General features: G+C 42.6%; 107 protein-coding genes and 6 pseudogenes (1 of these 113 only partly in view). 75 read left to right on the forward strand and 38 right to left on the reverse strand.

Annotated elements, in window-relative coordinates; genetic code table 11:
- Positions 1–383, reverse strand: partial view of a ceramide glucosyltransferase gene (locus KSMBR1_RS08695; RefSeq protein WP_157820492.1) — the 5' end (the start) only. It extends 643 nt beyond the left edge of the window; 383 of the gene's 1,026 nt are visible here — the first part of the coding sequence; the start codon lies at positions 381–383; its stop codon lies beyond the left edge, outside the window.
- Between the two features lie 363 nt (positions 384–746).
- Between KSMBR1_RS08695 and hpnJ the strand changes: the two genes are divergently transcribed.
- Entirely contained in the window at positions 747–2,180 is a 1,434-nt protein-coding gene (gene hpnJ, locus KSMBR1_RS08700) for a hopanoid biosynthesis associated radical SAM protein HpnJ (protein ID WP_099324969.1), read from the forward strand.
- 523 nt (positions 2,181–2,703) lie between these two features.
- Here the strand turns inward: hpnJ and KSMBR1_RS08710 are convergent.
- The 3 genes from KSMBR1_RS08710 to KSMBR1_RS08720 all read right to left on the reverse strand — a co-directional run bounded on the left by KSMBR1_RS08710 (position 2,704) and on the right by KSMBR1_RS08720 (position 4,877).
- Positions 2,704–3,153, reverse strand: a complete 450-nt coding sequence (locus tag KSMBR1_RS08710) for a hypothetical protein (RefSeq protein ID WP_099324970.1) — start codon at positions 3,151–3,153, stop codon at positions 2,704–2,706.
- A gap of 5 nt (positions 3,154–3,158) precedes the next feature.
- Complete coding sequence (locus KSMBR1_RS08715; protein WP_099324971.1) at positions 3,159–3,605, reverse strand: adenine nucleotide alpha hydrolase family protein; 447 nt, start codon at positions 3,603–3,605, stop codon at positions 3,159–3,161.
- Positions 3,606–3,752: 147 nt separating this feature from the next.
- Positions 3,753–4,877: an RNA ligase gene (locus tag KSMBR1_RS08720; RefSeq protein ID WP_099324972.1), complete on the reverse strand. Its 1,125-nt coding sequence runs from the start codon at positions 4,875–4,877 to the stop codon at positions 3,753–3,755.
- A gap of 469 nt (positions 4,878–5,346) precedes the next feature.
- On the opposite strand from KSMBR1_RS08720, the gene KSMBR1_RS08725 reads away from it, so the two are divergent.
- Positions 5,347–6,822 (forward strand): DHH family phosphoesterase, encoded by a 1,476-nt coding sequence (locus KSMBR1_RS08725; RefSeq protein ID WP_099324973.1) that lies wholly within the window; start codon positions 5,347–5,349, stop codon positions 6,820–6,822.
- 35 nt (positions 6,823–6,857) lie between these two features.
- Positions 6,858–7,706, forward strand: a complete 849-nt coding sequence (locus tag KSMBR1_RS08730) for a hypothetical protein (protein ID WP_099324974.1) — start codon at positions 6,858–6,860, stop codon at positions 7,704–7,706.
- A 343-nt stretch (positions 7,707–8,049) separates the two neighbouring features.
- On the opposite strand, the gene KSMBR1_RS08735 is transcribed toward KSMBR1_RS08730, so the two are convergent.
- The 4 genes from KSMBR1_RS08735 to KSMBR1_RS08750 all read right to left on the reverse strand — a co-directional run bounded on the left by KSMBR1_RS08735 (position 8,050) and on the right by KSMBR1_RS08750 (position 13,586).
- Entirely contained in the window at positions 8,050–8,532 is a 483-nt protein-coding gene (locus tag KSMBR1_RS08735) for a hypothetical protein (RefSeq protein ID WP_099324975.1), read from the reverse strand.
- A gap of 128 nt (positions 8,533–8,660) precedes the next feature.
- Entirely contained in the window at positions 8,661–10,673 is a 2,013-nt protein-coding gene (tkt, locus tag KSMBR1_RS08740) for a transketolase (RefSeq protein ID WP_099324976.1), read from the reverse strand.
- A gap of 1 nt (position 10,674) precedes the next feature.
- On the reverse strand, positions 10,675–11,490 hold the full coding sequence (proC, locus tag KSMBR1_RS08745; protein ID WP_099324977.1) for a pyrroline-5-carboxylate reductase: 816 nt from the start codon (positions 11,488–11,490) through the stop codon (positions 10,675–10,677).
- A 539-nt stretch (positions 11,491–12,029) separates the two neighbouring features.
- Positions 12,030–13,586, reverse strand: a complete 1,557-nt coding sequence (locus tag KSMBR1_RS08750; protein WP_099323647.1) for a hypothetical protein — start codon at positions 13,584–13,586, stop codon at positions 12,030–12,032.
- Between the two features lie 207 nt (positions 13,587–13,793).
- On the opposite strand from KSMBR1_RS08750, the gene grpE reads away from it, so the two are divergent.
- From grpE to KSMBR1_RS08765, 3 genes are all read left to right on the forward strand, one after another.
- Positions 13,794–14,408, forward strand: coding sequence for a nucleotide exchange factor GrpE (grpE, locus tag KSMBR1_RS08755; RefSeq protein WP_099324978.1), 615 nt, complete (start codon positions 13,794–13,796; stop codon positions 14,406–14,408).
- A gap of 98 nt (positions 14,409–14,506) precedes the next feature.
- On the forward strand, positions 14,507–16,108 hold the full coding sequence (locus tag KSMBR1_RS08760; RefSeq protein ID WP_157820493.1) for an Hsp70 family protein: 1,602 nt from the start codon (positions 14,507–14,509) through the stop codon (positions 16,106–16,108).
- Between the two features lie 686 nt (positions 16,109–16,794).
- Positions 16,795–18,399 (forward strand): PDZ domain-containing protein, encoded by a 1,605-nt coding sequence (locus KSMBR1_RS08765; protein WP_099324980.1) that lies wholly within the window; start codon positions 16,795–16,797, stop codon positions 18,397–18,399.
- Between the two features lie 162 nt (positions 18,400–18,561).
- Here the strand turns inward: KSMBR1_RS08765 and KSMBR1_RS08770 are convergent, their stop codons facing one another.
- Positions 18,562–18,771 (reverse strand): hypothetical protein, encoded by a 210-nt coding sequence (locus KSMBR1_RS08770; RefSeq protein ID WP_099324981.1) that lies wholly within the window; start codon positions 18,769–18,771, stop codon positions 18,562–18,564.
- A gap of 862 nt (positions 18,772–19,633) precedes the next feature.
- Here KSMBR1_RS08770 and KSMBR1_RS08775 point away from each other — a divergent pair.
- The 6 genes from KSMBR1_RS08775 to KSMBR1_RS08800 all read left to right on the forward strand — a co-directional run bounded on the left by KSMBR1_RS08775 (position 19,634) and on the right by KSMBR1_RS08800 (position 22,837).
- A complete protein-coding gene (locus KSMBR1_RS08775; RefSeq protein WP_099324982.1) occupies positions 19,634–19,822 on the forward strand; it encodes a ferredoxin in 189 nt (62 codons plus the stop codon).
- A gap of 120 nt (positions 19,823–19,942) precedes the next feature.
- Positions 19,943–20,287: a DUF488 domain-containing protein gene (locus KSMBR1_RS08780; protein WP_099324983.1), complete on the forward strand. Its 345-nt coding sequence runs from the start codon at positions 19,943–19,945 to the stop codon at positions 20,285–20,287.
- Positions 20,284–20,469 carry a hypothetical protein gene (locus KSMBR1_RS08785; RefSeq protein WP_099324984.1) on the forward strand — a complete coding sequence of 62 codons (186 nt, stop codon included), beginning with the start codon at positions 20,284–20,286 and terminating at the stop codon, positions 20,467–20,469. Before KSMBR1_RS08780 ends, KSMBR1_RS08785 begins: the two co-directional genes overlap by 4 nt.
- Positions 20,470–20,473: 4 nt before the next feature.
- Positions 20,474–22,138 (forward strand): multiheme c-type cytochrome, encoded by a 1,665-nt coding sequence (locus tag KSMBR1_RS08790; protein WP_099324985.1) that lies wholly within the window; start codon positions 20,474–20,476, stop codon positions 22,136–22,138.
- A 121-nt stretch (positions 22,139–22,259) separates the two neighbouring features.
- Entirely contained in the window at positions 22,260–22,520 is a 261-nt protein-coding gene (locus KSMBR1_RS08795; protein WP_099324986.1) for a DUF2024 family protein, read from the forward strand.
- Between the two features lie 35 nt (positions 22,521–22,555).
- Positions 22,556–22,837 (forward strand): aldo/keto reductase, encoded by a 282-nt coding sequence (locus tag KSMBR1_RS08800; RefSeq protein ID WP_099324987.1) that lies wholly within the window; start codon positions 22,556–22,558, stop codon positions 22,835–22,837.
- 112 nt (positions 22,838–22,949) lie between these two features.
- On the opposite strand, the gene KSMBR1_RS23350 is transcribed toward KSMBR1_RS08800, so the two are convergent.
- Together KSMBR1_RS23350 and KSMBR1_RS08810 are read right to left on the reverse strand one after the other, a co-directional pair.
- Entirely contained in the window at positions 22,950–23,417 is a 468-nt protein-coding gene (locus KSMBR1_RS23350; RefSeq protein WP_099323889.1) for an ISAs1 family transposase, read from the reverse strand.
- Entirely contained in the window at positions 23,380–24,708 is a 1,329-nt protein-coding gene (locus tag KSMBR1_RS08810; RefSeq protein ID WP_099324988.1) for an ISAs1 family transposase, read from the reverse strand. Before KSMBR1_RS08810 ends, KSMBR1_RS23350 begins: the two co-directional genes overlap by 38 nt.
- Positions 24,709–24,815: 107 nt before the next feature.
- Here KSMBR1_RS08810 and KSMBR1_RS08815 point away from each other — a divergent pair.
- The 27 genes and pseudogenes from KSMBR1_RS08815 to KSMBR1_RS22715 form a co-directional block, all read left to right on the forward strand.
- Positions 24,816–25,481, forward strand: a pseudogene (locus KSMBR1_RS08815) (aldo/keto reductase); the annotation flags it as partial.
- Positions 25,482–25,530: 49 nt separating this feature from the next.
- Positions 25,531–25,640, forward strand: a pseudogene (locus tag KSMBR1_RS23355) (DUF488 family protein, N3 subclade); the annotation flags it as partial.
- 124 nt (positions 25,641–25,764) lie between these two features.
- Complete coding sequence (locus KSMBR1_RS08820; protein ID WP_230405714.1) at positions 25,765–26,247, forward strand: hemerythrin domain-containing protein; 483 nt, start codon at positions 25,765–25,767, stop codon at positions 26,245–26,247.
- An 8-nt stretch (positions 26,248–26,255) separates the two neighbouring features.
- On the forward strand, positions 26,256–26,669 hold the full coding sequence (locus KSMBR1_RS08825; RefSeq protein ID WP_099324991.1) for a DsrE/DsrF/DrsH-like family protein: 414 nt from the start codon (positions 26,256–26,258) through the stop codon (positions 26,667–26,669).
- A gap of 125 nt (positions 26,670–26,794) precedes the next feature.
- Positions 26,795–27,433 (forward strand): GTP cyclohydrolase I, encoded by a 639-nt coding sequence (gene folE, locus KSMBR1_RS08830; protein ID WP_099324992.1) that lies wholly within the window; start codon positions 26,795–26,797, stop codon positions 27,431–27,433.
- A 24-nt stretch (positions 27,434–27,457) separates the two neighbouring features.
- Positions 27,458–28,222, forward strand: coding sequence for an SDR family oxidoreductase (locus tag KSMBR1_RS08835; protein WP_099324993.1), 765 nt, complete (start codon positions 27,458–27,460; stop codon positions 28,220–28,222).
- Between the two features lie 128 nt (positions 28,223–28,350).
- Positions 28,351–28,725, forward strand: coding sequence for a dihydroneopterin aldolase (folB, locus tag KSMBR1_RS08840; protein ID WP_099324994.1), 375 nt, complete (start codon positions 28,351–28,353; stop codon positions 28,723–28,725).
- Positions 28,718–29,260, forward strand: coding sequence for a 2-amino-4-hydroxy-6-hydroxymethyldihydropteridine diphosphokinase (gene folK / locus KSMBR1_RS08845; RefSeq protein ID WP_099324995.1), 543 nt, complete (start codon positions 28,718–28,720; stop codon positions 29,258–29,260). Before folB ends, folK begins: the two co-directional genes overlap by 8 nt.
- A gap of 171 nt (positions 29,261–29,431) precedes the next feature.
- Positions 29,432–29,962 carry a DUF488 domain-containing protein gene (locus KSMBR1_RS08850; RefSeq protein ID WP_099324996.1) on the forward strand — a complete coding sequence of 177 codons (531 nt, stop codon included), beginning with the start codon at positions 29,432–29,434 and terminating at the stop codon, positions 29,960–29,962.
- The gene (locus KSMBR1_RS08855; protein ID WP_099324997.1) at positions 29,959–30,471 is read left to right on the forward strand and encodes a uracil-DNA glycosylase family protein; all 513 of its coding nucleotides are present in this window, start codon (positions 29,959–29,961) and stop codon (positions 30,469–30,471) included. Before KSMBR1_RS08850 ends, KSMBR1_RS08855 begins: the two co-directional genes overlap by 4 nt.
- A 549-nt stretch (positions 30,472–31,020) precedes the next feature.
- A complete protein-coding gene (locus tag KSMBR1_RS08860; RefSeq protein WP_157820495.1) occupies positions 31,021–31,542 on the forward strand; it encodes an FAD-dependent oxidoreductase in 522 nt (173 codons plus the stop codon).
- A gap of 44 nt (positions 31,543–31,586) precedes the next feature.
- Positions 31,587–32,383: pseudogene (locus KSMBR1_RS23360) on the forward strand (chloride channel protein).
- A 44-nt stretch (positions 32,384–32,427) separates the two neighbouring features.
- Positions 32,428–32,721 carry a CBS domain-containing protein gene (locus tag KSMBR1_RS08880; protein ID WP_157820497.1) on the forward strand — a complete coding sequence of 98 codons (294 nt, stop codon included), beginning with the start codon at positions 32,428–32,430 and terminating at the stop codon, positions 32,719–32,721.
- Between the two features lie 107 nt (positions 32,722–32,828).
- Entirely contained in the window at positions 32,829–32,987 is a 159-nt protein-coding gene (gene rd, locus KSMBR1_RS08885; protein ID WP_099325003.1) for a rubredoxin, read from the forward strand.
- A 108-nt stretch (positions 32,988–33,095) separates the two neighbouring features.
- On the forward strand, positions 33,096–33,443 hold the full coding sequence (locus tag KSMBR1_RS08890) for a cupin domain-containing protein (protein WP_099325004.1): 348 nt from the start codon (positions 33,096–33,098) through the stop codon (positions 33,441–33,443).
- A gap of 99 nt (positions 33,444–33,542) precedes the next feature.
- A complete protein-coding gene (locus tag KSMBR1_RS08895; RefSeq protein WP_099325005.1) occupies positions 33,543–34,751 on the forward strand; it encodes an NAD(P)/FAD-dependent oxidoreductase in 1,209 nt (402 codons plus the stop codon).
- 33 nt (positions 34,752–34,784) lie between these two features.
- Positions 34,785–34,907 carry a hypothetical protein gene (locus KSMBR1_RS22710; RefSeq protein WP_261341090.1) on the forward strand — a complete coding sequence of 41 codons (123 nt, stop codon included), beginning with the start codon at positions 34,785–34,787 and terminating at the stop codon, positions 34,905–34,907.
- Between the two features lie 318 nt (positions 34,908–35,225).
- On the forward strand, positions 35,226–36,107 hold the full coding sequence (locus tag KSMBR1_RS08900; RefSeq protein ID WP_099325006.1) for a Druantia anti-phage system protein DruA: 882 nt from the start codon (positions 35,226–35,228) through the stop codon (positions 36,105–36,107).
- Positions 36,094–37,464 carry an IS66-like element ISCku7 family transposase gene (locus KSMBR1_RS08905; RefSeq protein ID WP_099324132.1) on the forward strand — a complete coding sequence of 457 codons (1,371 nt, stop codon included), beginning with the start codon at positions 36,094–36,096 and terminating at the stop codon, positions 37,462–37,464. Before KSMBR1_RS08900 ends, KSMBR1_RS08905 begins: the two co-directional genes overlap by 14 nt.
- Positions 37,465–37,595: 131 nt before the next feature.
- The gene (locus KSMBR1_RS08910) at positions 37,596–37,982 is read left to right on the forward strand and encodes a VOC family protein (protein WP_197705384.1); all 387 of its coding nucleotides are present in this window, start codon (positions 37,596–37,598) and stop codon (positions 37,980–37,982) included.
- A gap of 382 nt (positions 37,983–38,364) precedes the next feature.
- Positions 38,365–38,517: a hypothetical protein gene (locus tag KSMBR1_RS21550; protein WP_164994409.1), complete on the forward strand. Its 153-nt coding sequence runs from the start codon at positions 38,365–38,367 to the stop codon at positions 38,515–38,517.
- 207 nt (positions 38,518–38,724) lie between these two features.
- Entirely contained in the window at positions 38,725–39,114 is a 390-nt protein-coding gene (locus KSMBR1_RS08915) for a DoxX family protein (RefSeq protein WP_197705385.1), read from the forward strand.
- A gap of 218 nt (positions 39,115–39,332) precedes the next feature.
- Positions 39,333–40,556 carry an MFS transporter gene (locus tag KSMBR1_RS08920; protein ID WP_099325008.1) on the forward strand — a complete coding sequence of 408 codons (1,224 nt, stop codon included), beginning with the start codon at positions 39,333–39,335 and terminating at the stop codon, positions 40,554–40,556.
- Positions 40,556–41,152 carry an arylamine N-acetyltransferase gene (locus KSMBR1_RS21955; protein ID WP_099325009.1) on the forward strand — a complete coding sequence of 199 codons (597 nt, stop codon included), beginning with the start codon at positions 40,556–40,558 and terminating at the stop codon, positions 41,150–41,152. Before KSMBR1_RS08920 ends, KSMBR1_RS21955 begins: the two co-directional genes overlap by 1 nt.
- A 32-nt stretch (positions 41,153–41,184) precedes the next feature.
- On the forward strand, positions 41,185–41,541 hold the full coding sequence (locus KSMBR1_RS08930; protein WP_197705386.1) for a VOC family protein: 357 nt from the start codon (positions 41,185–41,187) through the stop codon (positions 41,539–41,541).
- A gap of 122 nt (positions 41,542–41,663) precedes the next feature.
- Positions 41,664–42,035: a pyridoxamine 5'-phosphate oxidase family protein gene (locus tag KSMBR1_RS08935; protein WP_099325010.1), complete on the forward strand. Its 372-nt coding sequence runs from the start codon at positions 41,664–41,666 to the stop codon at positions 42,033–42,035.
- Positions 42,036–42,202: 167 nt separating this feature from the next.
- Positions 42,203–42,352 (forward strand): annotated as a pseudogene (locus tag KSMBR1_RS22715) (rubredoxin); the annotation flags it as partial.
- Between the two features lie 134 nt (positions 42,353–42,486).
- On the opposite strand, the gene KSMBR1_RS08945 reads toward KSMBR1_RS22715, so the two are convergent.
- The 6 genes from KSMBR1_RS08945 to KSMBR1_RS08970 form a co-directional block, all read right to left on the reverse strand.
- Positions 42,487–43,269, reverse strand: a complete 783-nt coding sequence (locus tag KSMBR1_RS08945; protein ID WP_099325011.1) for a molybdate ABC transporter permease subunit — start codon at positions 43,267–43,269, stop codon at positions 42,487–42,489.
- Positions 43,266–44,129, reverse strand: a complete 864-nt coding sequence (modA, locus tag KSMBR1_RS08950; RefSeq protein ID WP_099325012.1) for a molybdate ABC transporter substrate-binding protein — start codon at positions 44,127–44,129, stop codon at positions 43,266–43,268. Before modA ends, KSMBR1_RS08945 begins: the two co-directional genes overlap by 4 nt.
- 77 nt (positions 44,130–44,206) lie before the next feature.
- Positions 44,207–45,667, reverse strand: a complete 1,461-nt coding sequence (locus KSMBR1_RS08955; RefSeq protein WP_230405721.1) for a porin — start codon at positions 45,665–45,667, stop codon at positions 44,207–44,209.
- 104 nt (positions 45,668–45,771) lie between these two features.
- The gene (locus KSMBR1_RS08960; RefSeq protein WP_099325013.1) at positions 45,772–46,641 is read right to left on the reverse strand and encodes an ATP-binding cassette domain-containing protein; all 870 of its coding nucleotides are present in this window, start codon (positions 46,639–46,641) and stop codon (positions 45,772–45,774) included.
- Positions 46,642–46,661: 20 nt separating this feature from the next.
- The gene (locus KSMBR1_RS08965) at positions 46,662–47,078 is read right to left on the reverse strand and encodes a TOBE domain-containing protein (protein ID WP_099325014.1); all 417 of its coding nucleotides are present in this window, start codon (positions 47,076–47,078) and stop codon (positions 46,662–46,664) included.
- Between the two features lie 2 nt (positions 47,079–47,080).
- A complete protein-coding gene (locus KSMBR1_RS08970; protein ID WP_099325015.1) occupies positions 47,081–47,413 on the reverse strand; it encodes a winged helix-turn-helix domain-containing protein in 333 nt (110 codons plus the stop codon).
- A 491-nt stretch (positions 47,414–47,904) separates the two neighbouring features.
- Between KSMBR1_RS08970 and KSMBR1_RS08975 the strand changes: the two genes are divergently transcribed.
- Positions 47,905–48,648 (forward strand): biotin--[acetyl-CoA-carboxylase] ligase, encoded by a 744-nt coding sequence (locus tag KSMBR1_RS08975; protein WP_099325016.1) that lies wholly within the window; start codon positions 47,905–47,907, stop codon positions 48,646–48,648.
- An 8-nt stretch (positions 48,649–48,656) separates the two neighbouring features.
- Here KSMBR1_RS08975 and KSMBR1_RS08980 read toward each other — a convergent pair whose 3' ends face one another.
- Genes KSMBR1_RS08980 through KSMBR1_RS08990 form a run of 3 tightly spaced genes read right to left on the reverse strand, consistent with a single transcriptional unit; the run spans position 48,657 to position 51,942 of the window.
- Entirely contained in the window at positions 48,657–50,474 is a 1,818-nt protein-coding gene (locus tag KSMBR1_RS08980) for a biotin/lipoyl-containing protein (protein ID WP_099325017.1), read from the reverse strand.
- A 25-nt stretch (positions 50,475–50,499) separates the two neighbouring features.
- A complete protein-coding gene (locus tag KSMBR1_RS08985; RefSeq protein ID WP_099325018.1) occupies positions 50,500–51,627 on the reverse strand; it encodes a sodium ion-translocating decarboxylase subunit beta in 1,128 nt (375 codons plus the stop codon).
- Positions 51,628–51,666: 39 nt separating this feature from the next.
- The gene (locus KSMBR1_RS08990) at positions 51,667–51,942 is read right to left on the reverse strand and encodes an OadG family protein (RefSeq protein ID WP_099325019.1); all 276 of its coding nucleotides are present in this window, start codon (positions 51,940–51,942) and stop codon (positions 51,667–51,669) included.
- Between the two features lie 734 nt (positions 51,943–52,676).
- Here KSMBR1_RS08990 and KSMBR1_RS08995 point away from each other — a divergent pair.
- The 6 genes from KSMBR1_RS08995 to KSMBR1_RS09020 all read left to right on the forward strand — a co-directional run bounded on the left by KSMBR1_RS08995 (position 52,677) and on the right by KSMBR1_RS09020 (position 59,482).
- Positions 52,677–55,124, forward strand: coding sequence for an ATP-binding protein (locus KSMBR1_RS08995; protein ID WP_099325020.1), 2,448 nt, complete (start codon positions 52,677–52,679; stop codon positions 55,122–55,124).
- 76 nt (positions 55,125–55,200) lie between these two features.
- Positions 55,201–55,635: a response regulator gene (locus tag KSMBR1_RS09000; protein ID WP_099325021.1), complete on the forward strand. Its 435-nt coding sequence runs from the start codon at positions 55,201–55,203 to the stop codon at positions 55,633–55,635.
- A gap of 356 nt (positions 55,636–55,991) precedes the next feature.
- Complete coding sequence (locus KSMBR1_RS09005) at positions 55,992–57,053, forward strand: HD domain-containing phosphohydrolase (protein ID WP_169703187.1); 1,062 nt, start codon at positions 55,992–55,994, stop codon at positions 57,051–57,053.
- Positions 57,054–57,118: 65 nt separating this feature from the next.
- The gene (locus KSMBR1_RS09010; RefSeq protein ID WP_099325023.1) at positions 57,119–57,895 is read left to right on the forward strand and encodes an MlaE family ABC transporter permease; all 777 of its coding nucleotides are present in this window, start codon (positions 57,119–57,121) and stop codon (positions 57,893–57,895) included.
- Positions 57,895–58,638 (forward strand): ABC transporter ATP-binding protein, encoded by a 744-nt coding sequence (locus tag KSMBR1_RS09015; protein ID WP_099325024.1) that lies wholly within the window; start codon positions 57,895–57,897, stop codon positions 58,636–58,638. The genes KSMBR1_RS09010 and KSMBR1_RS09015 overlap by 1 nt, the downstream gene beginning before the upstream one ends.
- Positions 58,639–58,660: 22 nt before the next feature.
- On the forward strand, positions 58,661–59,482 hold the full coding sequence (locus tag KSMBR1_RS09020; RefSeq protein ID WP_099325025.1) for an MlaD family protein: 822 nt from the start codon (positions 58,661–58,663) through the stop codon (positions 59,480–59,482).
- 171 nt (positions 59,483–59,653) lie between these two features.
- On the opposite strand, the gene KSMBR1_RS20945 is transcribed toward KSMBR1_RS09020, so the two are convergent.
- The 6 genes and pseudogenes from KSMBR1_RS20945 to KSMBR1_RS09045 all read right to left on the reverse strand — a co-directional run bounded on the left by KSMBR1_RS20945 (position 59,654) and on the right by KSMBR1_RS09045 (position 62,517).
- The gene (locus tag KSMBR1_RS20945) at positions 59,654–59,788 is read right to left on the reverse strand and encodes a phosphoketolase family protein (protein ID WP_157820498.1); all 135 of its coding nucleotides are present in this window, start codon (positions 59,786–59,788) and stop codon (positions 59,654–59,656) included.
- A 67-nt stretch (positions 59,789–59,855) separates the two neighbouring features.
- Positions 59,856–60,290: pseudogene (locus KSMBR1_RS09030) on the reverse strand (phosphoketolase family protein); the annotation flags it as partial.
- A gap of 79 nt (positions 60,291–60,369) precedes the next feature.
- Positions 60,370–61,074, reverse strand: a complete 705-nt coding sequence (locus KSMBR1_RS09035) for a PRC-barrel domain-containing protein (RefSeq protein ID WP_099325028.1) — start codon at positions 61,072–61,074, stop codon at positions 60,370–60,372.
- A gap of 209 nt (positions 61,075–61,283) precedes the next feature.
- Positions 61,284–61,502: a hypothetical protein gene (locus KSMBR1_RS23365; RefSeq protein WP_419469847.1), complete on the reverse strand. Its 219-nt coding sequence runs from the start codon at positions 61,500–61,502 to the stop codon at positions 61,284–61,286.
- A gap of 36 nt (positions 61,503–61,538) precedes the next feature.
- Positions 61,539–62,165: an HAD family hydrolase gene (locus KSMBR1_RS09040; protein WP_099325029.1), complete on the reverse strand. Its 627-nt coding sequence runs from the start codon at positions 62,163–62,165 to the stop codon at positions 61,539–61,541.
- 22 nt (positions 62,166–62,187) lie between these two features.
- Positions 62,188–62,517: an alpha amylase C-terminal domain-containing protein gene (locus tag KSMBR1_RS09045; RefSeq protein ID WP_099325030.1), complete on the reverse strand. Its 330-nt coding sequence runs from the start codon at positions 62,515–62,517 to the stop codon at positions 62,188–62,190.
- 117 nt (positions 62,518–62,634) lie between these two features.
- On the opposite strand from KSMBR1_RS09045, the gene KSMBR1_RS20950 reads away from it, so the two are divergent.
- Complete coding sequence (locus KSMBR1_RS20950) at positions 62,635–62,844, forward strand: hypothetical protein (RefSeq protein ID WP_157820499.1); 210 nt, start codon at positions 62,635–62,637, stop codon at positions 62,842–62,844.
- Here KSMBR1_RS20950 and KSMBR1_RS09050 read toward each other — a convergent pair.
- Positions 62,813–64,420: an AMP-binding protein gene (locus KSMBR1_RS09050; protein WP_099325031.1), complete on the reverse strand. Its 1,608-nt coding sequence runs from the start codon at positions 64,418–64,420 to the stop codon at positions 62,813–62,815. The two genes, KSMBR1_RS20950 and KSMBR1_RS09050, sit on opposite strands and share 32 nt — an antisense overlap.
- 432 nt (positions 64,421–64,852) lie before the next feature.
- On the opposite strand from KSMBR1_RS09050, the gene KSMBR1_RS09055 reads away from it, so the two are divergent.
- From KSMBR1_RS09055 to KSMBR1_RS09070, 4 genes are all read left to right on the forward strand, one after another.
- Complete coding sequence (locus KSMBR1_RS09055; protein WP_099325032.1) at positions 64,853–67,396, forward strand: helicase C-terminal domain-containing protein; 2,544 nt, start codon at positions 64,853–64,855, stop codon at positions 67,394–67,396.
- A 5-nt stretch (positions 67,397–67,401) separates the two neighbouring features.
- Positions 67,402–68,295, forward strand: coding sequence for a complex I NDUFA9 subunit family protein (locus KSMBR1_RS09060; RefSeq protein ID WP_099325033.1), 894 nt, complete (start codon positions 67,402–67,404; stop codon positions 68,293–68,295).
- Between the two features lie 822 nt (positions 68,296–69,117).
- Positions 69,118–70,077 carry a tetratricopeptide repeat protein gene (locus KSMBR1_RS09065; RefSeq protein ID WP_099325034.1) on the forward strand — a complete coding sequence of 320 codons (960 nt, stop codon included), beginning with the start codon at positions 69,118–69,120 and terminating at the stop codon, positions 70,075–70,077.
- Between the two features lie 289 nt (positions 70,078–70,366).
- Entirely contained in the window at positions 70,367–71,512 is a 1,146-nt protein-coding gene (locus tag KSMBR1_RS09070; RefSeq protein WP_099325035.1) for a pyridoxal-phosphate-dependent aminotransferase family protein, read from the forward strand.
- A 332-nt stretch (positions 71,513–71,844) separates the two neighbouring features.
- Here KSMBR1_RS09070 and KSMBR1_RS21565 read toward each other — a convergent pair whose 3' ends face one another.
- Entirely contained in the window at positions 71,845–72,276 is a 432-nt protein-coding gene (locus KSMBR1_RS21565; RefSeq protein ID WP_164994255.1) for a hypothetical protein, read from the reverse strand.
- Entirely contained in the window at positions 72,167–72,421 is a 255-nt protein-coding gene (locus tag KSMBR1_RS23370; protein WP_099325037.1) for a CRISPR-associated endonuclease Cas3'', read from the reverse strand. The genes KSMBR1_RS21565 and KSMBR1_RS23370 overlap by 110 nt, the downstream gene beginning before the upstream one ends.
- Before the next feature lie 667 nt (positions 72,422–73,088).
- On the opposite strand from KSMBR1_RS23370, the gene ppcA reads away from it, so the two are divergent.
- From ppcA to KSMBR1_RS23375, 9 genes are all read left to right on the forward strand, one after another.
- Positions 73,089–74,561, forward strand: coding sequence for a phosphoenolpyruvate carboxylase (gene ppcA, locus KSMBR1_RS09090; RefSeq protein ID WP_099325039.1), 1,473 nt, complete (start codon positions 73,089–73,091; stop codon positions 74,559–74,561).
- A 205-nt stretch (positions 74,562–74,766) separates the two neighbouring features.
- Positions 74,767–75,429, forward strand: a complete 663-nt coding sequence (locus KSMBR1_RS09095; protein ID WP_157820501.1) for a DUF2959 family protein — start codon at positions 74,767–74,769, stop codon at positions 75,427–75,429.
- A gap of 287 nt (positions 75,430–75,716) precedes the next feature.
- On the forward strand, positions 75,717–77,135 hold the full coding sequence (gene mtaB, locus KSMBR1_RS09100; protein ID WP_099325041.1) for a tRNA (N(6)-L-threonylcarbamoyladenosine(37)-C(2))-methylthiotransferase MtaB: 1,419 nt from the start codon (positions 75,717–75,719) through the stop codon (positions 77,133–77,135).
- Between the two features lie 143 nt (positions 77,136–77,278).
- Positions 77,279–77,839 carry a phospholipase D-like domain-containing protein gene (locus tag KSMBR1_RS09105; protein WP_099325042.1) on the forward strand — a complete coding sequence of 187 codons (561 nt, stop codon included), beginning with the start codon at positions 77,279–77,281 and terminating at the stop codon, positions 77,837–77,839.
- A 254-nt stretch (positions 77,840–78,093) separates the two neighbouring features.
- Positions 78,094–80,385, forward strand: coding sequence for a glutamine amidotransferase (locus tag KSMBR1_RS09110; protein ID WP_172953481.1), 2,292 nt, complete (start codon positions 78,094–78,096; stop codon positions 80,383–80,385).
- A 199-nt stretch (positions 80,386–80,584) separates the two neighbouring features.
- Positions 80,585–83,125, forward strand: a complete 2,541-nt coding sequence (locus tag KSMBR1_RS09115) for a sialidase family protein (protein WP_099325044.1) — start codon at positions 80,585–80,587, stop codon at positions 83,123–83,125.
- Positions 83,126–83,379: 254 nt separating this feature from the next.
- Positions 83,380–84,588: an ABC transporter permease gene (locus KSMBR1_RS09120; protein WP_099325045.1), complete on the forward strand. Its 1,209-nt coding sequence runs from the start codon at positions 83,380–83,382 to the stop codon at positions 84,586–84,588.
- Positions 84,589–84,795: 207 nt separating this feature from the next.
- Positions 84,796–86,814, forward strand: coding sequence for an ABC transporter ATP-binding protein (locus KSMBR1_RS09125; protein ID WP_099325046.1), 2,019 nt, complete (start codon positions 84,796–84,798; stop codon positions 86,812–86,814).
- Positions 86,815–87,225: 411 nt separating this feature from the next.
- Positions 87,226–87,423, forward strand: coding sequence for a nucleotidyltransferase domain-containing protein (locus KSMBR1_RS23375; protein WP_419469888.1), 198 nt, complete (start codon positions 87,226–87,228; stop codon positions 87,421–87,423).
- Here KSMBR1_RS23375 and KSMBR1_RS09135 read toward each other — a convergent pair.
- From KSMBR1_RS09135 to KSMBR1_RS09160, 5 genes are all read right to left on the reverse strand, one after another.
- Positions 87,370–87,612 carry a DUF2283 domain-containing protein gene (locus KSMBR1_RS09135; protein ID WP_099325048.1) on the reverse strand — a complete coding sequence of 81 codons (243 nt, stop codon included), beginning with the start codon at positions 87,610–87,612 and terminating at the stop codon, positions 87,370–87,372. The two genes, KSMBR1_RS23375 and KSMBR1_RS09135, sit on opposite strands and share 54 nt — an antisense overlap.
- A 329-nt stretch (positions 87,613–87,941) precedes the next feature.
- Positions 87,942–88,679 (reverse strand): malonyl-ACP O-methyltransferase BioC, encoded by a 738-nt coding sequence (locus tag KSMBR1_RS09145; protein WP_099325049.1) that lies wholly within the window; start codon positions 88,677–88,679, stop codon positions 87,942–87,944.
- Between the two features lie 105 nt (positions 88,680–88,784).
- Entirely contained in the window at positions 88,785–89,378 is a 594-nt protein-coding gene (locus KSMBR1_RS09150) for a hypothetical protein (RefSeq protein ID WP_099325050.1), read from the reverse strand.
- Positions 89,379–89,466: 88 nt separating this feature from the next.
- Positions 89,467–89,763: a type II toxin-antitoxin system RelE/ParE family toxin gene (locus tag KSMBR1_RS09155; protein WP_099325051.1), complete on the reverse strand. Its 297-nt coding sequence runs from the start codon at positions 89,761–89,763 to the stop codon at positions 89,467–89,469.
- Positions 89,760–89,969 carry an addiction module protein gene (locus tag KSMBR1_RS09160; protein ID WP_099325052.1) on the reverse strand — a complete coding sequence of 70 codons (210 nt, stop codon included), beginning with the start codon at positions 89,967–89,969 and terminating at the stop codon, positions 89,760–89,762. Before KSMBR1_RS09160 ends, KSMBR1_RS09155 begins: the two co-directional genes overlap by 4 nt.
- 908 nt (positions 89,970–90,877) lie before the next feature.
- Between KSMBR1_RS09160 and hisS the strand changes: the two genes are divergently transcribed.
- From hisS to KSMBR1_RS21960, 5 genes are all read left to right on the forward strand, one after another.
- The gene (gene hisS / locus KSMBR1_RS09165) at positions 90,878–92,188 is read left to right on the forward strand and encodes a histidine--tRNA ligase (RefSeq protein ID WP_099325053.1); all 1,311 of its coding nucleotides are present in this window, start codon (positions 90,878–90,880) and stop codon (positions 92,186–92,188) included.
- A 214-nt stretch (positions 92,189–92,402) separates the two neighbouring features.
- Entirely contained in the window at positions 92,403–94,166 is a 1,764-nt protein-coding gene (gene aspS / locus KSMBR1_RS09170; RefSeq protein ID WP_099325054.1) for an aspartate--tRNA ligase, read from the forward strand.
- A 121-nt stretch (positions 94,167–94,287) separates the two neighbouring features.
- The gene (locus KSMBR1_RS09175; RefSeq protein WP_099325055.1) at positions 94,288–94,692 is read left to right on the forward strand and encodes a tetratricopeptide repeat protein; all 405 of its coding nucleotides are present in this window, start codon (positions 94,288–94,290) and stop codon (positions 94,690–94,692) included.
- Positions 94,693–94,789: 97 nt separating this feature from the next.
- Complete coding sequence (locus KSMBR1_RS09180) at positions 94,790–95,818, forward strand: tetratricopeptide repeat protein (RefSeq protein ID WP_157820502.1); 1,029 nt, start codon at positions 94,790–94,792, stop codon at positions 95,816–95,818.
- A gap of 20 nt (positions 95,819–95,838) precedes the next feature.
- Positions 95,839–96,291: a hypothetical protein gene (locus tag KSMBR1_RS21960; protein WP_197705387.1), complete on the forward strand. Its 453-nt coding sequence runs from the start codon at positions 95,839–95,841 to the stop codon at positions 96,289–96,291.
- A 169-nt stretch (positions 96,292–96,460) separates the two neighbouring features.
- On the opposite strand, the gene KSMBR1_RS09190 is transcribed toward KSMBR1_RS21960, so the two are convergent.
- A complete protein-coding gene (locus tag KSMBR1_RS09190) occupies positions 96,461–97,405 on the reverse strand; it encodes a TlpA disulfide reductase family protein (RefSeq protein WP_099325057.1) in 945 nt (314 codons plus the stop codon).
- Positions 97,406–98,220: 815 nt separating this feature from the next.
- On the opposite strand from KSMBR1_RS09190, the gene KSMBR1_RS09200 reads away from it, so the two are divergent.
- The 10 genes and pseudogenes from KSMBR1_RS09200 to hsdR form a co-directional block, all read left to right on the forward strand.
- Entirely contained in the window at positions 98,221–99,726 is a 1,506-nt protein-coding gene (locus KSMBR1_RS09200; protein ID WP_099325059.1) for a M16 family metallopeptidase, read from the forward strand.
- Positions 99,723–101,210: a M16 family metallopeptidase gene (locus KSMBR1_RS09205; RefSeq protein ID WP_099325060.1), complete on the forward strand. Its 1,488-nt coding sequence runs from the start codon at positions 99,723–99,725 to the stop codon at positions 101,208–101,210. Before KSMBR1_RS09200 ends, KSMBR1_RS09205 begins: the two co-directional genes overlap by 4 nt.
- Before the next feature lie 39 nt (positions 101,211–101,249).
- Positions 101,250–101,738: an adenosine-specific kinase gene (locus KSMBR1_RS09210; RefSeq protein WP_099325061.1), complete on the forward strand. Its 489-nt coding sequence runs from the start codon at positions 101,250–101,252 to the stop codon at positions 101,736–101,738.
- Complete coding sequence (locus KSMBR1_RS09215) at positions 101,735–102,601, forward strand: DMT family transporter (protein ID WP_099325062.1); 867 nt, start codon at positions 101,735–101,737, stop codon at positions 102,599–102,601. The genes KSMBR1_RS09210 and KSMBR1_RS09215 overlap by 4 nt, the downstream gene beginning before the upstream one ends.
- A 206-nt stretch (positions 102,602–102,807) precedes the next feature.
- Positions 102,808–104,262 carry a class I SAM-dependent DNA methyltransferase gene (locus KSMBR1_RS09220; RefSeq protein WP_099325063.1) on the forward strand — a complete coding sequence of 485 codons (1,455 nt, stop codon included), beginning with the start codon at positions 102,808–102,810 and terminating at the stop codon, positions 104,260–104,262.
- The gene (locus tag KSMBR1_RS09225; RefSeq protein WP_099325064.1) at positions 104,259–105,299 is read left to right on the forward strand and encodes a RelA/SpoT domain-containing protein; all 1,041 of its coding nucleotides are present in this window, start codon (positions 104,259–104,261) and stop codon (positions 105,297–105,299) included. The genes KSMBR1_RS09220 and KSMBR1_RS09225 overlap by 4 nt, the downstream gene beginning before the upstream one ends.
- Positions 105,289–106,449 (forward strand): restriction endonuclease subunit S, encoded by a 1,161-nt coding sequence (locus tag KSMBR1_RS09230; RefSeq protein ID WP_099325065.1) that lies wholly within the window; start codon positions 105,289–105,291, stop codon positions 106,447–106,449. Before KSMBR1_RS09225 ends, KSMBR1_RS09230 begins: the two co-directional genes overlap by 11 nt.
- A gap of 302 nt (positions 106,450–106,751) precedes the next feature.
- Positions 106,752–107,633, forward strand: coding sequence for a Fic family protein (locus KSMBR1_RS09240; protein ID WP_099325067.1), 882 nt, complete (start codon positions 106,752–106,754; stop codon positions 107,631–107,633).
- Positions 107,630–109,066 (forward strand): RNA-binding domain-containing protein, encoded by a 1,437-nt coding sequence (locus KSMBR1_RS09245; protein WP_099325068.1) that lies wholly within the window; start codon positions 107,630–107,632, stop codon positions 109,064–109,066. Before KSMBR1_RS09240 ends, KSMBR1_RS09245 begins: the two co-directional genes overlap by 4 nt.
- Positions 109,063–111,035: pseudogene (gene hsdR, locus KSMBR1_RS23380) on the forward strand (EcoAI/FtnUII family type I restriction enzme subunit R); the annotation flags it as partial. The gene KSMBR1_RS09245 and the pseudogene hsdR, both read left to right, overlap by 4 nt.
- 44 nt (positions 111,036–111,079) lie before the next feature.
- On the opposite strand, the gene argC reads toward hsdR, so the two are convergent.
- The 3 genes from argC to KSMBR1_RS09265 form a co-directional block, all read right to left on the reverse strand.
- Positions 111,080–112,111 carry an N-acetyl-gamma-glutamyl-phosphate reductase gene (gene argC / locus KSMBR1_RS22445; protein WP_099325069.1) on the reverse strand — a complete coding sequence of 344 codons (1,032 nt, stop codon included), beginning with the start codon at positions 112,109–112,111 and terminating at the stop codon, positions 111,080–111,082.
- A gap of 174 nt (positions 112,112–112,285) precedes the next feature.
- Positions 112,286–114,703: an endopeptidase La gene (lon, locus tag KSMBR1_RS09260; protein WP_099325070.1), complete on the reverse strand. Its 2,418-nt coding sequence runs from the start codon at positions 114,701–114,703 to the stop codon at positions 112,286–112,288.
- Between the two features lie 38 nt (positions 114,704–114,741).
- Positions 114,742–115,194, reverse strand: a complete 453-nt coding sequence (locus tag KSMBR1_RS09265; RefSeq protein ID WP_099325071.1) for an Hsp20/alpha crystallin family protein — start codon at positions 115,192–115,194, stop codon at positions 114,742–114,744.
- Positions 115,195–115,343: the final 149 nt, after the last annotated feature.

Raw genomic sequence — 115,343 nt, forward strand, 5'->3', positions numbered from 1 at the left:
TGTATTCCCCGATACAAATTGGTGACCATGCCGGCGTTCTTTATGTGGGTCAACGATTGCAGGAAGTCCTGTGGTACTAATACATCGGCGTCGGAAATATTAATGATATCATACCGTGCATGTTCCGTAAGGGTAATGAGTTTCCCCACCTTTTCGTTTGAATATTTCTTATGGTTGCTGCACAGGATTATTTTGCAGATGCCGGGAAATTCATTTTCCAGCTTTGTTAAAATGCCATAGGCGGGATCGTCTTTTGAACTGACACCAAACAGAATTTCTATGGGAATGGCTCTTAAATCAAGGAAGGATTTGATATTGTTGTATAAATTGTATACCTCGCCGGTAATGGGTTTTAAAAAACTGATCCCCTCGAAATGAGGCATCTCTGTTTCCTCTCCCTTCTCTCTGAATACCGTCAAAGTACATAAAAACGCAGCAATATAATAGGTAAACGATAAGAATGTGAGTATGGAGAAGCAATATACGGCCATGGTTGATTAACGATGCATCATTATAAGCAACAAAAGGATAAAATTACACACGACGGAGATCGTTTGCAATACGGAAGGTAAAATAATTACATTTTACAAGCACTTCCTGAACAACAATGTTTGGCAAAAACCTCTCCGGTTTCTAACTATTTGTTATTATAGACCTTGCACGTGGTTGTATGTTTATTTTTGCAAAGTGTTGATAATACAAAAAAAAGATTGCAAATCAAATAAAAAAATGCGTTAATTTTAAACATGATGAAAAAGACACTTTTATTAAATCCACCCTGTTTCGACCAATTTGACGGCGGCGCCGGCTCCCGCTATCAGGCTCGCAGGGAAGTGCGTTCCTTCTGGTATCCCACGTGGTTGTGTTATACCGCGGGACTCATCCCTGGAAGCAAAGTAGTTGACGCACCGGCGCAAGGGCTGCAGATTGATGAGGTCGTTTCCCTTGCAGGGGACTATGAGCTGGTTGTGATGTACACAAATACCCCCACATTATCCATTGACAGAGAAACTGCCAAAAAGATAAAGGCTGCCAATCCGGAATCGGTCATTTGTTTTGTTGGTCCGCACGTTACTATACAGCCGGAAGATGCGTTGCGTGAGGACAGGATTGTGGACATTGTTGCAAGGGGGGAGTTCGACATTACCGTTAAGGAACTTGCGGAAGGCAAAGCGTTGCAAGAGGTGAAAGGGATAAGTTACCTGAATGGTTCGGGCGTTGTTCATAATGCTGACCGTGGATTTACTACCGATCTGGACTCCCTTCCCTTTGTTACGAAAATCTATGAGCGTGATTTGAACTATAAAGATTACGAAATCCCTTATTTGCGCTATCCGTACCTGTCGATTTATTCCGGACGGGGTTGTCCCTCACAATGTATTTACTGTCTTTGGCCACAAACGATGATGGGACATCAGTATCGCGTAAGGAGCGTTGATAATGTTATCAGGGAGCTGATGTATTGCAAGGAACGGTTTCCCGAAGTGAAAGAGATTTTTTTTGACGACGACACATTTACCGCAAACAGAAAAAGGGTGCAGGAGTTTAGCCGGAAGGTAAAGGACCTTGGAATTACATGGTCTGCCACATCAAGGGCAAACCTCGACCGCGAAACGTTACAACAGATGAAGGAAGGCGGCCTCAGATTGCTCGTAGTAGGCTATGAATCCGGCAATGATGAAATTCTGAAAAACGTTAAAAAAGGGATTACGATTGATCAGGCCAAACGGTTTACCGGCGAATGTAAAAGTCTCGGCATACAAATTCATGGCACTTTTATGCTGGGATTGCCGGGGGAGAACAGGTCTTCAATGGAAGACACCATCCGATTTGCCATAGAGATGGACCCTGACACGATGCAGGTATCTATAGCATCGCCTTATCCGGGCACTGAATTTTATGATTATTGCGAAAAGAACGGATACTTAAAGACCGGCACTATGTTAAGTTCTTCCGGACATCAGCTATGCAACATAGAGTATCCGGACCTCCCTGCAGAAGAAATCATCCTCTGGACGGAAAAATTCTATAAAAAATTCTACTTCAGACCACGCATTATTCTGAGAATAGTAAAAAAAATGCTTCAGGACCCCGTGGAACGGAAAAGAAGATTAAGGGAAGGGCGGCAGTTCTTCAAAACAATGCGCTCGCGCAGAAAATATACGAAAAAAAGCTGCTGAGCCAGCGGTTTTGTATATCTCTCCATCCGTTTTTGAAATCACAGGCTATTTGCAATAATATTACGGTAAATTAACCTATTGGCGCAATGTAGGAGCGTACCATGAAAACAAAGATGACCATGGTTTATTGGAAGGGTGAAAAATATTGGCCTGGAAAACTTCTTGAGCGCCCGGAAATTATGACACAGGGCGAAAGGCGTTTGTCCGTCAGCTTATGAATAGCATGACATCTAGTTACTGTATCATCATAACTCGCACTAAATGGAACGATGTGGCAAGCATCCACCATTGATACAGAAATGGTAGCATCTATTCTCATTCCAGAAATACAACAAGTGTTGTTGTAGATTTTTGGTATTTCTCTTTTAAACAAACAACATCTTAAAAAAATCCCTTCCTCATTCTTTTGCTCCATTAAGTTCTTTATTTCTTGCCTGTATTCTTCCGATGGTTCGTTTAAAATTTTATTCTCAATATCATTAAATAGTTTTTGATGCCCACCTGACGAATTACCAAAATTGCATTAAGTTTCAGGGAAGTATTTATCCAATAAAAACTGCTGTAATATTCCATTACTTTTTTTATCATTCATTAAAGCAAGTAAATCTTCATCTGTAACAGCAAAATCAACTGCTGCATTTAGGTTTGCAAAACTTCGCAGGGATGCAGAGAGTTGAAGAATATTTTCAAAGCCCGGTTTTGGAATTAGTTTCCAAAACTTATCGCTTGTTAAATGATAAAATGGTAATGCAAATCGGCAATCGTGATTTGAAATAACCAATAAACTCCAATTGGATTTGAATAAAGCAACTAATTCGGGACTGATGTAAATTCTTTGGGAGTTGTTTATTCCGATCTGAAATGTTTGTAATATAGAAAGTAGAAGAATGGGTTTATGCGGAGCAATGCCGTGTGCTCTATCTATTCTTAGTTTTTCAAATGCTCTGAGATATTTCTGTAATGTTTCTTGCACACTTGTTATGTTGTTATTTGCGTTAGGGATTGTAGCGGAAATCCTTTTTGCAGCGCTAACAGGTCTTGGATTAACTCCACATCCTTTGGCTCCTGCTTGCAGGACTTTTTAAGCAGGCCTGCCTCTTGTTTGAATTTTTCTTCTTGTTTGCTCACTTCAATTTGAGTTTTGAATATGTGATTATAAATTTGGGATACTTTGGTTTTGAAAAAACTATCTCTGAACCAATAGTATTGAATCAGCACCATTTCCTGATGTGTGATTAATTCAATGCATTCGGTAGCCTGTATTGTTCGCTGTGCTTTTAAAATTCGTTTTAAAATTTCAACTCGTGTTTCAAATTTGTAAGGACCCCAAAAGTTTTCTTTTATTTCACAGTTCCGCCTGCGTTTATCTCTCCAGATTTCGGGGTTGTCTCTTGTTTCAATTAAAAAGTTTCTGATGTCTGCCATGGATTGTAACCCTGAACCCGCAGGGAGTCGTGTAATGTTTATGCTGAATAGCTCCAAGGGTTTTCCATTGGGATTTTGCTTTCTTGAATTTGTTTCGTATTTCGTGCTTCGTATTTTTTATCTCATGCTATGCTGGCTTGCAAAAAATCAGTCTACATGTGCCATTCCACCTAAATGGCTTTGCAGGGTGTCATACGACGCGTAACATTTCCTGGCGAAACGTACCTGCCAATAAAAGCCTGCCTTTTCCTTCGATAGTATTTCAAAATGTACCTTGCGTTTCTGCAAATGATCCATCATCCGTTGAATGTTTTCCTCTTCACGAAAACGGAGAAGAAACTCTTCCCTGATAAGTTCTCCGTCCGCAGCCTTTTTCACACTTTCGTAAATGGGTTTTAATAATGCTTCACCCAGGGCAGTAAAATCTTTAGGGTTTAATTCATGGGATTGCTCATAACGATACATAGCTGCCCGGATTATACGATGAGTAAAGTATTCTGACGCTATTTCCGCCATGAGTGGAGCGTTGCAGCGTATATCGCGCAGGCATGACCCGAAAGTAACATATTTCAGGGTCTTTTCTTCTTTACACGTTGGTTTGAAAACAATACCCTCGCTGCCTGCATCATCTAATTCTTTAACAATCTCTTTTAGGGCAAGGATATCTGCAGAAGAAAAACGCCCGAATCGCCTTACGGTAGGCATGCCATATTTATCGAAGATTCGTAACCGCTCTTCAACAGGAAGGTTTCGAGAAGTATTTTTCAGCATTAAATCAAAGGCAAAAAAGCGTATATCTTCCTTAACGTAAGGGGGACATTCAATATTGTAAGGATTATCGGGACCCGCAAATTCCCCGCAAACAATTAGGTCGGGGTGATCGGCAAATATTTTTTGTATATCCAGAAAATCAGCTATCCTGTCTGTAGAAAAGGGGCAAACATATCCACCTCGTGAAAAGACGAGTACTTTTCCCCGGATACAAACAATTCTCACATTATAACCATCAACCTTTTCTTCAACATAAAAAGGTTGCGCATACGCATTCTTTAATCCGTTCTCCAGATGCAATATTCTTGCAATCCTTGGAAAGTCAAAAATAATGCCCGCACAGGTAACGATTGAGCATTTTCCCAAAGGGCCGACCTTTCTCATTATCCGGTAATAGGAGATGCCCTCATACTCTTCTCTGGCAACATCATGTTTGTCAATAGATTCCTGCCACCGGTCTTCAGAAATGCCTGCTTTTTTGATGACTTCGGTTAATGACATAGTGAAATATCCGAAAAAAAAGGGGTTAAAAATAGCGGCGGAATGAAGCCTCTGTCTGATAAAAAGACCTTGAAAATATTCGATACATGATGTTACTTAACACCAAGCCTTTTATTCAAGGCAAAACTAGTGTATAATTTCAGCAAAACAAGTATTTTGCCCCCTTGTTTTTATTGTAACCTCAATATTTGTAAAAGGTTAAATTTATTGTCCGTTGTTTTTAATGTTGACTTGAAAAAAACATATTCGTATAATTGGCTAACGTTTTGTTGAATTATCAGGATAGTGTCCGGTAAAAAAATTTTTTACCGGACTCGCTTTTTTTACAATCCCCTTGTTCCTCCCCCTTGTTCACTCACGTCTGCCATGCCCGGCATGGATAGAGGCAGGTTTTCTTACGAGGGATTTTGCTGCTTGCTTACTGCGTTGCGTTATGAAATAGGATTCAATCTTTTAAGGAAATAAAATTATGTATATAATCCTTGGTTGCGATTGTGTTGCTAGGGCGTTGGTTAAAAATTTAAGCAAATCCGGTGAAGAGGAAATACTTGTAATAGACAAGGATGAACAGGCCTTAAATGCCTTAAAAGAATTTAATATCACCACGATAACCGCAGATATTTATGACTACAACTTCAGTTCTTTGCCGGGGAAAGACCCCGTAGCCTTTATTATTTTACAAAAAAATCCTAAAGAAAACCTTGCCTTAATAAAACGCATCAAGGAATTATTCCCTGATAAATTTGTTTTAACGCAAGTGACAGACGATAAAGAATCCTCTGAATCAATGGCTGCCGGAGCCGACCGTGCTGTTGAATCCGTCAGGATACTTTCGGATGCGATTCTCAATGAACTGGAATCTGCAAAACTAAGAAGGTCTGCCTCGAAACTGGTTAAAGTTCTCCGGGAGGCAACGAATAACGGATTGGCTATTTTTTTACAGAACAATCCCGACCCCGATGCTATTGCCTCCGGGCTTGCGCTCAAACGTATTGCCGGGGAATACGGCATTAAATCAAAGATTTATTATGGGGGGAACATTGGCCATCAGGAAAATAAGGCGCTGGTCAATTTGTTGCAAACAGACCTTATCAGACTCAATACTCCCGACGAATCGCTAAGTATTATTAACTCTGTTGATAAAATAGCGTTAATAGAAGCCTCTATACCTTCGAAAAATAATATATTGCCGCCCGATACGAACGTTCATGTCATTATAGATCATCACCAAACGGATATTAGCCTTGTAAAAGGGGAATTTGTTGAAATAATGCCTGGTATTGGCGCCAATTCTTCCATTATGACAAGGTATTTAAGGTATCTGGGAATAGCGCCGGACGTTCCGCTTGCGACCGCACTTCGCTATGGTATAAGAGTAGATACCAGTGGATTTACAAGGAACACAACCACTGAAGACCTTGACGCGGCAGCCTATCTTTCTCCATTGGTAGATGTGGGGCTCTTAAACCAAATTGAAAATCCCCCCATGAGCGCAGAAACGATGGATATCATTGGAAGAGCAATAAGAAACCGTGAAGTACGAGGGGCATACTTAACCTCATTCGTAGAATTCATAACCGACCGCGATGCGCTACCGCAGGCAGCCGAACTGATGCTGCAAATGGAAGGTATTTCTACGGTGCTCGTCTTCGGCATTGACAAAGACAAGGTCCAGTTATCGGCGAGGAGTGTAGATTCCAGGATTAATCTCGCGTCATTATTGCAAAAAGCATTTGGCTTTATGAACGCGGGTGGGCATGCTACCATGGCTGCAGGCTGTATTGAACTTGGCATATTTGGAGATGTTACAGATAAAAGATCGCTTTCGAAAATCACTTTTGATGCTGTCAGAAAGAAGTTTTTCTCTGCCGCCGGAGTGGATATAGAGAAGAGAGAAATACCGGATGATCTGGAATCGATAATGAATTATAGCGTGAAAGATTAGTTATCTTTAATTTGTTAAAAAGGAGAAAAAAAGGAATGAAAAAGGGCTATTTAGTGGTTGCCGCGTTAATAGGCATGTCGTTTTCCCTCGCATCTTGCGTTTCCACGCAAACACAGGTGGAAGAAGAGGCGCCGGAAGTAAAGATAGAAGTTGTGCCTTATGACGCTCCTGCGGTAGAAACGGCGGAACCTGTTGCTGAACCAGTGGAAATAGAAGGGATCGTTGAAGAGGAAGAAATAACGGAAGTGGCTCCTGCGGAAGAAACAGTAGAAGCTGTTCCGGAACCGGTAGAAGCAGAAACAATAGAAGAAGCGGCAGAACCTTTAGGGGTTAAAGTACCGGAAGAAGATGTTGTGACAGAGGAGAAGAAAGAAGAAGTCGTGACAGAAACACCTTCTGCCGCAAAAACGGAGGTGTCTGCTGCAAAAACAAGCACCTGTTCCATATGTGGCAAAGTCGTGGGAGAAAATCATATATGCGGCATTACTACCTATTGCAGTCAATGCGGAAGGGAAGCAGGTTCCGGGCATATTTGCGGCACAACGCAATTTTGCCATGAATGCGTCGAAGAAGTTGGACCTAATCATATCTGTGATTTGACATTTTTTTGTCCCGATTGCAAAAAAGAGGTGGGAGATGGGCATATTTGCAACGTAACAACACTTTGTCTGAACTGCGAGGAGGAAGTAGGCGCTGGACATATTTGTGATTTAACGTATTATTGTTACGAGTGTGAAAAAGAAGTCGGGGATGAACACATTTGCGGCCTTACCCATTTCTGCTATGCCTGCAAGGAGGAGGTGGGCGAGGGTCACAAGTGCGGTGTAACGTATTTTTGTTTTGAATGCGAAAAGGAAGTAAGTAAGGACCACAAGCACGAGTAAATACAAATATAAATGGATTTCGGAGACTCCGTATTGCGCTTAATGTATCAAGTGCAATACGGAGGTACCTTCCCATAAGCATTAAGTTGTTTTTGATATTTTTTAAATGGACTCCAATAACTAATATCGAACAAGGAATATCGAATTATGAAGTTTTCTTATACTTCGATATTCGTTATTCATTAGCTTCTATTTGCGTGTATCGCGGTTAATAAAATAACCGCCAATGAACGCTAATAAACGTGCATATGGAAATTTTATAAGAGGAACCCTTCCCCAGGTCATCGATCCAATCCAGCGCCTTTCATTGACAAATCGCAATTAACCTATACCCGATAAGCAATCACTTTTCAATGATGAGTAACAATCCGCAGTCAGGGCATTCTTTCGTATCAGCACGAATACTATAACCGCAAGCAGGGCATCTTCCCAGCGATTCCCAGTCTTTAGAAGCCTTGATTTCAGGATACTTTTGTGTATGGAATTCCTCAATACAGTTATGTGCGGCGAGTGCATCCCCTTTTGTTGTCAAGAGAAGATACCGGCATCCACACTTTCCCGTACTACAGCCAGGGGCTAAGACAATTTTAGAAAAAAACCCTTTTCTTAAAAGTAAATCCGATAACTCACGAACGCTTTCTCTCCCTTCTTCCCTGATGGTGACCAATTCATCGTGGTGAGACGCGGGAATGTCCGGCTTTTTCTTTCTTTCTTTTTCAACCTCTTCCGGCATTATCAGGAGAACTCCGCAGTCGGCGCATAAAGAAATATGCGCATAATACTCGGATTCGCATTTTGGGCAAATTTTTACATTTTCAGTAGTCATGAACAATTAACCAAAAAACACTATTACAAAAAGTCTCTGCCAGTTTAAATTATACATAGAGCGATAACGCCGCAATCAATGGGATTTTAACCGCAAAGCACACGCGCGTACACAAAGTTCGTCAATGTTTATATACCCCACTTTTTTTCAATCTCATTTAAAATATTTTTTGTGGTAAATCCAAAGTGTTCTGCCAGGGCCTTTGCGGGAGCAGATGCACCAAAGTGGTCAATTCCGATGATAAGGCCATTGATGCCAGTAAATTCATGCCAGATTCCTTTTGCCGCTGCTTCAATGGAGACACGCCTTGTACATGACGGTGGAAGGATATTGTCTTTATATGCCTCCGGGTTGTTCCTGAATAATTCTAAACAAGGAAAGCTTACGAGACGTGCAGCAACGCCCTTTTCCTGCAGTTTTAGTGTTGCTTCAAGGGCGATTGATACCTCGGACCCAGACGCCATGAGGATTATATCCGGAGTACCCATGGAATCCTTTAGTATGTAGGCGCCGTGTTTTAATCCCTCTGACGAAGGATACACAGAGCGGTCAATAACCGGAATATTCTGGCGGGTAAGTATCAGTGCTGTTGGACCGTTTTTGTGATTCAGCGCCGTTATCCAGGCCGCAGCCGTTTCGGTTGCGTCCGAAGGCCTTATTGTCAACAGGTTTGGAATAAGCCTCAAGGAGGGTAGCTGTTCAATCGGCTGATGCGTTGGGCCGTCTTCTCCGAGAAATATGCTGTCATGGGTAAATACATAAATTACCTGAAGCTTCATCAACGCAGCAAGCCGGATAGAAGGTCTCATGTAGTCGGAAAATATCAGAAACGTGGAACCATGGGGAATAATGCCGCCATAAAGCGCCATGCCGTTGAGAACAGCGCCCATGGCGTGTTCTCTAACCCCGAAGTGGATATTTTTTCCAATAAATGAATTTTTGTTGATGGCAGGCGACCCCTTAATAAACGTTTTAGTGGAGGGGTTAAGATCGGCAGAGCCGCCGATGAAGGACGGTATTTGCTGTGCAATTATCTGCATCATATCTCCGGAAGCAGCCCTTGTTGCGACTGAATCTTTTTTGATGGTCTCAAGCAGCTTAGATTCAAGGTTGTCCGGGATAGCTTTATTCATATAAGCATTCCACTCTCCGGAAAAATCCGGATCCTCTTTTAAGCGGGTATGAAAGGCATTTTGCCAGTTTTCGTAAACATCTTTTAACTCTTTTACGCGGCTAGCGCATAGTTGCCTTACTTCATCAGGAACGTAAAAAGCCGGGTTTTTTGACCAGCCGATATTTTCCTTTGTTAATGCAAGTTCTTTTTCTCCAAGCGGCTCCCCGTGAGCGGACGCATTGTTCTGCTTATTCGGACTCCCTTTTCCAATATGGGTTGTCGCGATAATAAGAGAGGGTCTTTCTTTTTCATTTTGAGCAGATTGTATGGCATTCGCAATTTCATTATGATTGTGCCCGTCAATTTTAAAAACCTTCCATGAGTATGCTTCAAAACGTTTTGCCACGTCTTCTGTAAAAGCAAGTGAGGTGTTTCCCTCTATCGTGATGTGGTTGTTGTCGTAAAGGTAGATAATGTTGGAAAGCCCAAGATGCCCCGCAATGGAAGCAGCCTCGGAGGAAATTCCTTCCATCAGATCTCCATCGCTTACAACCCCGTAAATGGTGTGACCGATAATTTTTTTGCCAACTTTATTAAACCGTGCCGCAAGCAAACGTTCTGCTATTGCCATTCCAACGCCATTTGCAAATCCTTGCCCCAAAGGGCCTGTAGTGACTTCCACGCCAGGGGTATGGCCGTATTCCGGATGTCCCGGTGTTTTACTGTTAAGCTGCCGGAATTGTTTTATTTCATCCAGCGACAGGTCATATCCATAGAGGTGCAATAAGGAATAGAGCAGCATAGAACCATGGCCTGCGGAAAGGATAAACCGGTCCCGGTTGGGCCAATTCGGGTCTTCCGGATTAAATTGTAAAAACTGTGTCCAAAGAACAAACGCAACATCCGCACACCCCATAGGCAATCCCGGATGCCCTGATTGCGCCTTTTCAACTGCGTCGGCGGAAAGCATTTTTAATGTATTGACTGCAAGTTCTGCTGTTTCTTTTTGTATGGCGCTTATTTTCATGTTATAATAATTCTCCCAATTTTTTAGATTTTAAAGCGGCGGCTTCTACTGCATTTATGACAGCGGCACGTAATCCGCCATCTTCTAATTTGCTCACACCTTCAATAGTTGTTCCTGCAGGCGAGGTGACGGCGTCCTTTAACTGTGCGGGATGTTGCCCGGTTTCCAGCACCATTTTTGCTGCGCCCAATGCTGTCTGCGCCGCAAGGGCCGTTGCTATTTCTCTTGGAAGTCCCATTTTTACCCCGCCGTCTGATAATGCCTCAATAAACATATACACATAGGCAGGCCCGCTCCCGCTTACCCCTGTAACTGCATCCAAATATTTTTCCTCAAGTTGAAAAACCTTTCCGACGGCATTAAATATCGCGTGCGCCAATTTCTTATCACCTTCCGTTGTATGTTTCCCTGGTGCAAAGGCCGTCGCCGAAGAGGCAATCAGGCATGGTGTATTAGGCATGACCCTGATAACACGAACGTTTTCTCTGAGTTTTGATTCAATAAAATGCAGGGGAATGCCTGCAGCGATGGATATGATTAAATGACGGGGAGTTATGTCGTTTTTTATATTCTCAAGCGCTTCACCGATAATTTGCGGTTTCACCGCGAGGATAATAACGTCTGCAAAGGCGGCAATATCATGATTGTCTTGTGTAGTTTGGACGCCAATTTCTTCTTTTAATAAACGGCATCGCTCTGCAAGGACATCGCTAACAATAATGTTGCTGCCGGCGCTAAGGCCTGCCCTGATAATGCCTTTGCAAAGCGCCTCCGCCATCTTACCGCCGCCGATAAAGCCGAACTTTTCTTTTAACATTACGCATTTCCTGAATAATTTAATTTTTGAAACACCTTAGTGTGTTTGAGGAGATTGTTTTATTCCCGCTATCTGGAGAAAAAAATAAGGGATTAATTTTCACCCGTGGATTATATCGCAGAATAAAAAAAGGTCAAGGATGGATTGCCCGATACTGCATGAGGATGAAAAGTCGATTTCACACACCTGAAAATACCTTTTATCCGCAGATATAGGTAGAGTCGCGCAGATAAAAAACTTCTTGCAACACTTTGGTCTTTCGAAAAACATATTACCGATAGGCTCCGCAGGAGCGACCTGTCTCACTGTCAATCATATGCAGGCCGATGCCAGGAGTAAAGACTTGACCCTTTTCATGGTTTCTTGTTGATATATGTGTTTTGAGGTGATATAACTCTTTATAAACCAATGCTTAATGTCTTACTTTTTGGCTTCCCGTTCCCTATAGTATTACCCTGTAAAAACTTCTTTTTTTGTAAGTTTTCCTTCGTGTTCTTTGTACTACTATCCATCAATTTCTTGTTTTTTATGCGTGTTTTTCATGCCGCCATTTCCGTAAGTGCTTTAATATCAAGGGCTGAAGCGGTCATCAGTGAACAAGAGAACTTCTGGCCTTTCTCCGTCAAAACATAGCGGTTGGCCCTCGGAACTTTGCGGATTAGACCGTGTGCCCGCAGCATCTTTATCCGTCGGGTCGTTCGTCCGGAATATTTCTTTTGCTGATCCTTGCCGGATTGTTCGGATTCCCGGTAAAGCCACTTACGCAAATCATGGTTGCGGAATCCATTTATCGCGTTTTCGCCTTTGGACAGGAACATCAGCATCTGGTAATCATCCTGCTGCCAGGGATTCAAACCTCGATACCTCTTGCCCTCTTTGACAACCTTGTTACAAGCGCTGCTCACCACTTCTTTCAGTTTCTCCTCTACCTGAGCCGCCGCCAAAGCATCCCCATAACGATCATTGCATTGTTGGCTCACCTCACACCGTCGATGAAGATCGCTTACGCCCTTACGCATCTTCTGCCATGACGCCGGTTTGCCTTCATCATCATTGGGACTCCGAAAGACCTTAAAGTCCCGCGTATTATTGATCGTTGTCTCAATACGCAAGAGACTACCGCTCTTGTTATACATCTTCACTGAATTATAATTCACACTGTGCTTGACCCGTATACCTTCATAGCGTCTTCGATAGTCGCTGATAACCTCATCAGGGGCAGCGCCTGCAAGGTTACGCCTACCCAAATACTTCATCACCGAAGAACTGTCGCAAACCCGCATCGCATGATGAACAAACGATGGAAACAACTCCTCCAATGCCTCAACCGATTTAAACATGATGTCCGTCGCCCACTCCGTCTCATCCGCAGACCAGTAATACTCCGGTTCCAACGGACGAAGAATCTGCGACAATGCCGGGCAACTGCCCAACGCAAGCCCGTTCAGCAGCTTCGCCCAGTCAGTCTTAAGCTGCTCATGGAGCAGAACCTGCGCAGCCGCAATATCCTCTATACGCACAAAACAGTTGCCGTCCTTAACATAATCAATACCTTGCTTCTGAAGTTGCCGCTCCAGCCAATGACGACCATTGAGACAAATGAAAATATTAAACGGCGCCCAACTCTGGATACGAACATGACCAAAACCAAACACTGGATCGTTAAAATAATGATACACAAAGACACACTTGCGGGGCGCCATTACCAACTCGAGCTTCTTGCTGGCCTTGTTGCCCTTGACCATCGGCGCAATACAAGGCTCTACCACACTCAACAGGCAGATGGAACCTTCCGTAATCCTCTTATCCGCCGCGATCTGGCGAGCCAACTTCTCCTTATCAACACCGCTGCTCATCAAATACCGCACCTCGATACCCAAATCTTTCGCCCGCGATTCACAACTGTCTCGCACCTGTGCCGTAAGCCCATTGACCCAACCGGAAAAATCCTTAAGCAGAATTCTCGCTTGGTTCATGAATGTTCCCATCCCACGCTCACTGGCCAACCACCGCAATGTCCCGCGAAAACGAATCCTGTCCAGACCGCTTATTGCACCCACGATCCTGTCTCGATATAATTCCATCAACTTATTCATAAGTAGTGTCCTCCAAATTGTCTGATTACTATTTACGAGGATACTACTATACTTTATAATAAACTAAAAATCACCTTTTTGGTTGCGGCCAAAGGCCGCGCTAGGCCCTTTGTGGTTAAAGGACAGACGCACGGCCGGTGCGTCTCTACATTTTGGTTGCGGCTTTGCTGCGATATGAAATAAAATGCATGAAAAGAGGGAGTATGATTGAAAGGTATTGAAAAACCGATTACACCTGAAGATACAGAAAATGGCAATCCGATGAAACAGCAGGGCGAGATGAAACATTCCGGGAAAAAGGGTACAGAACAAACCACCATTACAGAAATGCTTGCATCCCACAACGTTTTATTGGAAGAAGTGAAATCACTGATTGAAACCCGCCTGTCTTACGACGAAACAAAAGAAAAGACCATTGAGAAACTCCACGAAGAACTGAAACTCTATCGTGACAATTTCATTTCCCAGTCGCAAAAACCTATTTTCATTGACCTGATTATGCTTTATGATGATTTCATGCAGGTACTCTCGGTTTTCGAAGAGAAGCAGGATATGACAAAGGATGATATTGCAGCAATGAGGCATAATATGCATACGATAAAGGAAGGGCTTCTGGAAATTCTGTATCGTAGAGAGGTAACACTGTATCACAAACATCCGGATTTTCTTGATTATAAACTTCACAAAACGATAGGTACGGTACCAACCAGCATAGAAAGCGAAAATAACCAGGTGGCGAAGATTGTAAAACCGGGTTTTTGCTGGAACGGCAAGACGCTAAGGCCTGAGGAAGTAATAATAAAGAAATATCGTAAAGAATGATGCAGCGTACGGCACGCATCTTTGCCGGTGGAAAGTACCCGTGTCGGTTTTTCTGAAAAACGATGCTCTGGAAAAAACAAAAACAGGAGAAGAGAACTATGTCGCCTAAAAAAACAACCGTAGTGGGAATTGATCTGGGCACTACTTTTTCAGCCATTGCGCACATTAATGAGGACACCGGCAAAGCAGAGATTATTCCCAGTCCCGAACAAGACCGTATCACGCCTTCTGTGGTCCTTATTGAAAAGGTGAATGATATTATTGTAGGAGAAATAGCAAAACAGAATGCTGTAGCGGAACCAAACAAGGTCGTTGAGTTTGTAAAAAGACAAATGGGAAAACCAAAAGAAGATAAAAAGGATGAGCAGGGGAATATACTGGTAAAGGGCTGGTGTTTTGAGCATGAGGGGAAAAAGTACAGCGCCCAGGAAATTTCGGCGTTTATCCTGAAAAAACTGAAAAATGACGCCGAAGAGCGGCTGGGAACAATGATAACAGATGCGGTAATTACATGTCCGGCCTATTTTGGGGATCCCGAGAGGGCTGCAACCAAAGAGGCTGGCGTCATTGCGGGATTTAACGTGTTGGCGGTAATTGACGAACCGGTGGCCGCCGCGCTTTCTTATGGACTCGATAAACTCAAACAGGATCAAAATGTCTTTGTCTTTGACCTTGGCGGTGGAACATTTGACGTGGTTATCCTTGAAATCAAAGGCGGAAAAATACGGGAGGTGGTGGTTAATGGCGACCACTTGCTTGGTGGCAAGGACTGGGATGATGAAATCATCCGGTATGCATCAAAGATTTTTAAGGAAAAATACGGAACATACCCGCTGGATGATCTTTCAGCGTATCAGGATTTGCAATTACGCGCAATTAAGGCAAAAGAAGAACTCACAAAACGCGAAAAGACAAAGATTATGTGCGTGCACGCGGGAAATACCCTCCTGGTAGAATTGACCAGAGATACGTTTGAAGAAATTACAAAATATCTCATTGACCGTTGCAAGGTATTATGCGGAATAGCGCTGAGCGATGCAAACATGACGTGGCAAGACGTCGGGGCGGTTCTCCTGGTGGGCGGTTCTACAAGAATGCCCATGATAAGGAATATGATTGCAGAAATAAGCGGAAAAACGCCCAGCGATGAACTAAACCCTGATGAATGCGTAGCCCTTGGCGCTGCCTGGCACGCCGCAATGTTAAGTATTTCCAGCGGCGATATGCCCGTTGAAGTGGTGAAGAGGCTCGCCGGAGTGGAAGTGCAAAAAGTCGCTTCACATAATCTGGGCATCATCGCATTGGACGGAGATGGGAATGAGCGGAATTTTCTAATGATACCAAGGTTTACTCCCCTGCCGTTTGAAAAAAAGGATATTTTTAAAACACTCACCGACAACCAGACTTCCATTCTTCTGCGGATTATGGAAGGCGGAATTATGGGAGAAAACGATACATGCGACCCCCTGGACTGCAATATGATCGCGCAAGGTTCGATACGGGATATCCCCCCTTCACCAAAAGGCAGCCCCATCGAGGTGGCCTATAAATACAATGATATTGGAATACTGGAGGTGCACGGTATTCATCTCCCATCAGGAAAAGAGGTAGTTATAACAGTGGAGCATACCGGCGGTCTGACTGCCCAGGAAATAAAAGCTGCAACTATGAACATTGAAAAAGCCTCAATAACAAGTTAACACCGATGCACCTAACTTCTCAATAAGTTGAGGTAGACAACCCACTCGCTTCCTTTGTTAATGGTAAATTACGCAAGATTAACCCTGCGTTGGGTGCATTCCCGATTTTTTGTATATTTTCACATATTTTGTTTTTTTACAAAGAATTGTAATACTTTAGTCCTATGAAAAAAACCGCTCGTTCCCAAGCTCCGGCTTGGGAACGGGATTGTTTGAGAAGCTCCAGCTTCGAATGGAAAAGGGAATGAACCCATTATGTTAGCTTGGAGGCTTTTCAGTATGTTACCCAAGATATTTGGAAACCTCTTTTGAATCGAATAATACACGAAGCTTCGCTTACCGGCTAAATGGAAGCTAGAGCTTCCAACGCAATTACGTTCCCAAGCCGGACAGACTGGGTCAAATGAACTTTGTTGTCTCAAAAGTGGGGGCAACTCCTCGCATTATGCCTGTTTTAGACCCTATTTAGTGCTGTTTTACCATTAAAGTGGAGAATGCCTGTCGTAAAATAGGATAAAATTGTTCATTTGACCCAGTCTGCGGAGCTTGGGAACGAGCATTTTTGTTTTTCAAAAATCTAAACTGTTACAAAAAATCAGGAATGCTCCTCCCTGCGTTTATGCGGTTGATTTCGTGGTTGTTTGTCCATTTAAAACAGAACTTTTCAACAAACAGAAAAACAAGCCATGGCTACGTCGTTTGATCCTGATAAATATTTCCACAACAATGAATGGAAAAGCGCCATCGACCCTTCTAAAAACCACTATGAACGTTTGGGATTAAGGTTCGGCGAAAATTATTCCGCCCAAAATATAACAAAATCTTTTCAGCAAAGATATGACTGGTGGCGCGAAGCGAACAAACGATACAACACAAACCCCGCCAACACGAAAACAAAAGAAACAGGGCCCGCCTCTGCCGAAGCAATGGGAAAACTGCAGGAGGCGTATGTAGTATTGACCAATCCTTCAAAAAAATCAGCATACGACAAACAACTCTCAACCGACAGCGGTAAAAAGGCAGGAGAAGAATTTAAAAAAATGATTCATATTGTTGCAAGCGACAACGCGCTCACGCAGGAGGGGAAAAAGATACTTCTTAATTACGCTGATACCCTGGGACTTAGCCAGGCAACAGCTTCCGATATGATAACAACAGAAACAGACAAGATGGGGGTGAGGCAACATCAACCATCTTCTCATTCAAGGCCAATTATTGTCGTCAGACAGTCCGGCACTTCTCAACAACCTGAGCTCCCAAACTATTATGCTCTTTTGGAAATAGACGCAACTGCCGGAGAGCATGAAATTCTGGAAGCATATAAAAGAAAAGTGTCTCTTTGGGAAAGCCTGAGTTCAAACCCAAAATTCAGGGACTTTGCCCTGCGAAGAATAGGTACCTTGCGGGAGGCCGTTGATATACTCCTCAATCATGACCGGCGAAGGAGATATGACTATGAATTATTTGGCAAAGGGAAAAAACCTGTCCGGAAAGCCTCGCAAGGAAAAAACAAAACCATAACGGCTGTCCTTGGCGGTGTAGCAATGGTAACTGTGGCGGCAATGATTGCCGTTGTTTTAAACAAGGGCAAGAATTTTCCTCCGGCAATAGTTGCCCCCGAGCCGTATATTTCCAAAAACAAGGACATGCATGATGTTTTGGTGCAGGAAGATGTATCTCCATTTTATAAGGGGTGGCTGGGCGCAACAATCCAGGAGATTGACCCTGCACTGGCGGAGGCTTTTGGTGTTGACATTACAGAAGGAGTCATTGTGACGGAGGCACTGGGTAACTCTCCCGCGGAATCCGCAGGACTCCGGAGCGGTGATATCATTGTTGAGTTTGACGGGACGAAGTTGCGGCACGCAAATCACCTGAATTTCATGGTGGAACAAACAGGAGCAGGGAAGCATGTTGCGATGAGAATCATACGAGACCGCAAAGAAATGGAGCTAAATGTGATTCTTGGCGAACGACCAACTGTACTCTATTCTGCTACGTCACCGGAAACGATACCTCCCGAAAAGAACATTGGCATAATGGTACAAAACGTATCCGAAAATGAAAACGGGGGTGAGGGGGTATTGGTTATTGATGTGCAACCGGAAAGCGCGGCTGCAAAATATAATATAGAAAAAGGTGATATCATTACGGAAATAAATAGAAATAAAATTTCAAATGTCGCTGAATTTATAAGGGCATTGATCTCTGCTGATGCCGATGAAAAAATACTCCTGCATATAAAGAAAAGCGATATTTCGCTTTATCTTACCATCGATCCTGCGGAATAATAGTATAAGGAGGATAAGAAAATTTCACAATTCTAAATTCCTACGCTGGTATATGCTCAATCAGGTTGAAACCACGGGTTTCAGCTTCCGGAAATTATCATTAATTCTGTCTGTCAAATCAGGTAAGATAGTATTTCAAGTTGAACTAAAAACTTACGGATTTTAGCTTTGAACCCAGTAAATGAATCGAATACCTTTGCTTTTGCCGAAAAGGAGTACAACGCTTGCCAGGCACGGCTCGATATCTTTTGTACCCAGAAAAGAGTGGTGTTTTAAAGCAACACAATCTTTTCTGCGATTGCCTATGTGTTCGCAAACAGGAATTGCCGGATAACGCCCCGGTTTTTCGGGTAATACGTTTTTATTTTCCATAAATAAGTCCTTTTTAAAAAAAATGGTTGTTGTTTTCGTTCCGCTTTCAGTATCATTATTGTCTCATAAGCTTCCTGTTTTTGGTATTTGAAACTCAAGCCAGAGGCCTGCGTTACTTTGCAAGATATTTCTGAATTATAGTCAAACAAATAAGGTTTTCGAAAAATTTACACCCCCCCGGCCCCTCTTTTTAGAGGGGAGATGAGAAGTCCCCTCTATCAAGAGGGGATTTAGGGGTGTGTTTGATAGTATGCTTAGTCAAATAAATCTATTTTTCAGAAAGCCATTTTATCGCCAAATTTCTAAAATCATATTTATTTGGCTATAACTCAATAACCATGAAAAAAGAATTTGTTCTCAATACTAACACTTTGGTTATGAAAAAAAACGGCTTGTTCCCAAGCTCCGGCTTGAGAACGGGGTTGTTTGAGAAGCTCCGGCTTCGAATGTAAAAGGGAATGAACCCATGACAGCTTGCAGGTTTTTCAGTATGTTACCCCTGACCTTCGCAATTCTATGGCAGATAAACCGCTAAACCAGTCAATTCAGGGGAAGCACAAAATAGGTCTGCACACTGTAAGCCATTTTGGTAAATTAACACTTAAAATCAATGGTTACATAGAGATACCTGCCAGAAAATAGCAATTTCCGGAATCGAATTGCAAAAGTCGGGTTACCGATGATATTTGAAGACCTCTTTTGAACCAAATAATTATTGCTAAATGGAAGCAAGAGCCTCCAATGCAATTGTGTTCCCAAGCCGGAGCTTGGGCACGAGCATTTCTGCTTTTCCAAAAATCTAAACCGTTACCAATTTAATTGTTTTTTCGAAATGAAAGAGGAATAAAAAAGGAGGCAATCTATGAAGGCAAAGGTGGATCAAGATATGTGTATCGGTTGCGCTTTATGTACTCAAATCTGTCCCGAAGTTTTTAAAATGGAAGATGACAAGGCAGTAGCATATGTTGCTATTGTTCCTAAAGAGGACGAAGATGCCTGTAAAGAGGCGGCAGGTGAATGTCCTGTCACTGCGATAATAATAGAAGAATAAGAGAATTTAAGCAGAGGGGCGGGGAAATCTTGAAAATCAGGAACGGGCTAACGGTTGTTATTGTTGTAAAACTAAACAGGATTATTTATAGTGTGAAGTGAAGGAAGGTTTAAATTTGCCATGTTTAAAATAAAACGGGTTTATGAAAAACCAGATGAAGGCGATGGGATAAGGGTATTGATTGATCGCCTATGGCCGCGGGGTCTCAAAAAAGAAGAGGCTAAAATCGACCATTGGATGAAAGAAATCAGTCCCAGTGATACGCTCCGTAAATGGTTTGCTCATAAAGAGGATCGGTGGCAGGAGTTTGAAAGCCGTTATATGAAAGAGTTGAAAGATAAAAACGACCTCTTGAAACAATTGATAGATTTGGGGAAAAAGGAAAAGGTTACTTTACTATATGCTGCCAAAGATGAGGGACGAAATAATGCACAAGTACTTTTGGAGGTGTTGAAAAAGAAATGAGTTGGGATTGTCCACATCAAAAAAAAGATGAATGTGTAAGATTAAAGAAATTATGCCTGCCATTGCAGAAAGGGTGTGTGCTGGAGGGAAGGGTACAATATATAGACTATCAACCGGATAAGAGAGAAGAAGTGTCAAATATTAAATATTTTAAAAAGCTAATTCCCAAAAAAGAGGATTAAACACATGTGCAACAAAACAAACCTGCTAAAGATTTTTAATATGTTTTTATTCCTGGGGTTGTCAGTTTTTAGCGTCGTATGTACTGAGGCTAATGAGTTACACAGAGATGACCAGGCATTGACCGGGGACTTTTCACATTTACCGAAGAAAGCTGTTGAAGTTGAAGAGCAATACCCACCAGATGTAAAGCCAGGTCCGGTAATAACCGCTGCGAATAAAATATGCGTCGAATGCCATAAAAACCAGACGCCTGCTCTGGTAATGGAATGGGAGCGATCACTGCATGCTCAAAAAGCGGTAGGGTGTGTTGATTGTCACAAGGCTAATGAAGGAGAAATAGACGCCTGGCAGCATATGGGAGCTTTGATTTCTACATTAGTTACTCCCAAAGACTGCTCAAATTGCCACGCAACTGAGTATAAAGAGTTTTCCAGAAGTCATCATGCAAAAGCCGGAGAGATCTTAGATAGCCTTGATAATGTGCTTGCAGAGAAGGTTATTGGCCTTCCGGACAATAATGCCGATGCCGTTAACGGTTGTTTGCAATGTCACGGAAGCATAATAAGATTTATGCGTAATGATGCGGGTGAAATATTGCGGGAAGGAGGAAAGCCGGTAATTGACCCTGATACATGGCCAAACAGTGGAATAGGCCGGTTAAATCCGGATGGTTCAAAAGGTTCGTGCCACGCATGCCATTCGAGACATTCATTTGAGGCAAAATTGTCCAGAGCGCCTGAAAATTGTGGTAAGTGCCACATGGGGCCCGACCATCCTCAAATGGAAATTTATAGAGAATCAAAGCATGGAATTGCATATACCGCCAATATTGATCACATGGCGCTGGATAAAGAAGGTGATTGGGTGTTGGGAAAGGATTACTCCGCAGCTCCGACGTGTACCACCTGCCATATCAGCAGCTATATGACATCGGAAGGACAGCATACCGCCAGCAACCATGATGTTGGAGAGCGAATTAGCTGGACACTTCGGCCGGTCGTCAGTACAAAGATAAATTTGGTGATATATGAAGATGGTTTTAAAGAAGATTATCCCGATACACGGAAATTGCCTGAGATTGGTGAAAGGGTTCAGGTGACTGAAAAAATCGTGCAGGAGGAAACGTTGGTTAATAAAATCGTCTCAAAACGTGTTGATAAAATTGTAACATGGCAGGAACGGCGTGAAAAAATGAAGGGCGTGTGTAGAAATTGCCATAACCATACTCATGTCGACAATTTTTACCACCAATTCGATAGTCTTGTGAACCTCTACAACGAAAAATTTGCGAAACCTGCACAGGCAATGATGACTGCGCTGGCTGAGGATGAAGTCTTAAATCCAAATGCACCATTTGAACATGAAGTACAATGGGTTTTCTGGGAATTGTGGCACCATGAAGGCAGAAGAGCGCGGCATGGAGCAAGCATGATGGGTCCTGATTATACTCACTGGCATGGCATGTATGAGGTGGCAAAACACTATTATATGAAGTTTTTACCTGCCGTAATTAAGGCCGCTGCCCAAAAGAGTGATGATATGAAGATAAAATACGAACAAAAAATTGAGAAATTGTTGGAACAAAAAGAACACTTGTGGATGAAGGGCCTTTCGGAAGAAGAAACAGAAGTATTAAAAGCTACCTATAAAAATCGTTATAATGAATAAAAATGTAAATATAGTATATCTCAAAACAATAATTGGTGGAATGAGGATCACAGATATGCTTGTTGGTGATCGCCTCTCAGAAATCTGTTAATTTAATTTTAAAAGAAGAAAGGGGAAATCTATGAAAGTATCTGTCTATGACACACACGTAGTGAAGAAAAACGGGCTGACAATGCATTTTGATATTATCGTCCCTGATGATCAGACACATGAAAAGGTTCTTCAATTTGGCCTTGAATATCTAAAAAGAGTGGGACAGGAGGGACAACCACTCACAACAAAAGAATGTCGTTTCTGCCACATGGAAGAGGCGTCAGAGGATATTGAAAAGGCTATTAAAGAAAGCGGTTATTACATTTATGAAATGGAAGGATGTCATTGAGAAACACTCCAACCCGATTTTGATGCGAGGCTAACATGGAATTCAAAAATTTGTCGAATACTATTAAAATACCAGTGATAGGTCTTGGAACATGGACTATTGGCGGAGGAGATGAAGCAGATACCACGTATGATAAAGAGAATATTTCTGCAATAAAAACTGCAATCAAACTTGGAATAACACACATTGATAACGCTGAAGCATATGCCCAAGGCCATTCACACGGCAACGTCAAAGTCACCCTACGAAAGACGCGGATCAAGAATTTGTGCCAAAAGCTCCCGTCAATAAGTGGAGAAGAAAGTAAAAAACGATAGAATTCCCATATAAATCTGCAGAAATGAGCAAAACAAGCAAAATGTAACGGGAGTATCCCTGTGGTAACGAAAGAGATAGTAAAAAAATAAAGGCTTTTTTTTGTTCTCTACATTACAAGCGAAGCATTTGAAGTGCAAGAAAAGGTCTTGCCGCAAAATTTCTGAGCGTCTTTGCAATATTTGGTACATTGAGAAAATGAAACAGCCCAACCACAAGGTTCTTCAAAGAAGCCATTGCCCTTGGGGCATTTTGTGTGCGTATTTGAGAATGGTCTTCACGGAAGGAGGTATCACGCACATAATGAAGTCCATTTTCTATTGACCAGTGTCCGCGGGAAAACTTAAGAATGGTTTTGGGACTTGCTTTTTGTTGTGTCAGGCTGGTAATACCGTAAACAATTTCCTCGGTCTTTTTGCCGGTCTTGACTTTTGTAAATATTCTATGAATGCAAAATACCTGCTTAACGTAGGGGAAATCAAGATATTCGTTTAATTCGGTGCTGGTCCAAATCCTGCGGATTTCAATGCGGCCATGGCCTTTTTCAATTGTTTCGTGCTGAGGGGGGAAAAGAACTGAGATTCAGTTCCTTGATGGCTTGTTTTATGGTTTTTTGATTATCTTTCACCGTGAATATATATTCTGCCTTTTTGTCTTCTACCAGATAACGGGCGGTTTCCTTTTGCGCATGTAAGGCATCGAAAGTAACGACACGGTCTTTTATGTCTAAATCATCAAACAATACCGGAACCATCGGTATTTCGTTTGTTTTGCGGTCTACCTGAGTTTGTGCGAGAACTATACCCTGTTTATGAAGAAAAGCGGCAAGCAAATGTACCTGTTTGCCGTCAGGCTGTCTTGCACCGCAAAGGGTTTTCCCGTCAACCGCAATGGGCAGGCTTTTATCACCTACAGATTGAAACCAACGCGAGAGGACTTTATCAACTGCTTCTGCATCCACCTGCTGTAAGAAACGCCTGATGGTAGGTTCACTCGGTGGTTCGTATCGTTTCGTTTTTGCATTGTAACGGCAGGAGAGACGTTTGAGCATATTTTGCGGACAACGCTTTGCCCACTCTGCAATGGCGGCAAAGCTCCAGGCATTGCAGATGATAGCACAGATAGAAATTGCCAGGATAGAACGTTTCCTGTGGCGAACGCCTCTGGGCATGCGATGTTCAGGGATTTGCTGCAATAATTCGTCAAGAAATTCCGCATCTTTTAAAGATAATTTCATAGGCTTTGTCTCCTTTCTTAATTGTATGGTAAGATTAAGGTTGTTAAGTTGTTTTTGGACTTGTGCTTTCAATGAGCGAACAAAGACCATCTTTGGCTTATTGTGCAGAAGATAGCCTTGTGATGATCTGGCAAAACCGGTTGAATGTCCTAAAAAAATCCATCCTGCGGCCTTATAGCAGACGCCTTTAAAAAAACGAGGATCGACAAAGGTCTCCACAAACCAGATTGGATGCCCATAGACCTTAGTCCAGTCTTGTGATAAGCGCTTAAGGTTAAGAGAAAGAATACGGGAGGCAAGGTTTGGTACGTGTATCTGAGGAAGGATCAGGAAACGTGAGTTGTTTGCTATGAGTTTCAGTCGTTGCGATTTTAAAAATGGCGGCCATCCAATCCACTTATCGCGAACGGTACATTTTAATGCTGCGGCAGCCCAGCCGATCAAGGCAAGCCATTGTCCCTGTGATTCCGCTACGTAGCGAATTGATTCTCCTACGAGAGAACGAAATACAAGGTAATGATGCTGGCGCATCAGTGTGTCCCAATTTGCCTGGTCGTTTTGTGAAACAGGACGAACGGTAATTGAATGAAGTAGTTCGTTGTGTGTGTTATCGATTGGTGTTGTATGCTGGTTCATGCCCTATAATATAAAATATTTTAGGGGGAATGTCCACGTTTTTTTACATATCTTTGTATATTATGCGCTTATGGAAAACTTTGACAGCGCCGTGAGGCCATTCAGAAGAACTGGTTGGAAGAGCAATCGTTGGTTTAGATAGAAAAAGCCTGTTTATCACCTCGAAAGTTTCACCGGAGCATTTAAGCTATGACAATCTTCTTGCTTCTGCAAAAGGAAGCCTGCAAAGATTAAATACGGATTATATTGATTTATATTTGATTCATGCGCCTAATCCGGATATCCCAATACAGGAAACCATGAAGGCAATGGATTTTTTAGTTGAACAGAAACTGGTTAGGTGTATTGGGGTAAGTAATTTTTCGGTTGACCAAATAAAAGAAGCGCAGAAATATACCAAAAACAAAATAGTTGCTAATCAAATTGAATACAACCTACTCGTAAGAGACAAAGGCAGAGTTACAGAGAATATGGAATCTGAAATAATTCCCTATTGCCAGGAAAATAATATTTTCATTATCGCATGGAGACCACTTGCAAAGGGTAAGCTTGCAAAACCGGGTTTCAAAATCTTAGATGAATTAGCTGATAAGTATCATAAGACGCAGGCCCAAATTGCAATAAATTGGCTAATTTCTAAAAAGGGGATTGTTGTCATTTCGAAATCAACAAAAGTTGAACATCTTGAAAAAAACCTGGGTGCAATTGGCTGGAAATTAAGACAAGAAGATACTGATAGATTAAATAACGAATTTATTAATTCAAGGACGTAAATAAATTTACAAGGTTGATTATTTTTAGAAATAAAGGCTTAAATTTGCCATATTTGAAATAAAACGTGTTTATGAAAAACCGGACGAGGGTGCTGGGATAGGGTATTGATTGATCGTCTATGGCCACGGGGACTCAAGAAAGAAGATGCCGCCAAAGATTATTGAATGAAAGAGATTGTTTCCTTTGCAGGAAGGCTGTGTGTTGAAAGGGGAAAAGTTACATTTACAGGCAACCAATTATATAATGCACATAAAATAAATTTAAAAAAGGGGGATGATAAGGATGACAAAGTTAGATCCAATTGTAGAATTTAGAGAAGACCACCGAAAGGTAAGGGACGGATTACTTGAATTAATGGAAGCCTTGCAATCAAAGGATGTTGTTACGGCAAGGAAAATACTTGGCAAAATAAACGTGGCTGTCGGCCCACATTTTCGATATGAGGAAGAAACTCTTTATCCCGCACTGCGGGTATTATTAGGCGAGCACGTAGACCAGTTAATAAAGGAGCATGATGGCGTAATAGCTACTGCCCGTTCTTGTGCTGAGCTATTAAAGAAGGATAGCCTGACAGATGAAGAGGCAAAAAAGGCGACCACGGCAGCAAGGGAGCTTTTAGTCCACGTCTCAAACTGTGACGGTTTGTCCATACTTTCCGAAAGATTGAGTAAAAAGGAAGTTGATAATTTAAGCGAGAAACTTGCTGCCGCAAGAAAGGCAGGCGTACCTTTACTGGATTGGGCAGAAACCATAAGAGGCAAATGAAATAAACCATGGAGACAGATAAGAAAGGTTTGGCGATCATATTTCATAGCGGTTCTTACGACCGCATTTATCACGGTTTTTCCATAGTCCTTGTAGCCCTGGCATTAGGCAGAGAGGTAAGGTGTTTTTTTACCTATTGGGCATTAGAATATCTGATAAAAGGAAAGTCTGTGTTCCAGCTTAATGAAGAGGGACAGACTCACAGGAAACTATTAGAAGCGCATATGAGAAAGGGCCATATTCAGGAAATATCTGAACTTTTAACTCAATCTAAGGCAATGGGTGCAAAGTTTTATGTGTGTACCAATTCTATGGGCTTGTTAAACATATCGCGGGATGAACTTGTAAATGAGGTTGATAAGAGTATGGGGTTAACCACATTTCTTGCAGAGACGGGTCAGGATCAAATCCTGTTTATTTAATTTATGAAAGAATGATAAAAGAAAAATAACTTGCAATTTTTCTTTATTTTTCTAAATTGATCATTTGATGAAAAAAAGTAATTTCCTATCATCTATCATCTAAAAAAGAAGAGTGGGCTTTGCGTATGAACGAGAATGTAATCGCTAACAAAAATAATTTTTTGAAGGTCAAAAAACGCCAGATCAGTGACGAACAAATCCGTAAATTTGAGGGATATGCCGCCGAGATATTTACCACGCTGGGGCTGAATTTGAATACCGCAGCCACAAAGGAAACGCCCCACCGTTTTATCAATGCTCTTATCGAGTCGACTGAGGGTTATGACGGCGATCCTAAATTAGTTAAGGTGTTTGAAACCGAGTGCCGCGGCGGGCCCGATTGTCGCCTGAGTCAGATAATCGAAGGCCCGATTCGCTTTTTCGCGCTCTGCGAACATCACTGCCTGCCGTTTTACGGCGTGGTCTATGTCGGCTATATCTCACATGAACATATTATCGGTCTTTCCAAACTCACGCGTCTGGTGCATCTTTTTTCGCGTCGTTTTGAGGTACAGGAACGAATCGGTCAGCAGATCGCCGACACCCTCAACCAACTTCTTCTTCCTCACGGCGTCGCTGTATACATTGAGGCGCATCACTTATGCGTCGAGATGCGCGGCGTTAAAGAAATCTCTTCCATTAGCCGCACGACGTTTTGGCGTGGAAATTATGATGGCGATCCGGCGCTGCGGGCGGAATTTCTGGCGGCATGCGGAAAGAAATAATGATAGTATAACGCGAGGACTTTGATGTCGACATTGCAAAACACAAAACGAGCATATTTGATCACCGGTGCAGCCAATCGGATCGGCCGGACATTAGCACTAAATCTAGCTCATCAAGCCTCCGTCGTAGTCATTCATTATCGCTCGTCTCAATCCGCCGCTGAAGAATTGGCCAAAGAAATCCGCGACAACGGAACCACGACCTTTACAATTGCCGCAAACCTTGAATCCCCTGCTGAGGCGCAAAATCTGCTCAAGCGAGTATGGGATATAGCAGGTCCGATAGATGTGCTAATTAACAATGCCTCTATTTTTGAAACCGGCCGCCTTACTGAAATTTCAATGGACGACATCCAGCGTAACATGATGACCAATGCCTTCGCTCCGTTTCTGCTTTCCCGTTCGTTTGCCCGGTTGAACAAGGATCGTGCGTCGGCCGTGCTGCCGGTAATCATTAATTTTCTTGATTCACGTATTACCGGGTACGACCGTCAGCACGTCGCGTATCATCTGGCGAAGCGCGCACTCTTTGCGCTGACAAAAATGATGGCGCTAGAATTTGCCCCTAATGTCCGCGCCAACGCTATTGCGCCGGGTCTGATACTGCCGCCGGCCGGTAAAGATCGGGCTTATCTTGAGCAGCTTAAATCCGCCAATCCACTCAATAGCATCGGTAGTGCCGACCAGATCACGACTGCCGTCCGCTTTCTGATCGATAACGAATTTGTCACCGGCCAGGTCATTTATGTCGATGGCGGCAGACACCTTATTGGCAATACGTACGGATAAAGAGTTATGGTATCTCTCAAAAAAAACAGTGTAAAAACCCGTTTTTAATTTATCTAAAGCCAGCCTTTATGCGGGCTTTACTTTCTAACAAATAGCATTTACCATGAAATTTTGAGATGATACGATTTATGGATAGAGAAAAGCTCGACAAAATTAGTATTACCGATCTGCTGCTTCGATGCGTTATCGGCCTAAACGACTGGGAACGCACGCAAAAACAGGATGTGCTAATCAACATTACTCTTTATGCCGATTTGAGTCGTCCCTGTAAAAGCGACCGCATCAAAGATTCCATTGACTACAAAGAAATTAAAAAACAGGTAATCACAATAGTGGAAAGCTCAAGTTTCTATCTCGTTGAGCGGCTGGCAGACAGCATCGCGCAGATTTGTCTTACACACCCGGTCGTCAAGGCCGTAACTATACGAGTTGATAAACCCGGTGCACTGCGATACGCAAAAAGCGTCAGTGTTGAAATTTTCAGGATGCGCAACGATGACTGAAATATTGCATACTAGGCCTGTGGTCGATGCCTTTATTGCCGTTGGCTCAAATATTGATCCGCAGGACAACATTTGCCGAGCCTTAACTATGCTCTGCACACAAATGCCGATTGCCGCCATATCGAATTTTTACAAGACCGTCGCAGTCAGTGCCTCTGAGCAACCTGATTTTCTAAACGGCGTTGTCAGAATTAAAACCGATCATCAACCGCGCGAAATAAAATTTGATATCCTGCGAAAAATTGAAGTACGCCTTGGCCGCGTGCGCTCTGTAGATAAATTCGCACCACGAACTATCGACCTCGACCTCATTCTGTACGGAACATCAGTAATTAATGATCCCGATCTTCGCCTGCCAGATCCGTCAATTTACACTTATTCGTTTGTGACCGTTCCACTTATAGAACTTGCACCTGACCTTGTCCTGCCGGATACCGGCAAACAACTTTCAACCGAACCTGTAACAAAACTTAAAATCGCCCTGCACCTTGAAAGCGAATTCACCGACATGCTTCGCCGCCTCATTTTGCGTTGACAGGCTACTCATTGAATAAAAATGCTAAAACTTAATAACATTGGGGTAGTAAGGAAGAGTGATATCGTCTATTGTGTAAGCTATCTTGTCGGGACCAGGGGCTAAAGATTACATATTATGGAAGAATTGCTAAAGTAACTTTATGGAAAATAAATATATAAAAAATGCGCTATGAAGAAACCTGTAATCTTTACCATTGGCCATTCTACTCGGCAAATAGATGAATTTATAAAACTGTTGCAGATATACAGCGTTAAAGTAGTGGTGGATGTGAGGACAATACCGAAATCTCGCCATAACCCACAATTTAATGAAGAGGATCTCAAGCAATCATTGCGGAAGGTGCATATCCGTTACAAGCATCTAAAGAAGCTTGGTGGATTGCGCCACACAACAAAAGATTCGTTAAATCTCGGTTGGCGCAACGCCTCATTTAGAGGATTCGCCGATTACATGGCAACGCCTGAATTTTCAGAAGGTTTGGAAAGCCTTATAAAGATCGCTAGTTTGAGAGAAACAACTATCATGTGTGCCGAAGCCGTGCCGTGGCGATGTCACCGCTCGCTCATTGCCGACGCACTCACGAAAAGAGGGTGGACAGTGAAAGACATCATGAGTCGCACCTCCGCCACAAAGCACCGCCTGACCCCTTTTTTGAAAGTAAAGAAAGGGCAACTCATATATCCCGGACCTAAAACATGATTCGCTATAGATACAAGAAGCCGGTAATACTTTTCGTGGGTATTAATCCCCATCCCGGATCGTTCAATCGTCGCGTGCCGTTTTCCAACAATAAGCTCTTTTGGTACCTCCTCTCGGAAGCCGGTCTCATTAAGGAGAAAAGAGAAGAATTACGTGACGACAAGACACTGGAGCGTGTCTACAAAGAAAAATTTAATACGGTATATGAGCTTGGATTCGTGAACATTATTGATAGACCGACACGAGATATAACAGGGATTAAGAAGCACGAGGAGTTGCCCGGACGTAAAAAGATTTCTCGTATTATAAAAGCCGAGATGCCGAAGGTGGTCTGCTTCATCGGCAAAGTCACTTATGAAAAGTACGCCGGATCAAAGGATTTCTCTTTTGGCTGGCAAGAAAATATAGGCGCGTCAAAAGTCTTTGTCATGCATTTCCCTTTACGCGGCGAAGCCCTTATTAGAGTCCGGGAATTGCAAGAGATTAAGCGAACTATCCAAAGTCTATGATACTGGGTTCATTGGTAGTGGTTTAGTTATATGGGTATATGTGCCGTAAATCAAGCATTCAATCAAAGAGCACTGTTCCACTGGCATCAGTCGTCGGACGTATGCGCTCTGGTTTTTGGTCGCCTTACTTCTTTTGATTCACGCAGTTATGATTATGATCCGCGACATCGTCTTTATTTTATTGCAAGCGGTCAACGCACCCCTTACTTTGGTGATTCTTCTTTTTACAGGGAAATATAAAAAAGGAATATGTCCAATTCACAAAATTGGAAAGAATCCGTTTTGATATATGGAATTTTTTAAGTTGTAGCCGCAAATTACGTTTACAAGAAACCGCTGAATTGATATAATTAACCACATATGAAACTAAACCTTATTCGTAGAAAAACGGAAGCTCCGGATGTCGAATCGTTTGTCTTCAGTCCCACAGAACCTCTCACCTGGAAAGCCGGACAGTTTCTCCACTATGTACTCCATCACGAGCCGACAGATAATCGTGGCTCAGATCGGTGGTTTACGGTAGCCTCGGCTCCGTTTGAGAAAGAGATAATGATTACGACAAGGCTAACTAGCGAAAAAGGGAGCAGCTTCAAGGCTGCACTTAACGCTTTACAGGTAGGCGAGTCGATAGAAATATCCGACATAGACGGCGATTTCATCGTGGACGATCCGACGCAGGAGTATGTCTTCATCGCAGGCGGTATCGGCATCACACCATTCCACTCCATACTTAAAGAAGCGGATCACGTAGATCTAAAACTACACGCAACGTTATTGTATGCCAACCGCGATCACAACATCCCATATAAAGAGGGGTTGGAGAAATTCGCAAAAAATAATCCAAACCTTGTCATGCATTATGTCATCGCTCCCGAGCGTATAGACGAAAACACATTTAAAAAACTGGTGCCGGATATACAAACACCAGTCTTTTATGTTTCGGGTCCCACGCCGATGGTGGAGAGCCTGGGTGGCATCTTAAAAAGAATGGGTATTGCGGCAGATCGTATAAAGCAGGATTATTTCCCAGGCTATACTGACGAACTGTATTCTGCTCGAAATACATTCTAATTTTGTCCAACAAACACCGTAAATAAATTTGCTATAATCGAATTATGACCAATGAAAAATTAATACAATCGGGTGTTGCGGGTGGAATTGCCGCTGCCTTCAACGCGCCTATTACCGGTATATTTTTAGCGTTGGAGATTATTTAGGAGAACCTGAACGTAAACGCCTTTGGCATCGTTGCATTGGCGGCAGCCGTGGCCGCGTCTGTGTTTACTCTGGTCGTATCAGGGGCTCCTCCTGCGTTTCACATCCCTGCATATACAATTAACTCAGCATGTGAATAGTCGCTCTATTTTGTGTTAGGAGTGCTCTCCGGGCTTAGTGCTGCATTCTATATTCGCTTGCATCATTTCACGCGGGATATCTTTGATACATGGAATGCCCCGCGCTGGTTTAAACCAGTTGCTGCCGGTCTCGCCGTTAGCCTCGTTGGAATTTATCTACCGCAGGTGCTTAGCACAGGTTATGCAACAACTGGAAATATCTTAGACGGCAAACCGCTTTCGGTTACTCTCCTGCTTTCGCTGGCATTATCCAGACTGGTGCTAACGCCGATTTGTATCTGTGGTGGTTTCCACGGCGGTGTGTTTGCGCCTGCCCTTTTTTCCGGTGCTTCACTTGGGGCTGCTTATGGACTCGTTGCTAAACAGGTTTTTCATTCTCTCAACATTTCACCACCTGCCATTGTGATGGTCGGGTGGCGGCCGTCCTTGCAGGCACAATACGTGCACCGATTGCCTCGTTCATGTTACTATTTGAAATGACTCATGGTTATCGGATCATTCTGCCGTTGATAGCTGCGGTAAACGTCAGCACGATTCAGTATATACCTTGGGATTGACGTTCAAGGGTATACGTCTGCAACGATGGCGTGACGTTGACGTTTTGGAAACAATTACGGTTGACAATGTCATGGAGACGGAGATCGACACTTTGCGGGAATCTGATTCGTTGACAGTGGCAATCGATTTACTTATGCGTAAACGATATCACGGCTTACCAGTGCTCAATGACGATGGTGAATTGACTGGCATTATCACCGTGCAAGATATTGATCACATACAGAGTGACGGTAGTGATATGATGCACACCATAGGTTTGCTGCGCAATACCGGTATTGCACGCACCTACGATCTGGCAGTAACCCGCCGTGCTGCAATTCGGCATAGTGCTTATTAAGTGCGACTAAGGGAGTTTGATTATGCAGAAATTTTTAAATCGAATCAATGATATACCATCGTCGTTTTGATTACTTTACGAAGAATGCATAAGGAGAATGTAAAACAATGGAAAGATACAAATGTATAATTTGTGGATATATCTACGACCCTAAATTTGGTGATCCTGACCATGGAATTAATCCTGGCACAAGCTTTCAGAATTTACCTGATGATTGGGTCTGTCCTCTGTGTGGCGCTCCAAAGGAACAGTTTGAACAAATTTGAAATTTTTGATTGAATGAGTAAAAAGGGTATTTCCTTTGTTTTTCTCAAAGCAAGGTTTTGGCGTATTTATCAGTTACTATAATAACGGATTCACAAGGAAACAGACGTATGGATCAGGATAAGAAACATGCTCATATCACAACACTTGGATCTAAACCTGCACGATTAATTGATTTGATAAATTACCAGGATTGCTCAGTGGTGAGCCGGGAGATCATGACTAAAAAGACAGGAACTATAACGGTGTTCGCCTTTGATGAAGGGCAGGGGTTGAGTGAACATACCGCGCCATTCGATGCCTTAGTTTATCTTCTTGAGGGTGAAGTGGAAATTGTTATATCTGGCAATCCCCTTCGCCTGAAAGAGGGCGAAATTGTTATCATGCCAGCCAACCAACCACATGCGCTGAAAGCAATAAAAAAATTTAAGATGCTGCTGACTATGATAAGGTCTTAATTTCATTGCCCAGTGATACTGTATAATGGGCAAGGGTGGATTAAGGCCGATAGGCCGAATCCACCGGAATAATTTTAGATTTATTCGAAGGTATCAGTCATGGAATCCAAAAAAAATATCGTTGTCGTGGGAGCAGGCTACGGAGGAATTACGTCTGTATTGCGATTAGCAAGGTTGTTCCGTAAGCACCCCGAATATCAAATACACCTTATAGATAGAAATCCCTATCATACGCTCAAGACACAATTACACGAGGCCGCCGTGCGAAAAAGGGAGGTATCTATTCCTATTAATCGCATTATACAAGGGAGAAACATTATCTTTCATCTTGGAGAAGTAACCAGGATTGATGCGAAAGAACATATCGTTTACATGGAAGGCGGGGCTTTACCCTTTCATTACTTGGTAATTGCACTTGGAAGTCAGGTAAATTTCCATAACATCCCTGGATTACAGGAAAATTCTTTCTCGCTTCAGACATTGAGAGACGCCCAACAAATCTATGCACATATTGATAAACTATGTGCACGTGCGGCATCAGAACCGAACGAGGAACTACGAAGAGATATGCTTCGGTTTGTCATTGGCGGTGGTGGTTTATCGGGGATAGAATTTGCCGCTGAACTTGCCGACTATACTGTTCATTGCACCCATAACTGTCACGTGAATTCTAATGAGGTTGAAATTATCATCGTAGAATCTGGTGACCACATAGTGCCAAGAATGGAGGCATCCTTTGCGACACGTATTCATAAAAAACTCCTTGAGAAAGGTGTAAAAATCATAACAAGAACAAAAATCATTAGTCGGACATCAGACACTACAACTCTTTCATCGGGTGAAGTGGTGAAAACGAAAACGGTGATTTGGACGGGAGGCACTCGTATTCATGAACTCATTGGAGAAAGTGGAATGAAAATCGGACAATCAGGACGTATTGTTGTTGATGAGTTTCTTCAGGTAGAAGGTTATCCTTTCATTTATGCCATTGGTGATAATGCCCTTGCAATAAATCCCTACTCAAAACAACCTGTTCCCGCTGCTGCCCAGTTTGCATTACAGCAAGGACGATTGGTAGCATACAATGTCTACGCGGATATTTTTAGGGGCATGAGAAAACCATATCACCCAAAAGTTCTGGGTGAAGTCGTCAGCCTGGGAAGACATCTTGCCGTTGGATGGTTCGCACTCCCCTTACTGAAGAAAATTACCTTTGTTGGTTTTTTGGGAAGTCTTCTTAAAACAGCAATTCAGGAAAAACACATCTTTCTCTTAAGAAAAGAGAGTAGAAACTGGATAACATATTAACAAATTTGCTTTCATAATAATGAAAGTATTAAGGTGACAGTTGTTGAACTTCTCTATCAAATCCTTCCTCCCTTGGATAAAGATATGGCATTGCTCGTCCAGAAACACGTTCGGATGATGGAAAATCTTTTGAGGGAAATGGCGGTGGTGCCGTGACAAAAGTTATCATAGGCAAACAACTGCTACCGGCAGATATATACTGTAAGAGTTCACAAATAGGGATTTCTAAAATTAGATTTAACCTCTGTAAACATAATCTGTAAACATAAATAGTTATAGCATTTTTGTAATCACATTTTGTGAACTCCTTGAGTATAATTATTCTTCCCATTATGAATTGCCTTAGGTTCTACGGCAATCAAAATAATTGTAACACTTTAGTTCTTTGAAAAATTAATAGCGAAAAAAGGTAAAAAAAGCTGGCGTCTGTTTTTCCTTTGTGGTATAAAAGGCTTCAATAAAGGGAAACAGTTTATGAAGCCTATCATATTCCAATACCGTTCACGAAAACTGCATGCGGACGATATCGCCTTTATAAAGGCGCTCATCGAGCAGCATTTTCTCAGAGGTCGGACTTATATTTCCTGCGAACTATGCAAGCATTGGAACTGGGTGCAGCCCAATGGCAAACATAAAGAATACGCAGCACGAGACCTCCTTTTGAGATTAGAAGAACAGGGATTGATAACGCTTCCTCCACGTATACGGGCCAAAAACAATCTGAAACCCAAGGTCTTTGTCCAGACACCCCTTTTCGTCAGGAGACCACTAGAAGGTAAAATCACAGAGTATGAAAACCTGACAATCCATGTGGTAAAAGACCCTCAGGAAAGATATCTCTGGGAGTATCTCTTCCAACACTATCACTACCTCGGCAATCCCCGGCTTGTTGGCGAACACCTCAGACACATCGTACGTATAGGCAATCAGGTTGTTGCCTGCCTGGGGTGGGCAAGCGCCGCATGGAAAGTCAAAGACCGTGATCGTTTCATTGAATGGGATGAGACGACTAAACGTACACACTTACATTTGATTGCAAATAACGTACGATTTCTCATTCTACCATGGGTTAAGATCAAACACCTTGCATCCAAGGTATTGTCACTTGCCCTCAGACGTCTGTCAGATGACTGGAATACCGTTTACGGCCATCCCGTTTATTTAGCCGAAACCTTTGTTGATACCGCGCGGTTTAAGGGTACCTGCTATCAGGCGGCCAATTGGATTCGTGCTGGCAAAACCAAAGGGAGCGCAAAACGGGGCAATCGCTATCTGTATCATGGCCAACCTAAGGATCTCTACCTCTACCCTCTTCAAAAAAACTTTCGGAGGTTTCTTGACTGTGACCAGGGATGAAGCCATAGCTATTTTGGAGATGGACAGAGAGGATGCGATTCAAGCCATCCTGATACTGGCGGAGAAAGCAGAAAAATATGACCGGCTTTGCGATAAACCGGGTCCGACTACCCCTTCCGGTTCGATACCGCCCTATCTAAAGCCCACAAAGAAAAAGAGAAAACGGCCTTGTGGCAGGAAAAAGGGACATAAGGGAGTTTGCCGGAAACGACCTGAAACAGTAACTGCCTATCAAACGCATTCCATGGAGAGTTGCCCTGATTGCCACCAGCCATTACAAAAACCGGTAAGAACTTATAAGCGATACATCGAAGATATTCCACGCCTTGACCCTGTTGTGACGGAACATACAGTTCATGGTTACTGGTGTGCTTGTTGCAAAAAGATAGTTCAACCCAAGGTCACAGATGCGTTGCATGGCGCCCGACTAGGATTGCGCCTTGTTGTCTTTACCGCATGGCTTCACTACTTAATCGGTATCAGTGTAAACAACATCGTAAAGATGCTTTCCGTATTTTTCAACCTTCAAATAAGCGCCGGCGGTCTAACCCAGGCATGGAAATCCCTTGCAACACTCCTGGAGCCACAGTATAACGAGATTGGCCAAAAAGTCTCCGCAAGCGCTGTCTTACATGCAGATGAAACCGGATGGAGGTTGAATGGAAAAACCCATTGGCTATGGTGTTTTACAACACAAAAACTCTGCTACTATCTCATAACACCAAGTCGGGGGTCTCCTGTCATAAAAAAACTCTTGGGCATTCTATTTGGTGGTATCCTGATCTGTGACTTTCTGGGCGCTTACAACAAGATAAGCGCACTGGCAAAGCAGCGGTGTTTCTATCATCTGTTCACGGAACTCGTGAAAGTAGATGCCCACAACCATTCTGCCGCATGGAAAGCTTTCCGGAAAAAACTCTCCCGGTTGCTCAAGGATGCCATCCGGTTATCAGAGAAAAAGAACCAGATAAGCCTGGTATGCTTTCTTCGGCTAAAAAAAAGATTGTATCGCAGGCTTGAACAGTTTTTGGCAACGCCTTGTCAGGATAAAGACGTACAAAGATTGACCAAACGCCTGAAGCGCCATAAACAGGAACTCTTTACGTTCCTGGAACATGAAGGTGTGAGTCCCTATAATAATCATGCCGAGCAACAGATGCGAAAGCCAGTATTGACCCGAAAGGTATCACAACAGAATCGTTCTGTTCAGGGCGCCAATACCCAGGCTATCCTTATGACGTTGCTTCGCTCTGCAGAATTGCAAGGAGACAACCCCGTGGAAAACCTTCTGGCATACGCCAAAAAAGCTCTTTTAACAAAAACCACTTCCGGCTTAACTTATAATATCGCTTGTTAATTTTTCAAAGAACTAAAGTGTTACAAATAATTAAGTGAAAGGCCATTGAAAGTCAGGCGATGGTCACGAACAGTTGAGATCCTGACATAAACTTGTGTGACGGGGTCTCCTGTCGCAAAAAAGGAGTTAGAATGATGTTCAAGAGAGTCGACCATGTGGAAATTGTACCAGGGAATGCGGAAAAGACCATAGACTTCTATGTAGACATTCTTGGCTTTAGAATCAGGAGTCGTAAGGAAATGAAAATGCCGCCCATGAAAGAGATTGTTTATATTGAACTTGGCGATACGGTGCTTGAAATCATCTCCGTGGACGATCCCAAGCCGAAATCCAATAACCCCTGGGAGGTAGGATACAGAGGCATTGCCCTCGAGGTGGACGATATGGCAATGACGGTGGATTATCTGAAGGGCAAAGGGATAGCCATAGCCCAAGAGCCAGTAGACCTGGGCAATTCGTTCCGTGGAGAGATAAGAGACCCGGATGGGCTTATTATAGAACTCCGGCAGTGGAAGTAGCAGAACGACGCCCATTAACGACCGGACGGTTTCAGCGGACAGGATGTCGTTGATGAGCCGGAGCGTTAGGCACAAGTAAAGTAACTATTCAGCGTAATTTATTAAACTACCGGAGATCAGAACGCAATTGCACTGGAAATTTTGTTTCCAGTGAGGGTCTGATTTGATAAATTACAAACTGTCTTAACCCTGTGATTTTATCCCCTATCTATCAGCAAACAGGCGAGAAACCGGAGTTTCTCGAACAAATGCGCATTCCCAAACAGATACTTCACTATGTTCTGTACAAGGTTTGGGAACGAGCCGTGTATCGTTTACGCTGAATAGTTACCAAGGAAATGCGATTGTGATAAGAGACTAAAAACATGAGGAGGTTTTACAGATGATCTCAGACAAGATGATGCAGCTTCTTAAATGTGAGGGTATAGTCGCAATAGTGACCATGGGCGGCGACGGTCCGCATGTGGTAAATACCTGGAATAGCTACATAGACGTCACCCTAGACGGGTATCTTTTGCTCCCTGTTGGAGGGTAAGAGCTATGGAGGACTTTATACTAAAAACTATTACCAATCCAGCGATTATTTTCTTGATACCAGCCTACTCAATTTCTTTTCACAACTGCCGTCCCCCAACTGGAACTTTCACTCAAGAGCAAGAAACTAAGGTAAAAATCTAGCTGGTCAAATTCTATAATATCACAGGCTTAAACAAATAACATTAACGCATCAGGAGGGATAAAAATGCAAAAGTATGGCTCTTTATTATCACGTTTATTAATATCGGCGATTTTCATATTTGCTGGATTGGGAAAAATCTTTGATCCGACATCAACTATGGGTTACATGAAATCAACTGGAATGCCCGCAGTGAGATTTTTTCTGGTAATGGCAATTATTTTTGAACTGGCAGGAGGGATTTCAGTGCTGATCGGATACAAAGCAAGATTAGGCGCACTTGGATTGATTGTATTTTTAATTCCTGTAACGTTGATTTTTCATAACAATTTCAGTGATCAGACGCAGTTAATCATGTTTATGAAAAACATGGCCATTTTGGGCGCACTCATTGCCATTGCGATAAACGGGCCAGGTGGCATGAGTTTAGACGGACGAAAACCGGCTTTATCATAGTTGCTTTTACTTAGACAGTAAAGCACTTTAAGAATATAAGCCCGTTTACACATTGCTGTCTTCGGTACCGGGTTCCTGGTCAAAGGCACGGGACCTTCGTGAAAACCGGCGAGCGATTTGCCATCGTAAAGAAGCGTCTTTCTTGGGCAAAAGCGGCAATGGAGATAACGATACTCTCCGTTACGCAGACATTGTAAACATAAGGAGCAATAAATTAGATGCAGCTCGAAACGCCTTCCGCAACCATAGAGCACTCCGCTCGAACGGTGTTCCCAATTCTGATTGCCATCGGTTTTTCGCATTTGTTGAACGATACGATTCAATCGTTGATTCCGGCCATTTACCCCATCGTCAAGGAATCGTTTCATTTGACTTTCGCGCAAGTCGGATTGATTACACTCACTTTTCAAATGACCGCTTCGTTATTGCAGCCAGTGGTCGGGTTTTACACAGATCGAAATCCGAAACCCTTCTCACTGGCCATAGGAATGTCGTTCACGTTGTTTGGGTTGATCTGCCTTGCGTTCGCCTCTGGTTTTCCCTGGTTGCTTTTTTCAGTCGGACTGGTTGGTTTGGGTTCGTCGATCTTCCATCCCGAATCTTCGCGCATCGCTTACATGGCATCGGGTGGCCGGCACGGATTTGCCCAATCGCTTTTTCAAGTCGGAGGAAATGCGGGAAGTGCGATCGGCCCGTTATGCGCCGCGTTGATTATTGCGGGACATGGACAGCGCAATATACTTTGGTTTTCACTTGCGGCAATTGTGGGAATCGCAGTCCTATACAAAGTCGGACAATGGTATCAAACTCATCATCACAGGATCGTCGGCGCAACAAAACACCCGCTTCGAAATGCTTCGTTGAGTTCAACAAAAATCGCGATGTCTCTGTTTATCCTAATTGCTCTGATTTTTTCAAAATATTTTTATTTGACCAGCCTCACGAGTTATTACACGTTTTATCTGATCCACACATTTCACGTCTCAGTGGCCAGCGCACAGGTTCATCTGTTCTTGTTTCTGTTTGCAGTCGCGGCGGGAACATTTATCGGCGGGCCGTTGGGTGATCGGTTCGGGCGTAAATACGTGATCTGGATTTCTATTCTTGGCGTGTCTCCGTTCACGATTGCTCTGCCTTACGCGAATCTGATGTGGACTTCAATTCTTACTGTGCCGATAGGCGTCATTTTGGCGTCGGCGTTTTCTGCCATCCTGGTTTATGCGCAGAATTTGCTGCCGGGAAAGATCGGAATGGTTGCGGGACTGTTTTTCGGTCTGGCCTTCGGCATGGCGGGCATCGGTTCAGCCATTTTGGGGAAGTTGGCCGATCTAACCAGTATTTCTTACGTCTTTCACGTTTGTTCCTATTTACCGCTGATCGGTCTGTTGACCGGCTTTTTGCCTAATATTGAGATAAGCGGTGATATTTCACAGGAGGAATAATGATGACTATTTTAGCGAAGATTGATGCACGCAGGGCGTTTGAGTTATTGGCGGATCCGGAAACACTGCTCGTTTGCGCTTACGAAGGAGACGAAGAATTCCAGCAGCACCACCTGGAGGGTGCGATCTCGCTGCACGACTTTTTGTCGCGAAAGGAGTCGTTGCGGAAGGGCCAGCCGATCATCTTTTACTGTGCCTGCCCACATGACGAAACAGCAAATGGCCAGGCGAGTAAGTATCAGAACGAAGGCTTCACGAATGTGAATGTCCTAGAAGGTGGAGTACACGTCTGGAAAGAGGCGGGCTGTACGGTTGCGATGTCTATGCCCCCAACCGAAATCGATCTCGACGCTTATTTCGCTCGCATCCGTTACGCCGGGCCGCGAAAACCGACGCTCGCCTTGCTTCATGCCATCGTTGCCCATCACGTCGCCGCAATCCCGTTCGAGAACCTCGACGTGCTGCTGAGCTGGCCCATCCTGCTGGAACCCGCTTCGCTCCAAAAAAAATTGATTCACGACCGCCGCGGTGGATACTGCTTCGAACAAAACGTGCTTTTTCTGCTTCTTGACACCCCCCAAGACAGAAGGAGATAGTACGATGTTCAAGAGAGTCGATCATGTAGAAATTGTACCAAAGGAATGCGGAAAAGACCATTGACTTCTATGTAGACGTTCTTGGCTTTAGCATCAGGAGTCGTAAGGAAATGAAAATACCGCCCATGAAAGAGATTGTTTATATTGAACTTGGCGATACGGTCATTGAGATTCTCCCCGTAGATGATCTCAGGCCAAAATCCGGAAATCCCTGGGAGATAGGATATAGGGGCATTGCCATTGAGGTGGACGATATGGCAACGGCGATGGATTATCTGAAGGGCAAAGGGATAGCCATCGCCCAGGAGCCAATAGACCTGGGCAATTCGTTCCGTGGAGAAATAAGAGACCAGGATGGACTTATTATAGAACTCCGGCTGTGGAAGTAGCAAAACGACGCACATTAACGACCGGCCGGTTCCAGCGGACAGGATGCCGTTGATGAGCCGGAGCGTCAGGCACAAGGAAATGCGATTGTGATAAGATACTTAAAAATGAGGAGGTTTTACAGATGATCCCAGACAAAATGATGCAGATTCTTAAATGTGAGGGTGTAGTCGCAATAGTGACCATGGGCGGCGATGGTCCGCATGTGGTAAATACCTGGAATAGCTACATAGATGTCACCCGAGATGAACATCTGTTGATCCCGGTTGGCGGCATGATACGGACAGAGGCCAATGTGGAGAAAAATAACAATATTCTTTTAACCCTTGGAAGCCGAGAGGTACAGGGATTCCGCGGTCCAGGTGCTGGGTTCCTGATCAAAGGCACGGCGACCTTCATAAAATCTGGCGGACAATTTGACATCGTAAAAAAGCGATTCTCCTGGGTAAGGGCAGCTATGGAGATAACAATCCTCTCTGCCACGCAGACATTGTAAAAACAGAGTTTGGCGTGTGAGATTAAAAAGGCGCTATCTTTATTGCAAAAGATGCGAACGATTCTTCGTAAGGCATGACAACTACTCAGCGATAAAATGCATCTGGAATAGGCCAATATGAGGGGCATGGCCGCCTGGATTGGATTGGAGGAATAACTATGGAGTAGTACAGATGCTTTGCTTGTGGATATGTCTATGACCCAAAATCTGGCGATCCTGACTATGAAATTACTCCTGCCACCCGTTTTCATAATCTACCTGATGATTGGGTCTGTCCGGAATGTGGGGCGCCAAAAGAACAATTTGAAAAAATTTAAAATCATCGAAAAAAGGTAACACTTTAGTTCTATGAAAAAAAACGCTCGTTCCCAAACAGATACTTCACTATGTTCAGTACAAGGTTTGGGAACTAGCCGTGTATCGTTTACGCTGAATAGTTACAGAAAATATACTATTTCCAATCATAGGGCATCTTTCTTAACAACAGCCTTGTGCCGTACAACACCCCGATACCTGTTCCAATAAGGATAAAAATGAGAATTACGGTTCTTTCGATATCTGCATTGGAAAGACTCATAAATATTGCTATAGGAATCGTTTCTGTTTTCATTGCCATTGAGCCTGCAATGGTGATAGTTGCACCAAATTCTCCAAGCGCCTTTGCCCATGTTAAAATAGCGCCGGCAATAATGCCACGTTTGCTCAGGGGAAGCGTGACCGTTAAAAATGATTTTAGCGGCGATGCGCCAAGCGAACTGGCAACATCCTCGTACTTGCCGGGTATTTCGTCCATCGCAGCCTTTATTAGCCGCGTTGCAATTCCGGCAGTAGTGATAAATTGGGCAAGGATAATCCCCGGGAAGGCAAACACGAACTGCACTCCGTGTTGCTGCAGCCAGCTTCCGGCAGGGTTGCTGAAAAAAATGAGAAGCATGGCGCCCAGCGCAGCAGGAGAAACAATCATTGGAAGTTCGAGCATCGTATCTATAATGCCTTTTCCGGGAAAATGACACCGCGACAATGCATAGGCGGAGGGGATGGCAATGAACAAAGAAATTAATGTCGCGATGGTAGCCGCTGACACGCTGAGGCGAATGGAATAAAAAGTTCTCTCATTAAAAAGCGTCTCTGCAAAAAGGGATCCCCTGAAAAAGTAGGCAAGTGATACAATAAGCCCGGCATAGAGGAAAAACGAGCAGAAAGCAAACATTATACAAAGTCTTTTAAATCTCATTTCCCGGTCGTCCATTCTGCCGGAACGGCATATTCGCCGCCAACAGGCTTTTGACCTATCCATGCAAAGGCTTCCTGTTCCGATGAAAAATATTGATACTCTTTGAATATTGATCGTACTTCTTCAGAAAGGATGAAATCAACAAACTGCTCAGCAAGCACTTTGTTTTTAGTAAAGGTGGAGACCGCGATAGGTATATAACCCACACGCACAACTTCATCGCTCTTTAGGGGAATTGTTTCAACTGTCTCCGGGTTCCAGTGCTGAAAAACACTCCACCCTATTACCGCATCCACCTGTTTTAAAGAGACAACCGTCAGTGTTTTTGCGCAACTCTCCGTATAATTTACAATGTTTTTTTTAAAATCTTTTTTCTGCTTTTTTGTGAAATTCTTTTCAATTATTTCCACTGCATACGCTCCGACACACACACCCTCCGGATTTGCTATGGCTACTTTAATACCGGGATGCGCCAAATCTTCCAGGCCTTTAATATGCTTCGGGTTGCCTTTTTGCACATTTATTGCAGGGACAAGATACACAACAATCCTTTCAGTTTCAGGATATACATAGCCTTCCCTTTTTGCCTTTTCCATATAGTCTGATGAACCCGGGAAATAAATATCTCCTTTCTTTGCCAATATCATCTGCGAGAGAATATATCCCGAACCACCAAATACTACCTCTACCCTAACACCCGTCTTTTTTTCAAACAGCTTCACCGCCTCCTCGGTCGGCGGCTTGCTTGCAGCGCCTACGAAAAGCAGAAGCCGTTCACCGTTTTCAGACAGAACTTCTGTTGCTACGAAAAATATTGCCACAGAAAAAACGGCACCGGCAAGAAATAGTCTGGATACCATAAGTTAACTCCTTGTTATATTATTAAATGAGGTTAATAAATTTTGTTCTATTACACTAAAACGTAATCGCCCTTATACTAAAATGCAATTTCGTACTGTAATCTGTACTTGTTTTCTCTTTTATCCTGTTCGTCGCCTTGCTCAGTGATAAAAGTGCCAAAATCGGCCTGTATTTTTGACCGATGACCACGGAAATAATAATTTATTCCCGCTGTATACTCCCTTTGAATATCGTTTGATACATCATCATCCGGGTCAACCATGGAATAGCGTGCCGCTATCTCAAGTTTTTTTGGTATAACAAAATAACCGGCCTGTGTAAAAAATCCGTCTGACCCCACGGAATCCCCGCCGCCATCAGACTCAGGATTTTCTGTCATCATATAGTATTCGCTATCCCATGCAATGCCCTTATACCTTAAGCCGAAATCAATCACACCTACTATTATATCCGTATCATCGCGTTTTACATCCCTCTTCTTTCCATTAAAGGCTACGGATGATCCAAAAGTAGCTTTAAGGGTTTTGGAATATCCAATGTCCGTTCCGTCGTAGTAATTAAATTTTCCAAACGGATTATATCTCAGGCTCAACACGGACATGATTTCGTTATCGAGATTTTCGTCTTTTCCTGTAATCCTTTTTGAGGGATTATCACCGGCCCCCTGAAATACTGCGGCATGGTATTCAATGTGTCCGTCAAACGGTCTTCCGTAAATATCCAGGCCATAGTCACGGTACTGGCCAAAGGCATCACTGGCAATGGCTCTATCCTGAAACAACAGTCTTTGCGAGGAGACAACCATTTCTCTGTTAAACGGTACTTTAAAATATCCAATTTTTGCGTTCAATTCTTTATAAGGCGTCCAGTACAAGTAGAAATCCCTTAATTGAACATCGAAGCTATCCGCATCTATAGCCCAGTAATAATTAATCGTTTTGCTATAGATGTTTCCCCCCATATAGATTCTTGCCCGGCGGACATCAATATTTTGAGTATCTACACCCCCGAAATCTCCGTCCTTGTCATTATACTGATACCTCATCTGCAATCTGCCGCCTATGTTTAGCGAATAATCGCCGCTGTGCGACCGAATACTTAGTGCATAGCTACTATCATCAGGCGTGTAGAATATATCACATATATCTGCTTCTGTCCTGCTCCTCTCCAATAATGGAATGTCTGGCAGGCCAATCCCCAATTTCTCGCGCACCTCATCCGAGGACAGATAGTTCTCAACCTCATGCTTTACTTCATCTTTTATTTCTTCTGTTGCAATTACCACGGGTTTTTCACTTATAGACTCTACACGACTTTTCAATTCTTTGATTTGCTCCTGCTGGCTCAATGCTATGATTTCCATCTGTTTCAACATTTTTTGCTGTATTGAAAACGCCTCCTCCATTTGTTTCAATTGCCCTTTTAATTCCTCCAGTTCGTCACCATATGCCATGCAAGGCCGCATCGTATTGACTACTAAAACACTACATACTATTAATAAACGCCAAAGTACACGTTTAAATTTTCTGCCAAACACAAAAACCCTCCTTTCTAAAAAAAACTGCAAAAATAAATCACATCGGCGCTTCCGAAATACGATATATCATATTTGACATAACGATAATGAAAATTTACACTTTTTTATAGCGGCTTGAACAAGACAACATCTGAAGACTTTGCCCCAATAATAACGTCATCTCCAATTTTTAAGTTTAATCTTTGCACCTCTTCGGTATCGATGAGTGTTTTAAAATATTGCTCCGCGTGCAAAACAGTAACTATTGTCATGATAGTATCGTGTTCGGTACCGACGACTTTACCTGCCAGCTGTATCCGCGTACTGAGCCTTTTCCCCAAAAAAACTTCTTCCGGAGTCCCCTGCTTTATTACACTGCCGGAATGTATCACAACAACGTTGTCTGCCATTTTATAGGTTTCCGGAATATCATGTGTTACATACAGGGTTGTTACCTTAAGCTGGCGCAGGATACGCTTCAGATCATCCTGCAATTGCCTGCGCGTCTGCCAATCCACGGCGGAAAGCGGTTCGTCCATTAACAAAATATCGGGTTCTCTTGCCAGCGCCCTTATAAGCGCTACTCTTTGTTTTTGTCCGCCTGACAATTGAGACGGATAATAATGCTCGTAACCGGAAAGCCCGACAAGTGCAAGCAGGTCTTTTACTTTATCCCCCTCATGCCTTTTTTTTGCCCCATATAATACATTCTTTTCAACCGTCAGGTGCGGAAACAATGCATAATCCTGAAAGACAAAGCCAACCGACCGGTATTGTGGGGGAAGGTTTATATTGTTTTGCTTGTCAAACCAGACGTCGTTTCCGTTTTGAATGCTGCCATTATCCGCCGTTGACAGTCCGGAGACAAAACGCAATATGCTCGACTTTCCTGCGCCTGACGGACCAAATAAAACGGTGACCTCCCCCGTGGATATTTTAAATGCAGCATCGAGTTGAAAGGAATGCCATTTTTTCTGAAGGTTGACAACTAACAATTGCGTGCTTCTCCGTTCATTTAGATGCCCTTTTTGTTTTTAAATAAAATCAATTCGGTTGATTTGATAATTGCTGTTATTTCTTCTCCTGTTTGCATATTCATTTCTTCTAATGAAGCATTGGTGACAATTGCGCAGAGCGTGTCTCCCTGGGATTCAAAAATAACCTTTGACAGCACATCGCCCCGGAGAATGGTTACAACAACTCCTGTTATAAAATTTCTGGCGCTCAACATGCCTCGAAATGCCTTTGCCAGTATCAGGTCTGTGCTTTTCATAAGCACACTGATAGCATCCCCCTCGAAAATATTCATATCGTCGCAAGAGGCTGTAGTGATAACGGCGCTCAGAGGGATGTCTTTCCACATGATTTGAATATGGGTATGAATCCTGCCCTTATTGATTTTCATTATTTTGCCATTAAGTTTGCAGGCCATAGTTATTTTCCGAAAATGCGCTTAAATTCCTTTTCCGCTAAAGTGTTAAGCCTGTTTTTATAGGTATTAAAATTTATCATCAGCCTTTTCGCGTCCTCTGTCAGTACCGCGCCACCGCCGCCCTTTCCCCCCGTAGTAACTTTTAACAATTTAATCCCCAACACCTTTTCAGTAGCCCTTATTTTCCCCCATGCCGCACGATATGACATCCCCATCTCCTTTGCCGCGGCGTTAAGAGAACCAAGCCTGTCTACCGCCTCAAGCAGCAATCTCCTGCCTTCGGCAAATGCAACGCCATCCCCGCATTCCAGCCATATTTTTATTTTTGCCTTCATACATTACCCCTTCGGCGGCTTTCACGTACATATCCTTTGCGCGATTAGGTTGCAAATCTGAACCCGGCGAGTACATCATTTCGTTAAAATGTGTACGTAAAAAAATGTCCTTGCGAGGAGTGGAGCGACAAAGCAATCTCTTGTTCCCAAAAAACTTAAGATTGCTTCGCTGTCGTTTGCAATGACGGTATCAATGTAGATATTTTAATGAAACGTTATACTAGTCGCACTACTTGAGTTAATCCCGCAAGATGTAAATTCCTGTATATAAAATCTGATTACGCATTATGCCATAATAGACATAGCGATATCAATGATAATTTGTTTTTAGTGGGCATTGAGAATTGAATATTTTTCTTACTGCACAACATGCGTTGCACGGTTTTTAAAATAGATATTGCAGATACTCTGGCAAATACTATAATAATTTGATTATGCACGGATTTTCACCTGTAATTGCCATTGTTGACAATTTTTTCCCTTGCTAAACCATGATAAAATTTCTGGAACCTGAATGGCACGACAAATTATCATCTACCAACACCGTCCTTCTGCGCTGGCTTAAAAATGAAAAAGATATTCCCACAGGATTTGTATTGGCTGCCCTTGAGCAAACAGCCGGTCATGGTCGAAGCAATCATCATTGGCTTTCACAACCTGGAGAAGATCTCACCTTTTCCTTTCTTTTGTCTACCCGGCATGACCTTTCGGGGCTTGCTTCACTCTCCATGGCAATTTCACTGGGAATCGCTTCCGCCCTGGATACCTTTGGTTTCACGACACAAACGAAGTGGCCAAACGACCTTCTTGTGAGGGGTCGTAAAATCGGTGGAATTCTTTCCGAGGAGAGTGGCGTGAAACGCCCGAACGGGCATGCTGCCATCGTTGTTGGCGTGGGAGTCAATGTGAATATGCAGGAGCCGCAGGTTTCTTCTATGAAAAAACCCGCAACTTCTCTTCGCATAGAGACCGGCAAAAAACATCTCATCAGGGATGTTCTCAATATTATTCTTGAAATGCTGCCTCAGTGGATCGACCGTTGGGAAGCCGGCGGATTTCCAGCCATACGTAACGAATGGCTCGCGCGCTGCTGTTTCGTAGGAGAGCGTATAACCCTGGGAGAGGGAATGGAACAAAGGTCGGGTATCTTGACGGGATTCGGGGAGAAAGGGCAAATCATCCTTCGCGGTGATGATGGTTTATTGTGTGATGTTTGGGCGGGAGAAGTAGAATAACCCGCCTTTTAGTTTATAAACGCAAGCACCTGTCCGGTGACAATCTGGTCGCATTCTTTTACCTTTATATCTATTACTGTTCCCTCTGCAGGGCTTGAAACGTGTATTTCCATTTTCATTGCCTCAACAACTAAAATTGACTGCCCGGAATGAAGATAATCTCCGATCCTTGAGGTGAGCCGAATCACCTTCCCGGGCATTTGCGCTTTTACCGCAAGGCCTTCTTCCTTAATTTTCTTTACGCCTACAGCCGTTACTGCCTCCGGTGTTTTGTGAATTTCTACCTGATAGATTTTACCATTTACCTTTGCCTTGTTTCCTTCAATCGTAACCGAATACTCTTTTCCGTTCACCGTCAGCAGGTATTCCTGCGATCTGACTTGCCGGTTCTGTTCGTCATTGGCAACGATTTGTCCTCCCTTTTTATCCACCAGGCGAATCCCCATCTCTGCTTTTCCCTTAAGGAATTTCAACCCCTTATCCGTGCATGTGGCAACGATGAAAATATTCTCATCCGTCTCTGCAATGCCCTCCTGTTTAAGTATTTCCCGGACATGTCTAACACTCTTTTTTGGATCCTCATCGTTTATTTCAAGCGGAGAACGCACGGTTGGTTCCAGTTTAAGTTGTTCTGCCGCTATTTTCACAATTTCCGGATCTGGCGGCACGGGGGTTTTCCCGAAATAACCCAGTACCATTTTGCCGTAGCCCGGAGCGATTTTCTGCCAGGGACCGAAAAGAACATTGTTAAATGCCTGTTGGAAGTAAAACTGGGAAACGGGTGTCACTGAGGTTCCATATCCGCCCAATTTGACCACTTCGCTCATGGATTTGATCACCTCCGGATATTTATCCATAATGCCGTTATCGCGAAGCATTTGTGTATTTGCCGTAAGAGCGCCGCCGGGCATGGGACTCCATAAAATAAGCGGCTCTACAGATGTTGCCTCAGGGGGAAGAAAATAATCTTTCATACATTCCTTAAAAACCTCTTCCGCCTCGCGAACTTTGTCAATATTGACATCAAGATCATATCCGGTCCCACGCAGGGCATGCCACATGACCAAAATATCAGTCTGGCATGTACCACCGGAACAGGGCGACAGGGAAAGGTCGATAGCATCAGCGCCACCATCCAGGGCCGCCTTGTTGGCGCTCACGCCAATACCCGCGGTTTCGTGCGTATGAAAATGAATAAACATATCTTCCGGAAGTATTTTTCGCGCCCGTTTTATGGTCTCATACACCTTTGACGGCACGGCTGTGCCGGAAGCATCCTTAAAACACAAGGAGTGAAATGGTATTCCCTCGTCCAATATCTGACGCAGTATTCTAATATAAAAATCCGGGTCGTGCGCACCGGTGCATCCGGGCGGCAATTCCATCATTGTTATGCATATCTGGTGTTTCAGCCCCGCCTCAGCAATGCATTTACCGCTGAAAATAAGATTTCTCACATCATTGAGCGCATCGAAATTCCTGATTGTTGTAATACCGTGCTTTTTGAAAAGTTGGGCGTGCATCCGTATAATTTCACCAGATTGAGACTCCAGCCCCACGACATTGACGCCCCGGGACAGAGTCTGGAGATCTGCGCCATGGCCGGCGGTTTCGCGGAACGTATCCATCATGGCAAACGCATCTTCATTGCAATAGAAATACAGAGATTGAAAACGTGCGCCTCCTCCTGCTTCAAAATAGGAAATACCGGCGTCTCTTGCCGCCTCCAAAGCCGGAAGAAAATCCCTGGTAAGAACACGGGCGCCATACACGGATTGAAACCCGTCCCTGAATGCCGTACACATAAATTGAACTTTTTTCGTCATTTTGTATCTTTGCAACAGAAAAATATTATTTCACAAATATCGACCACAAGATACCGGCGGCAATCGCCGACCCAAGCACACCTGCAACATTTGGCGCCATTGCGTGCATAAGGAGGAAATTATGCGGGTCCTCCTTCTGCCCTACCATCTGCACCACGCGTGCTGAGTCAGGCACAGCGGATACGCCCGCTGCCCCAATGAGAGGGTTTATCTTATCCTTTAGAAAAAGATTCATGCATTTTGCAAAAACCACGCCGCCTGCCGTTGCTATACCAAAAGAAATGGCGCCCAATGCAAAAACGAGAAGGGATTGCGATGTTAAAAAGGTTTGTGCCTGCGCGCTTGCGCCCACTGAAAATCCGAGAATAATCGTCACAGTATCGATCATGGCGTTGCGTGCAGTGTTCGCCAATCGCTCTGTTACACAACTTTCCTTCAAAAGGTTGCCAAGGCAAAGCATGCCAATAAGCACTATTGAACCTGGCGCAATCAAAGCGGAAATCAGAAACACGGCAACGGGGAAAATAATTTTTTCCCTCTGTGATACATGCCGCGGTTCTTTCATACGAATGAGCCTCTCTTTTTTCGTGGTGAGCAATCTCATTATCGGAGGCTGAATAACCGGAACCAGTGCCATATAGGAATAGGCGGCAATCGCAATGGATCCCAACAAATGCGGCGCCAGCTTTGACGATAAAAATATTGCCGTAGGGCCATCCGCTCCGCCAATAATGCCAATAGCGCCCGACTCTGAGGGGCTAAACCCTAAATAGAGCGCGCCTATGAGGGTAAGAAAAATGCCTATCTGTGCCGCCGCCCCAAGCAACACAAGCTTTGGATTCGACAACATGGCGGAAAAATCAGTCATAGCACCGATCCCAAGGAAAATAAGCGGCGGATATATTCCTTTGCTTACCCCAAGGTAAAGAAAACTCAGAACACTCCCTTCCTGATATACGTTGAGCGCCATGCTGTCTATGGAGGGAATATTTCCCACTATCGCCCCAAATCCTATCGGCAAAAGCAGTAATGGCTCATAATCTTTAATAATTGCCAGACTTACAAAAAAAATCCCGACAATGATCATGAGGGCATTGCCCCACGTCATCATTGCAAATCCTGTTGTCTTAAGAAATTCGAAGAGAATCTCCATTAAGCCCTCCCAAAAAAAGACCGGAGATAACACATTTTACTAAAATGATTCTTTGCCAACCATACTGCCGCCCGCTTCACTATGCAGGGCAAAGCCGATTGCCGCAAGCGCCTCGTCTTCAGGCGCTGAGTAAAATGCCGGTATATGATGCGAAGTTTCTTCCGCAGGAAGTATGCTGGCAAATATTCTTAAAAAAATGGGAAGGAGATAAATAAAAAAACTGGTTATCGCGAGTGCGGCAAACACAATCAGCATACCGCTGATTGTGATCATAATTCCTTGTCCGTTGACTATATTTTGAACCCCTGAATTCATAGTTGTTTTCCCCGTTCTTATTTTTAAGATATGTTATGGGTTGACTTTAAAATTTTAATATCCTATATTTTTTTTTAGTAAGATGCAATTATTTTTTAAGGTTTCCCTGTCAGTATCCGTCAAATCTTCTGTTACAAAGTTCCTTTTAACACTATGGTTGCTTTTATTCCTGGTTCTACTCACAAAAATCATATCGCTTATGATATTAATTGGTTACGCTTTCGATACGGGTATCTTTGGCGATACCTTTTTGGGGTTTAACAGATGATTTATCTATTTTCTGTTTAAAGTGGGATGTTTCGGTTTTAGTTTATGGTAAAGCATTATGTTGTTTTTACGTTTGGCGAATCGGAAAAATGGTAGAAATGTGTTATTCAGCAAGGTATAATTTTTTTGCTTATCGCCTGCATAACAAATTCATTTATATACTGTTACCTTTCATGATAAAATATTGCGTTTACGGGATATCCATAATTATTGTACTCTTTTCTTTAACGGGTCGTAGTTAACGTAATTGCATTGGAAGCTCTTGCTTCCCTTTCGCAAGAATTATTCGGGTCAAAATAGGCCTTTGAATATCCTGGATAACCCGGTTTCATTCTTTTTTCCATTCGAAGCCAGAGCTTGGGAACGAGGACGATAGTGTTACACGTTTAAAAATGTTTCCTTAGCAGGTATTCATGGGTAAAAGCCTTTTTATGTAAGTTTTTTACACACACTGGACAAGGGTTTTTATGAAAAATGTACTTGGTGTTTTAGGGAAAAAGCTGCTTCTGTATTTTGTAAGCATATCCCTTATTCCCGCAACACTGTTGTGTTGCATTCACTATCTGCATAACAAAAAACTACTGGAGACAGAGTTATTTAATGAAATGTCGCTGGTGGGCGCATCTCTGTCGGAACACATCAATGCCTTTTTAGTTTACGGCGAGAATTCGGCAAAACACTATGCCTCCGATGGTTTTATCAGAGAACATCTCGAAAGCATTAACGATGATACGGAAAATACTGTGGCTATCCAGGCGCTGAACAAATATCTGCAATACAAGACCAGCCTCGAACCAAGATTTCGTGAGACCTTTACGACAAATACAAAGGGCATAGCAGTGGCGTCCAGCAATGCGCAGCGTGTTGGTATGGATATGTCGCAAGACCTTTCTGCCTTAAAAACAAAAGGCGGGACGTTCGTAAAGGATGTTTATCCGTGCGACATTACAGGGGAATACTGTTTAACCTTTTGCTCTTCCGTTATAAATAAGGATACAAACGAATTTTTAGGCATGATCGGGATACGCATACTTGCCGCTGAACTGGAAAGTATCACTGTGGGCGCAAAACAAGAGGCATCTGCCTTATTACTTCCTGCGCATACGCCGACGATGTATAGTGAGGGAAAAACAAACATAGTGACGGAAGAACCTTGTTTTAACGCGCAAGATGCTGATACTTCATATAAAAGAAATCATACGATAAGACCTCCTTTTGAATTAACCACACTGACACGCCGAGGCGAAACAAGCGAGGCATATCTTGTCAATAAACAAAGGCTAATGCTAACCTCCTCCCGGTTCATAGATAATGTCCTGTTGAGACAGGCGGTGGACACCTTGCCCGTCAATGTTTTAATAAGCGAAGGCAGGGAGATGGCAGGCATCTATAATGATTACATGGGAACGCCTGTCATCGGCGTTTCAAAATATATAAAACCCATGGGCTGGATATTGCTTGTGGAAGCGGATATCGCAGAGGCGTTTAAGCCTGTATACAGGGCAAGAAACTACTCTATCGTTATTATAGTGACCAGCGTGTTTGTTATTTCCGTCGTAGCATTTTTCATATCCGGCAGGATTGTCAATCCCTTAAAATCATTGATGACAGCAATGGGCAAGGTATCAAAAGGCGATATAGGGCATCACATACGCGTTACGTCAAAGGATGAGCTCGGAGAACTCGCGAAGGGATTTAATCGTATGACGACAGATTTGATAAAGGCGCGGGATGAATTGCGAGATCTTTTTGATGCGGCTAACGATCCCATGGTCACATTGAAAGAGGGCAATATGGTCAACAATATGAATAGCAGGGTCTCTGAGTTATTTGGCTACACGCAAAAAGATTTGCTCTCTAAGAAAATCGTCAGTATCATCAGAAAGGAAGATGTTCCCATAGTTGAAGAGTCACTTGATAACGCATGGCGGTTAAAACCAGGAGAAAAATATCCTATGTTTGAGGTGGGCGTTATGAAAAAGGACGGGAATGTGCTGGTTTGCGAACTGGATTTAAACCGGACACAGTTTGGAATACAACCCCATTTCAGGAACATAACAAAGAGAAAATTGCTGGAGCAAAGAATACTGGAAGAAAAACAAAAACTTGAAGCATCAAACACCCGCCTTCAATCCCTGCTGGCAGAACTGGAACGGACACAGATGCAGTTGCTGCAATCCGAAAAAATGGCTTCCCTTGGTCAATTGGCGGCAGGCATTGCCCATGAAATAAACAATCCGGTCGGCTATATCTCCAGCAATCTGGAATGGATGCATAATAAATTTGCCGTCATCAAGGCGATGCTGGAGGAGTTGAAGATAGAATCAAAGCCACAAAGCCGCCCATGGGATAATAGGAAAAACATTGCCTCTCACATGGAGAAAAGCATAAACGAATCCATGGAGGGTACAAGGAGGATTCAGAGCATTGTTAACTCACTCCGTATTTTCTCTCACAGGTCAGAAGATAAACCGGAACCGGCTGATATTAATGCGGAGATAGAAAGCGCCCTGAATATCATCCGGAACGAGATTAAGTACAAAGCCACATTGATTAAGTCTTACGGAAATATCCCCCCGATACCTTGCAACCGGCGCCAATTAGGGCAGGTCTTTATGAATATCATCCTGAATGCGGCACAGGCTTTGAAGGAAATGGGGGAGATAAGAATAGCAACGTATAGAAAAGACTATTTTATCTTTATTGTGATTAGCGATAACGGCCCTGGCATACCGGAGCAAGATCTTCCAAAAATATTTGAACCCTTTTTTACCACCAAAGAACCAGGCATGGGAACGGGACTGGGGCTTTCCATTGCTTACAACATAATAGCGAGCCACAATGGCACAATAGAGGTTGACAGCAAAGTAAATACAGGAACAACATTTACGATAAAGCTGCCTGTTACCATATAATACAGTCGGCAGTCTGCAATCTACAGTCGGCAAATTGCAGACTGCGGATTGTAAAATTTTTTTCTGAGGGACGCAAATGAAGCAAAAGACAATACTTATTGTTGATGATGAAAAAAACATCCTTGCGACATTAAAAAGAATCCTGGAAGAAGAGAAGGAAGGTTACAGGGTATTTTTCGCAGATAGCGGAATAAAGGGACTGGAAATTCTTAAGTGTGAAAATATACATCTGATAATCACCAATTACAGGATGCCAGGCATGGACGGCTTACAGGTTCTGAAAAGGGCTACGATGCTTTCGCCGGATGCGGTTAAGTTTATGTTAACCGGATATGCTGACCTGGATGTTGTTATGAAAGCAAAAAACGAGGGTGGTGTATACCGGTTCTTCACAAAACCATGGAGCAATAACGAAATATTAGGTGCCGTAAAACAGGCTTTTTGTAATTTTGACACATGCAATAACCTGGAATTTGGTACGGACAATAACCTGGCATTTGGTACGGAATAAAAGTAACTATTCAGCGTAAACGATACACGGCTCGTTCCCAAACTCCAGTTTGGGAATGCATTTGTTCGAGAAACTCCGGTTTCTCGCCTGTTTGCTGATAGATAGGGAATAAAATCACAGGGTTAAGACAGTTTGTAATTTGTCAAGTCTGACACGCACTGGAAACAAAGTTTCCAGTGCAATTGTGTTCCCAAACTGTGGTTTGGTAACGAGTTGCGCTCTGATCTCCGGTAGTTTAATAAATTACGCTGAATAGTTACGAATAAAAAATGAAAGAGTCCTGCTCTTTATTTACAAGTCTGAATGAAAACGCCATTCCCGTGTAAGGAGGAATGGCCAATGAGGGGTGCCCTAAGATGAAACAAAACACAATACTTATTGTAGACGACGAAGAAAATATACTTAATTCTTTAGGCAGGTTGCTGGATGATCTGGGCTGCACGGTTTTTTTTGCATATGACGGCAAGAAGGGTTTGGAGATAATAAAGGATAAAGATATTCACCTGGTGATATCCGATTACAGGATGCCCGGCATGGATGGCATAAAATTTCTTGATGAGGTCAAAAAGATTTCGCCGGGAACTATCCGGCTCATGCTGACAGGATACGCCGATATTGATCTGGCAATAAAGGCAATAAACGAAGGCGAGGTTTACCGGTTTATTACAAAACCATGGAACAATATCGAACTTTTGGTCACAGTAAATCAGGGCCTGGAATATTTCAACATGCAAAGAGAACTGTGCCGGTTGAACAAACTCATACAGTCTCAAAATGAAGCGCTTAAAGAATGGAACTCAAAACTCGAACAAAAGGTGTCGGAACAAACAAAATATATACAGGATTTCTTTCTGGAGTCCATTAAGTCCCTTGTAGTTGCGCTGGAAGTAAAGGATAAATATACAGAAGGACATTCAAGGCGCGTCTCTGAATATGCCACATACATTTGCCGGAAGATGTCACTGCCGGAAGCATTTATAGAGGACGTAAAACTGGGGAGTTTATTGCATGATATCGGGAAAATAGGCATCAAAGAATCTATCTTAGGCAAAAACACCGGTTTGACGAAAGAAGAATACGAGCATATTAAAACCCACCCATCCATCGGAGAGCGTATCTTAACACCCATTATCAAAAACAGTACTGTCATTAATATTATCAGATATCACCATGAGCATTTAGACGGCAATGGCTACCCTGATGGACTGAAAGGTGCCGTAATCCCTCTGGAAGCCAGGATAGTCGCTGTTGCGGATGCACATGATGCATTACTGTCAGAACGTCCTTATCGTAAAGCCAGAGACCCATTAAGCGCCAAGAAAGAATTGGTAAAATGTGCCGATATACAGTTTGATTCAAAGGTAGTTGAAATTCTCACATCAAACGAACACAATGTGACGGACAGCCCGTTCAGGTGAATCATTTTTTTAAAAACCCTTATAAAAGACCGATCTATTACCCTACGCTTCTCATACTTTTATAAATGAACATTCTCATATCCATAGACCATACAGTTAAAAAGTTTCTCCTTTCAATGGGACAGGTAACGTTGCTGGCCTTCAAAGGGTTTTGGGGCATTTTTTTGCCGCCTTTTAATCCGAAGCTGCTACTGAAGGAAATTGACAATTTCGGCGCCGGTTCATTTCTGCTTGTGAATATCATTGCCTTGTTTACCGGCATGGTCATGTCGCTCCAGACAATTTACGGATTGCGCATGTATGGGGCAGAGATGTATGTGGGAAGCGTTGTTTCCCTTTCCATTGTGAGGGAACTAGGTCCGGTTCTCACCTCTATTATGGTGGGAGCACGTATCGGCTCAGGCATTGCGGCAGAAATCGGCTCGATGCAGGTAACAGAGCAAATTGACGCCATGCGGGCTTTAGGAGCAAGCCCCATCAAAAAACTGGTATCTCCAAAAATATTCGCCGGATTGATTACGCTGCCCCTCCTTACGGTCACAGCGGATTTCATTGGTATTTTTGGCGGACTCATAATTGCAACCTTTGAATTGGATATAGACCATATTTTCTATATTAATTCTATTTTAACCACCATTACCATTTCTGATTTCATTAGCGGCATTGGCAAAACAGTCTTTTTTGGACTGCTTATTGCCGTTATCGGCTGTTATTTCGGGCTTAAAACATCAGGGGGTACCACCGGCGTGGGGCGTTCCACCACTATTTCTGTGGTAACAATCTCGATTTCCATCCTAATTGCAGATTTCTTCCTCACAAAATTGTTTCTTATGATCTTCTGATGAAAAAACCCATAATTGAAATTAAACATGTCTATAAATCATTTAACAATCATCCGGTTCTGAATGATATAAATCTTTCCGTACAGGAAGGGGAAATCATATCGCTCCTTGGCGCAAGCGGAACGGGGAAAAGTGTTCTTTTGAAAGGACTTATCGGCTTAATAAAGCCGGATAAGGGCGATATCTTTGTTATGGGTAAAAATGTTGCACAAATGAATGAAGATGCATTAATTAAATTACGGGTTCATGTGGGAATGCTGTTTCAGGGTGCAGCATTGTTTGACTCATTAACCGTATTTGAAAATATTGCCTATCCGCTACGGGAACACCTTAGTCTTTCAGAAGTAGAAATAAGGTCACGCGTTTCAGAAAAATTACAACTGGTAGGCCTTAAAGGCATTGAGGCAAAAATGCCGGATGAATTGAGCGGAGGCATGAAAAAGAGGGTAGGCCTGGCAAGGGCTATCGCCACTGACCCGGATATTATTTTATATGATGAGCCCACTACAGGTTTAGACCCCATTAATGCGCAGCGCATTAATGATCTCATTATGGAATTACAGAAAAAACTTGGCATTACCACTATCGTTGTAACCCATGATCTCCATTGTGTGAAAACGATATCAGACCGCATCGCAATGCTTCATGAGGGAAAAATCATTTTTGTTGGAACATGGCAGGAAATAACATCCTGCCCATTAAATGAAGTAAAGGACTTTATCAGCGGCAATATCTGTTTGTAAAAGTGTTACAAAAGGAGAAAGTATGCGTAAAGAACACGTTGCAGAATTACGGGCGGGAATTTTTACTATTATTACGTTGATATGTCTTAGCATAGCGCTGTTTATTCTTGGTTCACAAAAAGGATATTTCAGACCCCATGTTACACTGAAGGCACGGTTCCTCCATGTCTATGGACTGCAAAAGGGCGTTCCGGTGCGTTTTATGGGGGTAACGGTAGGCCAGGTTAGAAACATCATACTCCCGGAGGAGTCGCCATGCAATGAGATTGAAGTAGTGATGCAAGTAGATAAAGCCGTCCAGAAAAATATCCTGACAGATTCCGTTGCCACCATAAAATGGCTCAGTTATGTTACAGGTGATTCATACGTGGAAATCTCTTCGAAAGACTGTACCGGACATATTATAAAGGATGGAGATACCATTAAGGGCGCTGAACCAATGGACTATACCTCCGCCATTGAAAATGGAACCATTGCTATAAAATCTATCGCTCGGTTCTTTAACAAACTGGATGAAGGAAAATTCGCGGAAACCTTAATCAGCGTATCGCTGTCGTTGAATGAAAGCATTACCCAATTCAGGGAGAGTACAGGGCTTTTAAATGCATTAATTTATGACGTACGTGGAAGGCTCCTCATGGATAATTTAATTACCGCCTCTGACTCGTTTAATGAAATTATTGCAAAAGTAGCGGAGGGCGAGGGCACACTTGGGGCATTAATTGCAGACCCGGAATTGTACGACAATATGAAAAGTCTTTTGGGAGGTGCAGAAAGAAGCCGTATCCTGCGAAATGTCATCCGGAAGAGTATTGAAAAGGGGAAAACAAATACCACTCAATAACAATTTTTGATGTACGATTTTTAAATCGTACATCTAATGCCGTAAATGTTCATGCTGGAAATAAAAATACAGAATACGAAACAAATCCGAATAATAAAACATAAAATTCAAAACAAATCTAAAACACACTTATCTGCGTGCGATCAAGCACAGGCAGGCAACAACGACACCCTACTTGCGTTTCCGATGATACCATTCGGTATGTTCATGCTGCTTCAGATATGCTCCCTTGGCGCCCAACTGCGGCAGCCGATTAATCATATCCAGCACAAGGTGAAATCTTTCGAGATCATTTAAAACAATCATGTCCATGCATGTTTTTATTGTTGGTACGGTGGTACGTCAACCGATGCACCAGCCAGGGTAGCCGTTTCTCAAGGAACTTTAAATGATCGGGGTACTCTGAATCCACCAGCAGTGGGATCTGGTGGGATCGAAAGGTGCCCTCAATTTGAAGTCCATCGACGACTTTAGGGCCAGTCCAGCCTTTGGGTGAATTGAGGACGATCATTGGCCATCGTGGACGAGTAGTGTCGTTCTTCTTCCGTGCATTATCTTGGATTTGCCGAATACTTTCGATGACCTGTTCCAAAGTACTGGCCATGAGTTGGTGCATCTCTTCCGGCTCATCACCTTCCACAAAGTAAGGTGTCCATCCGCAGCCTCTCAAAAATTGCTCTAATTCCTCTGGCTCTATGCGGGCAAGTACGGTTGGGTTAGCTATTTTATAGCCGTTAAGATGCAGGATCGGTAGTACTACTCCATCGTTGATCGGATTGAGAAATTTGTTGGAGTGCCATGCTGTTGACGGTCATCTCAATATCTTTCTTCGTCTATAGTTAAAGTTTACTTACGCGTTTGCTTCAACGGGAACGCTCGTTGACAGCCTATTCATCAACCCAATATCCCTGGCGATTGTAATATTGATGCAGTACTGTCTCATACTCTCGAGTCAGTAGAGACTCCTCTGTATATTCCGGTGACTGCTTGATGGTCTCACGAGAAAGATTGACAAATACTTTCGACTTATCCCAACTAATGCGCTCGATCCATTGCGGTGAAATCAGCACCTTTTTCCCAGACCACCATTTCTGTGTATCGATGATTAGATAACGAATAACCCACATCTCGTCATCGATAATAAAATCATTGACATAGCCAATCTCGTCGTCTGAAGCCTGGATGCGATAGCTGCTCACCTCGCGAGTGCTGCGCAAATGGGGATCCCACTCTTCCGTATCTTGATAAGAGTCCAGCATGTGTGGGCCGCCAAAATGCGGCGGAAATCCATAATATGCGCGGTAGGTTTCCTCGAATTGTCGCGAGACGGGCTTGTCACTGTTCAAGGATGGGCTGCCCTCGATCTGCTTTTTGGTTAAATCAATGGTGATGTATTGCTCTTTTTCATTCACGGCGCCAAACGCATACGGAGAAATTAACACCTCTCTGCCCGTAAGCCAGTTTCCCGTGTCGGCCACCAGATAGCGAATGACCCAGTACTGATCATCAAAGTAAAATTCTTCGACTTTCCCTATTTCCCCGTCAAGGCCGCGCAATGTATAACCTTTTAGTGTTTTACCTTTGTATAGCATAGTCGTATTCCTTTCGTACTTTAAGTTTCGTTTTATTCGCTGTTGCCACCCGGCTGACAGCGTATTTGAGAAATCGGTTTCACTGCGATCTGCACTGGCGACAACACTCCTATTGCACCGGTGGCGGCGGCTCCGCTATGGTGGGCGGGCACACCGAAAACGGATCGAGACGAGAGATTTATTTCGCCGCATAGTCCGAATTCCTTTTTTCATTGGAGCCAATCTATCAGGAAACCTGATGCTGGCCTGGCATCATAGGATTCAGGAATGAGACTACCTTTCTGGTTTCCTGCTGAGTCGCTGAAGGTTAAATTCGTACCTGGTAAACCGATACGGTCAATGTTTCCATGAAAACTTCGTTCCAGCGATTCACCTGTCTGATACAATGCAAACTTGATGCTCGATGAGCCACCATTGATCGTCAGCACGCCAGCGTGAATCCGATTTGCGGATAAACAGGTTTGTCATTCTGCAACCTCCAATCCAAACGAAGCCAGCTTCGCGCATGTAGAACTGTAATCCGTATGAAGAACACTTCGAATCCCCAAACTTTCTGCAACCTCGACGAACATGGGGGTGTTTTCGATATAGACTACCTGCCGGGCTGGCGTCTGGGCAATATCCAGCGCAAGCCGAAAGATGTCAGTGTCTGGCTTACGGACATGGACGAAGCAGGAGGAAATAAAAAAATCCACGAACCCATCAAGCTTGAACGTTCGAATTCGGTACACATTCAGTTCCCGTGCTTCGTTGCTGACAACGACAATCTTCAATCCACATCGTGCCTTAAGCCGGCGGACCAAGTCAATCATTTTGGGATACGGCTTCGACTGGGCGAACATGAATTTCCGAAACTGCGCCGGAGTAAACGGCCGCTCCTTGTAAAACACCACCCGATCTAGATATTCTTCCAGCGTGAGCTTTCCCTCCTCGTAGGTTTCGACAGTTAGATGATGTCGGTCATTCATCTCGGCCAACTCCAGCTTGAAATTTATCGCCGCCCGTTTACGAGCATGATGGTCCCATCCGTTAGTGAGCAAAACGCCGCCAATATCCAGGAACAATGTTGTAATTGAACTGCCCTTTTTCATTTAGTCTCTCTCAGGTTGATTCTTATTCAGCCTGCGAAAAAATTACCACCGTGTATGGCCCTATACTGATTTTGCCGGAGCAAGGCAGCCCCTCGATTATTTCCTCCTGAGCCTCGACATCAGGGGTTGGATAATTTGTAAAATTAGGGCCGTAGTTATATGCGTCACTGTTAAATCGAGTCTTCCACAATCCGGCACGCGGAAAACCTATGACATAACACTCGCGGTTTTGATTCGCCATATTCACTACCACAACAACAACGTTATCTGTTGGATATTGTTTGTCCCAGTGATGGAAAGCGATGGTCTTTATCCTGGAACCAGCGATCTTCCCGCAACTCCAGCGCTTCAAAAATCATCGGGATACCTGCCAAAGTAAGAACACGTGCACTTCCTAACGTAGAGCGTTTCTTGGAAAACCAGCTATCCACCTTACCTGGCCATATCGCCCTTATAGTTGGACAATATTTTGCCGGACATTTCTTGCCGTAACAGTAATTATATAATAGTGACTACAAAAACGGCAATAAATATAAAAGAGAAAGGAAAAGGAACCAGGTTAGGAGAGTTAGGAAGAATAGAAATAATTAGTGGTGGAGCGCTGGCGGCGGGAGAAGGTAGAGTAGTTGCTGGCACGGCGGCTATCATCACTGTGGGAGCCGTGACTGGTTATCATTAGAATTTGTTTCGGGTTTCGTGTTTTGTACTTCGGATTTCACCGTTAAAGGTACTACTTGCTGCAATGCCAATTGCTTTAACGTTTTGTAATCAACCTTTCCTGTGGAAAGCAAGGGAATGGCATCTATGTGGAGATAGTGATCTGGCTGTGAAAGCTTTATAATGCCATGTTTATCAAGTGCAGCGTTCAACGAAAGTTTATCAGGGTTTGGGTGGACAACGAATGCCACGATCTGTTCGCCCTTTTGTGCATGCGGGATGTTTACTACGGCGCAGTTTCTTTTTTCTCCCTCTGTTATTTCATCCAAAATGCAGGATAATTTATCCTCAATGGAGGAAAGGGACACCATTTCTCCGCCAATCTTGGCGAATCTTTTCAGACGATCGGTAATGTATAAAAAGCCGTTGTCAAATTTCCCGATGTCGCCTGTTATGTAATATCCTTCGTGAAAGGCACATTCCGTCAGTTCCGGGGAGTTATAATACCCTTCCATGAAATTAGGACCCTGCACAAGAATTAAGCCTTCCTCTCCCTGGGGTACTTCACAATACGTTTCAACATCTACAATTTTACAATTAATATTTGGCAAGAGTTTTCCCACGCTTCCATGCCGGAAATCATACGCCTTATTCGCGCTGATGCAGGCGCAGCTCTCCGTAGTGCCATACGCTTCATATATAGGGATACCAAACTTTTCCTGAAATTTTTCCCTTACTGCACTGTTTAATTTTTCCGCTCCGGCATACGCCAGACGTATAGTGGAGGTCTGTTCTTTGTGCCATTTTTTCACAAAACCACGATACAGAGTGCTCGTACCCAGCACGATAGTAACCTTTTTATCATGTACGATCCTCCCCAGCTTTTCATATTCCGTAGGGTTTGGATGGAATACCACGCCAAGTCCCTTTAATAATGGCAACCATAAACATACGACAAAGCCAAATACATGAAAAAAAGGCATAGCACCTAAAAAGACATCTTCGGGAATAGGATCAAATATGGTAGAAATGTTTTGTATGGTTGTATAGACATTTTGGTTTGTCAGTGGCACGCCTTTCGGATGGGATTCTGACCCGGAGGTAAAAAGTATAACCGCATTTTTCTTCGGTAGATCGCAAGCTGAAAATTCCTGAATAAGAGAATCTTTCGATCTGAATTTACATGCAAGGTACGTCAGTATTTTTTTTTTCTTTGAAATGTTGTTTTTTATGTCCTCGATAAAAATCATTCTTTTGTCGAAAGGTATGCCCGCTTTTTCAATAAAAACCTTCGAGGTCAGTATAGAGCGTACGTCGCACATTTTTAAAACGTAATCCTGCTCTTCTTTGCTCGCAACGAAATTCAATCCTACAGGGACCTTTCCGGCAAAGGCTGTCGCTATATTTGCCAATGCGCCTCCGATTGAAGGGGGGAATACAACGGCAATATTTTCACCTTCCATGTCGCGAATATATTTTGACAAAAGAATGCCGCCTGTAAGGGTCTGCCCGAAGGTAAGTGATATCCCAAACGAATCAAAGAAAACAGTTTTATTAAAATTATTTTTTGCTGTGGTTATAAAACTTTTTAAAATCATTAATATTCCTTTTAGATTTACGATTTTGGATTTACGAAGCACGATTTAAAATAGTACTTCGTACTCCATTCTCGTTTCCAGGTCGGAACCTGGGAACGAGAGGAAAGTTTTGTTCATATTTTAATGTTTCTATAATTGGAGTCAATTATTTAATCAGTTTATACTCAATAGTCTTACAATTGTAACGAAGCAATCGCTTCTTCCTGCAAATCTGGGATTCCTAAGCTTATATAGCCAGAACCAAACAGGCACAAAGCACGAAATACTAAACAAATTCTAATCACCGAAGGCCTAACTAGATAGATTACGCTGAATAGTTATAAATATTTTGCCAAAAAGCGCAAAGAAATTACCGATGAGGTACTAAACATTAAATATATTGTATCTGTTTTTCGTTGTTTATTCTAAATACTTGATTTATATTTTCAACATATGAATACCACAAAATGGTTTGCAAAAGACTTTATTATACAGAACACACTGTCCGCAATAAAAGACGCTATTTCCAATGCAGGGGGTAATGAGGTCTTTTTAATCGGGAAGCCTGATGAGAATTATATGATAGCCGATATAGAAGTGTATGCTATGGGAAATAAAAATGCTGTGCCTGCCATTCTTCGTGAGGTAAAGCATGGAGAGGTTATTATCCACAATCACCCTAACGGAAACCTTACCCCTTCTGAAGAGGATATTGAAGTTGCTTCCGAAATGGGTTCCCTCGGCGCAGGATTTTACATTATCAATAATGAGGTAGAATACTTATACCCTGTGGTGAAAATTGCGAAAGAACATCCTTATGAAAAACTGGATTGTGTGATGTTGTCGAATTTATTACGCCCGGGCGGAATATTGTCTGTTACTATCCCTGGCTACGAATACAGGGAATCGCAGGTAGATATGCTTACATCGGTATCAGATGCCTTCAATAATGACACAGTTGCAACAATTGAAGCAGGCACCGGAACGGGAAAATCACTGGCATACCTCCTTCCTGCAATATTCTGGACCGTGAAAAATAAGGAAAGAGTGGTTATATCCACAAATACAATAAACCTGCAGGAACAGTTGATGTACAAGGATATCCCTACACTAAAGATAGAAAATATTCCCAACTTTAAAAGCGTCCTTGTTAAGGGAAGAAATAATTATATTTGTTTAAGGAAAGCACAGAACTTGCAGTTTGAAGGCGATATGCTTATTGAGGAAAGGGAAAAAAAACAATTAATACATATACTGTCATGGGCGGAAAAAACAAGGGATGGAAGCAAAGCAGACCTGAACCTTCTTGTTAATGATAATGTCTGGGAAATGGTTCAGTCTGAAGCAGACCAATGTACACGGTTAAAGTGTAATTTTTATAATAAATGTTTTTTTTATTCTGCAAGGCGGAATGCGTCAAGCGCAGATATCCTTGTGATAAATCACCATCTTTTGATGGCTGATTTGGTCTTAAGGAAAGAAACCAGAGGTTATGATTCAACTGCGATACTGCCACCATTTAAGAGGATTATAATAGATGAAGCGCATAATCTGGAGTCGGTCGCAACATCTAATATAGGCTTGTCTTTCTCCAGAATGCGGATTTTAAAACCTTTGGGTAAGCTTGTTAATCAAAAGGATAACAAAAAGGGGCTTTTGCCATTTCTTAAAAATAAAATTAAAGATGTTGATTTTCAATGTAACAAGGATATTACGGTAGATATTACAGAAGGAATTTATCCTCAATTACTCGACATGCGGATAGAAATTTACGCATGTGTTACCAATACTTTTTCTGATATTTTTGAGTCTGTAAACAGCTATATTAATAATAAATTTTTAGAAAACGGAACAGAACTCAAACTAAGAATAACTGACGAACTGCTCTCTACACCGTTGTGGTCAGATAGTATTGAAAAAAAAATACGGCATCTTTGCACGGAAATACATAACTTCGTAATTTTATTAAATAAGTTAATTGCTGCCATTGAAAGACTTGATAAAGAGTCCCGGGATATATTGTCGTCTCTGTTCATAGACATAACATCATGTAAAACTCGTCTTAATACTGCAAAAAATGATCTCTTTTCTTTTATACGTTCTGAAGAAAATCTATGCAGATGGATTGAATTAAGAAGTTACAACGATAATTTCTTTATAAAATTCTGCAATGCACCAATAGATATTTCAAATGCCTTAAAGGCATACCTGTTTGATAATTACCGGACAATTATATTAACCTCTGCAACATTAACCATAGATAACACATTCACTTTTTACCAAAAAAATACGGGACTTCATTTACTTCCGGAAAAAAGGATTACGGAACTGATTCTTAGCTCTCCCTTTGATTATAAATCTCAATCTATGATATGTATACCAACAGACATCTCTGACCCTGATGACTCATATTATAAAAAAGATTTAGTAGAAAATTTAAGCAAACTGATCGCCATCACTGATGGACGTTCACTTGTATTATTTACATCATACCGGCTCCTTAATGATATATTTGATATGCTGAAACCGTATTTTACCGGGCAAGGCTATACCTGTTTAAAGCAGGGAGAAGACAACAGACACAACTTACTGGAAACATTTAAAAATGACAAAACATCAATATTATTCGCCACCGATAGTTTTTGGGAAGGCATTGATGTAAAAGGGGATGCGCTGGAGTGTGTTATTATTACCCGTCTGCCTTTTAAAGTACCAAATGAACCAATTATTGAAGCAAGGACAGAGGCTATTGAGATGAAAGGGGGCAACTCATTTTATGATTATTCCCTGCCAGTTGCTGTGTTAAAATTAAAACAAGGATTTGGAAGACTGATAAGAAGCAAGGAAGACAGAGGCGTGGTATTTATATTTGATAGACGTATCGCTACAAAAAGTTATGGTAAAGTATTTATTAAATCACTCCCGAAGGCAAAATGCATAAAGAAAAACACGGAACACGTGTTTAAAGAGTTGGAGAATTTTTTTAAGAGGAGGTAAATATTATGAAAATCTTTTTGACGGGCAGCACTGGTTTTGTCGGAAAACAGTTATTAAACAAACTCATTGAAAATAAATATAAAGTAAAATGCCTGGTAAGAAAAGGCTCTGAACATAAATTGGGACAATATATCAACCAGATAGAAGTTGTAAACGGAGATATTACAGATCCGCCTTGTCTTAAAAACGCTATAGCTGATTGTGAAGCAGTAATTAATATTGTTGGTATTATCAGGGAAATACCGGGAAAAGGGGTTACTTTTGAAAAACTTCACTATGAAGGTACGCACAACCTCATAAGAGAAGCGAAAAAACAAGGTGTTGACAGATTTATACAAATGAGCGCTTTAGGGGCAAAGCAGGAAGGAAAGACGCTGTATCAACAAACAAAATTCCTGGCGGAAGAGTGTATAAGGAAAAGCGGGCTTAATTATACTATTTTCCGTCCATCTATCATATTTGGTAAGGAAGATAAGTTCGTTAACACATTTGCAGGTATGCTAAAAATTCAGCAGTTTATCCCCGTAATCGGAGATGGTAAATATAAACTGCAACCGGTAGCCGTTGAAAATGTCGTTGCCGCGTTTGTTGACTCGATAGAAAGAAGAGACACGTTTGGAAAATCGTATGAAGTAGGAGGACCAGAAAAAATTGAATTTAATGACATTATTAATATTATCGGAAAGGTACTTTGTTTACCTCCCTATAAAATTCATATTCCAGTCTGGATTATGAACACTTTGGCTGAAATGTTTGATTGGATACCTGCCTTTCCCGTAACAAAAGATCAAATAACAATGTTGCTGGAAGGAAATACCTGCGATGAAAAACCCTTTTTAGACCATTTTAAAATAAACCCTATATATTTTAAGGAAGGTATTTCAAGATACCTTTTCTGAACTGGCATAGCCAAGCCATAACCAAACAAGAAATGCGAAAGGGGAACTACATATTGCACAGATTTAAAAAAAGGCACTAATTAAAATGAGATTTAAAAAAAATAAAGTGTTATCAAAAACTCTAATTTATGGTGTAAATTTATTGTTTATTAATATGTAGATAATTTACACCCAAACGATATCTTTTTATTTTTAAGTTTAATATATAATTTTTATATGTAGGTAAAACACAGGTATTTTACAATAAAAAAAAGGATATAAGTCTTTATTTTATAAATGTTTATTGAAAAATAACACATATTTTAACAATCAACATAATAAGATTACGGTTTATTTTAAATAGATAATTATATAATAAATACCATAAGAATAATTGTTTTTAAAAAGATGGGGACAGAACCTTAGACGGGTAAAAAGAGGTTTAAAATATAGATTTTAACGTTAAAATTCCAAAGAGTGATAATTAACCCTGTCATGGTTGTTTCAACATCGCATGGAGGTTTGAGATGGAGTGTTTTTATATTGGTTTAAATATTTCAATTTTGCCTATTTAAAGCAAATGATCTCTTATAAGTAGCAGGTATTGCATCACTACAAGCGCGATACCCTGCATCTCCAGAGTCTTTTTTCTATCCCGTGAATTTTTCAAAAAGCTAAAATGTTACCAATCATTGGATTTCACCGACACCGTTCATTTTAACCCACCTGAATGAAGAATCACATAAAAAGATAACGTTGAATAAATAGCTAATTACAAATATAATAAATTCCGTCTTAAATTTATCTGGAGTTTTACTCTTTTAAAAGAGAAGGGGTGTTTGTGTGAATTTTCTTCGTTTTTTCAAATCAACCGCAACGTATTATTTGCCGGCAATACTTTTAGCCGGTGCTTTTCAATATTCTTTAGTTTATGCATCCTCCGTAAAAGACCAAATGCCTTACCGGAGTAACATGGCCCACGAACAATATTTACAAGGTGTAGAATATGCAAAATACGGACTACATAATGAAGCAATTGAATTATTCAGGAAATCACTCGCGACAGACCCGGATAATATTGATACCTGTATTAGTCTTGGCGAAGTGTATGCAGATAAAAGAATGGATAGTGAGGCAATAGAGCTATTTCAAAAAGTCCTGAAAATAAACCCCAATCAACCACAAGCATATTTTAAAATTGGTACCGTATATTTTGATATGGAAGAATATGAACCTGCCATTGAATATCTTAAGAAAACGATTGAAATGAATCCTGATTATAAGGTTGCATATTCTTTGTTGGGTATTTCATACGCGAAAAGCGGCAAATATGACGAAGCAGTTAAGGTGCTTAAAAAACGCATTGAACTGGACCCCAATCTGGCGATAACCTATTCTAATCTGGGACTGGTCTATACAATGAAAGGATCAAATAAGGAAGCATTGGTGGAATATAATAAGGCTTTGGGAATTAATCCTTATCATGAAGAAACATTATTTAATATTGCCTTTCTGTATGAAAACATGGGGCAGATTGATGAAGCGCTCGCATATTATAACAAAACCGTTGAATGCAACTCCGGTAATGCAAAGGCACAATACAATTTAGGGTTAAATTATCTAAAGAAAAAACAATATGACGAGGCAATTAATGCCTTTGAAATTTCACTTATGGCAAATCCGGACAATATCGAAGCATATAATAATTTAGGCAATGTTTATGCGGCAAAAGGGATGGAAGAAAAAGCAAAAAATTATTTTTCTTTGTACAATAAACAATTAAAGCTGCAACAAAAGAAATAATTAAAGAAGGTATCGTTCCTAATAGATGTAGTGACGAAGCATTGACCGTTCGGGTATGAATTTATTTGTAACATTGCAACAAGTATTATTTTCATATAACATCCTTTTTTGTGCTTAGGGTGGAGCGGATAAACCCTGTTTTCCAGTGAGATTGCCCGGGCTTATCAATAGCATAGACAATCAGGCTTTGCCCTTGCGTCCATTGCAATAAATGTACAAATTCTTATTATTCATCTTTCGAAGACCTTATTTATCGGACAACAAGATATCCTGAGAAAGGAATTTTTTTATGAAGAAAAACTATCTGTTTACCCCAGGACCTACAATGGTACCGCCTGAGGTTTCGCTCGCTGAAGCGCAACCAATGATACACCACAGAACACCACAATTTTCCCAAATATTTTACGAATTGAGCGAGGATTTAAAGTATCTGTTTCAAACAAAAACAGGAGAGGTTTATACGTTAATGTCCTCCGGCACCGGCGCAATGGAGGCGTGCGTTGCCAACGTCCTGTCGAAAGGTGATAAAGCACTGGTAATTACCTCTGGCAAATTCGGAGAACGTTGGGTGGAGCTATGCAAGTGTTTCGGCATTGAAACAGAGGTCGTTAGTGTGGAGTATGGAAAAGGGGTAGAACCTTCCAGGGTGGAAGAAATTCTTAAGAAAAACAGTGAAATAAAGGTAGTTTTTGCAACACAAAGCGAAACATCGACAGGTGCGCTGCACGATATAAAGGCCATTTCACAGATTGTGAAAAAATACAGTGCACTGATAGTAGTGGACGCTATTACCGGCATCGGTGTTCATAAATTTCTTATGGACGAATGGAATGTTGATGTAGCGGTAACCGGTTCGCAGAAGGGGTGCATGTTGCCGCCTGGGCTGGCATTTGTTTGCGTAAACAGCGGGGCATGGGAGGCTGTTGAAAAAGGGGATTTACCCAGATATTACTGGGATTTTAGGAAGATGCGCAAAAATCTTAAAAACAAAACAACGCCATTTACCCCTGCAGTATCACTCGTTATGGCAATGAAGACTGCAATGGAGATGATTAAAAAAGAAGGCATTGAGAATGTGTGGGCAAGGCATGAACGTCTCGCAAATGCCACCAGGGAAGGTGTGAAGGCATTAGGATTGGAACTCTTTGCCGGGAATAGTTCAAGCAATGTTTTGACTGCCATAAAGGCGCCGGAAGGCGTCGATGTTGATAAAATTATTAAAAAATTAAGGGATGAAACAGGCGTTACTTTTACCGGAGGGCAGGACTCCTTAAAGGGAAAGATGATACGCATAGGCCACATGGGCTATGTTAACGATTTTGATATTATTCTGGCGATTTCTGCACTTGAGAAAGGCCTCCATGAAGCCGGCTATCCGGTTGAGTTAGGGAAAGGAATAACCAGAGTACAGTCATTATTGGTAAAGGGGAGATAAATAATAATAACTATATAATGTGTACCGCCGGCTACATACACATAAAAAGGAATAATAAATGCCAAAGGAGTTGTAGAGACAGGTTTAAAACCTGTCTCTACGGTTGTATATGAATGCAGTTATAACAATTTGCAGCAAATGCTTCGCCCCTACTTTACTTTAAATCGGGAACGCGCCCATTTCAGTTATATAATCGAAATTCATCTCCATTACCGCACCTGTTTCCAGCAGTAATGAACCGGATACATATCATTTATCAACGCAAGCGCCTCAACAATTGCGCCGGCTATACCCCAAAGCCCGAGCAGATATGCCACTACTTCCGCACGTGTTCAGTCCAATATTTTCTGCTCCGCTTCAGGAATCGGAATATTCCTGTCTTTCGCCAAAATCAACGCCTCTTTGTATTGCAACGGGAGATGGGCAATCCGCGCCAGTGTTCCCAGATCATAAAGCAGCTCTGCCACAGAGGTCTGGTCTATGATGTTTATGTAAGGAAGGACTATTTGGCAAGGATAACGAATAAAATCCCGTTTAATCTTTTCAAATCCAGAGACTTCTCCTCGATTGAAAGGCTCGGTATCACTCTTCCACGCTGACTTGTCCGGCAAGCCCTTATGATGCCCGTCAATTGCAATTGATGCCTCAATGATTCTACAAAGTAGTGCATAACCCGGCACCCCATGAAACATGAGGCACACTGCCGCGTTTCCCGCCGTTTGTGAGATAGTCCTGAAATGCCTGTTGATACTTGCCAAGGTCATGCAACAACGCTGCTATCTTGAAAATTTGTTTGTAGTTTTTGTGACATGCAAAGTATTCCGCAAACATTGCCGTTTGATGCAGATGTTTTGATAAGCTGTGTTTCTCTTTATTACTATTTTCTGAAGGTGCAAAATACTCAGGCATTATATTCCTTCAATACACAAACCTACCCAATAAGCCAAATCCCCGGCGCCAAATTCATGTAGTGCGACGAAGTTCGTCGCACTAAAAAGGACAATTTCAAGTTTCAAAAAACCAGATTTCCGCTAAAGAGCATTGTGGAGTCCGAAACAAATTCTAATGACAAAATATTATGATATGCTAAACAAACGCATCTTTCATCTTTTGTACCAGCCTGGTTCCGGCTTTTCCATGTTGGGAATTTAAGAGAAGGCATTGCCATTGCAGAGGGAAAATGATATGATTCCTTGGTCAAAAATCACAGAACGGCTGCCCTTAATAACCCCGAAACATTATTTTAGAGTAAAGACGCACGGCTGTACATCTTTGCATTCGTATTAAAACACACCCCTTATATCCCCTCTTTTTAGAGGGAACCTGGGGTATTTTATACATTACGGGTTCACAAATTGGCAACACTTTAGTTTTTTGAAAAATTCCAACAACAGCGATGTTTGCCGCATAGTATAGGGGCGAAGCATTTGTTGTAAATTATCATAAATGCATTCATACACAAACAAGCAAATGCTTCGCCCCTACGGTTTCAAAAAACTAAAGTGTTACCATTTTTTTGATTCGTTCGGGTTAGAAAGTTACCGGATACCTAAATTTGTCCTGAAAGGCCACAAAAATGAGAAAAATACCGAGAACAATGAGTACGCAGCATCCCGACAATGTAATAATGCCGTTTTTTACGGAGGGAGCCCCTTTTCATGGCGAAGATGAAATAAAAGAGGCATATTATGTGTTTTCTCATTTGCGATGTGATGAACAGATGTGGGATTGCGAAGGGAAGGAAGTGGATGAATTTGTCATCAAGAAGTTGCTCACGCGGTATGAAAATTTTTTCAAAAACAAGAGGATTGGCAAGGATCTGTTTATTACCTTGCGCGCGCCGAATCCGGCGTATGAGATGAGTGAGGCAAAAATACTTCTTGAAACCCTGGAAAGCGCCCCGCGTTCCTACGATACCGCCAGGATATTTTACGGAGATGGCGCGGTGCCGCCTATTTTTGAAGTTATTATTCCCATGACGACCAACGCTGATATCATAAACCGCGTATATCATTATTATCATGATTTTGTGGTGGGCAAACAGTATAAGAAATGTTTCAGCGGAGATATTACCATCAGGGAATGGATTGGCGAGTTTATGCCGGAGACTATAGAGGTTATTCCCCTGGTTGAAGATGTCCAATATATGCTTTCTGCCGATGCCATAGTACAGGATTATTTGAAAGATAAAAACTTTCCCTATCAGCGAGTTTTCCTCGGACGTTCTGATCCCGCGCTGAACTACGGTTTTCTGCCTGCCGTACTGGTGGTAAAAATCGCCTTGCAAAGATTAAACCTGTTGCAGGAAAAGCTTAAAATTCCGATATATCCCATTCTTGGCGTAGGCTCCAACCTTTTTCGGGGAAACATGACGCCGTTTAACGTGAAAGAATGCCTCAATGAATACCCGAGCGTTCAGACGTTTACCATACAATCTGCCTTTAAGTATGACTACGATGAGGAAGTAGTCAGAAAGGCTGTTGAAACAATCAATAATCAGGAAAGAAAGCCGCCGGTGGTAATTGACGAAGAAACCGCATTGGATATTACGAAAAGATTATCGTCCGCTTACCGGGAGCAAATCAAGGAGCTTGCACCTTTGATCGGTGATATAGCGCGGTTTGTTCCCAGGAGAAGGATGCGCAAGCTGCATATCGGGCTCTTTGGGTATTCAAGAAACGTGGAGGGGATTACCCTGCCAAGGGTAATATCTTTTTGCGCCGCCTTGTATTCGATTGGATTACCGCCTGAATTGTTAGGGCTGCACGCCCTCACCGGGAAAGACCTCTCATTTCTTAAAACAGCGTATCCCGGTTTCTTTGAAGATATTTCGATAGCTGCGTCCTACTACAATGAAGACGTTAAAAAACTAATATCTCCAAAAATTGCAAAGGATATTGAAAAAGCATTGGGCGTGACAAACTATGTAGAAAATCTCCTGCATAGCGAATATACCACCCAAATCATCAATGCCCTGCTTTCAAAAAAAGAGGAAACCGTTTCTGAAAACATTATTTCCGCTGGAAAGGTGAGGGGATTCCTTGGATAATATTAGTCGATGTTACGAATGCCTTTTGGCAAAAGAAATATTTACCGGGGAATATGCTACACAACATCGCACAGGTTTAATACGGACAACCGATCTATTCCACAGGCTAAATCCGCACGGCCTGTATATTAATTTACCTATTCACCGCCTGTAAAGCAATTTGAGTAAAATGCCAAATACGGCGCTTGACGGAAGGAGAGAAAATATGAACCGTTTGAACGTAGGCTGTATATATTCCTTAACTTTTCTGTTTTTTGTTTTACTGAATTTTTCCGGCTGTCAGACTACATATTATAAAACAATGGAAAGGGTTGGTTACCACAAAAGGGATATATTTACAAATCGGGTAAAAGATACAAGAAATATTCTTGAAGAGACAGAGGAACAATTCAAATCTGCACTGGTTGGATCCAGGTCGTTTGCTGATGCTGAAGGCAGCACGTATGAGCAAAAATATAATACGTTGAATAAAGAATATGAGAGATGCCGTGATAAATCATTGTTGCTAAGTTCACATATTAAATCGATAGAAAAAGTAGCAGAAGCTTTTTTCAATGAGTGGGAAATGGAGTTAGAGCATTATGTAAGTAATTCGCTCAGGCAAGATAGCCAGGAAAAATTAGCGCAGAAAAGAGGCCAATATGAGCATCTTATAAATTCCATGAAATATATTGAGAGAAAAATGGACCCGGTACTCATCAATTTCCGTGACCAGGTGCTGTATTTGAAACATAATCTTAATACACAGTCGATTGTTTCTTTGCAGGATGAGCTTGCCCTGTTTGAAGATGAAGTCCTATCCCTGATTAAAGAGATAGAAATTTCCATTGGAATTGCCGACTCATTCATCAATTCAATAGTGAAATAACGTGACGCTTTAGTTTTTGAAAAAGCAGGGGGCGAAGCATTTGCCCGTTTGGGTATGAACGAATTAAGACAATTTGTAGCAAATGCTTCGCCCCCCACTATGATTATTGGAATTTTTCAAAAAACCAAAGTGTTACAAAAAAATGTATTTTGACAGTTAAAGATAATGAATATATGTAACTATTCAGCGTAATTTATTAAACTACCGGAGATCAGAGCGCAACTCGTTCCCAAACCTTGTACTGAACATAGTGAAGTATCTGTTTGGGAACGAGCCGTGTATCGTTTATGCTGAATAGTTACATTAATGCAAGAAAGAGAGAGACTTTTCGCGCTGCATTTATAGCGGGAAACCAATGTTACATGATTGCAAACCATTCAAAGACGTGCGCTTTTATAACCTTCGGCTGCAAGGTAAATCAGTATGAAACACAGGCGCTTCGGGAATCCCTTATCGCAAAGGGATTTATGGAAATATCCCCTGAAATGGCGGCAGATGTTTATGTAATCAATACATGTACGGTAACTTCTGCAAGCGATGAGAAATCCCGTAATTATATAAAACGCCTGAAGAAGAAAAGCCCGAAGTCCTCCATTGTCGTCACCGGCTGTTATGCGGAATCAGACGCCGCGGCAATAAAGAAAATCGACGGCGTTAGCCATGTCATTACAAAGGCAGATGAATCATCCCTGGCAGAAATCATCGTCGGAAACGATGATCCTTGTATCCCGCAAATCACTTCATTACCGCCATACCTTTTACAAAACAATACGTTCCAAAAAGATTCGATTTACCGCCTGAATATCAGCCGTTTTCATGGGCATACCAGGGCATTTTTGAAAATAGAAGACGGTTGTGACATGTACTGCTCATATTGCATCATTCCTTATGTTCGCGGCGCAATCAAGAGCAGGAAATGGCAGGATATTCATGACGAGGCAAAACGCCTTATCCATAATGGCTACAAAGAAATCGTACTCACGGGAATTCACCTTGGCGCCTATGGCAAAGAAATGTCTGACGGCATTTCACTTGTAAAAATTCTTGAAAGGTTGAGCGAATTTTCCGGTTTGGGAAGGATCCGATTAAGTTCTATTGAAGTAAACGAAATAACTCCGGAACTCATGCACCTCATTGCAGAGAGAAAAACCATATGCCCCCACCTTCACATTCCATTACAAAGCGGCGATGACCTGATTCTCAAAAGAATGAACCGGAAATACACTGCTGCTTACTATCAGGAAATTCTGGACACTATTCGCTCAAACATCAAATTACCCGCCATTACTACGGATGTCATGGTCGGTTTCCCGGGGGAAACGGAGAGGCACTTTCAAAATACTGTTGATTTTTGCACGAAGGCAGGCTACAGCCGCATGCATATATTCCCGTTTAGCATAAGAAAAGGGACGCCTGCCGCAAGTATGCAAAACCACTGTGCTTCACCGAGTATCACACAAAGGAAAGACCTGCTGAAGGCGCATGCCGACACGCTGTCATATGCGTACAAAAAACAATTTCTTAATCATATTGGCGAAGTACTTGTTGAATGGGAAAGAGATGCGAAGACGAATAAATTATGTGGATATACGGAGAGATATATAAAGGTGCTCTTCGATGGCCCTGATACACTGAAAAATTCCATTGTGCCGGTACAGATAGAAAGGATTGAGCGGTCGGATGTTTTTGGCAAACTTAATAATTAACTACTCAATAAGCAGTCGGCGGTCTACAGTCGGCAATCAGCAATAAGCAGCCGGCAATCCTTTGTCCCCCGCTGGCGGGGGTGCAGTGGGTGGAAATTGTAGACTGTAGATTGCCGACTGTGGATTGTAAAAAGGACTCCTGTATGAGATATTTATTCATTGTAATTATATTTTTCACCTGTACTTTTTGCCCCTCCCTTTTATTTGCGTTGCCAGCAGATGATGTTGTTCCTCTGGTGGACCAGGAGTACTATTTTCACGTACACAGGGCGATGAAAGACGCCAAAAACTCCATTTTTTGCGTTATGTACTCTGCAAACATCAACCCGAAATACCCGAAAAGCAAGGAATATCAACTGCTGGATGGGCTTGTCGACGCTCATAAACGAGGCGTAGCCGTAACGGTAATATTTGAAAAAAACATTGCCTTCTGGGAAAAAGGAGCCAAGGGCAAAACGGTGGAAAAAAAGAGTCCGAAGGCATACGAGTTTCTCAAAGAAAAGGGTGTTCCTGTTTTTTACGACAGTGTTAAAAATATCACTCATAGCAAAATACTGGTTATCGATAATTACGTCACCATTCTTGGTAGTACAAACTGGACGTACAGCGCCTTGAATAAAAACCACGAGGCCTCCGTCCTGATCAAGTCCAGGAGCGTAGCGGAGTCTTTTCTTGCGAAACTCAATAAGATCCCAAGGGATTAACCGAGACTGCTTATTGATCATAAATGGCGCTTGTTTAGAATTTCAAATCATTTTGTCATTAGAATTTGTTTCCTACTTCGTATTTCGAATTTCACGAGTATCTTATTTCACCATTAAATATTTTGACAAAAATGCAAAGATATTACTGATAAGCACAAAGCCCTCCCCACTATGTTTCATTATTATCGACGGCAAATCTCTTTTTCATCGAAAACATTTTACAATAAAAGCGAATTGATAGTATAATGACACGCATGGAAAATGTTACCCAATGGAACCTAATTTTTACCGGGCTTGAAGGTTTTGGCCTCCGTGCGATGGTGTTTATAATTGCAATAGCGATTCTCTTTTTTTCATGGTCGAGCATCAAAAATATCCGGCCTGTTTCCCGGCGCATACTCTTATTTTCTTTACGGCTGGCAGGAACCCTGCTGATAGTCCTTCTCCTTTTTCAACCACACCTGGAGCAAAAAGAGGTATTGAAGCTGAAAAATAAGGTGGTTTGCCTTCTCGATGCTTCGAAAAGCATGTCTCTTAAATGCGGAGATATTGCGGTTACCCGGGCACAGTTGCTTGATAATTTTTTTACGGAGAATGATGCTTTTTTCAAGGAACTGCAAAGTTCTTTTGACGTAAATTTCTTCACTTTTTCCGATATCCCAACGGAAACCTCCTATAAAGATATCAGGACGGGTATTACTCCAGATGGAGAAGATACGGATTTTGCGCAAACTCTGAAATATTTACAACAACGTTACAAAGACGATAATGTGAAGGCTTTTTTCCTTTTTTCAGACGGGAAAGACACGGTGGAACGCCCGGCGAATGTAAATGCCTCGGAGGTTATAGCAGGCATTGCAAGAGAATTTTCTTCCCCCTTTTTTACCTTTGCACCCGCAGAGAATATGGAGGCAAGAGATGTTGCTTTAAGCAGCATTTCCTACAACACATTTACTTTTGCGCGAAACCCATGGAAGGTAGACGCCACGATAAAGGTGATGGGATACAACAACCTGAAACTACCCGTTACGCTTAAAGAAGGGAGCGACATTATTTCTACAAAGGTTATCACTGCCAATGAAGAAGGTGAATACAACGTCACCCTCTCATTTACTCCATACAAAACAGGAACCTTTCTTTATACCGTATCGATTCCCGTTCAGCCGAAGGAAGCAATTACTGAAAATAATCAGGTAAGCTTTCTTGTTAAGATAGTGCGGGACAAGATCAGGGTAATGCATGTTTGCGGAAGGCCCTCATGGGACGAACGTTTTTTGAGACAAGCGCTGAAGAACGACCCGAACATTGACCTTGTTTCTTTTTTCATCCTGCGGACGCCGAATGATATTTCCAACGCAAGCAATGATGAACTCAGCCTTATTCCCTTCCCCGTGGACGAACTCTTCACAGAGGTACTTAACAGTTTTGACCTGGTGATATTTCAAAACTTTGACTACCGCCCTTACGATTCCCCGATATACCGGTTTTCTTACTATTTAAGCAACATTGAAACATTCGTAAAGGACCATGGCGGCGGCTTTCTCATGATGGGGGGGGACTTGTCTTTTACACAGGGAGGGTATGACGGCACCTCTATAGAAGAAATTCTGCCGGTTTACCTTACGTCCGGCAAAGACCTTACGGAAACAGCCGGATTACGCGCAGCTCTTACAGAAAACGGACAACGACACCCAGTGACAACCCTTGATATAAATAACGACAGAAACCTCTCCATATGGGAAAATCTCCCGGAACTTGATGGCTGTAATATTACGACACAACCAAAGGCTGACGCTGTAGTATTGGCCACATATCCATCACAGGGAGAGCCTCCACTCATTGCTGTTCGCGATGTCGGGGAGGGAAGATGCATGGCTATTACCGCCGATTCCCTTTGGCGATGGAATTTTCTATCAGTGGGGAGAGGGGGCAGCAACAGATATTATATGAAATTCTGGCAAAATACCATCAAATGGCTTATTAAAGACCCCCTGTTTAACCCAATTCATATAACAATAAACAAGGACACGTTCCTTCCGCAGGAAGAAGTACAGGTAAATATAAAGGTTTTGGAAAAAAGCTACCAGCCATGGGAAGGGGTGCATTTGGAGATAGACGTCACAAACGAATTTACCGGTAAAAGCATTTTCATTAACAAAGGAATAACCGGGCGCGACGGACAATATACCTTTAATTTTAAATACGAAGAGGAAGGGTTTTATATTATCAAAACAATTGCAAAAAATGAGAGCGGGGAGATCGGGCAGGAACATACCGTGTTTAATATTATGAAAGCGGATAAAGAATTTAAGGACACTTCGATCGAAAGGGAATTGCTTATGAAATTGGCGGAGGTTTCCGGGGGCAAATATTTCAATTTGCCCCAAAAGGATATCAGGGGAAAAATTTCCATAGAAAATCCGCCCATTACGAAACTTGTCGGAAAAAAGCAAATCTCCCTCTGGGACAAGGGGTACGTTTTTGTGATTATTATATCAATCGTGTCCTTTGATTGGTGGATAAGAAAACGCAGCGGCCTAAGCTGAACTCCATGCATTTGCAGTAAATCCAGGACCAATAAGGGGTATGATGTGTAGTGGCAAGGGGCGTGCCTTGCCATTGCAGGATGGAAAATAGCATGATCCCTGTTTTTACGATCCTCGTTCCTACGCTCTGCATTCCGGTAATTTAATAAATTCCGCTGAATAAATACGAGTATTCATAAAAATAAGAAAGGGAAAAAATATGAAAAAATGTATGTCTATGTTCGGAGGTTCTTTTTTATTTACCTTAATTATATGTACCCCTTTTGCCTTTGCTGCCGGCGTGGAAAAAGTAAATCTGGGCATATATGGCGCTCAGGTACAGGATATTACATCATATGATAATTCAGGCACAACGGAAATTCTTATTGGTATTGATAGCATCAAAGGGGTATACAAATGGAATACGAGTACTTCTTTTTCATGGGAAGCGGTCACTTATCCCGATATCACCGGCAAGTGTTCAGAGATTGAAGCAAACCTTGTATCCGGCTATGAAAATGATATTTATGCGATCATCAGCGACAGTACCGGCGCCTCACAAATATATGCAAGCGACAGCGGTGGCAGTTACGGAAGCTGGGTTAATATTGCAACCGTTATTCCTGCTCCAGGGGTATTAACTGCCCATAGTTCAGGCTTATACGCCGGCACTTATCAGGGGGATGTTTACAGAAATACCGGTGGAACCGGCAATCCGTTTACCTTGCTGTATTCTTTTGGCTCCGGTTCAGAAATCACCTCTCTTTCTGTCTATGATGCGGATACTATGTTTGTTATGGTAAGAACCGGAGGCAGCATTGTAACGCCATATAAATTGGACGGTTCGCCTTTAATTGCAACTGCACTTACACTGCCATCAAGTCCTGCATCCGGTTCAGGTTCCGTTGCGGTTGAAATAATCGGCGTAGACCCTACAGACGTTAACACTATTTTCATCGCAGGCGGCTCAGCAAACCCTCAGGTTTATAAGACAACAACCGGGGACTCCCCCTGGACTTCTTCATGGGATTTTGAAAGTTCCGGCGCTGATAATTTTCCGGGAGGATTCCCTCAATATATTAGATTTAATAACAACCGTGTCTTTATCAGCGCTTCTGTATTGGACGGTGCATCAGGTTCATGGTCTCATGCGCCGATCCTTTCCTCAACGGTTGGTTCATATACCGTTGATACCCATGTTAATGACGGGGCATTAGATATTAATCCCAATGATACAACCAACATTTACATGGCAACTGACTGGGCTATTGGAGAGCTTAATTATAATTCAGGCACATGGACCGCCGTCTCGGAAGTTGGAAATAACAATGGCATAGAAGGGGTTGTCTTAAATGATATAGATTTCTATGAATACTCTTCCACCCATAAAGAACTATGGATTGCCTCAAAAAGCGGCGTTGGCAGGGCAGTCAATTTCGACCCCACAGATTCCTTATCAACAGCAAGTTCTTCAGACTGGATTTTTCCTATGTTTCCTGAGACTGACGGGCCTCCGGTAACGGAAGTAACCATAAATCCAAATGACCCCTCAATAGTATTCGTAGGTAATAATGCGGGAAGGGTTTATGTGACAACAACAGGCACATCCACTTCACCGGCATGGGCAAAGGTATTCCAGGCAGAAGATCATACCGGCGAGTTTGGTTCTACACGCCCGGAGCATTCAAATATTACCGCAATTGGTTTTGTGCCTTCCGTCTGCAACAGGATATACATTGCAGGCACAAACTGGGAAACCGGAGCAAACGGGGGAATATTTTATAGTGACGATGACGGCATTACCTGGACGGCCGATACCATAAACAGCACTGGCGCAACTATTGATTTTCCGGTAAATACACTTTGGGTAACTGACAGTGAAGTCTGGGCTGGAGTTGGCGGGGAAAACAGTGCGGAAACAGGACTTCGCTGGAGGCTTTCCGTATGCTTAACCAATAGTTTCTGGGAGCCATCTACCGGAACAAATATTGATAATGAAGTTGTAACGTCCATAGACGGAACTACGATCTCCGGGGATGTAACAGTTTATATTGCAACAAAAGGGGGCGTTTACAAGGGAGAAAAACCTTCGGGCAGTTCTGCATGGACATGGCAAACGGTAACCCCTTCTTCCGCAACATCCACTGATTTCACCTCTGTTACGGTCAACCCTTCCGATGCTAACAATGCATATGCTGCAGTGGGTAATTGTATTTATGAAACCACAGACGGCGGCGTTACATGGACTATTTTTGGCTCGTCCTGCAGCGATTCACATGAAGATGTTAACGTATTGATATTTGACGATATTCTGGCAGGTACGGCAATCGGATTGTTTTCTTACAGCAGTAACGATACAACTCCAACTCCAACACAAACGCCAACCCTTACCCCAGATATACCTGCCAGCCCTACTCCAAGAACAACACCCACACTTACGCCTACAACAACTCCAAAAGAAGAGTGCCAGGCTGATTCCATGCAGGTTTCATCTGATAAAACTTCATTATTTGTTGGAGAAGTCAAGGACGTATATGTAAAAATCACAGGAAATGACAACTGCCTTGTCGAAGGCGCCAGTATTAAAGCAAAGGTGACAAAGGGCAAGCGGTTATTAAACCTGTCATCCAGGAAAGAAACTACTGATGCAAACGGAGAAGCTGTTTTTGCGATAACCGCCAACAAAAGTGGCAAAGCAAAAGTTATGTTTAAGTCGAACAATCTGAAGAAAAAAATATCCGTAACAATAGAGGAAGATTAACCACTCAAGTCAAAAGTGAAAGTGAGGCTTTCACTCTGGCTTTATCTCTCACTCCGAAGGGCTGCTACGTGGTTAAGAGCGTGTTTACTGCGAGGTTGCTTCGGAAAAAGACCCTCGCAATGACATGCTGGATCCCTCGCAATGACAAGGTGGTTAAACTCTCTTTGGTCACGGCTTTGCCGCACTATATATTTAATGGCGAAATCCCCTATGTATGAATCCGAAGAGCAATTTAATGAAAGGTTTTTTGCAGCATGCCGCCTGTATTAAAAATAGCGTTACGCGCCATATTAAGGAATAAATTACGCTCCTCACTTACAATACTTGGTATCGTTATCGGAGTGGGGGCGGTAATTGTCATGGTAGGTATCGGACAGGGTGCGAAGGACTTGATTGAGAAACAAATAGAAAGCCTGGGCACAAACGTACTCATTATTATCCCTGTCAGCACTTCTCACACCGCCGCCAGGGGAACGGAAGGAACCATTACCCTCACTGCGGAAGACGTAGCGGCAATAGCGAAGGAATGCCGGGAGGTAAGCCATGTATCGGCGAATTTACGAACGGCTTCCCAGGTGGTATATGGAAACCAAAACTGGTCAACAAGCATTGTAGGCATTCACCCGGATTATCAGATTATACGGAACTGGGAGCTGGAGGCAGGCAGGTTTATCAGATCGCAGGACGTCAAGATAATGGCAAAGGTATGCGTATTGGGGCAAACGGTTGTCGTGAATTTATTCGGGTCTCTCGACCCGGTGGGCAGGTGGATACGCATTAACAATATCCCGTTCAAAGTAATTGGTGTATTAAAGGCGAAAGGGCAGTCTCCGATGGGTACAGACCAGGACGATACCGTGCTTATGCCGTATACCACCGTTCAGAGAAAGATTATGGGCGTTACACATGTTAGCGCTATCCTTGCTTCTTCGTATACCGCGACGGGACGTTTCAGGGCTATCGGGCAGATTACCGATCTGTTGCGAGAGCGCCACCGGCTGCGGGCTGGGGATGAAGATGACTTCCGGATTATCAGCCAGGTCGAATATGCATCCACAATGACGGAAACCAGCCGCACAATGACCATACTGCTGGGGAGTATCGCGTCTGTTTCTTTAGTTGTGGGAGGTATCGGGATAATGAATATCATGCTTGTCTCCACCACCGAAAGAACGAGGGAAATAGGCATCAGGATGGCGGTTGGGGCGAAGGAAAGGGATATCCTTCTTCAATTTCTGATAGAGGCGACAGTATTGAGTTCCATCGGCGGGATTATCGGCGTAATCTCCGGCATTGTCTTTTCAAATGCTATTTCACTTTACGGTGGATGGCCTTCGATGCTCACCCCATTGCCAGTGGCAATAGCATTTCTCTTCTCCAATATAGTAGGTATATTTTTTGGATACTATCCCGCAAGAAAGGCGTCAAGGCTGAATCCTATTGAAGCGCTCAGGTACGAATAAGAAATGTTACAAAATGTTCAACATTCAACTCTCAAATTGTCGCTCATGTGCATTTAACATTGAACATTGAACTAAGCCTGTATCCAAACCCCACACGAACAAACAACGTTTGTCCGTGCCACCCATGTTGCACAAAAATATGTATGACAATTTCCAAAAAACTAAAGTGCTACGCAAAAAGATATTTTTTGCTTATAATAGCCGTCTATGAAAAAAGAGTTCCATTCAAAAGGCACATACGTAAGATTGTTATGCTACCTGAAGCCATATTGGCGGAGGGTGATTGTCATTCTGCTGCTTTCAATAATCAGCGCTTTTGTTGCCGTGTTGCCTATTCAAATATTGGGGATAGCGGTTGATGAAATAAGAATGGCGGACCGCCATGCTAATAGGAATGTAGAGACAACGCATGCGTTGTCTCTACCCGCACAAAAGGCAAACATGTCTGGCGATGAACCGGTTCTTAAAAAGAAATATTCCATTCCCGTTGCAAAACCGTTGCTGAAAATGTCAGGATATATTCATAACCATTGGTTCCTGGAGTATAATTACATTATGGTTACGCTCGTATTCCTTGCCTCGGGTTTTCTCGTGTTGCACGCAATAAGCAGTTGTATATCACTGGCGCATGGGTATATTACCTCGGAGCTTGGACAGCGGCTTGTGTATGACATGCGGAATCAGCTTTATGGCCATATCCAGCGATTCCCACTAAGTTATTTCGAAAATAACAAAACCGGCGACATTATGAGCAGAATTATGAACGATGTGAATTCACTGGAACAGGCGATTGTGGGTCCGGTGATTACGTTCATTACCGATATGTTCAAATTCTTCTGGATTATTTATTTTTGCATGAAACTGGATTGGCAGCTTACCAGCATCGTTTTGTTTGTATGTCCTTTTATTTCACTCTGTACCTATAGTTTCGGGAAAAGAATCAGAAGGATTTTCCGCTCGTTACGCGAAAAGACGGGCGATCTTAATGCACTTATTCAGGACAATATATCCGGTATTCGTGTCATAGCGGGTTTCGCGAAAGAGACGGAAGAACTGGAACGTTTTAAACACAAAAACTACGAGAACTACTTTCTTCACGTCCGCATTCTTAGGCTTGTGAATACCCTGCGGCCGGCGGTTGATTTAATAACGGAGACCGGCGCAGTGGCTGTTATCTGTCTGGGAGGATACAAGGTGCTGCAGGGGCAGCTTTCTGCGGGAACGTTTGTTATTTTCTTTCCCTACCTGCAAATGATGTATGGTCCTATTACCGGGCTGACGCGGTTTTATAATCAGGTGCAGCGCGCTATTGCATCAACCGAACGTGTTTTTGAAGCGCTTGATACGCCCGTAGAATTGCAAGACGCTCCGGATGCCCTGCCATTGCCTGTGGTACAGGGATTTGTGGAATTCAAACATGTACACTTTATGTACGGGAAGGACAAAGAGGTGTTAACGGATATTAATATAACTGCATGCCCTGGCCAAATGATTGCCTTTGTAGGGCCTAGCGGGAGCGGAAAGACCACGCTGACCAAACTGCTGCCACGGTTTTATGACCCGGTAAAGGGGGACATATTTATTGATGGGTATAATATAAAAAACGTCACCCTGCATTCTCTGCGAAAACAAATGGCGATGGTGCTTCAGGAAACCTTTCTTTTTAACGACACGGTAAGAACAAACATCGCTTACGCAAGATCGGACGCTTCGGATAAAGACGTTGAATATGCTGCGAAAGCTGCAAATGCGCACGACTTTATCATGCAGCTCCCGAATGGTTACTATTCCATTATAGGAGAGCGTGGGGTAAAACTTTCAGGTGGACAGAAACAACGCATCGCAATCGCGCGGGCCATCCTTGCAAATCCCAGAATACTGATCCTGGACGAAGCTACTTCCTCCGTAGATACGGAAACGGAACAGCTCATCCAGAATGCCATCTACCGGTTGATAAAAAACAGAACAACCTTTATTATTGCCCACAGATTATCAACGATTCTCCATGCAGACAGGATTGTTGTTTTGGAAAATGGAAGGATCGTCGAGGCAGGTCTTCATCAGGAACTTCTTGCGAATAATGGACTGTACAAAAAGCTCTTTGAGATGCAATTCGATACTCAGGAAAAAATAAAACCGAAACCAGAAACCGAAACCGGAGAAGACATGAAAAACCCCGAACCGGTCATAGATATAGAAGAACTCCGGCAAACCATGGAATGGTAGAAAAAGAGTAACACTTTAGTTTTTTAAAAAATGTATTACCTATAAGCTCCGTAGGAGCAGCCTGTTTGTAGCAAAATAGAATATTATAACAGATCGTAGAGACAGGTTTGAAACCTGTCTCTGCAATTAGGAGCGACCTGTCTCTTGTAAATCCATATTAAACAGGTCTGCCTGAATACGTACAGGCCGCTCCTACGGAGCTATTTACTCTATTGAATTTTATTGTGCTACAAACAGACCGCCCCTAACGGGGCGACATGGTATTTTTTCTATACCGTGAATTTTTCAAAAAGCTGAAATGTTACGAAAAAGGGGATAAATCTTGCATACTTACCAAATTTTTTAAAACAAACTGATTTTACTTTTACAACAGTAGTCATGTTCGAATTAAAATAACAGCATATCGAAGCTATCAATCGTTGCTTTGCTGTATATTCCAGAATTGAGCAAGTGGTTCTCTGTGGCTCCCGTGCTATAGGAAATTACAAGGATGGCTCTGATATTGATTTGACAATTTTGACTTTGAAAAATCGCAAATATCTAATATCTAGCAGGTTAGGTAGAACTATTTGTTATAGTCTTTTTTTGATAATCAGGTTTAAGAATTAAGGAAATGGGTTTTTGTGTCTTTAATGCGCTTACTTTTAATATTGAAAAACCAATAACTTCTCCATCCTTATCTACTTTTTCCATAACAGCATCATTCTCAGTTTCTTTAAAAAAACCTTCTTTCCTATCAAACAACACTTCAAGGTAATCCCCTTCCTGGTCGTACCATACTTTTATTTCTCTTCCCATAATATTCCCCCCTTTTTTATTGTATCTGTAAAGTATGCAGTAATAATAAATGAGTCATCAATTCATGATTTTATGACAACACCGAGATATTTTTCGGTAACAGGGGTTCTGGAGTATTTTTTGTAAAACAACTCTACTTCATTATCCGTTTTCGATCTTACGATCATGAAAGGATTTTTAAGTGTGTCCTTTATTTTATCATATTGATTTAGCATTTCAGGATGATCTTGTTCAATATGGTCTTTTCTGTCACCAGTAAATCTTATAGTTCGATTCTGGTAATCTTTAATGATTTCTATTTTATTTTTATTATTTTAGGCCCATAACGTTCAAATTGAGGGGCTGCGCACTTTTGCGCAGTCCCTCTCGAATACAGGGTTATACACAGGTTTAATAGCCAGCATTTCATTGCCACCTCGCTGAAACTCGTAAGGAACACGCTTGACCTCAACGCCGAAGCCGTGATTCTCAAGGTGTTTGCTCACAAAATCAAGGTGGGATGATGGCGTGCTATCGAGCGCAAGCAGTGGAAACACACGCACTTCGCGAGCAACACGCAACATTTCTTGAAGAGCCTGAAGATGAAACTCCGCCGATAAGTGGGCGCTGTACAAAAATAGAAAATGAGACGATAAGGCGATGTCGAATTGTCCGCTTTTGAAAGGTAACGACGGTAACTCCCCTGCAATGTATCGGCCTTCCTGTTTTCCTGTTTCGAAGTCAGCAAGGAAAATTTCCATTGCTGACATGCGAACATTCCCGGGTTGTTCCACTGACGGAATAGCTCTCCCCCAAACGTAGTCGTTTTTGTTCTTGCGCATTTGTGTCATCACGGCTTCATACGTATCAGAGACGCGGCTTCTAATCTGCGCAGTATCAAAAACATAGATCGGATCGACTGAGACGACGTTACCACCGCGCTTGCTCAGTGCGGAATTGAATGCGGCAGGGCCATCACCGCAGCCGAGAATATGAAGCACCAGATCGCCCTCTGTGAGGCCGAACATGCGGATGTATTCGTCATACGAACGCCCCCACGGTACAACTTTGTCGAGCGTAAATCCCATAAATGGCCTGCCTGTCTAACGGTTAAAATCACTGGCCGGCTCCGGTGTGTTAAAGAAAAAAACGTGCTGCTAGTTCCGGTCAAGTGCATTTTTTTGTTAGCTGAATCACGTTAATATACTCAGCAATTTATAGGATTCCTCAAGTAAAACCCGTCTACATGCGACATCCTTAACGTCTTTAAGTTCAGTGAAGATTTCAACATATCGGTTTCTGATCTTTATGAATTCTGAAGAGTTATAGAGTTGTGAGATCCATTTGATTTCTGTAACGGACAAATTGTCAAGGATTTGCGAGGGTGTATATTCAAAATAATCGCTTTCGCAGTCGTTTGAAGAGTGCCATATGTTGTATTCAGGTATCTCTATACCAATGATTTTTGGTATAAAGTATAAATTTGAAAGCATTAATTCAGCTAATTTGATTTTTGCTTCACCAGCTTTACCCATTTGATACAGCATGATTGCCCAACATAATAGTTGAATCGGTTCTCCGCTATCATCTGGGAATTCATTCTCGTACCATTCAATGTATGTCGATGATTTTTTCAGATCACCGAGTAAAAAATAAAGACAGAAAAGCAAATATCTTTTACCAGCACCGTCATTGATTGAACCATAAGTTTTCTTTTCTTTATTCAAGGAGCTTTTATAACTTGAAATGTGCTGTTTAATCTTTTTTTCTGTATCTGGAATATTCATATATGTTTTACTTTCTTCCTTTTATAGGTTTTCAGCCAACGTCGCAAATCAGCCGCGCCGCTTTTTGGCGTCGGCCGAATTTGCCTTGTTATGTTCTTTTTTTCCAGTGCCGTGGATGACGACTGCCATGCATAACGGCAAGTACCACAACCGAGTCTTCATCGACTCGATAAAATATCCCAAAAGGAAATCGGCGCACTACAGCACGGCGACTTTGCCTATGCACTACGGGGTAAATATTCGGATTTTCTGAGATTGTATCTAATGCAACAAGAACGTCATCAAGAAACTCTTGGCCAAGACCTTTACGTTGCCTATCATACCACGTCGCAGCATCTTCAATATCTGCTTCAGCTTCTGGTCGAAGATAAACCTTAAGACTCACAATCGTTTCCTAATGTCAGATATTGCTTCACCGGCTAAGCGGCCTTTAAGTCGTTCCGATTCGTAAGCATTCAAGCGTCGGTCAAGTTCCTCTTTTTGTTCATCGGTTAATGGCAATGCCGCTTGATCAGTAGCAATGCTATCCCAGATATCCTCAACCAGTCTTATCCTCTCTTCAATCGGGAGATTACGTAAATAAGCTGTCATCGTTACTTCCTCCGTTTATATTTTAACAGTATTTGACTCACAATATTTTGAAACAGGACCATTGATTATCACAATCAATTGCCCTGATGGCTTGAGAAAAACACTATTATCAGGTAAAATTGTCGCGTAGTTTTTAAAAAATTACTTTATAATTTTATTTCTTATACATTGTAGGATAGGAGAAAAAGATGTCAAACAAAAAAGGGGGAGGTTGCCAGATGAAGCGAAAGATATAATGAGGCTTAAGCATTATTATATCCATCCATAAAGAACGATCATACGGTGATTGGATCAAACGATATATTCAATACCACTGAATGACCGGTAGAGTGACCGAAACAGCTTTCGCTTGCATTTTTACAATCGCAAAGTAAAATGAAACATCCATGGCCTAAAAGTCACAGAGTGAAGTGAAAATAAATAATCCACAGATTACTTGGCGCGGCCTTTGGCCGCAACCAAATTCGAAATACGAATGTCGAAATATGAAACAAGTTCAAATGACAAAAAACCCAATACTCCAAACTTTACGTAAGCCTCATCTAATCAATGTCTTACGGTTGTGTAGTTTGAAAAACTAGCATAAAAAACAAGAAGTTGATGGATAGTAGTACGGATTTCTACAGATCAGGAGAAGATTAAAGAAGTTTTTTATCTGTTGTGAGATCTTTGAATGCGGTAGTTTTTCATAAAACATGACGATAGTGATACACGGGAATCCGGCGAATAAAATGCCCGTGAGTTTTCAGTATGAAGCGCTGTATATGGAAAGGGACTTGCGTTAAATCATCTTTGGTGATATATGAAGAAGGCAAAGTTTTACCCGTATTGAAATACAGTATAAGAAAGCTTTGATAAAAGCAAAGAATTGATTGTTTACGAAAATTTATAAACGTTGAGAATGAAACATGAACGTAGAAACCGATAAGAAATCAGGATATGTATTTAAAGCCCCCAGAGGCACTGAAGATGTTTTGCCAGGCAATTGGGATTTGTGGAAGAAACTGGAGGAGGCGGGCCGTCAGGAGTTCGAATTATGCGGATACTATGAAATCCGCACCCCGGTTTTTGAAGACACGCGCCTTTTTGTAAGAAGCATAGGCGAGGCGACTGATATTGTGGAAAAAGAGATGTATACCTTTTCAGACAGTGAAGATTCGAGCATAACATTGCGTCCTGAAAATACCGCGCCTGTTATGCGGGCATATCTGGAATATGAACTGCACAAAACAAAAAAATTTCAAAAGTACTATTACATCGGTCCGCAATTCAGGAAAGAACGCCCTCAGGCAGGCAGACTTCGCCAGTTCCACCAGATGGGGATAGAAGCGGTTGGCGCAAACGACCCATTACTCGACGTAGAAACGATTGGTGTTGCAGTGAGGATTTTTGAGCGTATCGGGTTGAAAGGTTACAATGTGAAGATCAATTCAATAGGTTGTAATGAATGCAGGCCGGTATTCAGAAATATCATAAAGGACATCCTCTGCGAGCGCGAGACTGCATTATGCGAACTTTGCCAATCACGGCTTCACAGGAATGTATTTCGTATACTTGATTGCAAGAATGAAAAATGCAAGGAAGTAACACATCAACTGCCGCCTGTGAATGACTATCTCTGTGAAGAATGCCGTATTCATGCAAATAGCGTCAGAGAAGCCTTGGTGGGAATAGGCATCCCTTATATTGCGGATGCGCATCTTGTGAGAGGGTTGGATTACTATACGAAAACGGTTTTCGAAATTACCCATTCTTCATTAGGTGCCCGCGATGCAATCTGCGCCGGCGGGAGGTACGACAATCTGATCGCCGATATGGGAGGGCCTTCCATCGGTGCTGTCGGGTTTGCGATAGGAATGGAGGCAACTATTCTTGCGATGCAAAATGTATTAAACAAAAAAAAACAGCCTGTTCATCTCGAAATTAACGAGCCTGCGCCAACGGTTTACATCGTTTCTATCGACAAGGAGATCAAAAAGCATTGCTTTTACCTGCTCAACCTTTTGAGAAAGTCCGGTATTTCCGCGGATCTGGATTATGAAGGGAGGAGTCCGAAGGCACAAATGCGTGTTGCAAATAAACTGGGGGTAAAATACGTTCTGGTGCTGGGGCCTGATGAATTGGAAAGGGGTAATGTTAAGGTAAAAATAATGGAAACGGGCGAAGAGGTTATCGTAAGGCAGGATGAGATACTCAATTGGTTCCTTCAAAAACGATAAACCGGCAAGCGCAATTTAGTCTCACGTCCGTAGTTAAAGAATAGCAAGACACGCGATACAGCAAAAAGGAATTTTTAGATAAAGATCAACGGTATTGCAACCCTCTCTTCACAACAAAAATCCCGCCCTGAATCTTCCTTGCAATAAAGACACATTATTTTTTTTCGGACCATTTTAAATGAGAAATTTGTAATCCACAGGAGGCAGTAAACACATGTCTAAATTAAAGCGAACGTGTACGTGTGGACAGTTGCGCTTAAAAGAGGTCGATTCAACGGTAGTTTTGATGGGATGGGTAGATAGCGTTCGGGACCACGGAGGAGTAATTTTTATCGATCTCAGGGACAGAGAGGGAATTACCCAGGTGGTTTTTAATCCTGACACGGCAAATAAATCATGTGAACTTGCACATCAATTAAGATCTGAATACGTTATCGCAATAAAGGGAAAGGTTGCTGCCAGGCCCGCCGGTACCGTCAATCCGGATTTAGCTACCGGCGAGATAGAGGTGCTTGCCGATGAGCTTGAAATTTTTAATAAATCCGAAACGCCGCCATTTGAAATCATTGACAATTCCAACGTTTCATTAGAATTAAGGCTGAAATATCGTTATCTGGACCTGAGACGTTCAGAAATGCAAACGCATTTAATTTTCCGTCATAAGGTGTGCCAGACTATACGTGAATATTTTAACACACGGGGTTTTATTGATATTGAGACGCCTGTACTGACAAAGAGTACCCCCGAGGGCGCCAGGGACTATCTGGTTCCCAGCAGGGTGAATCATGGCAAGGTATATGCTTTACCGCAATCTCCGCAACTATTTAAGCAGGTGCTTATGGTTTCAGGGTTTGACCGCTATTTTCAAATCGTCCGGTGTTTCCGGGACGAAGATCTCCGCGCACAACGGCAACCGGAGTTTACCCAAATCGATATGGAAATGTCTTTTGTGGATGAGGAGGATATTATACAGGTTATCGAAGGGCTGATTGCTGCGATTTTTGAAAAGGTTGTGGGGAAACCGGTCAACCTGCCGTTCCCCAGATTATTGTATCAGGAGTCCATGGCGTCCTATGGATGCGACGCCCCTGATTTACGATTCGGTATGAGGATACAGGATGTTTCTCACATTGTAAAAGAATCAAACTTTAAGGTTTTTTTAGAGACAATTAACTCCGGCGGGCAGGTGCGGGCGATAAACGCGGCAGGGTGCGGGCATTATTCGAGAAAAGATATAGATGAATTAACGGAATTTGTAAGCCAGTTTGGCGCCAGGGGGCTGGCCTGGTTCAAAGTGGAAGAAACAGGTCTGGTTTCCTCAATAACTAAATTTTTTCCTCCGGAAATATTGCAGAAAATTCAGCAGCACATGAATGCTAAAGCCGGTGATTTGCTCCTGTTTGTTGCGGATAAGGAAAAGGTCGTATCCCAATCCCTGGCGCATCTCCGGACGCATCTTGGTCATAAAAACAATCTTATCAATGCAGAGGAATTTAATTTTGTATGGATTGTTGATTTCCCGCTGTTCGAATATAATGAAGATGCGAAACGTTACGTGGCCCTCCATCACCCGTTTACCTCGCCCCGGTCTGAAGATATTCCTTTCCTGGAGGAAAAACCCTTGGAAGTCAGGGCAAGGGCATACGATCTCGTGCTGAATGGCGTGGAGCTTGGAGGAGGCAGTATTCGTATTCATTCCCCTGAAATACAGAAAAGGGTGTTTCGCCTGCTGGGGATAAACGATAACGATGCGTATCAGAAATTTGGATTTCTGCTGGATGCGTTAAAATTCGGAGCACCGCCCCATGGCGGAATTGCATTGGGAATTGACCGCATGATTGCATTGTTGTTGCACCTTGACGATATCCGGGAAGTAATCGCATTTCCAAAAACACAGAAAGCTACCTGCCCCATGACGGAAGCCCCTTCTGAAGCAGACCCGCAACAATTAAAAGAACTGGGCATAAGCCTTGCCTGAATATTTTGCCGGGTATTAAAATGAACCTTTATAGAAAGGAGGATATTTTCACTAAAGGGAGAATGTCCTGGTTTTTCAGAAAAGACCTCAGGAAAAAGGAAGGATACGCCGAAGAATATTTATGAAACAAAAAATGCTTATTATGATTCTATGCGCGTCATTTGTCGTGCTGCTAACTTCAGTTGGCTTTTATATATATTTGAAGCGCCAACACCATTCATTATCGTACCTGCAAATGGCTGGAGAATATGTGCAGCAGGGGAAATACGACGACGCCATTCATTTATTGAAAGAGACATTGCGTAATAATCCTCACATTGCGGAGGCGCATGCCGCGTTGGGCATGATATACAACAAAAAAGACCTGCCCGATGAATCTTTGCAGGAATTGAAAATTGCGCTAACGATGAAACCTGACCTTATAAGTATTTATCAGGAAATGTATAAGGTTTACAAGAAAAAGGGCATGGAGGAAGAAGCACAAAAGGCTTTAGGTTCTTATGAAAAATTGAAAGGAAACGAATAAAATTTAATTTGTATAGTTTTTGCAAAAGTGTTAACATTTTTTTATGAAGAACTATTTAAGACTATTTCCTATATTCATATTTGTTGGCATTTTTACTATGTCTTCTGTATTTGCCGACGCAAATAGCGAAGCAAACAAATTTTACCTGGATGCGTACAATCTGTACAAGCTGGGGAAACTGGATGAATCTCTGGTATTGCTGGAAAAGGTAATAACTTTGAATCCCAATCACCCAGAGGCTCATTTTGGGATGGGAAGCATATACTTCCGCCAGGAAAAATTCCAAAAAGCCGTTGAAGCATTTACGAAGGTGACGGAAATCAAACCTAATTATGTGGAGGCATATCAACGGCTCTGGCTGGCATATAAAAAACTGGGCATGAGTGAAAAAGCCGAACAGGAACTCCTAAAATACCGCAAACTGATAGAAGACCGTATGCAGTCAATGTCGGGTGGTTCGCCTCAGGTGGTAAAACCAACGGCTCCCGCACAAAAGGAACCTGCGAAAGAAAAGGAACCTGCGAAAGAACAGGAAGAGAAACCAGCAGAACCGGCAGAAACAAAACAAGTGGCAAGGCCAGTGCCGGAAAAAATAACCCCATCGGGAACAACTAAATCGCCGGAATCGCATGTGACGGAATCCAAGCCGGCTGAAAAAGAACCCGTGGCCGAAGTTGCGAAAACGGAGGTGAAAAAGCAACCGGAACCCGTTGCCGTAGTACCTGTGAAACCGCAAAAAAAAGAGGCACAATCGCCTTCTGTTGTTGTTCCGCCGGAATCTCCGCCGGTTGTACCGGAAACAAGGCCTTTAAGACCGGAAAGTCCGTCGGTTGAACTGAAATATAAACCGCATCTCGATACGGAGTCTGCCGCCAAATATAAAAAATCTTACAAAGGCGACGATCCTACCCTGAAGGGTTTCATTAGAAAATTAAAATCCACGGCTTCATTTTTGATTAAAAATCCTTTCCGTAGAAGCGACGGAGCAACGGAAAAATCTTATTTTGCAAAACTGGTAAAGGGTGCAGTATATTATGTAGTGGTAATTCAAATTTGGTTATGCGTTGCTGCGGCGCTATGCATTTATTTTTCTAAACCGAGAAGTAACGACAAGGGAAATGTCTGAGTATAATAAGGATATAAACTATGAAACTATGCCCTTTTTGTGCAGAAGAAATTAAGGACGAAGCTATTAAGTGCCGTTTTTGCGGCGAATTTTTGACTTCTTCTCACGAAGAGGTCGGTGAAAGAGAGCCCAAAACCGGATATACTCCCTCATCTAAAAACCTCTATAAAAAAACAAGGCCTCAGAAGGGCAAAAAAACTCTTCCGCAACACATTGCTGGTAAGGAAGAAGAACGGCTAATGTCTCAACAACAATCGGAGGGGCAAACACCGCTTCAGACGGTTTATGCGCCGCCGGCAGTTGAAGTGAAGAAATCGATAAAAGAAGCATCTGCCATTGTCTTCCCTGGAAAATCCGGCGAGGTAAAAAAGAAGAAAAAAGACTGGGTATTAATAATTGCGATTATTGTATTTGGTATTTTACTTCTGGTAATACAATTCAGCAAACAACTTGGCATAGAGGGATTTCCGTAATCTTCAGAACATCGTAGTTTTTTGAAAAATTCCAATAATAGCGATGTTTGCCTCATAGTGTAGGGGCGAAGCATTTGCTGCAACTAAAAAGGGGTGCATCCCGCTCTTTTATAAAAGCGGTATGCACCCCGGTATGCTTCCTTCCGCAGAGTAAAAGCTCTTATCGCCACTACCTGAATGAAGGTATATCCTCAGATTCGGTTTCGGAAAGGATTGCTGCAACAGTCATTGTTATTCCACGAATTTCATTTCCAATATAGCGTACCTTGCTTTTCCTGTCTAATACATATATCAAGGGTAAATTCTGCACATTATAAAGTTGGGCCAGTTCACCTTTAAATTGTTCTCCGTCAAATATCTGCGGCCAATCAAACCGTTCTTGTTGCATAAAACTTATAAGGTTTTCAAGATCATTATCCAGACTTATTCCTATGAATTTCACCCCCTGACTTCCCAAATTGGTGTACATTCTCATGATCTTCGGAAATTCCTGGATGCATGGTTCTGCCCATGTCGCCCAGAAAAACAAGAGAACAACCTCGCCCTTGTAGTCCGCCAGGTTAACAGTCTTTCCATTTACATCCTTTACGCTGAACATTGGGGCTTCCACACCCATTTGTGTAGTGTTGCTCAAGTCTCCTCTAAAACTGGCGGCAGCCTGGGGTTCTATTTCTTTTAATGCCGCAATAGTTTTTTTTGCATTTACAACGTCACCCTTACCCAGAAGGGCCTGTATTTTAAAATAAAGCGTTCGCGCCTTAAAATTTTTGTCGACCCCTTCCTGACTCAATACAGTATCAAAGCATTTTACCGCCTCATCAAATTTTCTCGTCATGTTGTACACATTACCGATAAAAAAGGTTGCTTCCAGACCCTCCCAGGTTCCCTCGTATTTTTTTTCCAGTTTTTTTAAATCCTTAAGGAAATCTTTGTAGAAATTTTCAGCATCTTTTAATTTCATTTCCGTTAACCCGCTCAGGTTTTTTCTTAGCAATTCAAGTTGTTTTGCAGCTTCCTGATTATGTGCAAGCTCCTTTGCAAAAGATACCTGGCTTACAAAAGAAAAAAACAGTGCCGAAATTATTGTTACAACAAAAAGACAATTTTTCTTCATGGTATAAACTCCTAAAGTCCCTATGGATAATGTGATGTTAAAAAAATAACGCCTGTAATATAGCGGCAATTCAAGAATTGCAGTTGCTATAGTACTACACGGTGAAAGCTTATTTTTTGCGGGTTTTTTTCGCGGCCTTCATGTTCTTCGCGGTTGAACTATTTTGGGTTTGCAGCTTTGCCTTCTATGTCAGCAAGGATACAAAACATGGCAACAGTCTGAGGGCAAAGCATTTGCTATAAATTGTCATGAATGCGTTCATACCCAAACGTGCAAATGCTTCGCCCTTACTTTTTAAAAAAACTAAAATGTTACAATAAATCTATTTTTCAGAAAGCCGCCTAAAGCCTGATTTATATTGAAAAGAAATAAGGGAAGGAGGGGGGAAATATTTTACACGTTCGTATTAACATGCTATGAATTTGAAAAGTTCCCGCAATCCTTACGTTAAAAAAGAATACAAGACAGCGGGCTATGCTAACACAGAATACATCCTTTATTCAAGACTCATTTTCGGTAAAATTATTAACACTATATGACAAACGCGGCTATCGTTGGAATTTTTTAAAAAACGAACTTGTTACGTTTTTTACAATGCTTATAGAAAAGGTGTGTTTTAAAATTTACGTTGCAAAAAAGCCGTCTTTCCTTTTAGAATGAAACTGGTGGTTTTCTTATTAATTTGATATTTACAGACAGTGTTCATGTTTTCGATAAAAAGATTTTTGTCACGGATGCCATGTTTTTTATAATCCGATATTTTTAAAACCATTATCTATATTTTTATCAGATGAATAACCGGGAGTACGTATAAAATGATACAAACGAAACGTCTCATATCTTTTGCAATCGTGAATTTTTTAGTCATCTTTCTTATTTCACTGAAGGCGCATGCCGAACCGCTCAAATTAGACGTAAAGGAACACGTTCTCGGGAACGGCCTGAAGCTGCTCATGCTGGAGAAACACGAGGTGCCTATTGTCTGCCTTCGGATTAATTTCCGGGTAGGTTCTGTGGATGAAAGGCCTGGTATTACCGGCGTTTCTCATCTCTTCGAGCACATGATGTTTAAGGGAACAAAAATATTTGGAACGAAAGATTATGCTGTCGAAAAACCGTTGCTTGAAAAAGAAGACGCGCTGGTAGCAGAAATTGCATGGGAAACCGGAAAAGAACTCCATGACAAGAAAAAAATTGCCGCATTAGAAAAAGAATTGCAAACGACAAGGGGAAGACTGCGGGATTTGGCGGTAAAGGATGAAATATTTTCCCTCTACCTGCGACATGGTGCGGTCGGATTAAATGCTGCAACATCTTCTGACGGCACGTTCTATATCTGCAACATTCCCGCAAATAAACTGGAGTTGTGGGCTTTTATCGAATCAGACCGAATGAAAAACCGCGTATTAAGGGAATTCTATTCCGAACGTGACGTTGTAATGGAAGAGCGGCGGACAAGAACGGAAACAAGCCCGTTTGGCGCATTAATAGAACAACTTAATGCGGTAACATTTATTGCGCATCCCTATCGTTTGCCCACAATAGGATGGAGTTCAGATATTCAAAATCTAACAAAGGCGGAAACCGCCGGGTATTTTGAACAATATTATACCCCGAATAATGCCGTGATTGTGATGGTAGGGAATTTTAAGCAGGATGATGCAATAAAACTGATTGAAAAATATTTTGGCGATATTCCCCGCCAGCCTGACCCGCCAAAAGTTAAGACCGCTGAGCCTGAGCAAAAGGGAGAGCGGCGGATAGAGGTGGAGTTTGATTCGAACCCTTATATGGCTATTTCATATCACATTTCGGGAATAGACCACCCCGACATCTATGCATTGGATGTATTGAGTTCCCTTCTTTCTGACGGAAGAACATCGCGTTTGTATAAATCTATGATCGAGGGAAAACGCATTGCAGTAATGGCGAATGCAGGCATTGGCGTCGGAAGATTTCCGGAAACCTTTACCTTTTATGCCGCCCCCAGAGCCCCCCATACCGTTGAAGAGGTAGAGGCGGCGTTTTATGAGGAAGTAGAATTGCTCAAAACCAAGCCTCCATCTGAATGGGAGTTGCAAAAGATTAAAAATCAATTGGAGGCAAGCTTCATACGAAGGCTGGAAAGTGCCTCCGGCCTTGCCAGTGAGATAGGGTATTATGAGATTATTTCCGACTGGAGGTATATTAACACCGTTCTGGAAAAAGTAAGCGAAGTCACTGCTGAGGATGTCACAAGGGTTGCAAAGAAATATCTGATAAAGAAAAACCGTACCGTTGCTATGTTGGTTAAGAAAGAAAATGGGGAGAGTGCAAAGTGAGCATAAAAAGATATCAGCATCTTATTATATGTGTAGTCTGTTTCGTATGTGTTTTTTCTATAAACAATTTCCGGACACTACGTGCGGAGCACCAAAAAGAGGTACCTCCCTCCTCCGGCAAGCCTAAATCCGAAGGAGCAAGGATATTATCAAAATTTAAATTTGCACCTCTCGGCTTTAATCCTCCAAAGGCAGAGAGGCTGGTGTTGGATAACGGCGTAATCCTTTACTTGCTGGAAAATCATGATTTACCGATTATAAATGTAACGGCGCGAATCAGAACAGGGGCTATTTATGAACCAGCGGAAAAGGCCGGGCTGGCAAGTTTGACGGGAGATGTTATGCGGAGCGGTGGCACGGTATCCATGCCGCCTGACAAAATGAATGAGGAACTGGAATTCATAGCAGCCTCAGTGGAGACTTTTATAGGCAGAGAGTCAGGCGGTGCAAGCCTCTCCGTGCTTAAAAAAGACATGGACAAAGGGCTTAGGATTTTTGCCGACGTGCTGAGAAATCCCGCATTTCCCGAAGACAAAATAAGGATGGAAAAGGATGAAACCATTGAATCCATCCGAAGGGAAAACGACCGGCCACAGCAAATCGCAGGGAGAGAATTTCGCAAGATACTCTATGAAAGCAGTCATCCGTACAGCAGAAGAGTGGACGGCACTCTGGAATCCATAGAAAAAATTACGAGAAACGACATGATTGCATTTCATAAAAAATTTTTCCGTCCGAACAATATAATAATTGGCATTTCCGGCGATTTTGACCGAAAAGCGATGATTAGTAAATTGAATGAGGTTTTTAAGGGATGGGAAAAGGGGAAAAACATTATCCCTGATATACCAAAGGTCAAATACGAACTAAACAAATCGGTAAACTACGTATATAAAGACATCAATCAGGCAAACGTCATCATGGGGCACCTGGGGATACACAGGAGGAGCCCTGACTATTTCCCCATTGAGATTATGAATTTTATTCTTGGCGGCGGAGGGTTTAATGCCCGAATAACAAGCAGGATACGTTCCGATGAAGGGCTTGCTTATTCAGCATTTAGCAGTTTTCAAACATCTCAGGACCTTGGCATGTTTTATGTAATGTGCCAGACCAAACTGGAATCCACCAATCGCGCTATTTCAATTGCGCTGGAGGAAATCGAAAGAATGCGCACCACACCGGTAGACAATGAAGAATTAACGCATGCCAAAGAGACTTTCTTAAATCAGTTTGTTTTCCGTTTTACTACAAGCGCGAGCATTGTTGCGCAAATGGTAGATATTGAATACGAAGGCCTGCCGCTGGACTATCTGGAAACGTATGAGAATAATATCCAGGCAGTGTCTGTTGAAGACATAAAAAGGGTGGCACAAAAATATTTACACCCGGACAAAATCTGCATCCTTGTTGTTGGAAATAAGGATAAATTTGACAAACCGCTTGACACTTTCGGCAAGGTCAACGAGGTCTTGTTGGAGTAAGCTCCGGAAATACCCGCAAAAAACGAGGCTGAATAAACCATGGTTGAAACAATGGCGATAACAATGGAGCTGCCGGAGGGGGCAAATATAATAATCGGCCAGGCCCATTTCATAAAAACGGCAGAGGATATTTACGAAACCCTTATAAATGCAGCGCCGGGAATAAAATTTGGCATTGCGTTTTGCGAAGCTTCCGGCCCCAGGCTTATAAGAATCGAGGGGAACGATGAATATCTGCAGGAGACGTCCGCAAGAAATGCGAAAAACATTGCCGCAGGCCATACATTTGTAATCCTAATGAAAGAGGCATATCCCATAAATGTATTAAATGCCCTGAAATTATGTCCAGAGGTGTGTACTGTTTTTTGTGCTACCGCCAATCCCCTTCAGGTTATTGTGGCCAAAACAGTGCAGGGGAACGGCATAATCGGCGTAGTTGACGGATATAGTCCGGCAGGGACCGAAACTGAAAAAGATATTAGGGACAGAAGACAACTATTGCGTAAAATAGGATATAAGCTCCCTTGAACTGGCTTTTCATTTCTCTCTTTTGTGCATTTTGCGTGGCAACCGCTGATGCACTGAGCAAAAAGGTTCTAAAAGAAAAAAACGAGTATATTGTTTTATGGGTGCGCATTGGATTTGCCTCTCCGTTTTTGCTGTGTTTCCTGCCTTTCATAGAAATACCAACACTGGACCACATCTTTTTTCTTATTCTCATCTTCCTTGTCCCGTTGGAGACAACCGCACTCATATTGTATATGAAGGCGATAAAAATTTCACCGTTGTCAATGACATTGCCTTTCCTTGCATTAAGTCCGGGGTTTTTAATAGTAACCTCAAATATCATCCTTGGCGAAAGGCTGCATAAGCACGGCATTATCGGTGTACTGCTTGTCACATTGGGTGCGTATTTGCTTAATGTAAAAATGAGCCGGCAGGGAATATTGCAGCCGTTTAAGGCAATTTTGAGGGAACGCGGCTCTGTTTACATGATCATTGTCGCCTTTATCTACAGCATTACCTCCAATTTGGGGAAATTGGCGATCCAGCATTCCAGCCCGTTGTTTTTTTCAGCAACCTATTTTCCATTCCTGTCGTTAGTTCTTTTTCCTCTTCTTCTGTGGAAAAATAATGGCAAAATAAGACAGCCGTTGAGTTCTCATCTCGCTATCTTTATTTTAATAGGATTGTTGATCGTGTTTTCAACGGTCAGCCACTTCTACGCGGTGACATTAACAGAAGTCCCCTATTTCATCTCGGTGAAAAGGACGAGTCTGCTTTTCGGCATTCTCTATGGGGCAATTTTGTTTAAAGAAAAAAATATTGCCGAACGACTTGTCGGGGGGATGGTAATGTTTGCAGGAGTTATTGTTATTCTCTTGTTTTAGGGCAGCCCTGAGCTGTTCCGGAATTCGGGGGACACCATACGTAGTTATTGACTCAATGTTGAAAAACAGCTAAGATTCCCCGTGGTCAGGATTGCTCGTGTGGCAGTCCCAGTCTCATGCTATGACGTCAGAATTCTGCTATACCATAATTATGCAGTTTAATGCCGGACGGCAAGTGAAAATATTTTTACCCGGGAGAAACCGCCTTGTTTGAACAAACCTTCAAGAATATAGACGACATCCTCCACAAAGACGCCGGTTGCAGCAGCGAACTGGACTATGTGGAGCAGACCTCGTGGATTCTTTTCCTGAAATATCTGGATGATTTTGAGAAGGATAAGAAAACCGCGGCAGAGCTTGCCGGTAAATACTATGAAGGTATTATTGACAAACAATACAAATGGGAAGTCTGGGCAGTGCCCAAAGGCAAAGACGGCAAGATCGATCATCATAAGGCGCTTACCGGCGATGACCTGAAAGACTTTGTTGACCACAAGCTGTTCCCTTACCTGAAAAAATTCAAAACGTCAGCCGAAAGCGCCGACACCATCGAATACAAGGTCGGCGAGATTTTCAGCGAGCTGAAAAACAAGATTCAGAGCGGCTATAACCTGCGCGAAGTCATTAATCGTATCGATGAACTCCGCTTTCGCTCCCACGCTGAGAAGCATGAGATGTCGCACCTGTACGAAAACAAAATCAAGAATATGGGCAACGCCGGCAGAAACGGCGGCGAATACTACACGCCCCGTCCGCTCATAAAAACCATCGTGAAGGTGGTTGCACCCACCATCGGCAACAAGGTGTATGACGGCGCGGTCGCTTCGGCGGGCTTCCTGGCGGAGGCTTTTGAATATCTGAAAACCAGCAAGAACCTAACCACCAAAGATGCGGAGACACTTCAGAAAAGAACCTTCTACGGAAAGGAAAAGAAGTCGCTCGCCTACATCATCGGCACGATGAACATGATTCTGCACGGCATCGAAGCGCCCAACATCGTGCATACCAACACGCTGACGGAAAACATGGCCGATATCCAGGAAAAAGACCGTTACGACGTCATCCTTGCCAATCCCCCGTTTGGCGGTAAGGAACGCACCGAGGTGCAGCAGAACTTCCCTATCAAAACCGGCGAAACGGCTTTTCTGTTCCTTCAGCATTTCATCAAAATCCTGAAAGCGGGCGGAAAAGCGGGTGTGGTGATTAAGAATACCTTTCTTTCCAACACTGATAATGCGTCCGTATCTTTGCGCAAACTGTTATTGGAAAGTTGTAATCTGCATACGGTGCTGGATCTGCCCGGCGGCACCTTTACCGGTGCGGGCGTCAAAACAGTGGTGCTGTTTTTTGAAAAAGGCGTACCAACTCAAAACGTCTGGTTTTATCAGCTCAATCTGGACAGAAAACTCGGCAAGACCAACCCGTTGAACGAAAACGATCTGGCGGAGTTTGTAGAATTACAAAAGACCAAGGCCAATTCGGAAAACTCATGGTCGGTGAATGTGGCCGATGTAGATAAAACCACATTCGGCCTGTCGGTGAAGAATCCGCATAAAAAAGATGAACCCGCGCTACGTGAACCGGGAATAATTTTGGACGAGATGAAGGCGCTGGATGAAGAGAGTGAAATGATTTTCAAAAATATTTTAAGGATTTTATGAGAGCTATTCTAAAATATTCAAAAAGGCAGATTGATAAAGCTGGTGGTGTTTTGTCAGGCGTGCCTGATCAAAAGATGAACAAGGATCAAGCTATAGAAATTCTAGAAAACTTTCGATCATTACATATCCACCCTCTTATTGTATTTAGAGTGTCTTTGCAAAGAAAGTCTGAAATTATTTCTGGTGATGTACTAATTTCACAACGATTAAAAAGAGCACCATCAATTGTCAATAAATTAAAAATCCAGAAAAAGATGTCTTTATCGCAGATGCAGGATGTGGGTGGTTTGCGTATCGTACTGAATAATCTTGACGAAGTATATAAGCTTAAAGATCTAATACGTGCTGGCGAGACACAAATCGCCTTCAAATCTATTCTTTTAAAAGAAATAGATTATATTAATAACCCTAAAGAAAGTGGATACAGAAGCATTCATTTGATTTATAAATATAATAAAAATGCTCCTAATGCGAGTCAGTGTCGAATTGAAATACAGATTAGAACAAAAATACATCACGCATGGGCGACGGCAGTTGAAGTTATAGGCACGTACCTCAGGCAACCATTAAAACAAAGTTTTGGGGATAAAGAACTATTAGATTTATTTAAAGAAATAAGTAAAGTATTTATTTTATTGGAAAACAAAAAAATGGATATTTCTTTATTCAAAAATACAGTAAATAGAATAGATGAATTAAAATTGCGCGACAAATTACAAGGATTTTCAATGGTAACAAGGATTTCAGATCAGAACGATGAAAATAAAAAAGGTAAATATTTTCTTATATCCTTGAATTTTAAGAATAAGACATTGACTGTAAAAAGATTCACTGCCTCAAAGTTAGATCAAGCAAATAGTGAATATTCTGAATTAGAAAAAAAATACTTGAATGATAATAATACGGAAGTTGTTCTTGTATCAGTAGATGATATTAATAATCTAAGAAAATTGTATCCTAATTATTTCTTGGACACACAAGAATTTGTAAAGTTCCTAGACATAGTGAACAAGGAAATTGAAAAATATGAAAACTAACTGGCAAATAAAAAAACTCGGCGAGGTTTGTGAAATCAAACCACCAAAAAAAGAAGCAAGAGACCGATTGAATGATGATGACATTGTCTCGTTTGTGCCTATGGAAGATTTGGGAATATTGACAAAGAATTTTATTGCAACAAAGGAAAGACCGCTGAAAGAAGTATCTGGAAGCTATACGTATTTTTCCGATAATGATGTGCTTCTCGCAAAAATTACGCCTTGTTTCGAAAATGGCAAAATTGGAATTGCTCGCAATTTAAAGAATGGTATTGGTTTCGGCTCAAGTGAATATATTATTTTTCGATCACGTGGCGAAGTAATACCTGATTACTTGTACTACTATTTAGCTCGTGACCAGTTCAGGCAAGACGGCAAAAAAGTGATGACTGGCGCAGTTGGCCATAAACGAGTGCCGAAAGACTTTGTTGAAAACCAAAAAATACCTTATCCCAATTCCCTCCCCGAACAACAGCGTATCGTTGCCATTCTGGAGGAGGCTTTTGCCGCCATCGCCACAGCAAAAGAAAAAACCGAAAAGAATCTGCAAAACGCCCGCGAGCTTTTTGCGTCGTATCTGCAGAGTGTCTTTGCCAATCCGGGGGACGGGTGGGAAGAGAAGACATTGGGGGAATGCTTTAAATTAAAAAGTGGCGATAATATAACAAGCAAAATGATGATTGAGAATGGAAAGTATCCTGTTTATGGTGGTAATGGAATCGCGGGGATGTATAATAAATTTAATCTATCAGGGAGCAATGTAATTGTAGGTAGAGTCGGAGCTTTATGCGGAAATGTAAGGCATATAGAAGAGGCTATTTGGCTCACTGATAATGGATTCAAAATAACAGATTGTAAATATGATTTTGATAATGCGTTTCTTGCATATTTATTGAACTTAAAGAATCTACGAAATTATGCAAGGCAAGCAGCACAACCAGTCATTTCAAATTCATCATTAGAAGAGGTGTTACTACAATTTCCAAAATCATTAAAAGACCAAAAATCCATCGTCACCAAACTCGATGCGCTTTCCGCCGAAACCAAAAAGCTCGAGGCCATTTACCGGCAAAAGCTCGCAGACCTGGACGAATTGAAAAAATCGGTATTGCAAAAGGCGTTCACAGGACAATTGACAATGGAAAATTGAGAATGGGTGATTGAAAACGAGCAATGTGGTCAAAGAGAAGTCGTTTTACGTTCGCGGTGCGGGTAGTGGACCGGCTACCGAACGTTGTCAGCGCCTGAATACCAGCGAAGCGGAGTCGGCCATCAACGACAACAAGGAACTCTTGAAACTGTTAACCCGTATCATCAACTCAACTAAACAAGGAATGGACACATGACCGCTGTCAATTACCAATTGTCCACTGAATACCGTGAAATTGGCTGTTTTTTCTTAGATTTTCACGATTATGTTGACAAAAGAGTGAAAGATTTTATACTGTAGCTATGGCAAAAATCTTACATGTTTTTAATTCAATCAATCGCTTGAGAGAGCGGTATTATGTTGCGGCGGTCGGTAAACAATCGCTTTTGGATTTATTGAGCGAAGCGGAGGTTGCCGAGCAGGTGTATAACTCTAACGCCATCGAGAACAGCACCCTCACCCTTGAAGAAACTGAAAAAATCCTTTTGCAGATACATTTAGACAGATACATCACGGAAAGAGAAATCTTTGAAGCAAAAAATCTCGCACGGGTAGTTTCTTACATCAATATCAAGGCCAAAGAACAAGAGCTTACCCTTGAGGTTATGCTATCGCTTCACAAGATGCTTATAGCGAATATCAGGGATGATATCGCCGGCAGATTTCGCAAGGACGGTGAGTGGGTCAGGGTTGCAAACCACATAGCGCCAGACCCAAAAGAAGTGGCAGGAAGATTGGAAAAAATGCTTGCCGGATATAACGCCGCCAGCCATGAAAATATTATAAAACGTATTGCGCGGCTGCATCTTACCTTTGAACACACCCACCCGTTTGTTGATGGCAATGGCCGTATCGGAAGGGTAATAAATAACTATTTGCTTATACGGGAAGGCTTTGTGCCGATGAATATTAAATTCATTGACAGGAAGATGTATTACGAGGCGTTTAAGGAGTTTGACGAAAAAGGCACTGCCAAAATCATGGAGGAAATAGTCGGCAAAGCGCTTACGAATAGTTATCACAAGAGACTTGCGTATCTGGAAGGAGCACACATTATGACGCTTGCTGAATATGCAAAAAAGCATAAAGTATCGCACTCTAATTTGATAAATAAAGCACATCGCCAAACTATAGAAGCCTTTTTTGAAAAAGGCGTTTGGAAGATTGGAGATTACAAACCATGAACGAAGCGGAACACCCCTATTCAAAGATAAAAGCCATTATCAAGCAGGGCAAAGGGTTGACCGTTGAGTTCAAGGAGTGTAATACCGCCCTCAACAAAGATATTTACGAGACGGTGTGCGCCTTCCTGAACCGCTTCGGCGGCGAGCTTCTGCTTGGCGTTAGAGATGACGGCGTGATAACCGGTATAGTCCCTGAGTGCCTCCACCAGATCAAAAATGATTTTACGACAGCCGTCAATAATCCACAGAAAATCAGCCCGTCGTTTTATCTCTCAATGGATGAGGCCGTAATCGACGGGAAAACCATTCTCTCCATTTACATCCCCGAAAGCTCCCAGGTTCACCGCTGTAACGGGAAAATATACGACCGGAATGAAGACGGTGATTTCAATATCACGGACAACCACAACCTTGTATCCGCACTTTACCTGCGAAAGCAGATCGGCTACTCAGAAAACACTATTTACCCATATACTGAACTTGCCGATCTGCGGCCTGATGTTATAGCAAGAGTTCGAAAAATGGCTTTGCTCCAGTCGGAAAACCACCCATGGGGCGCTATGAGTGACCTTGACCTTTTGAGAAGCGTTCAGTTGTATAGGAAGGATTTTCAAACCGGGAAAGACGGTTTTACGCTTGCCGCAATACTGCTCTTTGGAAAAGACGAGACCATTCTATCGGTAGTGCCGCATTTCAGAATCGATGCCATTCTGAGACGGGACAACATCGACCGTTATGACGACCGTGACGATATCCGCACGAATCTCATCGAAAGTTATGACCGCCTGCTACGATTTGGAGAGAAACATCTGAACGATCCGTTTTATCTGGAAAATGGCCAGAGGATAAGCCTGCGCGGCCATATTTTACGGGAAGTAATCAGCAATATCCTTATCCACCGCGAGTATGCCAATGCGTTTCCAGCGAAGTTCGTCATTGATAGAGAAAAACTTTTCACGGAGAACAGCAATAAACCTCACGGGTATGGCATGATTGATCCGTCACATTTTACGCCCTATCCAAAAAATCCTTCTATTGCGCGATTATTCAGGGAAATTGGACGGGCGGATGAGCTTGGGTCTGGTGTTAGGAATCTGTTTAAGTATTGCAAGGCCTATTGCGGCCACGATCCGCAACTCATAGAACAGGATATTTTCAAATTCATCCTGCCGCTTACCGGGGAAGCTACCCCTCAAGCTACCCCCCAAGCTACAGGGGAAGACGAACGGACAAAAAAAATAATGAATTACTGTCTTAACCCAAGAACAAGAGAGGAAATACAGGAGTTTACCGGTTACAAAGACAGAAAACATTTTCGTTTAGAAATCTTACAGCCGCTTCTTGATAAGGGCTTGCTGCACCCGACTATACCCGATAAACTGACAAGCCCGAAACAGAAGTATTACTCTGCAAAGAAACGAGAGAACCTATGAACGAAGCGGAAACCAGAGCGGAACTGATTGACCCGAAGCTCAAAGAAAGCGGCCGGGGCGTGGTGGACGGGTCAAAAATATTGCGTGAATACAATATCACTGCCGGCAAAATCCAGACCGGCGGCGGGCGTGCCAAGCCGTTGATTGCCGATTATGTGCTGGTGTATCAGGGGCGCAAACTGGCCGTTGTCGAAGCCAAGAGCGATGAGTTTGTCGTGGGCAAAGGGTGGCGCAGGCCAAGAACTACGCCGAAAAGTTAAAATTGGATACTACCTTTGCCAGCAACGGTAAAGAGATTTATCAAATCTGCATGAAAACCGGCGGAGAAGGTTTGGTTGCTGGTTTTCCCGCACCGGATGAACTCTGGAATAAAACCTTCGCCACGCAAAATCGGTGGCGGGACAAGTTTAATCAGGTGCCGTTTGAGGATGTGGGCGGCACGAAGAGTGTGCGCTACTACCAGGAAATCGCGGTCAACAATACCATGGCCGCTATTGCCGAAGATAAACAGCGTATTTTGCTCACCATGGCGACAGGTACCGGAAAAACCTTTATTGTCTTTCAGATTGCGTGGAAGCTGTTTCAGACTCGCTGGAACTTAAAGCGCGACGGTTCGCGCAGGCCGCGGATTTTGTTTTTGGCTGATAGAAATATTTTGGCGGATCAGGCGTTTAACGCATTTTCCGTTTTCCCTGAAGATGCGTTGGTGCGGATTAACCCTAAAGAAATCAGCAAAAAAGGCGGTGTGCCCACCAACGGCAGCATTTTCTTTACCATCTTCCAGACCTTCATGAGCGGGGGTTCGACAGGCTCAGGGCAGGCTCCTTCGGCAGGCTCACCACATCGACCTGTCGAAGGGTGTTTTGGCGAATATCCTCCAAACTATTTTGATTTCATTATCATCGACGAGTGCCATCGCGGCGGGGCGAACAACGAAGGCAACTGGCGCGGCATCATGGAATACTTTTCTCCTGCGGTTCAGCTTGGTTTAGCCGCAACGCCCAAACGCGAAGATAATGCGGATACCTACAAATATTTCGGAGAGCCGGTGTATATCTATTCGCTCAAAGAGGGCATCAACGACGGCTTTCTGACGCTGTTCAAGGTAAAGCGGATCAAGACCACGCTGGACGATTATATTTATACCTCGGATGATCAGATTATTGAAGGTGAAATAGAAGAAGGCAAAATTTACACAGAACCAGACTTTAATAAGATTATCGAGATTAAAGAGCACGAAGCCAGGTGGGTGCAAATATTTCTCTCGGAAATCAATCAGAACGAAAAGGCTATTGTTTTCTGCGCTACCCAGGACCATGCGCTGGCAGTGCGCGATTTGGTCAATCAATTCAAAAAGAGCAAGGAACCAAATTACTGCGCCCGTGTTACCGCCAATGATGGCGCGATGGGTAAACAGTATTTGCGCGAGTTTCAGGATAATGAAAAGACTATCCCGACTATTCTGACTACCTCGCAAAAGCTATCTACCGGTGTGGATGCCTGTAATATCCGCAATATTATCCTCATGCGTCCGGTCGATTCTATGATCGAGTTTAAGCAGATTGTGGGGCGCGGCACACGGCTATTTGATGGGAAAGAGTTTTTCACAATCTATGATTTTGTCGATGCCTACCATCATTTTGCCGACCCTGAATGGGATGGCGAGCCTGTTGTTGATGATTCCTGCCCTAAGTGCGGCTACAGTCCGTGTACCTGTGTAAAAAAACCGCAGGGACATTGTCCGGAATGTGGTGAACGGCCTTGTATCTGTATAAAAGAACCGACCGAACCCTGTTCTGTTTGTGGAAATGCCCCATGCATCTGTAACAGGAAACAAAAGGTAAAAATCAAACTGCGCGATGGTAAGGAGCGCGAAATTCAGCATATGATAGCCACTTCATTTTGGAGCGCCGAGGGAAGGCCGATCTCTGCAGAAGAGTTTTTACAGAATATGTTTGGAAAGCTGCCGGTTTCAAAGAGGTCAATTGTTCCGAACTATTACGTATATTTTATCTATTTCAATCCAGTTTCTTCTTTAAATCCGCACATTACATTCATATTTTGTACTGCCTGGCCTGCGGCGCCCTTGATTAAATTATCGATGGCAGAAAGAATCACTATCCTTTTTTCTGTTACCTTTACCGCAATATCGCAGAAGTTTGTGTGGCTTACGTCTTTTGTTTTCGGCAGGGTGTTGTTTTCTTTTAAGCGGATAAAGGGTTCTTTTTGATAAAATTCCCTATAGATATTCAATGCTGCCTCATCGTTCAGAGCTGAAGCGCCTGTCCTTATTTTGGGGTTGCAGTAAATAGTGCATAATATGCCTCTGTTCATGGGGATGAGGTGGGGAACAAACTGGATGGATACGGATTTGCCGGTTTGGGTGGATAGTATATGTTCTATTTCAGGACTGTGGCGATGGCCGCCCACAGCGTATGCCTCGGTATTTTCGTTGCATTCGCAGTAGTGTGTGTCTTCCCGTGCTTCTCGTCCTTTCCCGGAAACGCCCGACTTTGCATCCACAATGATATCATCGGGTTCTATAAGACCTTTCGCAAGCAATGGCGCTAATGCCAGTATGGTTGCGGTAGTGTAGCATCCAGGATTTGCCGTTAATTGAGTATTTTTAATTTTATCGCGAAAAAGCTCCGGCAGGCCGTAGACGGCTTTTGTTATGCCGGTGCTATCGGTATGCCGGGCCTTATACCATTTTTCATACAACGCGCTATCCTGAAACCGGTAATCAGCACTGAAGTCTATTGCCTTTATTCCTTTCTGAATAAAATGCGGCACATATTTCATTGAAATCGTGGGCGGCAGGGTAATAAAGGCAACATCCAGGTTATCAGGGACTTCTTTTTCCTGAATACTATTGCAAGGCAATTCGATTTGACCTTGCAATGAAGGAAATATATCGGAAATTTTAGGACGGTCTGTTCTCCTCACACCGAGAAAGGAAATTTTCACTTCCGGATGGCGAAGAAGGATTTTGATGAGTTCAAGGCTGGTGTAAGCAGTAGCACCAATAATTCCAATGTTTAACATAGCTGTATCTCCCTGCAAGAACGAAAACAGTCATTGGCATTGGTCAACCGCCAACCGCCAACTGCCGATTGCTGACTGTGGATTGTGGATTGTGGACTGTAGATTGCCTATGCCTGTTTTTAAGTATTATTCGCTCCATAAAGAATAGACTTCCTCAAATCCTGCTAATAAACTTTATCCTTTTTTTGGCTCTTCTGCGCCGAAAACAATTGGCAGCATTTCATCTACCCTTTCTACAAATGCGAAATTCAATCTTTTTTTTGCATTTTCAGGAACTTCGGTTAAATCTTTCTCATTTCTCTTCGGTAAGACAACCGTTGTAATCCCTGCCCTCTTGGCTGCCAGTACCTTTTCTTTTATGCCTCCAACGGGTAGAACCCTTCCGCGCAGCGTGATTTCGCCCGTCATTGCCACATTAGAGAGGATTGGCGTCCCTTTCAAAAGTGAGATAAGCGCCATAGCCATTGTTACTCCGGCAGAAGGTCCGTCTTTTGGAATAGCTCCCGCAGGAACATGAATGTGAAAGTCGTATTTATCAAAATCCTTAAATGAAATCTTCAGGCTTTCGAGTTTTGACCTGATATAGCTCATTGCTGCCTGGGCAGATTCTTTCATAATATCCCCTAAACATCCGGTCAGGGTGAGTTTCCCAGTGCCTGGCATAAAAGTCGCCTCAATAAAAAGTATGTCTCCGCCGGCCTGCGTCCACGCGAGACCGGTGGCAACTCCGGCGTCAGTGGTTCGTTCCGCCGCCTCAGAGAAAAACTTGATTGGCCCTAGAAGCGTATTTAATTGTTCCGCATTTATGGTTACCGACGTCTCTTCTCCGGAAGCGATTTTCTTCGCCGTTTTCCTGCAAAGGTGTGCGATTTCACGCTCCAGGTTTCTCAATCCTGCCTCCCGTGTGTAATCAGTGATTACCATCTTTATTGCATCGTCTGTAATCGTTAGCTGCTCCTCCTTGAGGCCGTGGGCTTTTAGCTGCTTGGGAAGGATGAATTTTTTCACGATGGATATTTTTTCTTCCGCAGTATATCCTGAAAGTTCCAACACCTCCATACGATCTTTCAGTGCAGGCGGTACCGTATCTAATATGTTTGCGGTGGTGATAAACATTACATTTGAAAGGTCAAACGCTACGTCGAGATAATGGTCGGAAAAGGCATGGTTTTGTTCAGGGTCAAGCACTTCCAGCAAGGCGGCTGAGGGGTCTCCGCGGAAATCAGCGCCAAGTTTGTCAATTTCGTCCAGCATGAATACCGGATTGTTTGATTCCGCCTTTTTCAGTCCCTGTATGATCCTGCCCGGCAATGCACCGATATATGTGCGCCTGTGACCCCTTATCTCCGCCTCGTCTCTTACTCCGCCCAGGGACATACGGACAAATTTCCTGCCCATCGAACGTGCAATTGACATCCCAACAGAGGTTTTCCCTGTGCCGGGCGGTCCGACAAAGCACAAGATCGGCCCCTTCATATCATCCTTGAGTTTCCTTACCGCAAGATATTCAAGGATCCGTTCCTTTAATTTTTCTAAATCGTAGTGATCTTCATCCAATATTGTGCTTGCCGTTTTAATATCCAGTTGGTCTTTTGTAGAAACCGACCATGGAAGGGCAATCAACAGATCCAGGTATGTCCTTGAAACCGTATATTCCGCCGAAGCAGAATGCATTTTTGCAAGCCGTTCAAGCTCTCGTTCGGCCTCTTTTTTTGCTTCGGCAGGCATTTTGGCATTTTCGATTTTTTCCTTTAATTCTTTTATCTCCATTGAACGTTCGTCGCCTTCGCCCAGTTCATCCTGAATCGCCTTTAGCTGCTGCCTCAGATAATATTCCTTCTGTCCCTTTTCCATTTCGTTCCTTACCTGAGACTGGATTTTTGTAGCCATTTCCAGGACTTCCAATTCGCTGGCAATCAGTGTAGTAACTTTTTGCAAACGCAATTTTACGTTTGCCAGTTCAAGCACCTTTTGTTTTTCCGCCACGCTAACATTTAAATGCGAAGTAATAAGATCCGCTAAACGGCTGGGATTTTCAATATTAACGACAGCTATCTTCAATTCTTCGGGCAGTGATGGCATCATGGAGATCATGTGCGCAAATTGGTCCGCCGCATTTCTTGCCAGTGCCTCTGTCTCTCTATCGTCTTCAATGATATCTTCGATAGCGCTGATTTTTGCTTTAAAATAAGGATCGGATTGAACGTATTCCCCGATTTTTACCCTGCGAAGTCCCTGGACAAGCATTTTTGCAGAATTATCGGGCATGCGCAGCATTTGAAGAACGACAGCCGCCGTGGCGCACTCATAGATATCGGATTGTTTTAGCACTTTAATATCTTTATCTTTCTGCGCGGTCAGGGTCAGGAATCGGTTCCCGGCTAAAACATCGTTCAGGAGTTTAATATCCCTATCGGTATAAACGCTTAACGCCGCGACCATTCCCGGGAATACAACGGTGTCTTTCACTGGAAGCACAGGGGTTTCATGTGGTATTTTTATTCTTTCTATTTTGTCCTGTACTTCTTCTTCAACCGTAAGTACAGGATGCTCCTGGTCTTCGCCATGGTTATTATTTTCGCTATTTGTCATGTTGTGTATTGTTTCCTCTCCGGCAATACAGGGAATGGTTAAAGGTTAATTTTTATGGCAAATGCTTCCGGCTCTTTTTGCTGAATTTTTGGCAGGATTATTTGTAAAAAACCTTCCTTGTATGAGGCTTTTATATTATTTGTATCAACTGGTTTGGGCATATAAAATGCTCTTTCAAAATATCCATACCTGATTTCTACCTGATAGAAACATATCTTTTCGTGAGGTGAGTCGTCAGTTCTGTGACCAGTTATCGTAAGGGTGTCTTTTGAAAAAGAAACCTGCACATTGTGCGGTTTAGTGCCAGGAATGGCCATTTTTACAATAATGTCTTCAGGTGTTTCGTAAATATCTGCCTGGGGTTTCCAGGGAGACATTGAATCGAAAGAATATTCTTTCCCGGCAAAAGAAAAAAATTCGCTTAAGATTTGTTCTATCTTATTTTGTTTTGCATCGGCTTTGTAATAAGTGTCGTTATCATTTGAAATCATTTTAGAATGAAACCTCCAGGTCAAAAGGAAAACGATGTCAATATAACAATTTTCATTTTCAAGTACAAGAGAATTTGCAGCATAAGCATCTGCAAAGAAATAATGATAAAACTGGCATTAGCGCCAAATTCTGCCGAAATAAAAAACCC

Origin of the sequence: Candidatus Kuenenia stuttgartiensis (genome assembly GCF_900232105.1) — a bacterium.
In the GTDB taxonomy this organism is placed as follows: Bacteria; Planctomycetota; Brocadiia; order Brocadiales; family Brocadiaceae; genus Kuenenia; species Kuenenia stuttgartiensis_A.

Excerpts from the sequence above, each read along its gene's own strand:
- KSMBR1_RS08935 (WP_099325010.1), top strand. The coding sequence starts at position 41,664 with ATGATCCCAGACAAAATGATGCAGATTCTTAAATGTGAGGGTGTAGTC.
- KSMBR1_RS08915 (WP_197705385.1), top strand. The coding sequence starts at position 38,725 with ATGCAAAAGTATGGCTCTTTATTATCACGTTTATTAATATCGGCGATT.
- KSMBR1_RS08980 (WP_099325017.1), bottom strand. The coding sequence starts at position 50,474 with ATGACGAAAAAAGTTCAATTTATGTGTACGGCATTCAGGGACGGGTTT.
- KSMBR1_RS09105 (WP_099325042.1), top strand. The coding sequence starts at position 77,279 with ATGAGATATTTATTCATTGTAATTATATTTTTCACCTGTACTTTTTGC.
- KSMBR1_RS09070 (WP_099325035.1), top strand. The coding sequence starts at position 70,367 with ATGAAGAAAAACTATCTGTTTACCCCAGGACCTACAATGGTACCGCCT.
- KSMBR1_RS08895 (WP_099325005.1), top strand. The coding sequence starts at position 33,543 with ATGGAATCCAAAAAAAATATCGTTGTCGTGGGAGCAGGCTACGGAGGA.
- KSMBR1_RS09010 (WP_099325023.1), top strand. The coding sequence starts at position 57,119 with ATGAACATTCTCATATCCATAGACCATACAGTTAAAAAGTTTCTCCTT.
- KSMBR1_RS09115 (WP_099325044.1), top strand. The coding sequence starts at position 80,585 with ATGAAAAAATGTATGTCTATGTTCGGAGGTTCTTTTTTATTTACCTTA.
- KSMBR1_RS09200 (WP_099325059.1), top strand. The coding sequence starts at position 98,221 with ATGATACAAACGAAACGTCTCATATCTTTTGCAATCGTGAATTTTTTA.
- KSMBR1_RS08965 (WP_099325014.1), bottom strand. The coding sequence starts at position 47,078 with ATGGCCTGCAAACTTAATGGCAAAATAATGAAAATCAATAAGGGCAGG.
- KSMBR1_RS09000 (WP_099325021.1), top strand. The coding sequence starts at position 55,201 with ATGAAGCAAAAGACAATACTTATTGTTGATGATGAAAAAAACATCCTT.
- hpnJ (WP_099324969.1), top strand. The coding sequence starts at position 747 with ATGATGAAAAAGACACTTTTATTAAATCCACCCTGTTTCGACCAATTT.
- KSMBR1_RS08810 (WP_099324988.1), bottom strand. The coding sequence starts at position 24,708 with ATGAACCAGCATACAACACCAATCGATAACACACACAACGAACTACTT.
- KSMBR1_RS21960 (WP_197705387.1), top strand. The coding sequence starts at position 95,839 with ATGAAACTATGCCCTTTTTGTGCAGAAGAAATTAAGGACGAAGCTATT.
- KSMBR1_RS21565 (WP_164994255.1), bottom strand. The coding sequence starts at position 72,276 with ATGACCTTGGCAAGTATCAACAGGCATTTCAGGACTATCTCACAAACG.
- KSMBR1_RS09135 (WP_099325048.1), bottom strand. The coding sequence starts at position 87,612 with ATGGGAAGAGAAATAAAAGTATGGTACGACCAGGAAGGGGATTACCTT.
- KSMBR1_RS08850 (WP_099324996.1), top strand. The coding sequence starts at position 29,432 with ATGAAGAAACCTGTAATCTTTACCATTGGCCATTCTACTCGGCAAATA.
- KSMBR1_RS08995 (WP_099325020.1), top strand. The coding sequence starts at position 52,677 with ATGAAAAATGTACTTGGTGTTTTAGGGAAAAAGCTGCTTCTGTATTTT.
- KSMBR1_RS08860 (WP_157820495.1), top strand. The coding sequence starts at position 31,021 with ATGATTACGACAAGGCTAACTAGCGAAAAAGGGAGCAGCTTCAAGGCT.
- hisS (WP_099325053.1), top strand. The coding sequence starts at position 90,878 with ATGAACGTAGAAACCGATAAGAAATCAGGATATGTATTTAAAGCCCCC.
- KSMBR1_RS08715 (WP_099324971.1), bottom strand. The coding sequence starts at position 3,605 with ATGGCAGACATCAGAAACTTTTTAATTGAAACAAGAGACAACCCCGAA.
- KSMBR1_RS08775 (WP_099324982.1), top strand. The coding sequence starts at position 19,634 with ATGAAGGCAAAGGTGGATCAAGATATGTGTATCGGTTGCGCTTTATGT.
- KSMBR1_RS08725 (WP_099324973.1), top strand. The coding sequence starts at position 5,347 with ATGTATATAATCCTTGGTTGCGATTGTGTTGCTAGGGCGTTGGTTAAA.
- KSMBR1_RS21550 (WP_164994409.1), top strand. The coding sequence starts at position 38,365 with ATGATCTCAGACAAGATGATGCAGCTTCTTAAATGTGAGGGTATAGTC.
- KSMBR1_RS09005 (WP_169703187.1), top strand. The coding sequence starts at position 55,992 with ATGAAACAAAACACAATACTTATTGTAGACGACGAAGAAAATATACTT.
- KSMBR1_RS09160 (WP_099325052.1), bottom strand. The coding sequence starts at position 89,969 with ATGACAGCTTATTTACGTAATCTCCCGATTGAAGAGAGGATAAGACTG.
- KSMBR1_RS08920 (WP_099325008.1), top strand. The coding sequence starts at position 39,333 with ATGCAGCTCGAAACGCCTTCCGCAACCATAGAGCACTCCGCTCGAACG.
- KSMBR1_RS09015 (WP_099325024.1), top strand. The coding sequence starts at position 57,895 with ATGAAAAAACCCATAATTGAAATTAAACATGTCTATAAATCATTTAAC.
- KSMBR1_RS08900 (WP_099325006.1), top strand. The coding sequence starts at position 35,226 with ATGAAGCCTATCATATTCCAATACCGTTCACGAAAACTGCATGCGGAC.
- folB (WP_099324994.1), top strand. The coding sequence starts at position 28,351 with ATGGATAGAGAAAAGCTCGACAAAATTAGTATTACCGATCTGCTGCTT.
- KSMBR1_RS08835 (WP_099324993.1), top strand. The coding sequence starts at position 27,458 with ATGTCGACATTGCAAAACACAAAACGAGCATATTTGATCACCGGTGCA.
- KSMBR1_RS08730 (WP_099324974.1), top strand. The coding sequence starts at position 6,858 with ATGAAAAAGGGCTATTTAGTGGTTGCCGCGTTAATAGGCATGTCGTTT.
- KSMBR1_RS09240 (WP_099325067.1), top strand. The coding sequence starts at position 106,752 with ATGGCAAAAATCTTACATGTTTTTAATTCAATCAATCGCTTGAGAGAG.
- KSMBR1_RS08855 (WP_099324997.1), top strand. The coding sequence starts at position 29,959 with ATGATTCGCTATAGATACAAGAAGCCGGTAATACTTTTCGTGGGTATT.
- KSMBR1_RS09020 (WP_099325025.1), top strand. The coding sequence starts at position 58,661 with ATGCGTAAAGAACACGTTGCAGAATTACGGGCGGGAATTTTTACTATT.
- KSMBR1_RS08760 (WP_157820493.1), top strand. The coding sequence starts at position 14,507 with ATGTCGCCTAAAAAAACAACCGTAGTGGGAATTGATCTGGGCACTACT.
- KSMBR1_RS08795 (WP_099324986.1), top strand. The coding sequence starts at position 22,260 with ATGAAAGTATCTGTCTATGACACACACGTAGTGAAGAAAAACGGGCTG.
- KSMBR1_RS09095 (WP_157820501.1), top strand. The coding sequence starts at position 74,767 with ATGAACCGTTTGAACGTAGGCTGTATATATTCCTTAACTTTTCTGTTT.
- KSMBR1_RS08825 (WP_099324991.1), top strand. The coding sequence starts at position 26,256 with ATGGAGACAGATAAGAAAGGTTTGGCGATCATATTTCATAGCGGTTCT.
- KSMBR1_RS09110 (WP_172953481.1), top strand. The coding sequence starts at position 78,094 with ATGGAAAATGTTACCCAATGGAACCTAATTTTTACCGGGCTTGAAGGT.
- proC (WP_099324977.1), bottom strand. The coding sequence starts at position 11,490 with ATGTTAAAAGAAAAGTTCGGCTTTATCGGCGGCGGTAAGATGGCGGAG.
- modA (WP_099325012.1), bottom strand. The coding sequence starts at position 44,129 with ATGGTATCCAGACTATTTCTTGCCGGTGCCGTTTTTTCTGTGGCAATA.
- KSMBR1_RS08750 (WP_099323647.1), bottom strand. The coding sequence starts at position 13,586 with ATGAATAAGTTGATGGAATTATATCGAGACAGGATCGTGGGTGCAATA.
- KSMBR1_RS08945 (WP_099325011.1), bottom strand. The coding sequence starts at position 43,269 with ATGAGATTTAAAAGACTTTGTATAATGTTTGCTTTCTGCTCGTTTTTC.
- KSMBR1_RS08985 (WP_099325018.1), bottom strand. The coding sequence starts at position 51,627 with ATGGAGATTCTCTTCGAATTTCTTAAGACAACAGGATTTGCAATGATG.
- KSMBR1_RS09035 (WP_099325028.1), bottom strand. The coding sequence starts at position 61,074 with ATGCTATACAAAGGTAAAACACTAAAAGGTTATACATTGCGCGGCCTT.
- tkt (WP_099324976.1), bottom strand. The coding sequence starts at position 10,673 with ATGAAAATAAGCGCCATACAAAAAGAAACAGCAGAACTTGCAGTCAAT.
- KSMBR1_RS09210 (WP_099325061.1), top strand. The coding sequence starts at position 101,250 with ATGGTTGAAACAATGGCGATAACAATGGAGCTGCCGGAGGGGGCAAAT.
- KSMBR1_RS09125 (WP_099325046.1), top strand. The coding sequence starts at position 84,796 with ATGAAAAAAGAGTTCCATTCAAAAGGCACATACGTAAGATTGTTATGC.
- KSMBR1_RS08990 (WP_099325019.1), bottom strand. The coding sequence starts at position 51,942 with ATGAATTCAGGGGTTCAAAATATAGTCAACGGACAAGGAATTATGATC.
- rd (WP_099325003.1), top strand. The coding sequence starts at position 32,829 with ATGGAAAGATACAAATGTATAATTTGTGGATATATCTACGACCCTAAA.
- KSMBR1_RS09145 (WP_099325049.1), bottom strand. The coding sequence starts at position 88,679 with ATGGGATTTACGCTCGACAAAGTTGTACCGTGGGGGCGTTCGTATGAC.
- folK (WP_099324995.1), top strand. The coding sequence starts at position 28,718 with ATGACTGAAATATTGCATACTAGGCCTGTGGTCGATGCCTTTATTGCC.
- lon (WP_099325070.1), bottom strand. The coding sequence starts at position 114,703 with ATGACAAATAGCGAAAATAATAACCATGGCGAAGACCAGGAGCATCCT.
- KSMBR1_RS08820 (WP_230405714.1), top strand. The coding sequence starts at position 25,765 with ATGACAAAGTTAGATCCAATTGTAGAATTTAGAGAAGACCACCGAAAG.
- KSMBR1_RS08800 (WP_099324987.1), top strand. The coding sequence starts at position 22,556 with ATGGAATTCAAAAATTTGTCGAATACTATTAAAATACCAGTGATAGGT.
- KSMBR1_RS23370 (WP_099325037.1), bottom strand. The coding sequence starts at position 72,421 with ATGCCTGAGTATTTTGCACCTTCAGAAAATAGTAATAAAGAGAAACAC.
- KSMBR1_RS08790 (WP_099324985.1), top strand. The coding sequence starts at position 20,474 with ATGTGCAACAAAACAAACCTGCTAAAGATTTTTAATATGTTTTTATTC.
- KSMBR1_RS09120 (WP_099325045.1), top strand. The coding sequence starts at position 83,380 with ATGCCGCCTGTATTAAAAATAGCGTTACGCGCCATATTAAGGAATAAA.
- KSMBR1_RS08910 (WP_197705384.1), top strand. The coding sequence starts at position 37,596 with ATGATGTTCAAGAGAGTCGACCATGTGGAAATTGTACCAGGGAATGCG.
- folE (WP_099324992.1), top strand. The coding sequence starts at position 26,795 with ATGAACGAGAATGTAATCGCTAACAAAAATAATTTTTTGAAGGTCAAA.
- argC (WP_099325069.1), bottom strand. The coding sequence starts at position 112,111 with ATGTTAAACATTGGAATTATTGGTGCTACTGCTTACACCAGCCTTGAA.
- KSMBR1_RS09150 (WP_099325050.1), bottom strand. The coding sequence starts at position 89,378 with ATGAATATTCCAGATACAGAAAAAAAGATTAAACAGCACATTTCAAGT.
- KSMBR1_RS09265 (WP_099325071.1), bottom strand. The coding sequence starts at position 115,194 with ATGATTTCAAATGATAACGACACTTATTACAAAGCCGATGCAAAACAA.
- KSMBR1_RS08975 (WP_099325016.1), top strand. The coding sequence starts at position 47,905 with ATGATAAAATTTCTGGAACCTGAATGGCACGACAAATTATCATCTACC.
- KSMBR1_RS08720 (WP_099324972.1), bottom strand. The coding sequence starts at position 4,877 with ATGTCATTAACCGAAGTCATCAAAAAAGCAGGCATTTCTGAAGACCGG.
- aspS (WP_099325054.1), top strand. The coding sequence starts at position 92,403 with ATGTCTAAATTAAAGCGAACGTGTACGTGTGGACAGTTGCGCTTAAAA.
- KSMBR1_RS08780 (WP_099324983.1), top strand. The coding sequence starts at position 19,943 with ATGTTTAAAATAAAACGGGTTTATGAAAAACCAGATGAAGGCGATGGG.
- KSMBR1_RS09175 (WP_099325055.1), top strand. The coding sequence starts at position 94,288 with ATGAAACAAAAAATGCTTATTATGATTCTATGCGCGTCATTTGTCGTG.
- KSMBR1_RS09040 (WP_099325029.1), bottom strand. The coding sequence starts at position 62,165 with ATGAAAAAGGGCAGTTCAATTACAACATTGTTCCTGGATATTGGCGGC.
- KSMBR1_RS09060 (WP_099325033.1), top strand. The coding sequence starts at position 67,402 with ATGAAAATCTTTTTGACGGGCAGCACTGGTTTTGTCGGAAAACAGTTA.
- KSMBR1_RS08970 (WP_099325015.1), bottom strand. The coding sequence starts at position 47,413 with ATGAAGGCAAAAATAAAAATATGGCTGGAATGCGGGGATGGCGTTGCA.
- KSMBR1_RS08735 (WP_099324975.1), bottom strand. The coding sequence starts at position 8,532 with ATGACTACTGAAAATGTAAAAATTTGCCCAAAATGCGAATCCGAGTAT.
- KSMBR1_RS21955 (WP_099325009.1), top strand. The coding sequence starts at position 40,556 with ATGATGACTATTTTAGCGAAGATTGATGCACGCAGGGCGTTTGAGTTA.
- KSMBR1_RS08765 (WP_099324980.1), top strand. The coding sequence starts at position 16,795 with ATGGCTACGTCGTTTGATCCTGATAAATATTTCCACAACAATGAATGG.
- KSMBR1_RS09180 (WP_157820502.1), top strand. The coding sequence starts at position 94,790 with ATGTCTTCTGTATTTGCCGACGCAAATAGCGAAGCAAACAAATTTTAC.
- KSMBR1_RS09050 (WP_099325031.1), bottom strand. The coding sequence starts at position 64,420 with ATGATTTTAAAAAGTTTTATAACCACAGCAAAAAATAATTTTAATAAA.
- mtaB (WP_099325041.1), top strand. The coding sequence starts at position 75,717 with ATGCTGAATAGTTACATTAATGCAAGAAAGAGAGAGACTTTTCGCGCT.
- KSMBR1_RS20945 (WP_157820498.1), bottom strand. The coding sequence starts at position 59,788 with ATGATTGTTTTAAATGATCTCGAAAGATTTCACCTTGTGCTGGATATG.
- KSMBR1_RS09245 (WP_099325068.1), top strand. The coding sequence starts at position 107,630 with ATGAACGAAGCGGAACACCCCTATTCAAAGATAAAAGCCATTATCAAG.
- ppcA (WP_099325039.1), top strand. The coding sequence starts at position 73,089 with ATGAGAAAAATACCGAGAACAATGAGTACGCAGCATCCCGACAATGTA.
- KSMBR1_RS08785 (WP_099324984.1), top strand. The coding sequence starts at position 20,284 with ATGAGTTGGGATTGTCCACATCAAAAAAAAGATGAATGTGTAAGATTA.
- KSMBR1_RS09190 (WP_099325057.1), bottom strand. The coding sequence starts at position 97,405 with ATGAAGAAAAATTGTCTTTTTGTTGTAACAATAATTTCGGCACTGTTT.
- KSMBR1_RS09225 (WP_099325064.1), top strand. The coding sequence starts at position 104,259 with ATGAGAGCTATTCTAAAATATTCAAAAAGGCAGATTGATAAAGCTGGT.
- KSMBR1_RS08770 (WP_099324981.1), bottom strand. The coding sequence starts at position 18,771 with ATGGAAAATAAAAACGTATTACCCGAAAAACCGGGGCGTTATCCGGCA.
- KSMBR1_RS09230 (WP_099325065.1), top strand. The coding sequence starts at position 105,289 with ATGAAAACTAACTGGCAAATAAAAAAACTCGGCGAGGTTTGTGAAATC.
- KSMBR1_RS09055 (WP_099325032.1), top strand. The coding sequence starts at position 64,853 with ATGAATACCACAAAATGGTTTGCAAAAGACTTTATTATACAGAACACA.
- KSMBR1_RS08890 (WP_099325004.1), top strand. The coding sequence starts at position 33,096 with ATGGATCAGGATAAGAAACATGCTCATATCACAACACTTGGATCTAAA.